The following is a 115343-nucleotide window of genomic DNA, read 5'->3' on the forward strand; positions in this document are numbered from 1 at the left end:
ACGAACAAAAGAAAACCGGCAGGCTTTTGGCCTGCCGGAGTGTTAAATCAGAACCGGGCTTATTGACCGGTCGGAACTGCGTTCGGATCGGCGGGCTGCGCCGGTGCCGGAGCGGCCGTGCCGGAAGCGGCCGGAGCCGTCTGGGCGGGCGCTGCTGCGCCATTGTTGGTCGGAACGCCATTTCCAGCCGGAGCCGGCGTTGCGGGCGTCGTTGCCGGGCCGAGCGTGTCGAGAATGCCGTTGCCCTGGCCTTGCGTGGCCGGAATACGGTTCAGAATATCGGTCGGGCGCGCTTCGTAACGGGTCATAAGACCAAGGCCGAGCGACGTCAGGAAGAACAGCGCGGCGAGGATACCCGTGGTGCGGGTCAACGCATTGGCCGTTCCGCGCGCGGACATGAAGCCCGAACCGCCGCCGATACCGAGGCCGCCGCCTTCGGAACGCTGGATCAGGACCACGCCGACGAGCGCCAGCACGATCATGAGGTGTATAACAATCAAAACGGTCTGCATGACAATCCATTCCATGCCCCGCGCGGAGCACTACAAAGAAGGTTTCGCGGCTCTTTACATGAGGCGAAGGTTTATTCCAAGCCCCTTTCCAACCCCTGTGACAGGAAAGCTGGTCTCAGGCCGTCAGTTGCTCATATGCCGCATAGATGGACAGGAAGTCGGAAGCTTTCAAGCTGGCGCCGCCGATCAGCGCGCCATCGACGTTCTCGACGCCCATCAGTTCCAGCGCATTGGCGGGCTTCACCGAACCGCCATAGAGAATACGCATGGTCTTGCCGGCATCACCGAAGCGCTTGACGAGTTCGTCGCGCATGAAGGCATGGGCCTCGCGCACATCCTGCGTGGTGGGGGTAAGACCGGTGCCGATCGCCCAGACAGGCTCATAGGCGATGACGGTGTTTTCAGCAGTCGCCTCATCCGGCAGGGAGCCGGCCAGTTGGCGCTTGAGAATGTCGAGCGTCTGGCCCGCCTTGCGCTCATCCGCCGTCTCGCCAATGCAGACGATGGCGATAAGATCGGCCTGATGGGCCGCAACAGCCTTGGCGCGCACCAGATGATCCGTCTCGGCGTGGTCAGTGCGGCGCTCGGAATGACCGACGATGACATGGGTGCCGAAGCAGTCGGCGATCATCTCGGCGGAAATATCGCCAGTATGCGCGCCGGATGCGTTCTGGTGGCAATCCTGCGCGCCGATCAGCAGCGGGCTGTCATCGCACAGCGCCGTCGCCACATAAAGCAGGGTCGAGGGTGGGCAGATCAGCGCGTCCACCTTCTCCGACAGCGCGCCCTTGACGCCTTCTGCCATGGCCTTGATCTGATCGAGCGAGGCACGCGTGCCGTTCATCTTCCAGTTTCCGGCAACAAGCGGTCGAACATTCGGCGTCATGCGTATCCCATTCCCTTTGTCTCGAGGCGGCCGCATTGACGACACCCCTTCCCTCAGCCGTCTCACGGCCCATAATCGCGACAGAAACACTGCCGGAAATCCCGGGATATTCCTTTAAACGGCCCCGGCAACAAATGGTACAAAAAAGCGGCCCGAAGGTTCAAAACGACCGCCAATTTCGAAAAATTTACCGTCGCTGATCCAAATGGAAGCCTCAACGGCTCAAAATCCAGTTCAAAACCGCCCGCCAGTCGGTCATGCGCACCGGCGTCCCGTGGCTGCCGGTCTCGAACCGCGTAAACCGCGCCGGCTCCCCAGCCTTCAGCAATGCACGAAAGATCGTCGCCTGCTGATCCGCCGAATAGACCTTGTCGGCGCTGCCATGGGTGAACCAGACCGGTTTTTTCGCCCTGGCAAAGGCGCTTTTCGGAAAATCGGGATCGACCGCACCACCCAGAATCGCCATACCCATAAGATTGGCGACAGCCACCTTGTCGCGGCTAATGCCATAACAGATGAAACTGCCCATCGAGGCACAGGCCAGCACCACGGGCTTTCCACCCGATTTCTGAGCCGCATCGGCAATCAGCGCGGCGACATCGGCAACGCCGTTTTCATCGAAGGAGCGCACGCTCGGCACATAATAGGTGCCGCCATTGGCGACAGCGAGATTTTTCAGCCGGTTGAAATTGCCGCCGAACGTATAGTCGTTCATGCCCAGCCGCCGGTCGCCGCCGCGACCATGAATGAAGATCACCGTGAAGGCCTGCCCGCTTGCCGGTCCGACGCGACCAACCTCAAGCGCCCTGCCCTCCACGGACATGGTTTCCAGCGCCTGCGCCTTCTTCGGCGTCATATCGACATATTGTCGCTTCACCCGGCGCTCCGGCACCTCGTCGCGGCCGTTAATGTCGCGCATTTCCTGATAATCGATCACCTCGGATGCACCACCATCCCCGGTGGAAAGCACCGTCTGGCTGGAAAACAGCTCGTCCTTGAAGGGCCGCAGCGGCCCATCGGCAGCGGAAGCAGCGCCCGGCATCACCGCAACAGTCAGGCAGAAAAGAGTACAAAACGTGAAATGAGCTGTGGACATGACTTGGCTAACCGTTCATTCGTGGCTGCGAGACTTGCCATCACAAGGGCGGCGGCGCAATCCTCCTGTTGCGAAACCCTGACATGGTCTCGGCAAGTGGCACGCCGCATTCGGCCACATGCCTTACATCTTTGGCGTTATAATCGCCCCCATATACAAAATGATTCGCCTGGCGAAATTCTGACGACACTATTTTTGAACCTTGGACATGATGGACGACAGCAACGATCTCTTCTCCGGTCTTCCGGCGGCACAAAACAGCGAAACGGAAACGAACGAGGACGCGGGCAAACCCGCGAAGGCCCCGGCGACCGCCGCTGCGAATGTGAATGTGCAGCCGAAACCCGCAGCCGTTGCGGCCGCCAACCCGCCTGCTCCTCCCGCGCCCGTGTCTCCTTCCGGTGACGACTATGGTGCATCGTCGATCCGCGTGCTCGAAGGGCTGGAGCCGGTGCGCATGCGGCCCGGCATGTATATTGGCGGCACCGACGAAAAGGCGCTGCACCATCTCTTTGCCGAAGTCATCGACAACTCCATGGACGAGGCCGTCGCCGGCCACGCCAATTTCATCGAGGTTCATCTCGATACCGAAGGTTTTCTGACGGTCACCGATAACGGCCGTGGCATCCCTGTCGAAAACCACCCGCAGGTTCCCGGTAAATCGACGCTAGAAGTCATCATGACCAAGCTGCATGCCGGCGGCAAGTTCGACGGCAAGGCCTATGAGACGTCAGGCGGCCTGCACGGCGTCGGCGTGTCCGTGGTCAATGCGCTGTCCGATCTCTTGGAAGTGGAAGTCGCCCGTAACCGCAAGCTCTACCGCCAGCGCTTTTCGCGCGGCGCGCCGATCGGCGGGCTTGAGGAACTGGGCGATGTGCACAACCGCCGCGGCACCCGCGTGCGTTTCCATCCCGATCCGCAGATTTTCGGCGATCACGCCAAATTCGAACCGGCCCGCATCTTCCGCATGGCCCGCTCCAAGGCCTATCTGTTCGGCGGCGTTGAAATCCGCTGGAGCTGCGACCCCGGCATGGTGCCGGCCGATGGCGAAATCCCCGAAAAGGCAGTGTTCCATTTTCCGGGCGGCCTGAAGGATTATCTGGCCGCCACGCTCGGCAAGGAATTCACCGTTACCCGTGAGATTTTCTCAGGGCGAACGGAAAAGACCGGCGGCCACGGCGCGCTGGAATGGGCGGTCACCTGGTATGGCGGCGATACGCAGATCCATTCCTATTGCAACACCATCCCCACGCCCGAAGGCGGCACGCATGAGGCGGGTTTCCGCATCGCGCTGACCAAGGGTCTGAAAAACTATGCCGAGCTGACCCAGAACAAGCGCGCCAAGGAAATCACCACCGACGACGTGATGATTTCGGCAGCCGGCATGCTCTCGGTCTTCATTCGCGAGCCGGAATTCGTCGGCCAGACCAAGGACAAGCTCGCCACCGTCGAGGCCCAGCGCATCGTTGAAAATGCGCTGCGCGATCCCTTCGACCATTATCTTGCCGGCAATCCGGGCGAAGCGGACAAGCTGCTCGACTGGGTGATCGAGCGCGCCGAGGATCGTCTTCGCCGCCGCAAGGAAAAGGAAGTCAACCGCAAGACGGCGGTGCGCAAGCTGCGCCTGCCCGGCAAGCTGGCGGACTGCTCCCAGAACACGGCCGAAAATGCCGAACTCTTCATCGTCGAGGGTGATTCGGCTGGCGGCTCTGCCAAACAGGCGCGCAACCGCGCCAATCAGGCCATCCTGCCGCTGCGCGGTAAAATCCTCAACGTCGGCAGTGCCAGCCGCGAAAAACTCTCCGCCAACCAGCAGATCGCCGATCTCATTCAGGCGCTCGGTTGCGGCACACGCACCAAATACCGCGAAGAGGATTTGCGCTACGAGCGCATCATCATCATGACCGATGCCGATGTCGATGGCGCGCATATCGCCTCGCTGCTCATCACCTTCTTCTATCAGGAAATGCCGGAACTCATTCGCGGCAATCACCTCTATCTGGCCGTGCCGCCGCTTTACGTCATCCGTCAGGGTGCAAAGAGCGCCTATGCCCGCGACGACGCCCACCGCGCCGAGCTGATGGAGACCATGTTCAAGGGCAAGAAAGTCGAAATCGGCCGCTTCAAAGGCCTCGGCGAAATGATGGCCGCGCAGCTGAAGGAAACCACCATGGATCCCGGCAAGCGCACCCTGCTGCGCGTCGAGATCGATGACGTGGATTTTGAAGGCACCCGCGAGGCTGTCGACAATCTGATGGGCACGAAAGCGGACGCCCGCTTCAGGTTTATTCAGGAACGCGCGGCATTTGCGGATAATCTGGATATCTGATGAGAAACCTAAGCTGGTCCTGGCCAAATACCGCTGAAACTGACCATTCTTAAAGCCAAAACTGGCCAAATGCATAAAACACAATCCCAAGCACTTTCGAGTGCCTGGGATTTATTGAAAGACGAACGGACATCGTCACCCCCAAACACCACCGCCTGACTCGGCCGCGTCGCTCGCCACGAGCGGACGTTGCGCGTTATCTGTCGCTCTGATCGGTCAAAAAAAGCGCCGCCGAGTACCTGACGAAGAAGCTCTATCAACTGCACAAGCAATCGCGTTTCCGAAACCCAAAGCTGTAAGATTCGAGATCTTTAAAGCCGGACGGAGCGATCTATAAGCGTCCGACCTCGATGGCGCCAAATGTTACCTGTTAGCACTGACAGTCGGCCGCTTGTCCCCGCTTGCATGAGATGCTCTAACAACACCCATGATTGCTATCGAGAATCCCATCCTCAACCGTCCGTTCTCCAAGCCCGATCGGCATTGGGCACTCTCCGACGACGGGATGCCTACAGGCGAGAAGAATGAAGGCCGACGTCGGTCCGAATACATCGTTGCCGTCGCCACTTCGAAACGTGCCAAGGGCGGCCAGCAGGAGCTGATCCTCGATGAGCGTGCGTCCGAGCGACGGGCAAATGACCGAGTTAACGCCATACGGGCTGAAGTTGACCAATGGCGCAACTCTCCCGAGGCAAGCTGGGGGGTCACGTATGAAACCGCACGCTTGCTGAAGCATTGGCGGACGACCGACCGAGAGCGACCGCTGTTTTTCTGCCAGGTAGAGGCAGCCGAGACGCTAATTTGGTTGACCGAGGTCGCGCCGAAGAACCCCGTCCATGCCAGGCATTTGGAGTATTTCCGGCAACAAAGCGAGGGTTCGAATCCGGGCTTGTTTCGCCTTGCCCTGAAGCTCGCCACGGGTGCAGGCAAGACGACGGTCATGGCCATGTTGATCGCATGGCAGGCGATCAACAAAGCGCGTCGGCCACAATCGAAGATGTTCACTGACGCCTTCTTGCTGGTGGCTCCGGGTATCACAATCAAGGACCGATTGCGCGTTTTGCAGCCAGAGTCAGGCAATTCGATCTACGAGAAGCTGTCGATTGTTCCGCGCGACATGGTGGACGAACTGCGCAAGGCGCGCATCGTGGTCACCAACTATCACTCATTCCAGCTAAGGACAAAGGGCGACATCAAGCCGGGCACCCTCGAGGCGCTCCGCGGGCGAGAGGACCCCGAGACGTTCGACGCCCGGTTTCGAGAAACTGAAGCCGAAATGGTTCAGCGGGTTATGAAGCCGCTGATGGGGCGGCGCGGGATCATCGTCATCAACGATGAGGCCCATCACTGCTACGAAGCGCCGCCGCCGACGGAGATCGAGCCCGTCGTGCGTTCGGAGGAAGAGACTGCTGCCGAAGCCAATGCCGAGGCAGAAGCCAGCCGCAAAGAAGCTCGTGTCTGGATCAACGGCATTCGAGCCGTGGACCGGGTGCTTGGGGTCAAGACCGTCTACGATCTCTCGGCAACGCCCTTCTTCCTCCGTGGTTCAGGCCAGGAGGAAGGGAAGCTCTTTCCATGGGTCGTGTCCGATTTCTCACTGATGGATGCGATCGAATGCGGGATCGTGAAGGTGCCACGCGTTCCGACCCATGACGACGTGGTCAAGCGCGAAGAGCCCATCTTCCGTCACGTTTACAAGCACGTCCGTGACAAGCTTCCCCGGAAGGGGCAGCGCAAAGCCGGAAAGGTTTATTCTGCGGAAGAACTACCCGCGCAGCTTGAGGCGGCATTGCGTGCACTCTATCGCGATTATGAAGCCAAGTTCTCAGAGTGGGCCGCGAAGAATGCCGAAACGCCACCCGTGTTCATCGTCGTTGCCAACAATACGTCGACCTCGAAGCTGATACACGACTGGATCGCGGGCTATTGCGAGAACCCGGATGAAAAGGATCCGACGAAGCACAAGTGGCGTGCCGGCAACCTGCCGCTGTTCAACAATGTCGAAAGTGGAAAGCCTATTGAGCGGCCTCGTACGATCCTCATCGATTCCGCACAGCTTGAAAGCGGCGACGCAATTTCGGATGATTTCAAGAAGATTGCCGGAGAAGAAATCGAGGCATTTCGACGCGAGCTTCGCCGGACACCCGGCCGGGATCCGGACGCCATCACCGATGCCGACCTGTTGCGCGAGGTCATGAACACCGTCGGACAGAAGGGTCGGATGGGCGGAACGGTGCGTTGCGTCGTGTCGGTATCCATGCTGACCGAGGGCTGGGACGCCAACACCGTCACACACATTCTCGGCTGCCGCGCCTTCGGCACGCGACTGCTGTGCGAGCAGGTCGTGGGTCGCGCGCTACGCCGCGTATCCTATGAACCCGATGACGAGGGCTTCTTCCGGGCGGAATACGCCGATGTGCTCGGCGTGCCGTTCGACTTCATGCCGGCGAACTCCAGCAAGGATTTTTCGCCGCCGAAACCTCGTACGCGAATCTTTGCCGACGGGACGCGTCTCGCGCCAGAGATACGCTTCCCCCGCGTACTGGGTTATCGCGTCGTCTTCCCACAGGGCCGGCTGAGCGCAACGTTCGTTGGTGACAGCCACATGCGGCTGGGCGCTGACACGCCCATTCCCAAAGAAACCGAGGTCGATCCGCTGGTCGGCCAGTCGAACGTCATCGGCATGGGTGATCTCGACGCAGTCCGCAGCCAGACGGTGGCCTACATGCTCGCCAAGCGCGCGCTGGAACGGTGGGCACGAATGACTGAAAACGTGGATACTGAGCCGACATTCTTGTTCCCGCAGTTCCTCGGCATTGCCAAACGCTGGCTGGCGGAATGCCTGCACCTGCATGATGGCCGCTCAGTCGGTTGGCTCAGCCTTGCCAGCTACCGCGACGAAGCGGTTGAAAGGATCGTCCGGGCCTGCGCGAAGACGCTGTCGCAGGCGGGGAGCGAGGAAATCCTCCCGGTGCTGGCACCCTTCGAACCGGAAGGATCGAGCACGCACGTCGATTTCTTCACGACCAAGACAACGCTTCTGACCACGGATCCGGCAAAGTGCCAAGTCAACTACGTCGTCTATGACAGCGATTGGGAAGCTGCTTTCGCTGAGCGTCTCGAGCGCATCCCGCAGGTGCGGGGATACGTCAAGAACCATGCGCTGGGCTTCGAAGTCCCTTACGTCTTCATGGGGCAGGAGCGAGCGTACCGCCCGGACTTCATCGTGTATTGGGATGATGGTCACGATGATCCGCTGCAGCTCGTGGTCGAGATCAAGGGCCGACGAACCGAAGAAGACCAGGTCAAGGCCGACACGCTAGCTAGCCTGTGGTTACCGGCGGTACGCAACGACGGGCGATTCGGGCGCTGGGGACCTCCGGTGGAAATCGTGCAGCCCTATGACATGTCGAAGGCGTTCGAGACGATCGTGAAGGCATTCGAAGTCGCGGCCGGCACTTTAGAGAAGGTTTCCTGACATGGCCAAGGCACCCCGGAAACCCATTGATGTGGCAACCCTACAGCACAAGGGCGCGCGGCGACCGAACAATCCGACGATGGAGTTGCAGAGCTTCCTCGTGGATGACGAGGCGACGCCGACCCAAGTGGTATTTCAGCGCCGCTACAGCCCGGCAACACACCCGGAATTGTATGAACGGAACAAGGCGCTCGACCCGCAACTGGTCTGGGCGGACAGCGAGAATGGCGAAGGGGCAGTGCAATTGACCTGGCGTGGCAAAGATGAGCAGGATGAAGAGGCGCTGCGCGTGGACGCCGTGCCGATTTATACGACCGAGAAGATCCATCCTAAGGCGATCATCGACGACATACGGCGGCGCGCGGGCAGTGCAGCGTCAACATCACTGGATGATCAGCCCGACCTCTTCGCGGACTTCAACGGCATCGACGAAGAAGACCGTCTCGATTTCTACCAGCACACAATGAAATGGACCAACCGCATGATCCTGGGCGACAGCCTTCAGGTCATGGCCAGCCTCGCCGAAAAGGAAGACCTGCGCGGCAAGGTCCAATGCATCTATTTCGACCCGCCGTATGGCATTAAGTTCGGTTCGAATTGGCAGGTTTCGACGACCAACGCCAAAGTCGAAGACGGACAGATGGGGAGCGCGAAGAAGGAGAGCCAGCTTTCACGTGAGCCCGAGCAAGTCCGTGCCTTCCGGGATACTTGGGCCGACGGGATACACAGCTATCTGAGCTACATGCGAGATCGCCTTGAGGCGATGCGCGAATTGCTTACGGATTCAGGATCTATTTTTGTCCAGATCAGCGATGAAAACGTACACCGTATTCGCGCTTTGATGGATGAGGTGTTCGGGTCATCAAATGCAATTGTTATGATTGCGTTCCGAAAGACAACTACGCAGAGTGGTGATTTTGTAGCAGAAACAAACGACTACATACTCTGGTATGCGAAATCGAAAGAAAACGCGAAGTTTCGTCAAGTTCTTACGAAAAGAGACGGCTTTGATTGGGTCAATTATGACTTCGTGATCTCAGATGACCTTTGGATGAGGAAGATTGCCGCGGAGGAAAAATCCGGTGACGTCAGAATCGGCCAAAATGAAAAGGTTTATCGTAGAAGCCCGCTTACATCGAGTTCGGCTTCGGAAACAACACTCGTACCGTTTGAGTATGAGGGAGAAGTCTATCGCCCCGGCAAAGGCGGGTGGAAAACCGGCGCCCAAGGGCTCAGACGACTGGCGCAATCGAATCGTATTGAAACTTACGGTACAACTGCTTCATTCAGGCGATATACCGACGATTTTCCATTCTTTCCTCAAGGCAACGTTTGGACAGATACCGCATCTGGTGGCTATGGAGCTGAGAAAATCTATGTCGTCCAAACGAATACTAAGGTCATAGAGCGCTGCATGTTGATGGCTACTGATCCTGGTGATCTTGTACTCGATCCCACCTGCGGGTCTGGTACAACCGCCTATGTTGCCGAGCAATGGGGTCGACGTTGGATAACGGTGGACACGAGCCGCGTAGCGCTGACGCTCGCCAGAACAAGACTGATGAGTGCTCGCTACCCATATTATGCCTTGCGCGACAGCGAGGCCGGCGCAGTGGAAGAGCTCGCCTTGCAGCTTGGCCGGCGGCTAACTGAGGTCGAGGCGGCAGAAGCGACCGCGAAAGGCCCCTTCACCAACGACATTGCACACGGTCTGGTGCTAAACCGAGCACCGCACATCACTCTGAAGTCGATTGCCAACAATACAGAGATCGACGTGCTGTACGAGCAGCACGAGGCCGCGCTGGAGCACCTCCGCGAGCAGTTGAACGCCGCGGCGAAGACCGAATGGCGCGAATGGGAAGTTCCACGCGCGCCGATCTATCCGTGGGACGTCAAGCCGACAAAGCTCCATGCCAAAGTTCGCGCCCTGCTGGACGAGAGGGCCAAGCTTCGCAGCAACTGGGAACGCGGTGAAGACGGTCTCGATGAAACCGACATGGCCAAGCTCGACAAGAAAATCGGCAAGGCCATTGGTGACCTGAACAAGGAACTGGGTCGCCGCTTCACCATCGACGATCTACCCAAACATCCTGGCGACCCGCTGCCGATAGAGGCGCTCGGACCCCACGCTGCTTGGTGGGAAGCACGCATAGCCCGGCAGAAGGCGATTGACACCTCCATCGAAACCAATGCCGAGAACGAATATCTGGTCGACAAGCCAGTGGAACTGAAGGGCCTCGTCCGCGTCGCAGGCCCGTTCACGGTAGACAGTCTATCGCCACACCGCGTCTTGCCGGCGGACGAAGATGATCCGCTATTGCTTGCCGCGCTTGCCGATGGCGCGGACGCTCCGCATCGCTTGGCAAGCAGACCCGATGCCGGCAGCACAAGTGACGATTTCGTGCGCGTCGTGCTCGATAACCTCAAAGTGGCCGGCGTCGGTAACACCAAGAAGGGTGAGCGACTTCGTTTCACGACCATCCGGCCGTTTGCCGGGCGCTACGTCAATGCCGAGGCACGTTATGTCGAGGGCGATACGGAAGGGGCGCCGGAGCGACGTGCGGCGATCTTCATCGGGCCTGAGTACGATACCGTAACTCGGTCGATGATTGTGGCCGCAGCCCGGGAAGCGGCGGACCTGTTTGACGTGCTGGTCGTCTGCGGCTTCGCCTTCGAGGCCCATGCGTCTGCCGAAACCATGTCGCTGGGCCGTCTGACCGTACTTAAGGTCAATATGAACCAGGACCTGCGCATGGGCGACCGCCTCAAGACTGCGGACCAAGGCAACCTATTCGTCGTGTTCGGTGAACCCGACGTAAAACTTCGCAAACGCAAGGATGGCCAGTTGGAGGTGGAAATCCTTGGCCTCGATATCTTCAATCCCAATACTGGTGAGCTGAAGCCATCCGGCAAGGTGGACGACGACGTGGCCTGCTGGTTCATCGACGACGACTACGACCAGACGAGCTTCTTTGTGCGCCAAGCCTACTTCCTGGGCGGCAAGGATCCTTATGAGAAGCTGAAGACGGCGCTCAAGGCGGATCTGGATGAAGACGCCTGGAGTGTCCTCAACAGCACGGTTTCTCAGCCATTCGAAGCGCCCCCGGGCGGTAAGATAGCGGTCAAGGTTATTAATCACTACGGCGACGAAGTCATGAAGGTTTACCACGTGGCGGAGGCAGAGGAGTCCAGATGAGTGGCGGTTTCTACGATCGGCTAAAAGCTTCGCGTGCGGCTTCAGGCTCTCCGGAAGGACCGGAACTTGAAGATTGCGTGCGGCGCACGGTGACGGCTCTGCAGTCGTCGCACACCGACGGCAACAAGCCCGGCATGCTGTTGGGCAAGATCCAGTCTGGCAAGACTCGCGCCTTCCTTGGCGTGATCGCCGCCGGCTTCGATGAAGGATTCGATGTCGCCGTCGTCCTGACCAAGGGCACGAAGACGTTGGCGCAGCAGACCGTGAACCGCATCGCCAATGAGTACCGCGAATTCCGCGATGCCGAGGAACTTGCAGTTTACGATATTATGACAGTGCCAAATCTGACGGCATGGGAAATCGACAGCCACAAGCTGATCTTCGTGGCCAAGAAGGAGTCCAATAACATGCGGCGGCTGGTGAAGCTGTTCGCGGAAACCCATCCCCGACTGGCGGGGAAACGTGTCCTGATCGTGGATGACGAAGCCGATTTCGCGTCGATCCGTTTCACCAAGAAAAAGGGTTCGGACGAAATCGAACAGGGTCGCATCGCCGACCGCATTGACGAGCTTCGCCGCGAGCTGACAAACCCTGCCGTGCTGCAGGTAACTGCCACTCCCTATTCGCTCTACCTTCAGCCGGAGGAGTACGAGGCGACACCGGGCCAGAATTTCACCTTTGAGCCCAAGCGGCCGGCCTTCACTCAACTCGTGCCGATCCACGGTGGATATGTCGGCGGCGACCAATATTTCGGTGAGCACGACGAGAGCAACCCCGAATTCTACCTCTGGCATCCTGTAACCGACGATGAACTTACGGCACTTAAGAAGGAAGATCGACGTCGGGTCCGCACCGATGAAGCACTGACGTCGAAGCGAACCGAGTCCCTGCGGCATGCGCTGGTGACGTTCGTGACTGCAGCCTCGATACGCCGACTCCAGCAGAAGCAGGCGAGCATACCTCAGCGACGCTATTCGATGATTGTCCATGTCGAGACGGCCAGAGCGTCGCACACGTGGCAGCACACGGTCGCACAGGAGATCATTGCCGGCATGTCGCAGGCTGCGACAGCGGGCGAACCGATCTTTGGCGAATTGGTGAAACGATCGATCGATGACCTGGAACGGTCAGTAACGGCCGGCGGCTATGCGTTGCCCGATAATGACTCAATCGTCGCTCTGGTTCGGGAGGCTTTCATCAAGGGCGGCGTCGTAACGGAAAGGGTCAATTCGGACAACGATGTTCAGGCCCTGCTCGACGAGAACGCCGAACTACGGCTGCGCACCCCCTTCAATGTATTCATCGGCGGGCAGATTCTTGACCGGGGTATAACCGTGCCTAACCTGCTCGGGTTCTTCTATGGCCGCTCGCCCAAGAAAATGCAGCAGGACACAGTGCTTCAACATGCGCGCATGTATGGCAACCGCCCCAAGGAAGATCTGGCCGTCAGCCGGTTCTACACCACGGCGGGAAATTATAATGCCTTGAAGTCGGTTCATGAATTCGATTCCGCCTTGCGTCATGCGTTTGAGACCGGGGCGCACGATCGTGGTGTGGCCTTCGTTATGCGCGACGTAACCAATCGGGTCATTCCTTGCGCGCCGAGCAAAATCCTTGTGTCGGACATCGTCTCGCTGCGTCCGAATGGTGCGCTGTTGCCTATTGGGTTCCAGACCAAGGCGAAGACCGACCTGTCCAAAATTATGGCGAAGGTCGATGCGTTGGTGCCGCCGGACGCTGTCGAATCGAAGCAGCCGGTGAGGTTCAAATGCGAAACGGCGGTGCAGATCCTTGATTTACTCGAAGAGGCATTTCGGTTCGAGGATGGCTATTCGTTCGACTGGGAAGCGTGCCGCGCTGCCGTCGAGTATTTTTCGAAGGTCGCGTCCCCAGCCCAGGAGCGTGGGGAGTGCTGGATCTTTGCGCCGAAGGGCAGGACGATTGCCCGGCGCCGTGCGGGCGGTCGCTATTCTGACGCCCCGTTGTCATATCAGGAACGAACCGCGTTCCGTTCACTGGGCGGAGGGCTGCCGATTCTGGCGCTGCTTGGCCAGGAAGGACGGGAAGAAGACGGATGGCGTGATTGCCCTTTCTGGTGGCCAGTGCTCGTCGCTCCAGCTCAGGCGGCGCCGAGCATATTTGCGTCCAGCGTGCGGGGCAATGGCGACGATGCTGACGACTGACGGCTACCATTCGGCTGTCAGCGACGGGTTCTGCTCATTGACGATTCTCGTGGAGAGAAGGATTGCAGCGGTCGATTTCGTTGTCTCGTAGTAGGCGAAGAATTCAATAATCTGTGGACGAATGAGGGGCTTGGCAGCCCCTTCCCGCCGTTAAAGAGCCTGTTGAAATCATTGAAGAGGTGCGCGCACTGTCTCTCCGAGCTTGGGAAATCCTTGATAACTATCTTTCTTAGCCATCGAGCAAATCCCCGGTTCCATCATCATCCGGTTCGACTACTGCAATATCTTTGGGATTTTGGAGCATCAAGAGTCGCCCGTGTCGCTGCAGATCGCCTGTAACCGTGATCCAGCGTTTATGCTGAGCGGCTTCATATATCAGGGTCCGATCTGCCGGGCCGAACTTCATGCGGACTTTCCGCACGGAGCCAGCCAGGACAGTTTCCACGACCGCATCACCATCAAAGCGTTGGCTTGGTTCTGTTATCCCCGTCACAAGCCCTTCAATTCGAAAGCCCGGTTCCGCTTCCTGACTTGCCAGCGCTTTTGACGCCTTATCAAGAACAGCAGCATCCTCACGTCTAAGCGATAGCTTAACAACTTTACTGTCAGGCTTAGACGGACTCCAGCCAAGCGTTATATCGATCCCGTCTCCAACAATTGCCAACCGCGCAAGAGCCGAGCAGAGGTTGGAGGTCACGCCTGATTGATATGATTCGACAAGCGGCTGCTCTCCTGCCACTACCGACTGACGGAGCGCTCGCTCCGTAGCGCTCAATGCGGATGCAAGAGCCCGTGTAACCCTTCTTCCGAAAGTCAAATCACTTAAATCAAGAGACCTTTGCGTCCCCGGCACAAAATCCCATGGGCTTAAAACCGTTAGGATAAAGCTTCCTCGCTGGGTCTGACCGAGCCTCACACTATCAATATAATCAGCCGCTTCATCGAAATGTCTGCCGCGCCAACTCCGCCTTGGAACGGGTGACGCGGCCGAGTTTGCAGACGACAACATGATATTACGGGATTCATCGTGTAAAGCCACGCCAGCAGAAAACCTGATCGAGCCAAACTCGTCAGCGTCGGGCGACCGCACTTTTACAACGTCGAAAGGCGCAAGACCAAGGTCGGTCAGCACTTCGCTCGGCTCCCGTTTTTCGAAGATCGACAAATCGTCCACCAGTTCCGACATTCTTCGCACGAAATCCCGAGCATCCACAGCAGTTGGAAGAATTAGCTCCTGCTCTCGGTCTTCATGAAGACGTTGAAAAATGGCACCATACTCTCCATACTCACCAGCATGAGCGAACCCTCGCATTCGTAGCCAACTGGCAACGTCTCGTGGCGATAAGTTTTGGAGCGTCGTTTCCGTGATCTTGTTTCTATTCATGTGGACGCGTTCCTAACAACTCATATGCCGCCCGCATCATCCGCTGAATAGCCGCAACATCAAAGAGTTGGTTTCGTGGAATCGCTATATTGATCTTGGTCTCGTTCGACGTCGGGGGATAGCCCCTAAGATCAATCCAATATGCACATCGTTTAATCAGGAGCGCAGCCTCATCCGCGACCAACCAATCGAGCTCCGAAGATTCCAGGATCAAGACAACAAGAAAATGTAGCGCCGTCGAGCGTGTATCCCGGAGGTCATTGTAGTTTTTGACCGGAAGCGAGAAGGTGACTTTCTCATCGTCAACGCAGTCTTGCGACGTCGATTTAAGTTGCAAGTCCACCGAGACCTTCTTACCCCGGATAGGACGAACTGTGACGTCAATGCTCTGCTTGTCTATATCCAACTTGGATAGCTGGCAGCCAGCACGCCCGGCTACCGCCGTCACATACGCAATCGATAGCCGCTCCTTGATGTCGTTTGTATCGGTTTCGATTTCCATCGTTTCTTCGTTCGTTGACACAAAGCCATCAAATACATTGCATACATTAAAATTCGGTGCGGTATCGCACGTGTCCAGCGTCCGGATGAATTCTTAGACTATTGCAGCGCTCCATTTACCCAAGCCGCTCCAGAATATCCACCACTTCGCGTCCCGAGACTACACTGCGGTTTGCCGCGGCCTGTGCAACCCTTTCAACAACTGACCTGTGCGCTTCGATGATCGTCGTCGCTCTCAACAGTTCCGCCTCCAGTAACCGTTCGACCCGCCTCCGTAGAACAGGATCATCACGCCGCAATTCATCCAGATCCCTGGAACTCGAGACGTCGCAGTATTGGAGTGATTCAAGCCCCAGACTTGCAAGCATGATCGTTGCGATATCCGAAGCTCGCTGAAGATCGGATCCCGCGACGCCACCGGAGCCATCGAAAACATCGCCGAGGATGACCTCTTCGGCCGCCATTCCGCCCAGCAGCATCGCAATCTCGTCCAGATAGGACTGGCGGCTTCGATTTGGTGTGTAACGCCGCCGCCATTGCACGTGCCCGATACTCGCGTCTCGGTGGCTGGCCTCCCTTGCCACGACAATCATCTCGATCTCGGCCACAGACAGAATGGCGCCGACGATCGCGTGTCCGGCTTCATGTACAGATGCTGACCAAAGCTCGTCGTCGCCAACCGGGGCAATTGCTGGCACGACTGCAAGCACATCCGACATTCGGACTTCCCTACCCTGGCGACGCGCCAGGCGACGAGCATCCTTCGCGACCTGCGCGATATCTGCCCCGGAATACCCACTTGTTGCCAGAGCAGCTTTGGTGAGGTCCTCCGGAGCGCTGGCGGTGCCCAGATGCATCGCAAGCATCTGCTCGCGAGCCGCTTGATCGGGCAGCTCGATCGCGATGTGGCGGTCGAGGCGGCCAGGTCGACGCAATGCCGGATCGATATTGTTCGGGAAATTCGATGCAGCAATGACGATCACGCCTTCCCTGGCTGTGGAGCCATCAAGCAGTTCCAGTAAGGCGTTCACCACCTGAAGGCTGTAACTTGCATTCTCTCCTCTGAATGTCCGCCTGTCGCCGATACTGTCGAGCTCATCAATGAGTAGCACCGACGGAGCTGCGGCGGCTGCCTCACGAAAACTCTTCCGCATTGCGCCCAGCATGTCACCGAGATGTCCCTTGGACTGCCATTGCGCGCTCGATGTGTCGATAAATGTCGCCCCGCACGAACGCGCGAGCGCCGACGCAAATAGCGTCTTGCCTGTGCCGGGAGGGCCGCTGAGAAGAAGGCCTGCATCAACATCGCGCCATGCGATCTTGCCAGCCTTCCAGTCAGCGAGATCCGTGACCAGGTTCACAGCCCAATCCCGCGCCTCCCCATACCCTTCCAGGTCCTCCGCCAAGGGTTCCCAGGCAGTGGTCGCAGGAGCCTTCGATGCATCCGCAAGCTTTTCCAAGACGATTTCGATCGGACGTCCTTTTCGCAACGCGCGGAACAACAGGCTCGAAGTATGTTGGCAGAGACGGCTGGCCGCCTCGCTCGCGATATCGATCTGCCATACATTTTTCGCAGCAGTAATCAGGTGGTTCGGCTTGATGAGTCCGACGTCAACGATGCGGTCCAAGGTGATTGCGATCTCAGGCACAAGCTTGGCTCCTTTCTCGATCAGGACGACGACGGCCGATTTTTGCGCCAGGACTTTCCCAGCGTCTTCGCAATATGTTTCCCCCCGCCTGCCCAACTCAATTGTTGTAACTGCGTAGCGGCTCAAAACGCTGGTCTCTCGCAGGACCAGTTTAACCGCCTCCCGATAGCCTTCCATGTTGGCCTCGGGTGGCAGTACGAGACCGACTGCATGATCGATCTGTCCTTCGCTCAGATAGACACCACACAACCTCAAAGCATTTTTGAGCGCGACGGCATAGGTGGCCGCTTCGAGCGAGGATTCTCGCTCGGCAGATCTGTTTGACATCTTCGGCCCCCTACTTCGCCACGCGCCTGACGACCGTTTCCGGTCCCAGCAGAGCTTCGTCGAGGTCGACTTCAAGGATGTTCCTGAGGATCATCGTTGCGATTGTTGGCATGGGCTTGCTTTCGCGGACGACAGAGAGGCATTCCGCAAGCGTTAACGTCCCCATTTCTTCCAGCACCGCGAGAATTCGGATACGGTCGCCCAGCGGTGCATCATATCCCGCGTAGCGAATGAGATCTTTGGCATTCTGAATCCGGGGTGTGTCGATGATTTCTGAGAAGGACACTGCCAGATAACGGTAGCCCTGTTTTTCGGCTAATCTGGCAATCCAGCCGACGGTGCCGGCATCTCGAGGCCGGATATCCACGAGCAAGGCTTCGTTTTCCGTCTCGACCGAGAAATCAACATAATGGTGTCGGGGCTTCCGGGCGCCGGAGTCATTGATGATCGGCTGCGGCATGCAGCGCCAGACGGACACCTTGGGATCCAGGTCCAGTAAGCAGGCGTAATCACGCGCCTCCCGCGAACGATAGAGCGGGCGACCGACGCACTTGAGCGTAGCAGACGGAAAGAACGGACGGTATTTCGCAAAAACACAGGCTTCGTCACCCGCGACATGAGTGGACTCGGTCTTCATGACCTCACCTCCGACGAATAGCAATCTGGGCGGCACCGGGAACGGTCCCGGGCTCCGTCAGCGTATTCGGAAGGTGTGCGTAAACGTCTTGCTCATGCAAGAACATTTAGTGAACACGATTCTCGACGTCAACTAGAATTCGGCTCCAAGGTGAGAGCGAGTTTTACAAGCCAGGAACCACCAAGGCCCTTATGCCGTGAGAAACAAAGACTTTCGTGGATTTCGGGCCTGATGGCCTCGATGATTAAGCTATATCAATCAGTGCAGTAGTCGGAAGTAACCGAAATTCGACACGTCATATCTTGTTGGTTTTGTCATCGCCGGTTACGGTTTCTCACCGTAGCTGCAGAAATCTCGATCAGGGATTGGGATCGTCATCGTCGGGGATAGGACCAGGGCGGGAGAACAACTCCTCCAGTGTCTTCTTTCCGGGTACGAACGTCACGTCAAATCTGCCGTCGGTGTCGATCAGTCTCTGAGTGCCGCGCGCTTTAGCTGCGTCCAGAACTTCCTGGATGCGGGCCTCGGCCTCGTGTCTCTGCCAATCGGAATCACGCATCATCTGGGCCTCTCTCGGACGACATCATACTAGCCTGCGCAGTATAGCGATACGAATTGGATCGCACCTCGAATTTTTCAAGAAGAAAGTTTCTGACCACAGAAAGATGTGAAAGTGCGGACAGACCCTATTCTTTTACTGGATACGGACATCGTCAGCCTTATGGGCCGCGTGAAGCCTCCTCCCGGGCTGCGTCCATGGCTCCTGCGTGTCGGCATACATCGTCTCGCACTCTGCTACCCGGTCATAGCAGAACTGCTGCGTGGAGCCCATCTCCGGGTGAAGGATGATCCACAGCGAGCACTTCTTATCGCCAACTGGGTCGATGAGCTCATCTCTATGGCCTTTCCGTTTCCAGAAATGACGACTGCGGTGGCGACCGTCTACGCCGAGATGACATCTGTCCCCGCCTTGCGGCACATGTGGACCGTTCAGCGCGGACAAAAAAGCAACAGGCTCGGACACGATTTGATGATATCTGCCGTCGCCATCGTCCATCGGACGCCGATACTTACGGCGAACGTCGATGATTTTGTTGAGATCAACGAGCATTTCCCGCTGCCCGGCTTATACCATCCGATGGAGGCGGAATGGTATGTTGAGCCCGGTTTCGAGGTGCCGCTTCCCTATTTCGATCCAAGCGAGCTCGACCCGCACGAAAAAGCCCTACCCAAGCTTCACCGGCCGAGCCCCCACACTTCATTCGAACCCGGAAACGATTCGCAATAGCGCCCCAAGGCGCTACTTGTCCGAGTACTTGGCATTCCATCTATTCAGATTTCTTTGCGTTTCCCTTACGACACCGTCTTCCGACCGACCTTGGCTCGAATCCAACCTTTGACGGCACATCTCCAAGCGTTCGTTATCGTCCGCCATCTCATCGATCGGGCCAACGTAGCCGACTTGCCCCCAATCGCTCTTTACGCAATATGGCTACCAATCTCCGTTTCCGACAGTCCGCCATCGCGGAGACGTTACCAGCTTTTGAAGCGAGCAACACCTTGGCCCCATTTGCAGCTTACCTGAAGGACATCCCGTGAAACCCACCAGCGGCTTTCCGGAATTCCGCAAGTGCCATCGATGATCGCTTTCGGCTGCGAGTAGAAGTCGTTGTCCCGGCATCAAGGAACGACCGATTTGGGTTGGAGAGTAAACGTCTGCTGTAGAGCAAATTGATCGGATAGCCGCCATTCGGCACCGGCCATACCGACCATTCGTAACTAAGCGCGATCTCCCCAGAAGCTGCCGTTCTAAAATTTCATCCACCGCGGTTAGCATTCAACGCGGCCGAGAAACACGCTAATCGCGCGGCGGCGACACCACCACGTCAACCCGCGCCAGCCCCTGTCTTGAGCCGGAGAGGTCGCGTTGGACCGCGACGGGTTTTTCGAGAGCATGCGTCGGGTCATAGACGAGGCAGATCAGGTGATCCACATCCGGGTTATTCCCGTAGTCAACGAAGTCTTCCGCCAACTGTGTCTTCACCTTCTTCACGTCACCAGCCTTGCGCACGTATTTGAGTTCCACCATCGCTCGGAGCGACGGAATGTGAAATTCGCACCGTGCCGAGATCGACGCCACTGATGGGTTCCACTCCTCATCATTGAAGTGCACGAAATAGGCGGCCAGGATCGATTTGAACAGGTACTGGCAGTCCCATTCGTCCTTGATTTCGATCACGCTTCCGTTGTGTGGATGCTTCCTCAGCGCCAGCACCGACTCGTGGAAACGCCGCGCCAGCCGCATCAGCAGATCCAGATCCGCGGTCACCGGATTAGTCATCGCCGGATCGATCTTCTTCGAGATCACGTAGTCCACCGCCGCAAGCGTCTTCTCCACCTGCTCTACGGTCAGCGCAACGAGGTATGGCGGCCCTGCTTCGTCGTCGAAGGCAGCGCCCGCAGCTTCGAGTTGGGTCTTCATATCGACCAGCAGCGCGCGGTAGGCGGAAAGTTGGCCTTCGAAGTCCGATGGAGAGGAATAGAGTGCTCCGGGAATATTGGTGTCCGCTACGAAGTCCGATGAGTAGTGATAAAAGTGAGGAATGACGTTCTTGCACGTCGCGTACCAAGATGAGGCTCGTTGCGGAGCACGGTCGCGAAGCTCGTTCATGGTATCATTCAGGTCGGAATGTATGGCGGTCCGCAATTGCCAGAGGTATCGCAATGCCCATCTTGCCCAATCCATACCGTCCATACTGTTTCCTCGGCTGTTGAATGTATCTGGAGTGCGGCTTTCGGGCAAAACCGCCGAAAAGCTGCTCATTGCGAATCTTTAGATATTTGGCTCCAGACGCCGGCGTTGTCGCCTCAAGCATGCATGTAGGTCTATCCGCCGACTGGGTAGACTTGCTGTCGGGTGACGCCAAGCCGACCGTTGCCGTTCAGCTCGATGACCCTCATTATCGGATTCGTTGCTGCTTCCGATCCAACGGCATCAAATTTCTCGACCATGTGACGAGCTAGGCTTCGGCTCGCGGTTGTGATGACCAACCGAGTCCGCCCACCGCTTTCTGCGGCGACTGCGCGAAAAACGTCCATCAACCCCACGCGGTTAAGGTCGTCCAAATGAGCGACAGGCTCGTCCAGGAAGAAGGTTCCCCCGAGCCCTCTGGCCCGCGCAAGAAACAGAGCCAGGGCTAAGTCCTGACGCTGGCCCTGACTGAAGTCACGGCCTGGATCGAGTTGCGCGGCACCAGCGTCCGCGAACCAGTGCAGGAAAGATTCGGTTTGACCAAGATCGATTCGATCGACAATTCGATTGGCGTGCATGCGCAGGAACAAAGCGTTGACAACGCGGCTCAGGCCGCCTACCTGCGCCTGACTGGTCGTGGTGTAGCTGTCGCGGAACGTAGCCCGCAGCCGGTCGGCAACATCGCTGCTAGCCTTCAGGCGAGCGAACTTCGCGTTTATCGGAGCTAGATTTGCCTCGATATTCGCGAGTCTCGTATGCTTGGCTTGCACATCCCAAGAGGCCCGTGCCGCCGCCAGCTCACTCTCGGCCGCGTCGATCTTGGCGATGACAGCCTTCACCTCGTTTCGCAACCGATCTAGCCCATTGGGCGTCCAAGCTACCTCACCCGCAGCGTTCCTCCAGAGGCGCATGATGTTCGCAAGTTCGCGCTCGGCCGAAGCCTTGTCGCGCCGGACCGCTTCAAGGGTCTTCTGCCGCACCGTCTCGGAAGTCATCCTTTCGACGAGCGCGCTCTGGGCGATTGCGAGGTTGCTGCGTGCAATGCGCTCGCGTTCTTCAAGCGCCGCTCGCCGTTTCGCCATTGTCCTCGCAAGCATGTCCTTCACTTCCCCAAGCGGCGCCGCAGAATTTAGGAACGGGGTGCCGTTCTCGCTGAGGATTGAAAGGTGCGCGATCTGCTCAGCGCTCAAGGTCGCGAGGGCGTCGGCAAGGTTCAACCTGCGCTCCGCCGAATCCAGTACACGCCGTCGTTCGGCTCCTGATAGGGGCGCTTCCATGGCCGCAAGAATCTTTCGGTCAGCATCCAGCCGTCCATCCAGCGACCGCGCCTCACGGTCTAATTCGCGAATTTGTGTTTGAATTTGCGTAGCATCGGCAACGGCCTTGCGCGCGGCGGCCGCTGAGTCAGCCGCGCTGTCCGCGATCGATCTTGCCGCTGCGACAATCGCTGGGGCGGCGCTCAGCGTACGTTGGACGGCGTCGAGAAGACTAGAGCGCTCCCGCCAGTCAAAACCGCATAGCGGGCAGTTTGCCTCGTCTTCGTGCTGATGATTGACGACGCTTCGTCCGGCCGATTGCAGTGTTGCGATCGGCCCTGCAAGTGCCTCGGCGTCGGAGCGCGCGCGCGCGACCGCAATATCGCACTTCTCGACGACTGTCTGGAGGCGCTGCATCTCCTCTGGACTCAACAGGAGGCTCGCGAGAGCGGCCCGCCGCGCAGCGAGCCGCGCTTGCTCGGCGGTAACCTCATCGACGCGCGGCTCGGCGCTGGTCGCAGCTCGGAGCTGGGCGCGTTTGGCCTCTCTGGCCCCGGCGTCCCAGCGCGTCTCGGGTGCATCGGCCATCAGCGACTCGAGGGTGGGTGGCCTGCTAGTAAGATAGGGCTCTGCGAACGCGGTTGCTCGCACCACCGCTTCAAGGCCCGCATGTAAAACATCGTACGCGCTCTGGAGCCGGCCCACCTCGGTCGCTGCGCTCTGCGCGACCGCCTCCCTCGCGCGCGCGACGTTCTCGGCCTGCTTACGTTCATCCTGAGCCTCATCTAGGGCCTTGACCGCGGCGACCTCTGAATGGCGCAGAGACGCGATCTGGGCGTCCAACTCAGTCTTGCGCGGCCAAGCCGGGCCTAACTCCTCCAGAGCCTCGGTCCGTCGATCCTGATCGTAACGTCCCTTGGCGACGGCGCCGACGGCTGCCTGTATCCGGGAGGGAACATCAGCACCGATCCCTGAAACCCCTAGATGAGCCTCGGCTGTGGCGAGACTAGCATCGGCGCTCTTCGCCTCCGACTTGGCGTCCTTGAGTTCAAGGCGCAGTTGCGACGCCTCGATGTTAAGGGCGTTCCGTTGTGTTTCAAGGTTCCGCAGAAACGGCGCGAGCTCCGCGACATACTTTTCACTTGTCTGTTCCGCGTCTCGCAGATGCCGAATCCCTAACAGATCGGCGAATACGTCCTTCCGTCGGTCCAAACTTTCAGGGCTATTGTCGACGAGAGCGGCAAGCGCTTCGCTCGTTAGGAAACGCGTGCCGCGAAGGTAGTGCTGCCTTAGGCTGATCGCACTCCTATGGTGCTTATCTGGCGCCGCCGCCGTCGGGGCGAGTATCTCCAGGACGTCACCAGGTCTCCGCGGGTTTCCAGCGCGTTGGTCGATCCAGGCGCCGGCAGACGTACGCCACATTCGATACCTTTGTTCGCCAACGCGGAGGTCGGCTTCAACCTCGGGAGTTGCGCTATCTAGGAACGCGGACTTGAGAACATCATTGCTCCATTGTCCATCACGGAGGCGCTCGACCTGTCCCGTAAGAAGCCATTCGATCGCCTCGCAGAACGTTGTCTTACCTGTCCCGTTCGGGGCGTAGACCAGCGTCACTGGCGCGGTGAAGTCAAGCTCGAGCGGCTCAGTGATCCCTCGGAAGGCTGCGATCTTGATCTTCTCAGCAATGAGCGAACCAGTCATGGGCGAATCTCTTCTGCTTCTGCGGCTCGCTTCGGCCCGGACGTCTGAATCCGGGCCCATAGGGAAGCGGCCTCACTGTCAAGCACCGGCCACGCCGGTTCGCCTGATGCGGAAGTGACCGCCTTGGGAAGGCCAAGTACCGTTACAGCGTCGAGGCGCCGCCACTCGCCATTAGTCTCAGGCCAAACCGCATGTTTGCGGCAGATCTGCGTCGACAACTCGACCGAACGCACGGCACCTAACAGCGCCTCGGTGACGGGCTGAGCGAAGGCAAGTAGAAGATATCCGTCGACCACCCTCGCATTCCGCCGCCGTTCTTCGCCGAAGAGGTAATCCGCAAACCAAGCTTCGGCCTTGCTCGCATCGATCACGAGCTGGTCCTCGCACATCGGCCAGAAGGCGACGGCGGCATAGGCGCTGCTCCAAAGCGTCACTCCGGCCGGTGCTTCCAGATCGCCCTCAATAGCGAGCCCAACCGCAGTGCAAAGCTGCTCGAGCGTCGATACGCCGTTGCTGATCCAGTCTTTCTCCATCATGCCGCCTGCGCTGCCTGAGCTAGTCGTTCGATCAAATCTGCCATACGCTGATCATCCTGAGCCGCCTCGTAGTCCACATAAAGCTCGATGAGGCGATCCAATCGGAGCAGAGCTGCGGAGCGGACGCTTCGCAGCTCGGTGATATCGCCAGCATTATCTGCCAACCCGCCGCCGAGATTGAAATGAGCTCGAGAGTCCGGTCCAGAAGCGATATTGTCTCTAGGGTGCCCTACAACCGGCCCTTCCTCGATCTGACCGTATTGGCCACCTGCGAGCACGACGAGGGGTGGATGCGTCTTCGGTTCTTCTGCCCAAGCACCTACGGCATGCCGAATCTGGCGGCCAGACAGCACGGAGTCGCACCAGACCAGAATATTCGCTCCGGTCCCCTGCAGGACTAGCTGGCCTACCTGACCCACGCCGCTACGCCACGCGAAGGCATCTGCCTCCGTAAGCAGGGTCGCCAGACTGTGCACTGCCTTAGCGAGCGCCGCACCTCTGGGGTCTTCCGCGACCTTGTCTGGAGAGCATCGGTCGTCGACGCGGACGCCGTGCAAGAGGCCAGCGAGGAGTTCGGCCGCTCTCGGCGCAGCATTGGAGTCAATGTGTTGACGAACGAAGGTGAGGCCAGCGGCGACTCGGGGACACCAGGTCTCTTCGACCGGCGCACGTCGTGTGAAGCGGGTAAGTTCGACCTGGTCGATTTCTGGCGGACGCAAGACGGGTGGCAGAATTCCTGTCGTCTCCAGTGGCGTGCCCATAGCGGCATGCCAAAAGAACTGTTCGCCAGTCGGCCCATAGGGCGGCCAGCATAGCGGCCCACCTGCTGCGTAGGGCGAGGTCAGCCGAAGAACGGCGCCCCTGACGCTCGGTGTCGCCACACCACGAGCGACGCGAAGGTTGGCCTGATTCTTTGGGATTGACGTCATACGGGCGAACGCGCCCGTCAGAGAGCGCCACGAATCCTGCGCTTCTGGCCAGACCGGCGAATCAATGGCGACGTTTGCAAGCGCCACAAGAGTGGCTCGCCCCGGCGCAATGTGATGTAGCCATGTATCGATTGCGACCGCCCAATTGGCGTTGCTGGGTTCACGTTGAACAAGAGAGCCGGTAATTAGGATCGGCTTATCTGGCGCCGCGCTATCTTGGAGGGCCGCGCGAACACGGTGCACGGCTGTCTCTTCGCCCTGCGCGAATGTCTGCACCATGTCGGCGCAAATGACCGGGAACAGGTCCAGATCATCGAACGACACCTGCAGCAGGTGGGTACCTGCTTGGATCCATTCCAAGGAGACAAGCTCGGAGGTTTGCTCCATATGATTCTTGATAAGCACCGCGCAGGTCGTATCCAGTCCAAAGCCGTGGAGCCAACACCAAGCGCCATTGATCGGCCGCGCGGGGGAGAGTTGCGCGCTATCCGGATCCCAACTCAAGCGCCGCGCCGTCTCTCCGGCCTCCGTAGCCCACGCCTGCACGTCTGCGGCGGGCGTCGCGCCGAATCCCGCGATAAGAACGATGGGGCGTTGCTGCTGTCGGATTAGCTCATCAAGCTCCGCCCAGTCCCCATGCCCGAACGAATACTCGGGTGTAACAATGATCACAGGAGACGTGCCCGGCGCAATGTCGCGCAGCACTGGTCCTGCGTGAACGCCTCCGCCCGTCAAGAGATCCTTCAGCACAGCACAGGCCGCCGGGCGCCGTTGATCATTGTTGATCTGGATGAGCGAACTTTGGGCTAGCTGCAAAACACATAGGTTCAACCGCCCACCCAAGGACCGAATCGGCGTCGGAACCGTGACCGTGGCGAGTCTAAGCATGTGGTTTATGGCGATTTCAGGCGCGGCCAGGGATTCGTATCCTTTCATTAGAATTGCGTCTTAAAGTCCAAGCGGGTCCGATTGTGCTCTAGCAGATAAGCTACAATAGAGAACTGCAAATACAACCCTTCTGGTTGAACAATGCCAAGTCACAATTAGCGCCCGCATTGCAGGTAATCGCGGTACCGGCATGCCGCAATCTCCCTCCCACTGAGCCATTGCCTCACCTTCGGGGAACAAATGGGCGGCAATGCAATTTATACAATTAAAAGCTGAACCAATGGTTAGGAAAACAACCGACTCAGTGTCGATCAAAACGACGGAATGGTTCGCGGTTGCCATGTCTACTGTTGGCACAATCAAGGCGTCCGGCCTTCCCCCGGCGACGGCAGCTTCGGTGAGGCGGCCAAGCTGCTCTCTACGGCCTACATGAAGGCGCAATCCTGTTCCTCGTTCCCGCCGAGATACCTGGAAAGCCGCTTGGAGAAAAAGGGAGCCGGAATGAGTGAACAAGACAGATTCAGCAGAAATCGTCCACCGAACTTCCAAACTCCCCGCCGATTAGTTCACAGAAGTGCTTCAAGGCACCCTGCAGGGTGTAGAACGTGTATTCGCTGCGGTGATAAAAATGAGCGTCATGGAGTGAAACATGAGCGACGGCCCAGTCCTTTATGCTGTCCCCGGCGAAACGAGTGAGAACGACCAAATCGTCGTCCCGAAGGCAATGGTCGACAATCAGGCTGGTGGAGAGCTGGTTACGCGCGAAGACGCCGCCGAACGAAAGCCTCGAGGCGTAGAGAAGGAGGGCATCGTCAGTGAACTCATCGGGACAAGCAGGGAATTCAGTTGGCACCTTCCAGCGAACTTGCACGACCAGCGGGGTCAGCGAAGGGTAAAGCAGTTCTGACTTTTCGAGCATTTATCGATCCTATTGGCACTATCGTCGTTAGGCTCAACCTTTCCTAGAACCGCTAGCCGGTAAATACTTCTCTCCGAAAGAAACGGTCGCGGTGTCACTAAATGCATATGGCCCGGACCAACGCTATTACTATCGAGTGTTGCGCATCCGACACAAAAATCCCTCGGCTTTAACGGAAAGGAGACTTGCCGACTAACCTATGATTCGCGTGGGCTCAGCGCCGACTTCATGCATACGCGCAGAATGACAGGCGAATGTCGGCCTTGTGCCCAATTCCCTCTTCAAGAATGCCCACTGATCGATTAGCGGGCGCGAGGCTGAAATAGAACCGTTTCCATCAAGGGACACTTCCGCCTTCCCAGCGTCTACCATCTGGAAGTCACACGACATCTCGCCATTGGTATGACCGGCGATCTTCGAACAGAATAGTTAGAATTCGATCGAATCCATTTCCGAGACAGAAGGACCTGCCTGCTAGACAGCAATGACAACAGAGGCTGGCGATGGCTGAGACGGCAGACAACACGACGAGCGACGACCCGGGGGCGCTGATGAAGCGAATCCTGGCGAATCGCAAATCCATTGCCAAAGCCCAGCTCGACATGATCGCCAGCATCGGCCAAATGCGCTCGACGATGAGTAACGAAGATCTGCGCAGTTTCCTGGTTGTCGAATGCGGCATCCCACGCAGCGATCTGCCGTCGATCTTCGCCTTCGAGGAGACCCTCGGATCCTTCGAGGCACTCCTGCGCAAGCGTTGCGTCCCATTCCACGTTTTGAAGGCGCTGATCGCGACCGATGCCGATACCCGTCAAGCTGCGCTTGACGCTCTTGCAGATGGAACCGATATCGATATTCCAACAGTTGCCAGGCTCCGTCGTTTGACGATCCGCCGCAAGATCGGAGCGAACGCCTATGCCGAACGGGGCCGCCAGCGCGCGATGACGGCCGCGGCATCAAAGCAGTCGCACCTCCGCGTCCATGCGCTCGGCGAGAACGTCGCCACGCTCCTTTCCGAGATTGACGAATTCACGGAGCGCTTTGTCGGGGAGCCGCCCTGCGATCCGAACGAGGATGTCGTCGACCGGTCCGAGGCATGCATTTCCGCGGCCGTTAGATTGAGATCCCACGCAAGGATCGTGCTCCGTGAATTCAAGTCGGTCTATGGCGAGGTGGAACTGCCAGGAAAGGGTGTCGCCGGCTTCAGGAATGGGTCACATCGGCACAAGCTTGCCGCCGCCCATGAATCCCTGAAACGCTTCGCCGATGGGAAGTTTGCTTGGTACGAGAAGTTCAGCGGCTTTGCCTTCGAACATGGGTATCTCTGGCAGACTGAGCTTCAGGACGCCCTCGCCTATCTGCTTCCCTGCGATCCGGAGCCGGATCCCACGTCTGATGAAAATACTGAAGCTACCAAGCCCTTGAAGTTTTTGGAAATATGCGCGGGTGCTGGCGGTCAGGCGATAGGCCTGCTCGGTGCGGGCTTCGAGCCCGCACGGCTCTACGACATGGATCTCAATGCCACCCGGACCCTGAAAACGAACTGGACGTGGCCCGTCACCCGGAAGCGCCTGGAGAAGGTTTCGGATAGGGATCTCCAACAATTCCAAGGCATCGATCTGCTTGCCGGAGGCGTGGAGTGTAGACCGTTCTCTCAGGCCGGGAAACAACTCGGAGCAAACGATAGCAGGAATCTCTTCGATGAGGCGATCCGATATGTGAAGGTCATCAGGCCTCGCGCTTTTTTCTTCGAGAATGTCGAAGGCTTCGCGGACAAGAAGTTCCTCAAATATCGCGCCAGCGTGTTTCAGCGGCTGAAGGCGCTCGACTACCGCATCGGCCTGCACAAGCTGAACGCCCGCGACTTCGGGCTTGCCCAGTCGCGCCCGCGGTTGGTGCTGGTTGGCGTGCACAAGGACGAACCCGGACTGTTCTCCCTGCCAAAGGACGGGATCACAACCACCATGGGAGAAGCCCTCGCCGACGTGATCTTTCCACATCGCGGGCTGGGTGATGCCATCTACGACCAGTGGGCGGAAAATTGGCTCGCGAATTACGGAAGCAAGGTCTCCACCACAGTCACCTCGAGCCTCTACAAGAACAAAGGCAAGATGAAGCGGAGATGGGAGAACGAACTCGGCTTCGCCATCGACCCGAAACACGTCGGTGACGGACCGGCCCCACTCGGAAGCATCGAAGACCCAACAACCCTTCCCTATTTGACCGTCGATGTTGCCCGGGTGCTACAGGGGTTCCCGCGGGCATGGAAGTTTGAAGGCAAGGCAGACCGTCAGTTCCACCAGATCGGAAACGCGTTCCCGCCGCAAATGTCGAAGGCGGTGGGTCTGGCCATCGCCCGGGCGCTCTCGGGCCGAATGCCAAATTCGATCGACGCGCCGCCGCTTGTTCCCTTCAGCGAATCCTTGATCGGCGTGAAGGGCGTGACACCAACGGGCTCGACGAGGTTCTTGCTGAACGCAATGACGATTGAGGACGTCGAGGAGTTGAGGGACAGCTACGGCACGAAGTTCCCGGACCTGCAGAAGCTAAGGGCTCAGGCAAAGAGAAACCGTCGCGCCCGAAAGCGCAACGCGCACGAATATCAGCGATCCCGGCAAAGCGACGGGCAAGTCACAGAGACTGCCGAGGCTGAGGACCTGTCCACTCCCTGAAATGTTTTCCGATTGCCCTCTGGATCTCCCACGGCGCAGGAGTCTCCATCCGCCTGACCTGCTTACCGTCTACGTGAAGCAGGCCTACGCCGCTGTATCTCCACGCAAAGCTGACCTCGCGTCCGGCGGCATCCTCAACGGTCAGCGTCTCCACGTTACCATCGGTCGATAAGGCTATCTCGGGACCATTCGGCCCGCATAGATCGCTGAACTCCTCATAGGCCACTGCCACTTCCTGCGAGACTTCCCTGTCGCTCTCATGCAGTGGGACAAGAACGACTTCCTTTAGGTAAACGCCGATTGCGTTGACAAACGAGGTCATGTCGTCACCCTCGACGTATTGTTCTTGCTCAAACTGCCTCGGAATGTACCCGAACCATCCCGCATCCCCGAACTTCACCTCTGTATGAATTTCGGCGGTAACCTGGACATCCTCCCACTCCGCGCGATCCTTGCGTGTTTCGGCTTTGCCCGGGACGTAGAGTTCGACTGGTAACCTCCAGCCGTTAGGGTCGCGCGTCCTGAACACAAGGGTCAGTCCGCCATCTCCGCGCTCTCCACGCATAACGAGATTTCTCTCCTTCAGGATATGCCCGTAGCGCTCCTTCGCCTCGATCATGATCTGCGTGAAATATCCCATGGATTCGTCCTCCCTGCTGGTGAGGGAAGAATCCGTTGCACAACCGCAAGAGACAAACCGGGTTGAAAGGATTCGTCACTCGAAGTTCCTCAATTGTTGACACGAGAACTTAAGAAGAACATTTAACGGCATGATATATCTTAATATTTTTGGTAGACGTCACGTACGCAATGTGCCTTACTACTCACGCCCGATGAGGCGCCGGAGGTACCGATGATACATATATCGATATCCGTGAAGGGTCAGGTCTGACGCTGACGCCACAGGTGCGCCCCGGCACCGCGTGAGGAAAGCTCCACGCTTCCGAACGGGCGACCTCCGAAGAATTTCACTATTTCGAACGATGCAGCCTTAGGTCGGCGGACAAGTTTCCGAGCGTCATTTAGGAATGACATTGTAGCTAATGACTGCGATGGAGTTTCACGATGTACCCAGCAAATGAAGTCATCCCCCTGCGCCTGCTGACCTCTGCCGTGGTCCTCGTCATAGCCTGATTTCCCGCCGACATTTTCGTCTGATTTCGCCTTGGCATTGCCTGCCGGGAACGCCCACCCGTGCTCTGAAGAAAGATTCGCCTATGCCGACACCAACGTGGAACAGATCCGCACGCGATCCTCCCTGAACTGACCTGCGCCGCGCGCGGCGTCTCTCCGAAGTTCAAGAAATGCCGCACTCCGGGCAACTCCGGAGATCGATGGCGCACGTCCGCACTTCACTAAGAAGGATACCCACATGAGTACTGCATCCGACATCGCCGTTCAGGTCCAGCCGACGGCTTTCACCAAGGCAGAGATCGAAATCCAGCGTGACTTTGCGCGCAAGTGCATTCGTGCGAAGCGCTTCGAAGACCTCTCATCGCGTTACATGGCGATGAAAGCCGAATGCCATCGCCGCGGGCTGCGCGCATCCGATTTTCAGACGTTCCGCAACGCGGTCCGCCTCACGCGCCTTGGCACTTGTCGCCGTGTCAATTTGCCCAAATCCTGCTTGCCTATGCAGGAGTACTATTTCGGTCTGCCGACCGAAACCGCGCTCGTCCATGAGCACGACAGTTTTCTGAATCTCTGGCGTCGTCGTTGATCGGGGAGCCAGAACAGGATGACCATCAAAACCAGCTCGATGCGCACCCGAAAACCGGATGTCCTGGACAAGAGTCTGCTCCAAGTGCTCCCCGTAGAAACGGACGAGTTCGACCTCGATCTTGTCCGCCTCCTCAAGTGGGCGGGAGTGTGGGAGGCGCTCCCGAAGAGACCGCGCCGTCACCTGAAGCGGCTGGCACCATACCAGGTCACCTTCGTGCGCAGGAAGCCAAACATGCACGACGCCATCCGATCACCGGGAACCGATGCCGCAGCCGCCGAGAACGCCAGCCGGCCGAAACGATCCGCAATCCACTCCAAAACGAGGAAGCCGCATGCTCCATGAAGAAATGACGACCTACTTCACGACTCTGGCCGACTTCCATCCTGCCGTGCTGCGTTGGTCAGGCCATGTTCTGCAGGAGCAGCCGATGCTCGCGACGACCTTCGCTGCTACGTTGAACGTAATCATTCAGCAGACCCAGTTGCTGGGAATCGACGATGAAACCGCCCACGAGCTTCTCATTTGCCTGATCGAACATGAAGCAGGACCGGCCCTGCGCCGGGTGGGGATCAGCTTGCCCATCCCCTCTCGCGACCTGTTCTCAACCCTGGCGCACTCGTTTCGTGAAGATGACGAAATCGCAAAAGTCATGCTTCGAGAGCCGTTGATGGTGGAGAAGGGTCCCGTCGGCATCATGCGTAGGTCGCTGTGGGCCGAAGGCTTGAGGGAGCCGGAGGTGTCGCTGAGGCTCGCCGGACTCCAGGCGATTGAGCCGCAAATACACTGAGCCGGCGGCTCGAAACCGCTGCCCGGTCAGCGTCACCACGCCAAACGGGGCCGTCGAGCATTTCGAAAGCGATGCCGGGGTGCACGCTTTCCGGAAAGTATTACCCGCGAGCCGGGGCCATCGCCTCTCGGACGGTCGTCGACGGAAGATCCTCACCCCATGACTCCGCGCGGGCCGCCCCGGCCCTAGCACACCCCTCCACCAGTCAGCCCTGGCCCGGCCGCGCAGCGCGGCCGGCATCGGACACCTGCGTTCAACGGAGCCTTCAATGACCCGAGTCAGACAACTCATCCGCTTCATGAAGGAGCTGGAGTCCGGCCACGACCGGACCCAAATCCCGCTTCCTTCCGAGACCGTCTTCCTCAAGCCGGACAATCCGCTTGTCTCGGGACGGATCCGGCCCTTCCCGATCGATGTCCACGATGAGGACGAGAACTATGCCGACCTCGTCAGCCTCCCATGGCTTTGGATGCCAACCGAGGAGCCGACGCCCAGCCGATGGTACCCGGCCAGAACGAAGGGCCATTCCCGCGGCACCATTACCAATCCGAAGACACGCTCGGCAATCAGCTACGCCAGTACATACGAGATGAACCTCGCCTACATGCTCTGTGCCTCCAAGCACGTCGCTAAAGTCGAGGATCAGCCCGAAGCCATCATCGTCCCCCGCGACGACGGTGACAAACAACACACCGTCGACTTCCGGGCGACGATGGCGGGCAATGGCTACCGGATCGTCGTCGGTGTACGACCATCCTGGCAGCTAGACAAGGACGACCTCCGTCACACGATCGAACGGATCAACTCCGGCTCGCTCGCGGGCTTCGCCGACGAGGCGATCATCCTGACCGAACGCGAGATCACCAACGACCGCGGGTGGAACGCAAAGAGCATCCTTCGTGCGCTCAAGGGATCGGTCGCCAACGACAATGCCTGCCTGGCGAACTACGCCTCGAAATTCGAAGGAACGGTGTCGCTCACGACGCTGACCAGCATCTTCGACGACTCCGCGGCCGCTTGGAACGCTGTCTGGTGCCTGATCCACGACGAAATCCTACTGCCCAGCCGACCCGACCTCAAGCTCGTCGATGCCCCCTTCGTCGCCTTCAACCACAACGCAGCCTGAAAGGAAAAAAATGGAAACCAACCTTCCTGCCCTCCTCTCACTACAGCACGGCGCCGTGCTGCCGGTGTTCAACCGCCTTCCCGTCAAGGCCCGCGTTCGTGATCGCGGCATCGACTATTGTGTCCTGTACTGCGACCGAAACGGTGCCGCGCTCCAGCGCATGGATGAGACCCAGGCGACAGTAACCTTCAGCCAGGCCGACATCACGGAGGCACTCAACCGTCCGGGCAGCCCGATGACGTTCGAGAAGGACTTCTACGCCGAAACGAAGGCACGCGCCCGGTTGAAAGGCGCAGACAGACTCAGCGGTCTGAACCCGAGCGACCAGGAAACGGTCCTCAAAAGAGAATACTTCGTTCGGTCCTTCTACGAGATGCGGGCCGACTACAGGGAAAAGTGCAGGCTTGCCCGCATGGATAGGATGCCGCCTCCGCCTCGCGTCAGCAAGTCGCGCGACTCCCTTCTGCGGGTGATCCCGCTCATTTCTCTGAAATGGCGCGCACACCAGTTGGCGAGCTCGCCGAAGGCGACTTACCGGACAAAGGAGAAGACCGTCACCCTCGTCGAACCGACCCCGTCCACATTGAAGAACTGGATGCAAACAATGGAAGAAAACAACTTCGATCCGGTCTTTCTCCGGAACCAGTATCGCGATGAGCGCCAAGAGTATTTCACAGCGGACGAGCTCATTCACCTTAACGCTGCGCTCGCCGCCGCCTGCTCGCGAACCGATCCCGACCTCGCAAGAATCCATGCCGACATGGTTACAGCCATGGAGGCCGAAAACAAAACGCGCGGTGCCGGCGACCAACTCAGGATTCCGTGCGAGAGCACGCTGCGCAATCGGTATGCAGATCTCCCCGAGATGAAGCGCGACCTTGCTCACGACGGCAAGGAAGCCGCCAAGCGCAAATGGCAGCCTGAGCACGGCGGCATCGACGTCGTCCGGGCGGGCGAACGCGTGGAAGTCGATGATCACGAAACCGACCTCCACACAGTACTGGCGATGATCGGTGTCTGGAAAACGATGTCGAAGACCGAGCGCGCCAAGGTCAAGCGGATCCGATTGTGGATCTCGGCGGGGATCGATGTGGCCAGCAGAGGGCTGACAGCGCTCTACGTCAGTGCTCGTCCGCCGTCTAACAAATCGGCAATGACAGTCCTGGAAATGTCGACCCGCGACAAGACCGATATCGCGCGCCGTCTCGGATGCTCAACCGCATGGATTCAGGGTGGCACTATCGAGACTATCGCGGTCGATAGCGCAGCGTACTTTGCCAACCGCTCGTTTCGGATCGCGGTGAACGACATGGGCACTGACTTGTTCCTGCCACCCGCCGGGGAAGCACCCTGGCGAGGCTTCATCGAGCGCTGGTTCCGAACCCTCTCGCACCAGATGTTCAACTATTTCAACGGACGCACGTGGGGTTCTTCTGTCGAAAAGGGCGACTACGACTCCGAAGCCGAGGCAGACATGATTGCTGATCAGGTTGCCGAGTGCCTACTCCGGTGGGCCATCGACGGGTACCACAACGCGCCACATTCCGAACTGAACGGGTCCACGCCGCAGAACCGTTGGCTGGAACTCAGCCGAGACTACGGCGTGATGCCCGGCCCGACCGGAGCGCTGCGTACGCATCTTTTTGGAACGCACATCAAGCGTACCATCTCGAAAAAGGGCATCCGGAGCGCCGGCTTGCAGTTCCAGAGCAAGGAACTTCAGAAGATTCGCCGAAGGGTCGGCAAAACTCCGGTGATTGCCCGCATCAACAATCATAACCTGGGCAGCCTCTCCGTATGGACCGAGGGCGGCTGGATCGAAGTGCCTTGCGTCCATCGGGATCTGGAGGGTGTAAGCATCTGGCAGTGGCTGGCGGCAACCGAGAAGCTCCGTTTGTTTAATGCCGAAAATGCCAAAGTATCCCGCGGCACTCTCCAGGCGACCTTCCTCTGGCTCAAAAACCAGGCGGAAATGGCTCGTCTTGAATCCGGCCTGCTCAGCCCCGTGTTAGCCGACGAGGACTACCAGCGCTTCGAGAAGAGCATGGACCGCACATTCGACGTCGTTGAGAGACCGTTCGAAGGTGAATTCCGCCCAGAGGGTGAATGGCACCCGTCCAACGAGCTGTTCGCGGCTATCGGCATTCACCCCGTTGTCTACGCCGCAAAGAAAAAGTCGGCAAAGGCTACTCGGGAAGAAGCCGACGCAGGCGAACGTCCGCAGCTCGGCACCATGCCCATGCAGCACGAGCAGGAGCAGGAGGCACATGCGCACGAGCCGAACAGGCCCGTAGACGACGAGAAGACGGTCGTTCGCCGCATCACCACCAACATCTTTGAAAACTAGGGAGATTCTCATGGAAATGTTTGACAAGAACCTCGACGCAAAGCGCAGTCAGGCAGCCATCGACCACGTCCGTGGGCTGATCGGTGACAACCGCGCAGCCATCGCAGACCGGATCGCCGAACTATACGATCACTACGTGATCCTCGATCGCGACATGCCCCTGCGAGCTGCTCTCGTGTCGTCGGTTGCAAGCGTTCTCACCCCTATCACCGGGAGGCCTGACAAGCGGAGGATCGTGGCCGTCACCGGGCGTTCCGGCGCAGGAAAGACCACGGCGCTGATGAAGCATATCGGGAGCATTCCTGCGATGCAATCCTACGTGGACGACGACGGCGTTATGATCCACCCCGTCATCATTGTCGATGCTCCGTCACCATGTACGCCTCGCCTGCTGGCTATCTCATGCCTCGAAGCGCTCGGTCATGCGCCTCCGGAAGGCATCAAGGAGAACCAGGCCTGGTTGCTGTTTCGCCGGCTGTTGAAAGTTCACAAGGTCATGTGGGTGTTCATCGATGAGGCCCAGAACGCTATCGAGACTGCCTCTGTCCGCGAGGCAACCGTTATCGGCGACGCATTCAAATCGCTGACCCAGATGCCGGATTGGCCTGTGAGATTGATCCTTGCAGGCGTGGCGCCCCTGGCAAGCTTCCTTGCGCGAAAGCAGCTCTACAATCGCCGCACCGTCGTTCCCTTCGACACCCTCGATGCAGACGGTACGACGGACCTTGTGAAAAGCATTCTGGAGACGATTGTGCAGGAACACGCTCGCATGGAAATCCGGATCAAACTTGATGACACTGTCGAAGAGGTCGACGAGGAAACGACCAAAACGCGGCAAAGGGAAAAGGGCACGTTCCTCAAGCGATTGATGCACGCCTGTGATGCCGAATTCGGGTCTGTGGTCCAGATGATCCGGGCGGCCGTCGAGTTAGCCATCTACGCAGATCGTGACCATGTCACGATCGATGACTTTGCGAAGACCTACGCCTCCTTCTCAGGTTGCCGGCCTAGCAAGAACATCTTCACCGCCGCCAACTGGGAGGAACTCGACCCCGCAACCGCTCTGCTCCGCGACGACGATCGGGTCTGGGAAGCCGAAAGGCTGAGGTCCAAGGGAAAGAATGCAACCAGATACGGAGTTCGTCCACAATGAGCAGGCTTGCCGAATTGCTTCCCTTCCACGCTGGCTATGAAACCGTCGCCAGCTATTTCTCGCGACTTGCGGCGGCATGTGGCTACGAAAACGCCCGCGCCTTCGCCTTCCACCTTCAAATTCAGTTTCAGGGCATCGTTGCCGGACGGGAGAAGGATTTGGAGACCTTCGCCGCAGTTCTGGATATGCCGAGATCGTCGCTCTCTGCGGGAGTTATTCTCGGAGACAAGTACATCTATCAAATCGCCGGTCAGGTGCTCAGCCGGCATGAGATGCAAAGGCTTCGGTTTCGTTTTTGCCCCTTCTGCGTGAGCGAAGACGAACATCGCTGCGGCGGTCGGCGAGGTTTTCGGGCATACGGACGCCTGCATTGGCACGTTTCCGCTATCCGCACCTGCAAGCGACATGGCGTTCGCCTCATCTCGAGTGCCGAGCTCGCGAAATCGCCTTTCCAACACGACTTTGCGGCCAACCTTGCAGCAGAATCTTCCAAGATTCCCAGATCCATGGCGTCTGCTGAAGCTGCGGAACCGGACAATCTTCAGACATATGTCGAGAAGAGGTTGAAAGGCGACAGGTCCGGTGCCGACTGGCTTGACTCCCTGCCGCTGTATGTCGCCATCCGCCTTTGCGAAATTGTGGGCGCATCTCTGTTGCACGGAAACCTGTTCCGCTCATCGGGATTTGGCGACCGGGAATGGTCAGAGAGCAGCGGTGCTGGATACGATCTTCTTAAAGAAGGAGAACCTGCGTTTCGCCAATACCTGGAGGCTCAGGTGAATGATTTTCACCGCGGGAAAGGTTCCGGCGGTGAGCGATCCATTTTCGGTCGTCTTTATCTAACCCTTGCCCATCGGACGACCGAAACTGCATTTGACCCGATCCGAGATATCATGCGTGATGTGGCTGTTCACAACCTCCCTCTTGGACCCGGGGATGAATTCTTCGGGCCGATTACTTCGAGAAAGTTCCACACAATCCACTCTGCCTCAAAAGCCCACGGCATTCCGTTCGAGCGCCTCAATAAACTCGTGCTGGACGTAGGATTACTCCCCAGTGGAGCAAGCGGTAGAGGCAGAAATCTCATCGAAGCCCAAGCCGTCGACCGACTTGTCACGGAAATGGCTGCAACATTTAATCAGAAAGCGGTCATTGCTAAATTGGGGGTCACGCGCAAATTAGGCCGGCAGCTCATCAACGGCGGCCTTTTGAAACCATCCTTCAAAGTGAAACAGCGACCCGGCGCCAGGATCATTCCTCGATACCCGGCCGAGCAAGTTACCACTCTACTCGCCAACCTTCGAGCCGTGGCCAACTGCACGGACATGAGCGAGCTCCACGATTTACATACTTCGATCAAGCGTTGCGGATGCACGTTCATCGAGGCAATCAATTTGATCCGCTCTGAAAAACTCTCAAAAGTTGGCTGGGACGAAAGTGAAATCGGACTTGCAGCCCTTCGAGTCGATCCAATCGAAATGCGGCTTCTGATGATGCGTCAAAACTCGATCATTTCGGATCGGCAGAGCAAGCGTTCAATGGTGGGACCTCAGCCGCATGGCAGTCCCAATCGGCAATTGTTACTGTAGACATCGAGACAATTTACGCGAATTCAAGCCGGGTTTCATCCCGGCTTTTCTTTCGGTTCATGCCATTGGCCAATTTCGGCATCCTGGGTGGCCAAAAGTACTTGTGCTTTGAGGTTCGTGGGTTCAAGTATCAAAGGGTTAGGGCGGGAGTGGCCAGTATTCGGTTACATTTCTCATCTGATCATCCGTCCCGGCCAGCCATGCGCAAGCCGGGACGCTTTAAGTCATGCTGCCGCAGCATCCTCACGAACGTCCAGAATGCGGTCGATCAATCCCCATTCCAGTGCCTCTTCCACCGTCATGAAACGGTCGCGGTCCATTGCCGCTTCAAACTCGTCGTAGCTGCGCTTGGAATGCTCGGCATAAAGCCGCGTCATGCAGTGCTTTGTCTGCCTGATTTCTTCCGCATGGATGAGCATATCCGACGCCTGCCCCTGAAAACCGCCGGACGGCTGGTGAATGAGGATGCTGGCGTTGGGCAATGCCGCCCGCGCGCCCGGTTCGCCGGCCATAAGCAGGAACGAGCCCATCGAGCGGGCAGTCCCCATGCACAGAGTATGAACCGGCGCGCGGATGTAGCGCATGGTGTCATACATTGCGAGACCGCTGGTCACGACGCCACCCGGTGAGTTGATGTAGAGATGGATCGGCTTCTTCGGGTTTTCCACCTCCAGAAACAGCAATTGCGCGCAGACCAGCGCGGAAACAGCATCGTTGACCTCACCGTTGAGAAAGATGATCCTTTCCCGCAACAGGCGGGAATAGATGTCGAAAGACCGTTCTCCCCTTGCGGATTGTTCGACTACCATAGGGACGAGTTGCATCGCTTCGCGCATTGGCGAACTCCTGTCGTTTGAAAATGTCGGGAAATGGATCAGGCGGCGAGCTTGATCGGCGAACCGTTGTGGTTTGCGGCGGCCTTTGTCATCCGGCTGGGCTTGGTGACCGGCAACTCATGAATGACCCGCAGGCTGGTGCCGCCCCGGTCGTTCGAGGCGATCCTGAAGGTGACGGTGCTTTCCAGAAATGGCGGGTGATCCTCCCGCAGCCTGTAGCAGACCTCCCGGCCCGGCTTGATATCGATCGCCTCGGGTTCCGCCAGAGCCTCCTTCGGCAACCAGTGTTCGCGAAACGCCGGAATGCTGATCGCGCGCCAGACCTTCTGTGGCGGCTCGTCCAGATCATATTCAAGCTCAAGACCATTTTTCGGCGCTGCGGGCGTTTGCCTGTTCATTGATCCATATCCTTCAGCAGGAGCTTGAGAGCCTCTATGCGTTGCGGCCAGTAGGCGCGGTATTTTCCGAGCCAGGTCGCAATCCGTGTCAGCCCGTCCGGATCGACCTCGTAATTGACGAAACGGCCCTGCCGCCTTTCAACCACAAGCCCGGCGCCGCGCAGGACCGACAGGTGCTGCGACATGGCCGGCTGGCTGATCTCGATCCCTTCGCGCAAGGCGGAAGCGTTCATGGCGCCATCCGCCAGTTTTTCGAAAATGGCGCGGCGGGTCGGATCGGCCAACGCCCGGAAAATATCGTTCTCTGTCATGACAACACATAAGCACAGACTTATGCGATTCACAAGCCCCATCGCGTATCGGTTCCACCAGCCGGCTTTATGGGAAACCCATATTCTCTTATGCCGTGAACGCTTTAGGCCCTCGCGCGTTTTCACCCGGCCTGATAATCTTCAGGCTGGGGAGCGATCAAACCAAGTGACTGCATTTACGGTCTTCATAGCCATTCTTCTGCTGGTCATCGGATCGGGCCTGTTCGTCGTCATCGGCAAACAGCGGGAAAAGGCAATTCCCAAGCGCCCTTCCACTGCCCTGCCCGTGGCGGAGGATGAAACCGGGCTTGACCGGCACTGGCAGTCGATAAAAAACGGCTGGAACGAGAAAAACGCGCTCTGCCTGCTGCATTCCAATCTTGATGCCTTTGCGGTGCGCATGGCGGCGGCACGGGCTGCGGGGCGCAGCCTCGATCTGATGTATTACATGTGGAATGCCGATCTGACCGGGCGGCTGATGATGCGCGAAGTCATCGCCGCCGCCGACCGCGGCGTGCGCGTGCGGCTGCTTCTCGACGATCTCGGCGTCTCCATCTCCGACCGAATATTCCACGCCATCGACAGCCATCCGAATATCGAGCTGCGGCTTTTCAATCCCACAAGGGCGCGGGAAAACATCCTGTATCGAGGACTGGAGCTGGTGCTACGCTTCCGAAGCGTCAACCGGCGCATGCACAACAAGGCGTGGATTGCCGACGGACGGGCAGTGATCGTCGGCGGCCGCAATATTGGCGACGCCTATTTCGATGCTGCCGAACGGGCGAATTTCCACGATTTCGATATTCTCGGCTTCGGCAGGATCGTTGCCGACGCCACTGAAATTTTCGATGATTACTGGAACAGCGCCGTTTCCGTGCCGGTACGCTCGCTTCTGGCCAGACGACCGAGCAAACTTGCCAGATTACGGCGTGAGCTTGATGCTCTGCCGAAAAGCGAGGCGGCAAAACCCTATCTGGAACGCGTCGAAAGCCAATATGGCCGCGATCACTTCCTGATGTCGGACCGCCTGCACTGGGTCGACACGGCGGATGTGCTTGCCGACCCGCCGGAGAAAGCGGCGGGAAAACGCCGCAAGGGCCATAATTTCCTGATGGAAAGCCTGCTGCCGCTGATGCAGGCGGCAGCAGAGAGCCTGCACATCACCTCGCCCTATTTCATTCCCGGCAAACAGGGCGTCGATATTTTCCTAAACCTTGCCGAGCGCGGCGTGTCGCTCGCCATCCTCACCAACTCACTGGCCGCAACCGATGTTGCCGCCGTTCACGCCGGTTACGCCCGCTACAGAAAGCCGCTGCTGCTGGGCGGCGTACGCCTGCACGAGTTGCGCTCGCAGGCGGATCAGGGCGGCTTTACGCTACGCGGTTCCGGGCAGGCGAGCCTGCACACCAAGGCGTTCACCCGCGACGGCAAGACCGGTTATATCGGCTCGCTCAATTTCGATCCGCGCTCCGCCTCGCTCAACACGGAAATGGGCGTCGTTTTCAACTCGGCCCCGCTGGTTGCCCGCATGGATGAAATCTTCACCGAAGAAATCCGCCGCACCATGAGCTTCGAGCTGGATATTGACGATAGAAAGCGCATCGTCTGGATGACCGAAGAACAGGGCCAACCAACCATATACCGGCGTGAACCAGACGCGGCCATCAGCCGCCGGATCATCGCCGGCATCATGCGTTTCCTGCCGCTTGAATCGCAGCTTTGAGGAAGAGAGGCCCTGTCAGGCCGCCGGTCTCACACCGGCCTTGGCCAGCTGGATCTGCACCAGCGTGTCAAGGTTCTGGTTGACGCGGCAGTAGAATTCCTCGTCGATGAACGGTCGCAACATGAAATCATTGCCGCCCGCCTTCAGGAACCGCGCCGATAGCAGCCGGTTGGTGGAGGACGACACGCCAATGATGCGCAATTCATGCGATCCGCGCACGGTGCGGATGCGCCGCGTCAGTTCGAAACCATCAATGTCAGGCATGTTATAGTCGGTTACCACAAGGCCGATATCAGGATTGGCTTTCAGGATTTCCAGCGCCTTCGCACCGCTGTCAGCAAGACTGACCCGGAAATTATAGCGCTTGAGACGGCTCGACAGCAGCGCCCGCGCCGTCGGGCTGTCATCGACGATCAGCACATGGTGGCGGTGGTTGGTGAGGAACCGGCAGACCGATTCCGTCAGCATGTCCACGGCGAAAATATTGTCCTTCAAAATGTAATCGACCACATCCTTGGCGATCAGCGTTTCGCGCGTCGCCTCATGGAAGGTGCTGGTGAAAACGATGGTCGGGATCGAAAGATCGATCAGATATTCCAGCGCCTCGCCCTTTTCCGCCCCCGGCAGGTTGATGTTGGAAATCGCCAACGTCACCGGCTCGGACGAATGTTCGTAACAGGCCTGCAACTCCTCGAAAGAGCGACACGCCTCCACGGAAACGCCCAACATTTCATTCAGGCGCCTGCTCACCATCTGGGTGAACACATTGCTATCTTCCGCCAGCAGAATGCGGTTATTGGTGAAAGGCACACCCGAATATTGCATGCCCGTAATGCCGAGAAAATTCATCCTGTCCCAGTCCCCCATCGTCCTTCAGGGGAAAATAGCAGCGGTATTTTTCAGAATAATTAATAACACTTTTGCCGGCAAACCAGTCGGCACATATGCTTACCTAAAAGAAAATACGGCCCCGAAGGGCCGTATTCGGGTTGTTGGCATAAAGGCGCATCAGGCGCGCAGCAGCGCATTTTCGGTATCGAACGGGCTCTCCTCCACCACCTCGGCATCGTAAAGCGTGCCGAGAATGCGGATTTTCAGCTTGGTGCCAACCGCTGCATATTCCGGCTTGAGCATGGCAAGCGCAATCGACTTGCCGATGCGCCAGCCAAAACCGCCGCTGGTGACACGGCCGGCAAGAGCGCCGTTTTCGTCGGAAATCGCTTCCGAACCGCGTGCGTCGACATCCGTATTGCCCGACACGGTCAGCGTCGAAAACACCGATTTCAGGCCGGCTTCCTTGTAAGCCACCAGCGCATCACGGCCGATGAAGGATTTTTCCGGCCGCAGGAAGCGGTCGAGACCGGATTCATAGGCGTTATATTCCACCGAAAGTTCGCGGCCCATGTTGCGGTAGGATTTTTCGAGCGACATCGACACCATGGCCCGGATGCCGAACGGCTTGATGCCGAATTCCGCACCGGCTTCCATCAGCCGGTCGAAGATGTAATTCTGCATCTCGATCGGGTGGTGCAGTTCCCAGCCGAGTTCGCCGACGAAGTTGACGCGCAGCGCATGCGCCGTCGCCACGCCGACGGAAATCTGCTTTGCCGTCAGCCAGGGAAAATCCTTGTTCTCCAGGCTGGTGCGGGTCAGCTTCTTCAACAGATCGCGAGACTTCGGGCCGGCAAGCACCAGCACGCCGTATTTCTGGGTGATCGGCTGCAGCACCACGGAACCGTCAATCGGCGCAAGGCGGCGCAGCACGTCATGATCGTGGGCCTCAAGACCGCCCGCCGAAACCATATAGAACCGGCCAGGCGCCCATTCATAAACGGTGAACTCCACCTTCACCCCGCCATTCGGCGTCAGAAGATGCGTGAGCGCGATGCGGCCGCGCTTCTTCGGCACAATGTTAGCCAGAATGCTGTCCAGCCAGGCACGCGCACCGGGGCCGGAAACCTCCATCTTGGCGAAGGCCGACATATCAAGCACGCCAACATTCTGCGTAACGTTCTTCACCTCGTTGCCGACATGTTCGAAATAATTCGAACGGCGGAACGACCATTTTTCGACGATGCGGCCATCGTCCAGCGGCGGCGCGTGGTTGTGGCTGGTGATGACATCGGCGCCGACGCCGAGGTCTTCTTCGCGCAGCGCATAACCTTCCGGCGCATACCAGTTGGCGCGCTCCCAACCGTAAACGGAGCCGAACACGCCACCGAGCTTCTTCAGACGGTCATAAACCGGCGTCGTCTTCAGCGGGCGGGCAGCGGAACGCTCCTCATCCGGATAATGCATGGTGAAGACGTTGGCATAGGCCTCTTCGTTCTTGGCGATGAGGTAGCCTTCCGTTGCGTGAGGCCCGAAGCGACGCGGATCGACGCCCATCAGATCGAGCGTCGGCTCGCCATCGACGATCCATTCGGCCAGCTGCCAGCCAGCGCCGCCGGCAGCGGTGATGCCGAAGGAATGGCCCTCATTCAGCCAGAAATTCTTGAGGCCCGGCGCGGGGCCGACGATCGGGTTGCCGTCAGGCGTATAGGCGATCGCGCCGTTATAAACCTTCTTGATGCCCACCTCGCCGAAGGCCGGAACGCGCACCATCGCGGTTTCGATATGTGGCATCAGGCGGTCGAGTTCTTCCTGGAACAGCTCATATTCGCTGTCGTCAGAGGGACCGTCGACATAACAGACCGGCGCGCCGACTTCGTAAGGGCCGAGGATCAGGCCGCCCGCTTCTTCGCGCATGTACCAGGCCGAGTCCGATTCACGCAGAACGCCCATTTCCGGCAGGCCCTGACGGCGACGCTCCAGAATGGCCGGATGCGGCTCGGTGACGATATATTGATGCTCGACCGGAATGACCGGAATATCGATACCGACCATCTCACCGGTCTTGCGGGCAAACGAGCCGGTGCAGGACACGATATGTTCGGCGATGATCTCGCCCTTGTCCGTCGTCACCTTCCAGTGACCGTCTTCCAGCTGCTCGATGGCGGTGACGGTGGTGTTACGATAGATCGTCGCTCCGCGGTCACGCGCACCCTTGGCCAGCGCCTGTGTGAGGTCTGCCGGCTGGATGTAACCGTCATCAGGATGCTGGATGGCGCCGAGCAGCCCGTCGGTCTCACAGAGCGGCCAGATTTCCTTCACCTGCTCCGGCGTCAGCATGTTGACGCGCACGCCAATCGTTTCGGCAATGCCGGCATAATACATATATTCGTCCCAGCGATCCTTGGTACGGGCGAGACGAATGTTCGAAACCTTGGAAAAGCCGACATTCATGCCGGTTTCTTCCTGGAGTTCCTCATAAAACTTCACGGAATACTTGTGGATCTGGCCAACCGAGTAGCTCATGTTGAACAGCGGCAGAAGACCGGCCGCATGCCAGGTGGAGCCGGATGTCAGCTCCTTGCGCTCGATGAGCACGCTGTCGCTCCAGCCCTTTCTGGCCAGGTGATAAAGCGTCGAGACGCCAACAACGCCGCCACCGATCACCACCGCCCGTGCATGTGTCTTCATTTACAGAACCCCTAAAAAGCGCCGGCATTGCCTGTCGTGCTGCCAAATCGATGAGGGGAATATGAAGCGGTCCGCAGCGGTTCAGCCGCCTGATTGCGACATGGCCATAGGGTGCTGCGACAGGGAAGAAAATGCCGCCGTCAGGCAGGCTTCAGACCGCCATCGCCCCATGAGGAGACGAAGGCGGCGTAGATGTCGGAAGCGCCAACCGGAACAGATCGAGTTTCGCCGCCATAACGGGCCAGAGCCCGGCTACCTGTTCTGAAGCTGCATTTGCAGCCCCCTGATATCCGGGCCATCCAGTTTCAGGCCTTTGAGCACGTCATTGCCGGGCACGATGATCGAGTTATTGAAGCCGGGACCGCCCGGCAGATTGTGTATCCCACCGCCGCCGCCCGGCGGCGGAGGAGGAGGCGGAAAACCCCCACCACCATCCTTGCAAGGTGGAATGCGATAGATGCAATCACTGTTGAATTGCGCTATATCGCCAACGGTCACGGACGGAACGACCGCCTCCTGCGCATTTGCCAGAAAAGGAAAAACCATGCCGAAGAGAAAAACGGTCCGTCTCATTTCGCAACCTCCTGCGAAGACGCACAAATCTTGACGCCGTCTTTCACGTCCTTGTCGGCGGCGGCTTTTGCCGCTGCGTCCAGCCAGGCGGGCGTGCTGTTGCGCATACCGATGGAAACACTGTTGAAACCTATGACGAGCGGCCTCGCAAACTGGCGATCGGAAAAGAGGCCGGAACTGTTCGTGCTGCGAATGGTGCTGTCATTGCCGGCCATGTTTTCGGCCTCCGGCTGTTGGCCCTGCGGGCCTGTGGTCGCGGCAGCAGCCGTGCTATCCATATTCTTCTGGACGTCGCCCTTGTTTCCTCCCGCATCGAGGAAAGTCGAGCGGCCCCGGCCGTTGGTGACCTTCACCCCGCGAGTGAGAAACGCCTGACGCACGACCAGCAGGCGGATGTCGTAAATATAACGCGGACCACAATCCTGCGTCTCCGCGGTCCTCAAAATATCGCGGCTGAGAATATAGGACAGTTTTTCGCGAAGATATTCGTCGGCGCAATAGACCTTTGTGTCGTCATCACCGCAAAACGCCATCAACGCGTTTTGCGCATGAAAAGGGTTGATCGAATAGGTCTGGACATTTTGAAGCTCGATCTCCTCGACATCGGCCCGCGCGCCGCCGAAGGCAACATTGCGCAGAACCCCCGCCATGCCCTCTTTCCGTTCTATCTTGATGACCGGAAAAAGCGCGTCCTTCACTTGCAGGCCGGATGTGGTCCCATCGGATGCGACTTCCATGCGGGGCTGAGATACCGTCAGCGTCTTCTTGTCTTCCAGCCAGGTGCTGTCGCCGAAATAAGGCGCCTCCGACTTGACACCCAAATATCCCCGCAAATTCGGTATCTGGGTAATCTTGACGTAGCGGCCGATGAAGGATTCGCTTTCGAGATCGGTGGGCAGAGACTTGAACCTGTGCCCTGAATCCACGACCTCGGCGATGATGTCCCCCACATAAATATCCTCCTGCGGCGGATAGACCGGCTCGATACCTAACCTGCGGATAGATTCATTCCAGCGTTTCGGCAGGTAATCATCCGTCACGTCAGTCTCGCCCATCAGGAAAAACAAACCCGCCGCGCCGACAACGATACCTGCGGTCAATAGAGACGCTCTGGCGGCATGGGGCTTAACCCACCACCAGAATCCCCTCAGTTTTTCCCACAGAGATGTTTTTACAGGAAGCTGGCCGAGAGGCTGGGCAGGCTGGGCAGGCTGGGCAGGCTGGGCAGGCTGGGCAGGCTGGGCAGGCTGGGCAGGCTGGGCATTTCCATTGACTGGATTCGTCATGTGAGCCCCGACAACAAGAAAAATAAACTAAAGAATAACCATAATATATCAACTTAAAGTTTACTTATCAATGCAGTCTCTACGGGTATTTTGAATATATTTTCACGACGAGAACCGGCATATGCCCGCTCCCAGTGAACAGAAAGCCACGGCCAGATCCGCATAGCCGCGCCAGGGCAGTTCCCAGCCACGCCAAGCCTTATACGGGCAGCATAGCGGCGGAGATGGCCGCACCGATCAATTATCTCTGCCAGCCATCTTTGCCGCCGGCTTCGTTTCCACAACGGTCTTATCGACAGACTTGTCGCCCGCTTTGCCGGCATCCTTTTCCGCTGTGACTTCCGCCGCAGGCGATGCCGCACCCGTATGGGCCACCGCCGCCTTGTCGCCCTCTTCCGAAAGCAGCGCCGCCAGCATTTGCGGGTTGGCGTCGCCCTCCACATGGATGTTGAGATTGCGCTGCGGGAACGGGATGGCGATCCCCTCCTCGCGGAAGCGCTGGAGGATGGCGATCCTCAGCGCATTCTTCACGCCAAGCCCGGTCGACAGATCGGCAAGGTGGAACCGCAATTCGAAATCCAGCGAGAAATCGCCGAACCGCAGGAACTCCACATGCGGCTCGGGGTTGCGCAGCACCGGCGGCTGGGCGCGCACCAGTTCCAGCAGAATATCCATGACTTGCTGCGGATCGGAATCATAGGAAACGGAAACCGGAATTTCCGCACGCATGATGCGGTTGCGGTGCGTCCAGTTGCCGACCGAGGAGTTGATGAACTCGGAATTCGGCACAATGATCGACTGACCACGGAAGGTTTCGATTTCTGTGGCGCGCACGGAAAGCCGCTTGACGGTGCCTTCCGTCGTGCCGGTCACCACCCAGTCACCCACCTTGAAGGGACGCTCGACCAGAAGGATGAGGCCGGACACGAAGTTCGAGACGATGTTCTGCAGGCCAAAACCGATACCGACCGAAAGAGCCGACGCGACGAGCGCGAGACTGGAGAGGTTAAGACCGGCGGAAGACACGCCGAAGATCGCCGCAACCGCAATGCCGAGATAACCGATGCCGGTCTTGACCGAGTTGCGCACCCCGGCATCCACCTGCCCCCGCGCCATGACGTTATTATCAAGCCACTTCTGGAACCAGCGGGTGATAATATAACCGATGGCAAAGACAAGAACGCCGCCGAAGAGGCCGATCAGCGAGATCGAGGCATTGCCGACGGTAATGCCGGTCAGCAGGCGATAGGCCCAGCTTTCGATATCACCCGGCTGGAAGCCCCAGGAAAATAGGATGAGCGGCACGCCGAAGGCAAGCGCTATGGCATAGATGCCAAGCCCGGCGGCAAGGCCCGCCTGATCGAGCGCAACCGGACCGAGCCCGAAACGCCGCGCCAGATAACGCCCGGCAAGGGATTCGGAAAAAGCGCCCTGTCTGGAAATCGCCTTGCCGGACAGAATGCCGATATACATCGTCGCCAGCACCGCACCCGTGGCGACGATCTGCGTGGCAAGGAAGCGCGCAAGACCGACATAACCCGTCAGACACGCGCCGATCAGAATGAGACCGCCGACCCGCAGCAGAATGACCAGCCAGCGGGGCAGCCGCTGGTTGCCGGTCTCATAATCCTGCCCCTCGCCGATCATCGGCCGCAGGAACGACACGGTAAGCAGGATGATGCCGATAATGATCGAGGCGACAAAGCTCTTGGCGACGGTGACGATCAGCGGCGAATAAAGCGTCTCGCTGATCGTTCCAAACAGATAGTCGAGACCATTGACGAGCGCCATCAGCAGCACCGCAGACGACAGCGTATGCGCGCCGCGATTGGACACTTTCAGCAAACGCCATTCCGGCTGGGTGGGCGCAAAGATCGCGTAGCTCAGCCGCGATACGAAATACACGAAGCCGAGGATGGCCATGGCCCCGAACAGGATCGGCGCTATATCGGATCGCAGCACGTTGAAATTATCGAGGAAAAACGCCGAGGTGACCAGAAACAGGAACAGCGACAGCGATTGCACCATGGTCGACCAGAAGGCCACCGAAAGCCTTCTGAGATAAGATGGCTCGCCGGTAAAGGCCCGACGGTCCATGCGGCTGCCGAAAAACCGGTAACCACCGACCAGAAACAGCAGCCCCGCCATGATCGACAGCATCACGGCCCCAAACATCGGCAACCGCTTGTAGCTCCACACGAAACCCGCCCAGCTGCTGAAGGCGTTGTTGAGGTTGGTCACCTCGGTAATGAAGGCCGAAGACGCATCGCCCAGCGTCTGGGCCGAAACTTCCGTGCGCTTGAACAGGGTGGCGGCAAAAAGCGCCCGGCGAACCGCCGTAATATTGTTGGAAATCTGCGCGGCATTGGTGGCGGTGCTTTCCACCTCACCGGCAATCGCATTCACCTCGGCACGCTCCGCCGTCAGCCGGGCGCGCTCTTCCGTCACCATGCTGGCTTCCGGCGGCTGGCCATCGGCCGGCGGCTCGCCAAGCGCCTCGAGACGAGTCTTGATCTGGTCCAGCCGGGTGCGCAGCTTGGTGTTGGCCGCCGCGGCATCGGCGGCAATGCCATCGGCGCGGCCCTTCATATCCACCAGATGCACATCGTCGCTGCCGCCCGCCTCCACCTGTCCGGTGATGGTTGCAACATCGGCTTTCCATTTTTCCAGTTCCGCCCGCGCCTGCTCGACCGTGGTGGCCTGAATCACGGCGGGCGCCGGCGGCGTTGTCTCCCCTTGCGCGGATGCCGGCATTGCGGGCAACAGAAACCCGCCGAGAAGCGAAAACATCATGACCATTATCATGGCCACGGCACTGCTTCGCACCCGACCAGGTGCCGGTTCGCCGAACACCCGCCTACCGTCAATCAATCCGCCAAACATCAACCGCACATCCATGCCTTTCGTCTCTTCACGCCGTCTCAGGCTATTTAGCGCCTGCGACGGGGAAAACCACCCGCATGAAGCGAGGTTTTCCGGAGTTTACCTTGCTTTTCACCACGAGAATCATCACCTTTGATAGTGCAGCAAACATGGGAGGAAATCATGGAATCTGCTGGTATTGGCTGGATCGCAGCTATCATCATCGGTGGTGTCGCCGGGTGGCTCGCCGAACAATTCATGAAAAGCAATATGGGTGTTTTCATGAACATCCTTCTTGGAATCGTCGGCGCGATCGTCGCCAACGCCATATTGTCTGTTTTTGGAATCGTTCTGGCCGGCTGGCTCGGTTATCTCATCGCCGGCTTCATCGGCGCCTGTATCCTTATCCTTATCGGGCGGGCATTCAGACGCGGCTAAGCAAAAGGAAAATCCGTAAAACCCCGGATTTTCAGCCTTTTCCAGCGCGACTGAAATTTTTTCGTCACAAAAATCGAAGAAATTTCATTTCCGCGCTGGACAAGCCCAAACTTCCCCTTTATAGCCCCCCTCACACCGCCACACGGTGTCGGTCGGGTGATTAGCTCAGTTGGTAGAGCAGCTGACTCTTAATCAGCGGGTCGTAGGTTCGAGCCCTACATCACCCACCAAATCTCTTTAAATGACAAGATGTTGCGATGCTTACTTAAAGCATCGCCTAGGCTATTGAACTTGTGCAATCGTCCCTTTCCGGCAATGCCTGCGAAAGAAACGGTACTTGTCACGACGATCCCGAGCTACACAGCCCCGTCAGCGCAATAGCTCGCCGGAAAGTCTACAACTTCGTTTCCGATGCGCTTTTTGCCCCGATGAAGCGCGGCTCCAATGGTCGCCCGGCAATACGGCTTCCAAATTCCTCCGTAAAACGAACGGGCGCCGCCTGCTTTACCGCATCGATGGCGGAATCGATAAACGCCTGCCGTCTCGGGCTCTCCTCTTGAGGTCGCGAGGCTATGACGACCACCTTGCCGCGTATTTGCCCGTCCTTATGCAGAATGAACCGCAGCGTCACCACCAGTCCCTCGGTGTCTTCCGGCGGCACCCAGCAGGCGTAGATTGCATCGAACATCTCGTTGAGATTACTGGCAGGCGTCGGATCCTTGCAGATCCGCGACTGGCCCGAAACCGGCGTCAGAATGCCTCCAGCCAGGATGCTCAACACCACGAGACCGGGCAGCCTGAAACGACGGGACACCAAAGAAGTACGATCGGTCAATCCAATATCCTCTATCTGGATAGCTGATCTGCCGCTCTGGCCATCCAGTCACAACGTTTTTTAAAAAAATCGATTTTGTCAGTAAAAATTCCTGAAAGCTCTACGCGCTTGGATCTTAACCACTAAGAAATACAGCATAAATACGCATATAAAAATACATTCCAATCAATACGAATAGATAATGACTAATTTCACCATAAAATAACTCAAAATATCAAATAAAAAATAAAATATATGTGAAAATATATTTATATGAAAACTATAAAATACTCAATAAACATTCATCATACCAATTATTAAATCCAGATTTATTGAATATACAAACCGCCGTAAAAATATCCTCCGGAAATGCGGCTTCGCGTCTTAACCAACGGCTGCGGTTTGCATTGCAAGCCGCTGGTTTGGCTGTATGCATGGCCTGCCAGAACAAGGCAAAGGGGGATATCATGACATCGAAATGGGTAACGGCAGTATTTTTCGGCACAGCGATGACGGTTGCGGCCAGTGCGGCGCAGGCGGAAGACCTGGTCTTCACGCTGAAGAACGGCACGGGCTCCGTTCTCAACGCCTTCTACACCTCACCGGTGGGCGTTAATGACTGGGAAGACGACGTGTTTGGAAAGAAGGCGCTCGGCCCCGGCGAAGAGATGGAAATCACCATCGCCGACGGCCGCAGTGTCTGCAAATATGACATGCGTTTCGAATTCCAGGGCGATGCGCTTGAGGATCTTGAGGATACGCAGAACCTCTGCGAGCTCGGTGAATATACCATCACCGAATAACATAACTGCGATGGCGGCCCTGCCCGGCAAAGGCGGGGCCGCAGCGACAGACGGTTCTGAAACGCGGCCGCCCTCCTACAGCGTCAAAGCTCCGGAAAAACCGCCACAACGGTAATTATAGGCATTGCCGCGCCGCCCCTTTCCCCAAAGCTGTCTCAATCATCCTTATGATTGGCACCATGAGATTGATCATCAACATATTGCTGTTCGTCCTCGGCGCGGTCGGGAGCGGAATATGTGCGTTTTTATTGTCGGCAGCGCTTGCCGATTCCGGGCTGCTCGGCTCCTGTTTTGAGGGAAATTGCGCTTATGCGGCGCTGTTTATGGTGCTTCCGGTCGCATGGTTCATACTTTTCGCGCTTTACGTCATGGCTCTGCTCGTCTGGAGACGAAAACCGTTCCGGAATGGACGGCTCTGAAAAAGCGCGTCGCAGCGCCATCGCTACCGCGCGTTCGTTGACAGCGATCAGCACTTACCGTTAACTCCGCCTGCTGGGGGATTCGCTGCCAGTGATATGTGGACCCGACGGGTATTCCCTATATCACCGGCCTCTGAATGTGCATGTTCCGATTTGCGTTTTGCGTTTGCTGGGCATGACGGAAAACAGGGAGACCAAAGGATGCGGGCCGCAATCAATTCCCCGTCGCTTTCGATCGACACAATGGACTACCAGGCCGAGTGCCAGTTCGCGCTGGAACCCTCCATCCAGGGCCTTATTGAAAAAGCGGAAAGCGCCGGCTGGAACCGCCAGCAGGCTGCGCTTGCTATCGTAGCACTCGCCAGCGAACATCTCACCGAGCTATTGTCTGCCGGTGGCCCCGCATTGTTGGATCAACGTTCCCTCTCTTGATCTCATCTGAAGCCGGGCGGAAGCAGCGCCCGCGTCATCCAGATATCATCACGACAATCGACCCTTTACGCCCGGAGTGTCCTCACCGACGCTGCCGGAACCTTAGGTCGCATGGCGAAAGCAATCACTCAGGCGAAGCCAGCCTCGCGCGCCAATAGTGCCGCAAGACCGCCAGCCGCATTCCGGGTCAGCCAATTCCGCAGAGCGCATCGATTGCTGGCCAGCGAGCGCGCCATAGTGTTGACACAAGCGACCAATAATGAGAACATAAAGTGAACATTATGGAGGTCAGCGATGAACACTGCAGACGCAACCATAGAGAATGCCCTCTCCGTCGTCGCCCGCTCCCGCGATATGCGCGAGCGTGCGCTGGAACGGCGTCGCGAGTTGCAGCGGCGAACGGAAGTCATCATCACCCGGCCGCTTTACGTGCTGAAAAAGAACGAGGGACCGAAGCAGCTCTCGCTGAAGCTCGACAGCTGATCAAATCTGCGAACGTCAACGGCACTGCTCACGGGCAAAGACATGGTCCGGGGACGTACCGAAGCGGCGGCAAACGGCTTACTTGCATGGAGTCGCAACCGAGTGGCTCGCTTGTCTCGCCTGTTCCAAAAGCAAATCCCGTGCGGATTACCTCACGCACGGGATTTCCAGAATGAAGAGGTTATCGTCTTGTCTTATTGCATGCGCTGCATTGCGGCTTCGGGCTCGCCGGTCGTCGCAACCGTTGCCGCTGGAAGGCGGTCGGTCTTTTTCAGGATGACGACGGGCTTGTCCACCGGTTCCGTCGGCGGAACGATGCTTGCGGTTTTAAATTCACGGTCGACGGCAGGAACGGAAGCGTTGATCTTTTCATGACCTGCGCATTCCGCAAGCGCTGCACTGGCGGAAAAACCAAAGACAGCGGCGATAATGAGAACTGATTTCATGTCATTCTCCCTTCGCTTTCGTGGCGATCTCCAGTCTAGGTGGAGACGACCCGGATTGAAAATCACACTTTAGAGACATCTAAAGCACTAGATCATTTCGGCAGTCGTCATCATTGATGTGCATGGGAGCGATGGTGATTGTATCGCCCTTATTTTTTCCGCACATCCAGCGGATTTCGGCAAAGCGGCCGGCGAAATATCATCGCCACATAACTCCCCTTGAGGGAAATGAGACTGGGCGTGTAAGTCGAAACCTTTGCCGTGTTGGCGGCCTTGATCGTTCTTCCATCAGAGGAATTCTGCTGCATGGCGCGCCTCCTTCCATGAGCGATAACGAAAAAACACAGTTCTTGTTCCGCATCGCAATTTCTTTGCCGCCGAGAGAGGGCAAGACGCCGCCACGTGTTTCTTCTCCCCGCCGGGGAGAAGGTGGCCCGAAGGGTCGGATGAGGGGGCAAGCTCTCCGTATATCTCTACCCTCGTCCCCTCATCCCGCTGCCGCGACCTTCTCCCCGGCGGGGAGAAGAAACAAGCGGCGCACTCCCGATCCCATCCATCCCCCCAACGCTTGAAAATTTCGCCAAAAACCTCTATATGCCTCACCGCGAGGACGACCTCGGCCATCATGGCGACAGCATGCGGGACGGCCCGGTCACATACCGGAGAATAAATTGCGCTCCCTGCAAGATCGTATTCGCCACGCGCTCAGCTTCGAAATCATCGGCCTTTTGCTCGTCGTGCCACTTGGCGCTCTCGTCTTTGGCATGCCCATGGAAGATATCGGCATGGTTGGCCTCGTCAGCGCCACACTCGCCACCGCCTGGAACTATATATACAATCTCGGCTTCGACCATGCCATGCAGCGGCTGAAGGGCACGACGCTGAAGACGCCCGCCATCCGCGTCGCACACGCCCTGCTGTTCGAACTCGGCCTGCTGATTGTGTTGATGCCCTTCATCGCCTGGTATCTCGGCATCAGCCTTGCCCATGCGCTGGTGATGGATATTTCGTTTGCGCTGTTTTACGTGGTCTATGCTTTTGTCTTCAACTGGAGCTATGACCGGATTTTCCCGCTGCCGGAATGGCAATCGCAGGACGCCGTCTGATCGACGGCGCCCCGGCGCGGGAGGGTAAGATTTCAGCGCAGCGATGCCTTGAAAAAGCTAACGACATCGGCGTTGAAACTGCGATGAAACTCTGCCCGGTCAAAACCGGGCGCATCGTTGCAAATCTGCGGCAGGGCTTTTGCCATTTCGGCGGGACAAGGCGCGATGAACGAAAAATGCCCCGCATCCTTCACCGTCCGATAGTCCGGTTTGCCCGGCAGTTCGTCGCGCAATCTCGCTATATCCTGCGGCACAATGCCATCACCGCCCTCTTCCGAGCTCCACAGCTGGACGGGAATACCGATATTTTTCAGATTTTCGGCGCCGGGAAAGGCATTGAGCGGGTCCGCAACAGCCACGGCCCTCACCCGCTTATCGTGAACCCGGTCTTTCGCAACAGCGCTTTTGTCCCGCATCTGCGCGCATATCGCCGCCTGCTCGTCCGGGCATGGCAATCTGCTGTTTAAAAAATCCGGTACACCGCCGGCAAGCACCAGCGCCGTATAACCACCGCGCGAAAATCCGAAGACACCGATCCGCCCGGCATCGATAAAGCCGGCCTCTTTCCAGTTTGTCAGCATATGATCAAGCAGGCGGACAATATCCGCCGGCCGGTCAGTCAGCGCGGAAAGCTCGCCTGCCCGCTTCATATCGAGCGCATTATCGCCGGGATGATTGAGCGCCGCGACGATGAAACCGGCATCCGCCAGCGCCGCCGCCGTATCGCGGTGGCTGAAATAGGTACCTGCGAAACCATGGGAAATGACGATAAGCGGATATTGCCCTTCAACGATCGGGCAATCGCGCACCGCAGGCAGTACGAAGGGACCGATACGTGTTTCCACCGGCGTTGCCGCACAGGGCGACCAGACAGCAGCCCTGATCGACGCTTTGCTCCCAGCAGATGGAACCTCGATCAACCGCAGGCCAGCGGCCGTGGCAACGCCCGTCCCGGAAAGAACGGAAAGCAGAAGAAGCCAAAAAACCACCAGAAATCGCATCAGAAACTCGCGGATCAGAAACATTGCGCACAAGACCGGTCATCAACCAGCCCTGCCCGGAACATAAGGCAATTTCTTATAGCGCTGATGACCGCCGCGAAGGCTTAAAGCGACTTCAGCGTCCAGGCCACGATCTCCCGCGTGGCTGAGGCAAACGCCTGATCCAGCGCCTTCACGAAATTGGCGTTGCCGGAACCACTGACACGGGCGCTGGCACGGAACACTTCCTGCGCCTTCACCGTGCCATTACGGTCATTCAAAAGCTTCACCGACATTTCGATATTGGCAATGTTTCTCGCCGTATCCACCTCGAAGGCGCGGATATCGGTCACGACCTGATAGTCGATCGCCAGCCCCTGCCCCGGCCGGCCGACGCCGCCGAGCTTGCCGGTGTCTTCGAAAGCTTCCACAAGCTTGGATTGCACCATGCGCGGCAGGCGGTCGCTCCATTGCGAATTGCCGAGATATTGCACTTCCGAACCGGAGAGACGCACCACGATATTTTCGCTGTCAAGCGCCTTGAGCGCGGTCGGGTCGGCAATCAGCAATTGCCGGCCTTTCAGCGAAGGCCCCTGCGTTACCGTCGCCGAAGACACGGAAAGATCGAACGTGTCGTTCTTTGGCGCGCCGGCACAGCCGGCCAGCAGTGCGGCAAGCAGCGGAGCCAGAATAAGGGCGCGGCGTTTATGGCCGGTCATCGATCGTGTCATTGGCCCATACCCCTCTTAGCGCCTTGTTCTGCCGTCATATTGTTTCACGGTTTCGCCGCCGAAAATCAACCGCTGCGGATCGCGGTCGATATTGGTGATGGCATTGTTGAGATTGTCGACGGTCACCCGCGTGCTGCCAATCAGCGCCTGGAAATCCTTGAGGCCGGAGCTGGAGAAGCGGGTCAGATTGTCGGCAATCGGCCCGATGCGGGCATTGAGATTGTCGGCCACGGCCTTGAACGAAGTAAGTGTCTCGCGCGCCTTGGCAAACAGCGAATTGGCGTCATCGGTGCCCAGCATGCCGTCCACCTTGGCGAGAATGCCATCGACGCGGCTGGAGGCAAGGTTCAGCTTTCGCCCCATGTCGGTGAAGTCGGAAACCGCCTGGTCGATATCGGCGCGGCGGGCACCGACATCATCGGCAATCCGCTTGAAATTCGCCACCGCATCACGCGCATCGGCGGTCGCCGCCGAAACATCGCCGACCACGGTGCTGACCTTGGCCGGATCAACGGACGCCAAGAGCTCATCCGCGCGCTTCACCACGGTCTGCACTTCCGTGCTCGCCGCCTCGAAATTACGCGCCGTGCTCTGCACCGTCTCCATGATGCCCTGAATATCGCTGGAAGCCGACGCCACATCCTTCGTCACCTTGTCGACATTCGACAGGATGGAATCGATCTTGCCGGCATCCACCGCCTTCACCAGATCTTCGACAGCGGTCAGCGTGCCGTCGAGGCGCACCGAGACAGACTGCACGGTGGTGGAAAGCGAGCTGAGGCTCGAAATGAAATTCTTGATGCCGTCGGAATTGGCCGCCAGCGCATCGGAGAACTTCTCGGCGTTGCGCACCGTCTGCGTCAGCGGACCACGGGCATCCTGCACGAAACCCTGCAATTCGCCGATAGCGCCATCGGCGCGTTTCAGAATCTTATCGGCGGTGGCGAGCAGGTTGGTGACGCTGGAAAGATCGGCCGTCAATTCGGCAGGAACGCCGCTTTCGACGGCTTTCTGCAGAATGCGTTCGTCAGCCTTGTTGCCACCGGAAAGCTCGATATAGGCAGCCCCCGTCAGGCCCTGGATTTCAAGCACGGCGCGGGTGGAAGGAAACACCGGCGCATCCGCCTGCACCTCGGTAAAGGCGATGGAATAGGCCGGATCGTCGCGGTCGATGGCAAGCCCGCGCACCGTACCGACAGGAATGCCGTTGAAACGCACTGGCGAGCCGACCGAAAGACCGTTGGCGGAGCCGGGAATACGCACGACAAGCTGCGCCGTCGGGCCGCCACGGCCGAATTCCGCCATCCAGTAAACGAAGCCGAATGCGGCGGCGATCACGATCAGCGTAAAAATTCCGACTATGGTGTAGTTCGCCTTGGTTTCCATGCTTCTGTTACTCCACCGGATTTTCGTGTTTGCCGTCCGGAAGAACGACAGAGCGCGCCCGTTTGCCGCGGAAATAGGACTGCACCCACGGGTCGTCGCAGGCAAACATGTCCTGCAATGTCCCTTCCACCAGAACCCGCTTGTCGCCCAGAACCGCAATGCGGTCACAGACGGAGAACAGGCTGTCGAGGTCGTGCGTCACCATATAAACGGTCAGGCCGAGCGAATCACGCAGGCGCGCGATCAGCATATCAAATTCCGCCGCCCCGATGGGATCGAGGCCGGAGGTCGGTTCGTCGAGGAAAACGAGGTCGGGATCGAGCGACAGCGCCCGGGCAAGGGCTGCGCGCTTGATCATGCCGCCTGACAGCTCCGACGGGTATTTGTCGCCCGCATCAGGCTTCAGGCCCACCATCTCGATCTTCAGATAGGCAAGCTCATCCATCAGCTTTTTCGGCAGGTCCAGATATTCCCGCATCGGCAGCTGGATGTTTTCCTTCACCGTCAGGCCGGAAAACAATGCGCCTTGCTGGAACAGCACGCCAAGCCGCTGGTCGAGCATCATCCGCTCGTCCTCGCTTGCCTTGTCGTAATCGGTGCCGAGAATGCGGATCGCGCCCTCCTGCCGTGGCAGCAGCCGCAAAATCGCCCGCATCAACACGGATTTACCCGCACCTGACGGGCCGATGAAGCCCAGAATTTCGCCGCGATAAACATCGAGGTTGAGGTTTTCGAGCACGTTCCGGCCGTTGAAACCGACAGTCACGCCCTCGACGGAAAGCACCGCTTCGCGGCCGTCTTTTGCGGTTTTGATGTCTTGTGGTTTCTGGTCCAGAGTTTCCAACGCGCCCTCCCTAAAAATCGATGGCTGCGTAGAAGATGGCGAAAACACCATCCACCAGAATGACGACGAAGATGGACTTCACCACCGACGAGGTAACGTGCTTGCCGAGCGATTCCGCCGAACCGCCCACCTTCATGCCCTCCACCGCCGCAACGATGCCGATGATCAGCGCCATGAACGGCGCCTTGATCATGCCGGCGGCAATGGTCGATTCCTCCACCGCGCCATGCAGGCGCGAAAGGAACACCTCGAAAGTGATGCCGGAATAAAGCAGCGTGACGATGGCCGCGCCGAAAAGGGCGGCAAAATTGGCAAGGATGGTCAGAAGCGGCAGCGCGATGGTCAGCGCCACGAGACGCGGAAACACCAGCACGCCAACGGGGTTGAGGCCGATCACTTTCAGCGCGTCGATCTCCTCGCGCATCTTCATCGAGCCGATTTCCGCCGTGATCGCGCTGCCGGAACGGCCGGCGATCATGATCGCGGTCAGCAGAACGCCGATTTCACGCAATTGCAGAATGCCGACCAGATCGACGACGAAGACCTCAGCGCCGAAATAACGCAGCTGGAACGCGCCCTGCTGGGCGATGATCGCGCCAATCAGGAACGACATCAGCATGATGATCGGCACGGCGCGTACGCCCATATGGTCGATCTGGTTAACGATCGCCGCCGGCGATACGCCGCGGCCGCGCCCGAGCTTCATCTGCGCGCCGCGCACGGCGGAACCGAGAATATACATGCCCGCCAGGAAATCCGCGCCGTTCTGAACCACGGCCTGACCGATCGGCGCGAAGATGCGCTCCACCCATCCTGTCTTGGCGACGGGCTCGCCCTGCATCTCCGCCTTATCGGGCAATTGACCGATGACGTCCTCGATCCGGTCGTTGCCGGTGAGCGTCACAGTCGCGCCGTTCGCCTCGAGATCCTTGCGCAGGCGCTGGATGATCCACGCACCCGTCGTGTCGATGGCTTCGACAGCGGAAAGATCGATCTCGACGGAGCCGCCGGATTTGCTCTTTTCGATCCTGTCGAGGCTTTCAAAAATTCCAGAGAGATTGCTGTTGCGCCAGGAACCGCTCATGACATAACGCAAGCCGCCGCCGGAGACGGAACCGTCTTCGGAGATTGCGGCCGGGTTCGCCTGTTGCCGTGTGTCCTGTTCTTGCATAATGCTCCGAGCGAGTGCAGCCGTCACGAGATTCTTAAAGGTTTCATAACGTTTCGGTCTCCGGCAAGCCACAGTGGCAGCCGACAATTCGTGATAAATTTGGCGTCATGTGTCTTTTGCCGCCCAATCGGAAGTGAAAAAACATGCCCCGTTACCTGCAAGCCACAACAGAACGCTTCCCCGTCGCCGGCAGCTTCACGATCTCACGCGGCACCCGCACGCATGCGGATGTCGTAACGTGCATCATCCGCGATGGTTCCTTCGCCGGCAGAGGCGAATGTGTGCCCTACCCGCGTTACGGCGAAAGCATCGAGGGTGTCGTTGCCGATATCGAGGCGATGGCGGAGCAGATCGCCGCCGGCCTGACACGACAGGAATTGCAGCAGGTGATGAAACCGGGTGCGGCCCGCAATGCGGTCGATTGCGCGCTCTGGGACCTTGAGGCCAAGATCAGCGGCAAAAGCGCCGCCGAACAGGTTCTTGGACGGGCGGCAAAGCCGCTCGTCACCGCTTATACGATTTCGCTTGCCGACCCGGAAACAATGGCCGCGAAGACCGCGGAGAATGCAGGCCGTCCGCTGCTAAAGATCAAGACCGGCACCGCTGACGACGAAGCCCGCCTGCGCGCCGTGCGCGCCGCAGCGCCCGAAGCGCGCATCATCATCGACGCCAATGAGGGCTGGAATGATGAAAACATCGAATATTATCTGCGGCTTGCAGCGGAACTGAAGATATCGCTGATCGAGCAGCCTCTGCCCGCCGGCAAGGACGCCATCCTGTCCCGTATCGACCACCCGATGCTGATCTGCGCCGATGAAAGCGTGCATTCCACCAAAGACCTCGCCGGCCTGCGCGACCGTTACGACGCGATCAACATCAAGCTCGACAAGACCGGCGGCCTCACCGAAGCGCTCGTCATGAAGGCGGAGGCCGAACGGCTCGGCTTCACCATCATGATCGGCTGCATGCTCGGCACCTCGCTCGGCATGGCCCCCGCCGTGCTGGCCGCCCAGGGCACGGCCTTTGCCGATCTCGATGGGCCGCTGCTGTTGGCGCAGGATCGTGATCCGGGGCTGGTTTATGAGAGTTCACTGGTTTATCCGGCGCGGTCGGAATTGTGGGGGTAAGCCGCTGAATATCGAAGGCAGTGAGCCGAAACGTCACCCCTTGTTTCTTCTCCCCGCTGGGGAGAAGGTGGCCCGAAGGGTCGGATGAGGGGTAACCTGCCGGATTTTGGAGAGCAAGCCCCCTCATCCCGCTGCCGCGACCTTCTCCCCGGCGGGGAGAAGAAACAAGCAGCACGCACCCTACCCACATGAGATCGCACTGATCTCAATGTCCGCCGATAGTTTGCACTGAAGCCAAACGCCCAATCAGGCCGCGTGCTTGCCGATCAGCCCCGGAATATTCACCGGTTCCATTTCATCCGATGCATGTTCAGCAGTGACATCGCTTGTCTGCATCCAGGTGATCAACTCGAAAGTACCATCGGCATTTTCGGCGATCGCCGTGCAGCTTTCCACCCAGTCGCCGGTATTGATGTAGCGGATTCCGTCCATGTCTTCCATGACAGCATGATGAATGTGCCCACAGATGACGCCGTCGACATTGTTGCGCCGTGCCTCTTCAGCCACCACGCGCTGGAACTCGCCAATGAAGTTGACGGCGTGTTTGACCTGCTGCTTGGCCCAGGCCGAGAACGACCAGTAAGGCAGGCCGATGCGGCGGCGCACGGCGGCGATGGCGATGTTGAGTGCGATCGCCGCGTCATAGGCCCAGTCGCCGAGATAGGCGAGCAGGCGGGCATTGCGCACCACCACGTCGAACTCGTCGCCATGGATGACCAGATATTTCTTGCCGTCGGCCGCCTCGTGGATCATGCGCTCGGCCACTTCGATGCCGCCAAAATGCATGCCCGGGAATTCCCGCAGGAATTCATCGTGATTGCCGGGAATATAGACGATGCGGGTTCCCTTGCGGGCCTTGCGCAGAAGCTTCTGCACCACGTCGTTGCAGCCCTGCGGCCAGTACCAGCTGCGGCGCAGCCGCCAGCCGTCGACGATGTCGCCGACCATGATGATCGTCTCGGCTTCGTGATGTCTAAGGAAGTCGAGCAGATAATCCGTCTTGGCCGCCTTGGAGCCAAGATGAACGTCCGAAATGAAAAGCGTTCTGAACTGTCTGGTTTCAATTTGACCGGCCACGGATTTCATCCCCCTGTTCGGTTGCGTCCCTGCGGCTTTCTTCCCTCTCAGAACCAGACTCGTGTTGCAGCAACATGACAGAGGCCGGTTTTTGTATGGAATATGACGGATGGCTTCACGAAAACGCGAATAGACCATGCGCGCATTTGCATAAGTGCGGGGCAAATAACGGCTGTACCGCGGGGAAGTTTGTTGTATTCAGGGCCACCAGACGAAATTAAATATGACGGTGGAAGACATGACCTCTCACGATAAGAACAACACGCCCGCCAACACGGCAAAGGCCGACATCGAGGAACAGGCGCTCTTTTTCCACCGCTATCCGCGCCCCGGCAAGCTGGAGATCCAGGCAACCAAGCCGCTCGGCAACCAGCGCGATCTGGCGCTCGCCTATTCGCCGGGTGTTGCCGCCCCCTGCCTCGCCATCCATGAAAATCCTGAGATGGCAGCTGAATACACCGCCCGCGCCAATCTCGTCGCCGTCATCTCCAACGGCACGGCGGTGCTGGGGCTTGGCAATATCGGCCCGCTCGCTTCCAAACCCGTCATGGAAGGCAAGGCCGTCCTTTTCAAGAAATTCGCCGGCATCGACGTCTTCGACATCGAGATCGACGCGCCCGGCATCAATGACATGGTCTCGACCATCGCGGCACTTGAACCCACCTTCGGCGGCATCAACCTTGAGGATATCAAGGCGCCGGAATGTTTCGAGGTGGAGCGCCAGCTGCGCGAGAAGATGAACATTCCCGTTTTCCACGACGACCAGCACGGCACCGCGATCATCGTCGCCGCCGCCGTCACCAATGCGCTGGAACTGGCTGGAAAGTCTCTGTCGAGCGTCAAGATCGTCGCTTCCGGCGCAGGGGCTGCTGCCCTTGCCTGCCTCAACCTGCTGGTCGCCATGGGCGCCAACAAGGAAAACATCTGGGTCCACGATATCGAGGGTCTCGTCTATGACGGCCGTAACACGCTGATGGACGAGTGGAAGGAAGTTTACGCCCAGAAAACCGACAAGCGCGTACTGGCCGACTCGATCGACGGTGCGGATGTCTTCCTCGGCCTTTCGGCGGCTGGCGTGCTGAAGCCGGAACTCCTGGAGCGCATGGCGGAAAACCCGCTGATCCTGGCGCTTGCCAACCCCAATCCGGAAATCATGCCGGAGGCCGCCCGTGCCGCCCGCCCGGATGCGATGATCTGCACCGGCCGTTCGGATTTCCCGAACCAGGTCAACAACGTGCTGTGTTTCCCCTATATCTTCCGCGGCGCGCTGGATTGCGGCGCGACGACCATCAACGAAGAAATGAAGATGGCCGCCGTACAGGCCATCGCCGAGCTTGCCCGTGAGGAAGTTTCCGAAGTGGCCGCAAGGGCCTATAGCGGCGAAACGCCGATCTTCGGGCCGAACTACCTCATCCCCTCGCCGTTCGATCCGCGCCTCATCCTGCGCATCGCACCCGCCGTTGCCCGCGCCGCCGCCGCAAGCGGCGTCGCCGCCCGGCCGATCACCGATTTCGAAGCCTATTTCGACCAGTTGAACCGCTTCGTCTGGCGCTCCGGCTTTATCATGAAGCCGGTCTTCAACGCCGCGAAAGCCGCCGAAAAGAAGCGCATCATCTTTGCCGAAGGCGAAGACGAACGCGTGCTGCGCGCCGCCCAGGTTCTGCTGGAAGAAGGCACCGGCATCCCGATCCTCATTGGCCGTCCGCAGATCATCGAAACGCGCCTGAAGCGTTTCGGCCTGCGCATCCGCCCGAATACGGATTTCGCCGTGGTCAATCCGGAAGACGATCCGCGTTACCGTGATTACGTCGATGACTATTTCGCGCTGGTCGGCCGCGCCGGCATCAACCCGGAAGCCGCCCGCACCATCGTTCGCACCAACTCCACGGTCATCGGCGCGCTGTCGGTCAAGCGCGGCGAAGCGGATGCGCTGATCTGCGGTCTGGAAGGCCGTTACGACAGGCATCTGCGCGACGTGAACCAGATCATCGGCAAGCAGGAGAACGTGCGCTCCTTTGCGGGCCTCAGCCTGCTCATCACCCAGCAGGGCGCGCTGTTCCTCACCGACACCTTTGTGAACAACGATCCGACGTCGGAGGAAGTGGCGGAAATGGCCATTCTCGCGGCCAGGGAAATTCGTCGCTTCGGCATCACGCCGAAGATCGCGCTTGCCAGCCACTCCAATTTCGGCTCGCGTGACTCGGAAAGCGCTCGCAAGATGCGCCGCGCGCTCAAGATCATCCAGCAGGCTGCACCCGAACTGGAAGTGGACGGCGAAATGCAGGGCGGGTCCGCACTGTCGGAAACGCTGCGCAAGCGCGCCATGCCGAACAGCGTTTTGACCGGCGAGGCGAACCTTCTGGTTTTCCCGAACCTCGATGCCGCCAATATCACGCTCGGCGTCACCCGCACCCTGACGGAAGGCCTGCATGTCGGCCCGATCCTGCTCGGCACGGCGCTGCCCGCCCACATCCTGTCGCCCAGCGTCACCTCGCGTGGCGTCGTCAACATGGCGGCCTTTGCCGTGGTGCAGGCGTCGCACCCTTCGGTGTGAGGGCGCATTAACGCAATTTTGAACAAGCTGTTGCCGCATTGCGGCGACAGCTTATGTTATCTTCCTGAAACACGGATTTCGTGAAGTATAACGCCCCTGCCACCGGCCGGGGACATCGAACGGATCGCACAATTGACCCGGCGCAGCCGCATCATCGGCCTCCTGCTTCCCCTTGTTTTCGTCGCCCCGGGTGCCGCTGTCGCGGATCAGGTCTGCGATACGCTCTATGCTCAATTGCGCGAGCCACCCCGTATCATCGGCAACACGGCAGAGGTGCGGCGTTACGCCAACGCGCTCGCCCGCCAGAACATCGTCGTGCGCAAAATCAGGAACGATCTGCGCAGCTATGGCTGTTCGTCGGGCAGCGTCATTGTCTACGGCAGCCCCAATGCCGGCCTCTGCGCCGAGATCGGCGACGCGCTGGTCGATGCCGAGGCCGAACGTGACGCCATCATTCGTGACCGTGACGATGCGATGGCGGCTCAGCGCAGCGATGATGGCGGCATCAGGCGCCAGCGCATTCTCGCCGCACTCGACGCCAATGGCTGCAGCGCAATGCCGGAAACGGACACGCAATCGCCGCAGGCTCCCGATGTGACCCGTTACCCCGATGCGTTCCGCCAGCATGATAATCAGCCGGGACAGGCAGGCCTGTCGCCTTACCCCAATGCCGCCGCCGAGGGCGGACTTCGCACCCTTTGCGTGCGCACCTGCGACGGCTCATTTTTCCCGATCGCCTCCAATGCCTCGCCGCTTGATTTCCGCGCCCAGGCCGAGCAGTGCCAGAAAATGTGCCCGGGCACGCAGACGGAACTCTATTTCCACTCCATGACGGATCAGGAAACCTCCGACATGGTCTCGGCCGAAACCGGCAAACCCTACAGGGACCTGCCCACCGCCTTCGCCTATCGCAACGCGTCGACGAAAGCGCCCGGCTGCGCCTGCAACATGGCCGCCTATCACGAAGACATGCAAAAACAGGAAGAGGCCGCCCGGCCGCAGCCCGAAAAGCCCTATTCCGGCATCACCACCATTCCATCACCACAGGGTGACAAGCCTCAGAAACCCACAGAACAGCAACAGGCCGCAAAGCCGCCGGAGCAACCGGTTCCCGAACGCGACTACGATCCGAACGATGCAAAAGTGCGCGTCATCGGCCCGAAATTCCTGCCGGACCAGACAGGCCGCATCGACCTGAAAAACCCGGCGCTGAAGGGCATCCAGCCGCAGCAATGACACCTGTTATTTGCCCGTAATAGAGCAAGCGGATGCCACTTGTTTCTTCTCCCCGCCGGGGAGAAGTCCGCGGCAGCGGGATGAGGGGGCAAGCGTAGAGATATCCGGAGAGCTAGCCCCCTCATCCGACCCTTCGGGCCACCTTCTCCCCGCCGGGGAGAAGAAACACGCGGCAACGTCCCGCCTTATTCACAGGCCTCCGCGTCTATACCCCACCCCAGCGGTTGCGAAACACCAGTTCCTCCAGCGGCACGCGCTGCCGCCAGCCCTTCACCGCCAGTTCCGGTTCCGTGTAAAGCGCATCGACGCGGCCGAGGCATAGCCAGGCGACGATTTCGATATGGTCGGGGATATCAAGAATGGTGCGAATGTCGCTGTCATGAAAGATGCTGACCCAGCCGACGCCGATGCCTTCGGCGCGGGCGGCAAGCCAGAGGTTCTGGATGGCGCAAACGGTGGAATAGACATCCGTGCGCGGATTGTGGGTCCGGCCCAGCACCACTTTACCACCGCGTGTGGGATCGCAGGTGACGCAGATGCTCAGCGGCGCCTTGCGGATGCCTTCGAGCTTGAGACTGCGATAAAGCGCCTGTTGCTCGCCCGCAAACATCGCCGCCGCTTCTTCATTGGCGCGGCTGAAGGCCACAAAGGCCGCCTGACGGACAGCACCATCAGTGACGAGCGTGAAATTCCACGGCTGCATGAAGCCCACCGAGGGCGCGGAATGCGCCGCCTTCAATAGGCGCTCCACCAGCGCGTCCGGCAGCGGATCAGGCAGGAACTGGTCGCGCACATCGCGGCGCGTCTCAATGGCGCGGTAAATCGCCTCGCGCTCCGCACCGGAAAACGGGCGGGCAGGCGAAAGCGCATGATCGAATGGATCGGCTTGCAATGAATTACCAGCGGACGGATCGGTCGGCATCGTTTAACCCCAACAATGCGGGCGCGCCGGTGCCGAAACCATACCGGCTCCCGCATGCACGACACACATCTTCAGCAACCTGCCGCCGTCCGCGCGGTTCGGTCTATCCTGCCAGGCCGGTCTTCTGACTCGGCTTCATCCGCCCTTTTCGCCTTCCCGAATAACTTCAGTGGCTTATGAAAAGGGCATCCGCCTCACAGCGCTGGGCACGTTCCGGTTTCTCACCGGATTCCCGATTCTCCCGCCGCAAGGGCGGGCACCTGACTGAGGAAGCTATGGGCAAGAATGCTTGCGAATGCAAGGGTCTTGCAAGCCCGTGCGGCAATCTGCCCGTAGCGTCCCTCCCCTGCGTCATGCCGGCCGCGAGCCGGGATAACGGTAACAGGCTTCCCGATTGCATCAGCCTACGGGGAAATAACGCACATACGCGAACTCGTCGCCGTCAGGTGACCAGTTGGGAGAATTCATCGTGCCCTGCCCGCCGAAAAGCTCGAACAGCGTTTCGACATTGCCGCCATCCATATCCATCAGCCGCACCCGCACATCGAGATCGCGCGGATGGTCGAAGACATCGGCGTCGTAAGAAACGAACACCACCTTGTCACCCGAAGGAGACGGATGCGGGAACCAGTCACCATAGGAACTGTCGGTGATGCGCTCCACAGTGGAGCCATCCACCCGCACCCGCCAGATCTGCATCTGCCCGGTGCGGCTGGAATTGAAATAGATCCACGCACCATCCGGCGAATAATCCGGCCCGTCATTGCGGCCTTCGCCATGCGTCAGGCGTGTTTCGACGCCATTCTCAATATCCATGGAATAGATGTCGAAGACCTGATCGCGAATACCGCAATAGGCGAAATTCTTCCCGTCCGGCGACCAGCCGTGCCAGTAGGAGGGAAGGTTTTTCGTCATCAGCCTTGGCGCACCGCCCGCCGATGGCAGAAGATAGATGGCGCTCTTGTCGAACTCAACCTTGTCGGAAATGGCGTAGAGCGATCCATCCGGCGAAATACCATGGTCGTTATTGCACTGCGTGGCAAAACCGGTATCGACCTTCTCCGGCGAAGCATCACCGGATGGGGACAGGCGATAGAGCAACCCTTCGCTGTTCAACAGCAGATATTTGCGGCATTATGGAGCAAGTGCCACAAGAGCCGCGATGGAGGAATTGGGCGGCGCTTGCCGGATGTTTCTGAATAGTCCAGTCTTGAGGCGGAAGACATATTCGTGGGGTAACCGATGGCGCATGTGGTTGTGATCAACGGTCCGGCTGGGGTCGGGAAAACTACAATCTGCACGCATTTGGCAAGTTCATTGCCAGGCACGGTCAGTATTTCGGGAGACGCGGTTCGCGATTTCAGTCCCAGCGACGCGCGGGACTGGCTCGGCCCCAGATCGACTTACCGTGCAAGTGCATCTTTGATTTCCAGTTATCTGGAGATGGGTGCAAGACGGGTTCTGTTCGACTACATCTTTGAAACGCCTGATACAATTGAATGGTTCTGCGGCCTTCTACCCGCAGCTACTCAAATTCACTTTTTCACTGTCTGGGCACCGTTGGACACTGTCGTCGCTCGCGAAGCGGCCCGTCCTGACAGGGAACGGCTTGGGGACCGAGTTCTGCAAACATACGAAGCCTTACACCGCAATTTGCATTCCCTTGGCGAGATCATCGAAAACACCGATGCCCTTGAAGTGGTCACGGAAAGGATCGGAAACATGATCCAAGTGTCCGCTGATCGTCCTTCAAGCTGATCCATCGACTCGACTCTTGGCAGGGGCCTTGGTATGGGTCCGTTCATGTTCAGATCGATACGAATACAGCGCTGATCTTTTGCTTCCGTCCTTTCGACGGAGCCGTCTTCCTATGTCCTGCGTATCGAACGGAAATCTGAACATGCTCCAGAAGCGAACCCCCATCCTAAGGCCGAATTCCTACGACCCCTTCTCCGCAGGAGACCGGAGGTTCGAAATACGACCGTTGCGCCTGGCCTGACCCGAAGCAAGGCTTCGGACAGCATCCACTTCTGCGCCCGGATGGCCGCGATCTCGATCCCGATAAGGTCTGGTCGCTCACCGAGGATGACGCCTACGGCCTGTTCGTAGACTTCCGCTGGGCCGATAACGGCGGCAAGCCCTATTGTCCGCGCTGCGGCTGCCTGGAGCCGTACAGCGTCCGCCGACGCCGATTTCGTTGCTCGGAGCCTGAATGCCGTGCCGAGTTCTCGGTGACCTCTGGGACGGTGTTCGCGAACCGGAAGCTGTCGTTCAAGAAGATCATCATGGCGATCTGGGAGGAGATCACGGCCGCCAAGGGCATGGCCGCGCTCCATCTAAGCCGGAAGCTCAACGTCCAGTACAAGACCGCCTACGTCCTGCTAAAAAAGCTCCGGGAGGCCGTGGGATTGCGCCGGGGCGCGATCAAGCTCCACGGACTGGTGCAGATCGACGGCAAGTATGTCGGCGGTGTTCTCCGCAAGGCGAACAAGAAGGAAGAGCGCAAGGACGGGCGCAAGAAGGAGAACCAAAACGGCAAGCGCATGTGCGTGCTGGCGCTGAGGGAGGCGAACCAACACGCACCGAACCGGACGCTGACGCGGGTGATCATGGATGAGAACGGCAAGGATGCCTGGGCGGCCGTCGCCAAGCATGTCGATCCAAGAGCCCTGCTGATCGCAGACGAGCACAAGGCGTATGACGATCTCGTCGGCCTTGTCGCGATGCACCGTGTGAACCACAGCCTTCAGTACCAGGAGGATGACGGCACGAACTCGAACGTAATCGAGAGCTTCTTCAGCCGGGTTGAAAAAGCCTACAAGGGGATCAACCACCGCTTCTCGACGAAGTATCTTGACTGGTACATGGCGATGCTCTCCTGGAAGGAAGACACACGCTACATGGGCCTGCGCTGGCAGTTTGCTGACCTCCTGCGGACGATCACCTCCAGGCCGACGTCGCGGAACCTCTGCGGCTATTGGCAGTGCGCCGCCCAGAACATCGTCGACCAGGTGTGGTTGCAGGGGGTGCCGCCGGACTAGCGGCTGATCTCCCAGAGGTGCCGACGGCCGTCCTCTGTGCCAGCTTGGCGAACCAGTCCCTGCTTCACCAGCCCGTTTAACGTTGCTGAAAACCTGCTCGTAAGTGCGGAGTCCAACCGTGCTGCTTCGCTCCCGAGGGCTGCCTCGCTTGCGAACTTCTCGGCGATCTCCGCTGTCGTGGTCGGGCGCTCGTTAAGGCGAAGGATGTCGAGCACGATGTGACGATTGTTTCTGCCCTTCAAAAGTTCGGTGACCCGAGCGCTCGCCGTTTCTCGGGACGAGGCGCGGCGTGCCTTCGATGGGAGCACAGCCGCTTCGAAACTGGGATCATAAACCCTGATCACCGTCTCGAATGCGGATTTCTGAGCTTCGAGGGCACCGATCTTGCGCCGCAGCTCTTCCATCTTGCCGTCGATTTCGACCAACTTCACTTTCAATTCGTCTACGATTTCCACCATACGCAACACTCCCGAGGCACCCTCGGGAGATAGCATCAGCCCTCAACTGAATCTTGTGGCAACTGCTCCATAATGCCGGATATTTGCCATCCGGCGACCAGTTCGGCGCTTCGAACAGCTCCGGCGTCTGCCACACCACCCGCATCTGCCGGGTGCGTATATTAAAGATTTCGATCGAACTGCGCATGCTGCCTCCCGGGCTGTCGATAGTCTGGATCGGACCTTTGGCGGACGCAGACATTCCGTTTGCTTTCGCCGCCATGGTGATTATGATCCTATGGCCGCAGGCACCGTCCTGCAAATTCAAATCGGAAAAAACGCCAGCGTTCCGGCACCGCCCGTAACCCTCCCCGTTTCTCCCAGATCCGAGGTTCCGCGATGAATACCATCGCCGATCACGGCATCCGCTTCGGGCGGATCGCCGCAATGCTTCCTGTCAGGAATATCGAAAAGGCCCATGATTTTTATGTCGGCGTGCTGGGCTTCACAAAAACCTTCGAAAACGGCAATCCCGTCGGCTTCATGATCCTCAAACAGGGGAATGCCGAGCTGCACCTGACGTTGCAGCCCACCCATAAGGCAGCGCCCTTCAATGTGGCACATATGATGGTAAGCGATGTCGATGCGCTGCATGCGGTTTGCAAGAACCATGGGTTGCGCATCATCAAGGCCCTGCAGGACAAGGATTATGGCCTGCGGGCCTTTGTCTTTGAAGACCCTGATGGCAACCGCATCGATGTGGGGCAGGTTATTTGAGGTGAGTGAAGAGTGGCGCGGGGTTTCTCCGCGCCGTTCCCCTATAAAAGACACAAAACCTCATCGTGGATCGAGCGCGTGCCGCTTGTTTCTTCTCCCCGCCGGGGAGAAGGTCGCGGCAGCGGGTTGAGGGGCGAGGGTCGAGATATTCGGCAACGGTGTCCCCTCATCCGACCCTTCGGGCCACCTTCTCCCCGGCGGGGAGAAGAAACCAGCCGCAGCGCCGGGCGAAACAATCAGCCTCGCAAGGGAAGGGATCGCCGCCTCACCTGAGAGCGCAGCCCCTACCCGCTTCATCCATCACCGATCCCGGAACCGGTTGGTGATCGGATAACGCCGGTCACGCCCAAAGTTCTTCTTGGTGATCTTCACACCCGGAGCCGATTGCCGGCGCTTGTATTCGGCGAGATAGAGCAGATGCTCAACCCGGTGCACCGTTGCCGCGTCATGACCTCGTGCCAGAATTTCCTCGACCGACATTTCCTTCTCGACAAGGCACTCCAGAATATCGTCCAGCACCGGATAGGGCGGCAGCGAATCCTGGTCGGTCTGGTTGGGGCGCAATTCGGCGGATGGCGCTTTGGCGATGATATTGGCGGGAATGACCTCGCCGGAAGGGCCAAGCGCACCCGGCGGCACATGGGTGTTGCGCCAGGCGGAAATGGCGTAGACCTGCATCTTGTAGAGGTCCTTGATGGGGTTGAAACCGCCATTCATGTCGCCGTAGAGGGTGGCATAACCCACCGACATTTCCGACTTGTTGCCTGTTGTCACCACCATCGAGCCGAACTTGTTGGACACGGCCATCAAAATGGTGCCGCGCGTGCGGCTCTGCAGGTTTTCCTCGGTAATGCCCTCTTCCGTACCTTCGAAGAGATCTGACAGTGCCGAGAGGAAACCTTCCACAGGCTCAACGATCGGCACGATATCATAACGGCAGCCGAGCGCTCTCGCGCAATCGGCGGCGTCCTTCAGCGATTCTTCCGATGTATAACGGTAGGGCAGCATGATGCAGCGCACCCGCTCCTCGCCCAGCGCATCGACGGCAAGGGCGGCGCAGATCGCCGAATCAATGCCGCCGGAAAGGCCGAGAACCACGCTCTTGAAACCGTTCTTGTTCACGTAGTCGCGAAAGCCCAGCATGCAGGCGCGGTAATCCGCCTCCTCGCCCTCTGGTATTTTCGAGAATGGTCCGCTTTCGCAATGCCAGCCTTCCGCCGTGCGTTTCCAGTCGGTAACGGCAAGTGTGGCCTCGAACTGGCTCATCTGGAAGGCAAGCGTCTTGTCGGCATTGAAGCCGAAACTTGCGCCATCGAATACCAGCTCGTCCTGCCCACCCAGCTGGTTGGCGAAAACCAGCGGCAGGCCGCTCTCGATCACCTGTTTCAGCGCCACCTGATGGCGCACATCCAGCTTGCCGCGATAATAGGGCGAACCGTTCGGCACCAGCAGGATTTCCGCCCCGCTTTCGGCCAGCGTCTCGCACACGCCCATCTCGTTCCAGATTTCCTCGCAGATCGGAATGCCGATCCGAACCCCGCGGAAATTATACGGACCGGAAATCGAACCCTCGGCGAAAACACGCTTCTCGTCGAACTCGCCGTAATTCGGCAGGTCGATCTTGTCGCGCAGCGCAACGATCTTGCCGCCATCCAGCAGCGCCACCGAATTGTGCCGACCCGTCTCGCCCTGGCGCGGAAAGCCGATGACGACGCCCGGCCCGCCATCGGCGGTTTCGGCTGCCAGTTCTTCCACCGCCTTCAGGCAGGCCTTCAGGAAAGCCGGCTTCAGCACCAGATCCTCAGGCGGATAGCCTGAAATGAACAGCTCGGTCAAAAGCAGGAGATCGGCGCCCTGCGTTGCCGCATCGGCCCTTGCCTCACGCGCCCTGGCGAGATTGCCCGCCACGTCGCCAACGATCGGATTGAACTGCCCGACGGCAATCCGGAGATGGTTCTGGATATTGTGTCTGTCGCTCATGCCATTTCAATACCGCGCCCGTGTCCGCTCCGCAACGCGGCAATTGCATGCGGCAGCACCCTGCCCTTCCCTGACGGAATAACGCTCACGCTAAGGTTATCGCGCTCCCCGCCAGTTTCGCCAAAGTTCATGTCGCGTTCATCGCGCTTATGTGACAGTTACATGACAATTTTGCGACGCCCGATTCACCTCCCCGGATTGGGCGGCTGCCTGAAATACCGGAGTATGAGTTTGAGAGATTCGGCGCCAAAAACAACGGCTTCCGAAAAGGCTGGTTTCGTCTTTTCGCCTGCATGGACAAGGAGCCTTTCGAAGCTTTCTGGCACGGCCTATACGCTTGCCAATCTGACGGTCGCATCCATCGTGCTGGTCGTTGCGCTGGAGTGGATCGCCCGCGGTTCGCTCCATGATGTCGGTGCTTTCCTCACCTCGTCGGCCCGTCCAGGCATGACCACCATTGCCGCTGTGCTCACCGTGCTCGTAGCGCTGGATGCGATCCTTGGCCGGCGTTACCTGTCCCTCATCGCCGTTGCGCCGCTCTGCGCACTCACGGGCCTGATTTCGGCGCAGAAACAGACCTATCTCTCCGATCCGCTTTATCCCTCCGACCTGCTGTTCGGCCGCCAGATTTTCGAGCTTCTGCCAACCATGCTGAAGGCGCAACCGCTGACGGCAGTGCTGGTCGGCCTCGGCATCTGCGCAGCCATTACGGCTCTCGTGACGCTCTGGCTGCTGGCGCGCCGCCATTCCCCGTCATTGAGCTGGCGTGAACGCGCTGCGGGGCTCACACTGGCGCTGCCGCTTCTTGCCGGCCTTGCCTCGCTGATGGACTATTCGCATTATTCATGGGCGCGTGATCGCCTCAACATCATACCCATGATGTGGGATCAGCAGGAAAACTACCGCCATAACGGCTTCCTGATGGCCTTCGCCTTCAACATTCCCATGGCCAATGTCTCGGCACCGCAGGGATATAGTGAAAACAGCATCGCCGATCTAACCTCTGAGCCAGCCGCCTTCGCCGCCAACAAGGGCGATTACCCTGATGTCATCATGCTGATGAGCGAATCGCTGTGGGATCCGACCCGCCTTGAAAACGTGAAGCTCTCGGCCGATCCGATGCCGATCATCCGCGCCAAACAATCCGGCAACGTCTTTTCACCTGAGTTCGGCGGCATGACGGCGAATGTGGAATTCGAGGCGCTGACCGGTTTTTCCAACGCCTTCCTTCCCTATGGCAGCATTCCGTACCAGCAATATATCCGCCGCCCGGTGCCTTCGCTCGCCAGCTTCTTCCGCGGCGAAGGTTATTCCGCCATCGCTATGCACCCGTTTCAGGAATGGTTCTGGAACCGCAAGGAGGTCTACAAAAATTTCGGCTTCGAGGAATTCCGTTCGGAAGAAACTTTGCCGCCCATGGAAAAGCGCGGCAACTTCGCCTCCGACGATGCATTGATGGACGAAATCATGGCGGCGGCCGACGGCGCGCGCAACCCGCTGTTCCTCTTCGCCGTCACCCTGCAGGGACACGGCCCCTACGAGGCGGGCCGTTACGCTGCCGATACCATCGGCGTCGAGGGCGATCTTTCGCCTTCCGCATCGCAGGCGCTGGCTACCTATTCGCAGGGCGTGGCCGAGGCTGACGATGCGCTTTTGAAACTGATGCGCTGGGCCAAGAAACGCGACCGCGAAACCATCATCGTTCTCTTCGGCGATCACCTGCCGCCGCTCGGCCAGACCTATGTGGAAAGCGGCTATATGCCGGGCATGGTGGCCAGCCGCCGCGCACCGCTGGAGGTGATGAAAAAGGAGCATGAAACGCCGCTCGTCGTCTGGTCCTCCAAGAAGGGAGTGCGCAAGAATATCGGCACCATCAGCCCGGCGCTTTTGCCCTACCACGTGCTGAAGACCGCCGGTTTCTCCGATCCCTTCTATACCGGCACGCTGGGCGAGGTTCAGCAGGCCTTTTCCGTCATCGACCGGCATATGCTGGTGAAGACAGACGGCAAGGCCCTGCCCGACTGGTCGATCGCCCCGAATTCCATTCCCGACGTGGTGCGCGATTATCGCCTGCTGCAATTCGACATGATGTTCGGCGAGCAATATGGCCGCGAGCGCTTCTTCCCCGGCTTCAACTGGCTACACCAGGGCACGCCGGCCGTCTGATGGTTTTTAGCGGGAACGGCTGAACCGCATGGCGGTGGAAATCGTTTGAATTCCGCCGCCATGCGGGTTTATCTCGCACAGAGCGCAAGCACCTCATCAGCAACCGGAGACACACCGTGTCAGACATCTCCGACTACATCACTTCGCATTTCAAACGCTCCTCCCGCGAGATCGGCGACGTGGAGCGACGCATTCTGGAACTGTCGCACCAGAAAAAACTGATCTCGCGCGACACCAATGCGGAATTTTCCGCCGGCGCCAGCCTTGGCGACAGGTTCGCCGACAACATCGCCAAGATCGGCGGCTCCTGGGGTTTCATCCTCAGTTTCTGCTTTTTCCTGGTGGTCTGGGCCATCATCAACACCATTGTGCTGACGACAGGCGCCTTTGATCCCTACCCCTTCATCTTCCTCAACCTGCTGCTCTCCATGCTGGCCGCCATTCAGGCGCCGATCATCATGATGTCACAGAACCGCCAGGCCGCCCGCGACCGTTTCGAGGCCGCCAAGGATTACGAGGTGAACCTGAAGTCGGAACTGGAAGTGCTGTCGCTGCATGAAAAGATCGACGTGAAGGTGCTGGCCGAACTGGCGGCGCTCAGACAGGACCTCGCCGCGCTCCACCACCACGTCACCCGCAAGGGCGACTGACGTCAGGCAAATTCATCCCCGCTTTTCCCCGTCCTGCCGCACGCTGCTATCTTGTATCCAGTCCTGCCGGGTGGATGCCAGACGTGGTTGAAACCGAGGGACGGTTCTGATGGGGACGGTGGCGCGTTCGTGACGACAGGACCATTTCGCAGGGAGGCGGTGCACGGCCCTTTGCGAAATACGGCAGACTGGCGAGAGGCCCGGTTGCGCAACGCATCCGACCAACACCAACCTCAATGAAAGCGCAGCCGGGCAATCGCCCATGTCCGTCCATCCCCGCTCGGCAGCGCCGTGCGGGATGAAGCTGTTGGGTTTTTGGGAGCATAGTGGACGAAGCACTCGGAGCTTCACCCCCCTCTGCCCTGCCGGGCATCTCCCCCTCAAGGGGGGAGATCGGCAAGAGGCTTTATCGCCACTTCATTTTCAACCGTCGAGATGGCCGAGGCCTCCCCTCGGGTCGATCTCCCCCCTTGAGGGGGAGATGTCCGGCAGGACAGAGGGGGGTGAGCCACACCCACCCCGGCCCATTGCAAATGAACAACCTCCCTAAAATTCCCCACAGTTACGAATCCGTCAGATTATTACGCTACAGATTGACGCAGGCGTTTGTTGCATTGCACTCTTGGCGGGGTAAGGCTGACGGGGGAATCACTCCCCCTCGTCAAAATGGCATCACAACCATTTCGCGACGACGCCACGCCGGATGTGACATCCGGTTATCGCAATGCATTCTATTCCGGGGTTTTTCATGCACCAGTTCGATCTGATTGTTGTCGGCAGCGGTCCGGCGGGAAGACGGGCCGCCATTCAGGCCGCCAAGCTCGAAAAGAAGGTTCTGGTCATCGAGAAAGGCAGCCGCGTCGGCGGCGTTTCCGTGCACACCGGCACCATTCCTTCCAAAACCCTGCGCGAAACCGCGCTCAACCTGACCGGTTGGCGCGAGCGCGGCTTTTACGGCCGCTCCTACCGCGTCAAGCAGGAGATCGACGCCGACGACCTGCGCCGCCGCCTGCTGATCACGCTGGACCACGAGGTCGAGGTGCTGGAGCACCAGTTTGCCCGCAACCGCGTGCAGCACATTCGCGGCACGGCAAGCTTCGTCGACGCCAACACCATGAAAGTGGTGAAGAACGACGGCGAGATCATGAATGTCACCGGCACCTCCATCCTGCTGACCATCGGCACCCGCCCCTACCGACCGCCGCATATCCCCTTCGATGGCCAGGCGGTGCTCGATTCGGATGAGATCCTCGAAATCAAGGAACTGCCGCGCTCCATGGTCGTGGTCGGCGCCGGCGTCATCGGCATTGAATATGCGACGATCTTCAGCGCGCTCGACACGCAGGTGACGGTGGTGGAACCGCGCGAGACCATGCTGGAATTCATCGACAAGGAAATCGTCGAGGACTTCACCTATCAGCTGCGCGACCGCAACATGAAGCTGATCTTCGGCCAGAAGGCGGAAAAGGTGGAGCGCGACGAGAGCGGCAAATGCCTCGTTTCGCTCGGCAATGGCCGCGTCCTCAAAACCGAGACGGTGCTGTTTGCCGCCGGCCGTGTCGGCGCCACCGATACGCTCAACCTGTCCGCCTGCGGGCTGGAAGCCGACAGCCGCGGCCGCCTGAAGGTCGATCCGGAAACCTTCCAGACCTCGGTGCCGAACATCTACGCCGCCGGCGATATCATCGGTTTCCCGAGCCTTGCCTCCACCTCCATGGAACAGGGCCGCATCGCCGCCCGCCATGCCGTCGGCGCACCGGCCGGCGAACCGCCGCAATTCTTCCCCTACGGCATCTATGCCGTGCCGGAAATCTCCACCTGCGGCCTGACAGAAGAAGAAGTCATCGAACGCAACATTCCCTATGAATGCGGCATCGCCCATTTCCGCGAGACCTCCCGCGGCCACATCATGGGTCTCGACAGCGGCTTGTTGAAGATGATCTTCTCGCTGAAAACCCGCCGCCTGCTCGGCGTCCACATCGTCGGCGAAGGCGCAACCGAACTGGTGCATATCGGCCAGGCGGTGCTGAACCTCAAAGGCACGGTGGAATATTTCGTCGAGAATACGTTCAACTATCCGACGCTGGCTGAGGCCTACAAGATCGCCGGTCTGGATGCGTGGAACCGCATGGGTGAGATGAAGAAGGATTGAGCGGCGCTGACAGGCACTTCGACGTTATCCTCGGGCCTGTCCCGAGGGTCTGCCAACGTATTGATTTTAGTCGACGTGGTTAGATCCTCGGCACAAGGCCGAGGATGACGTTGAGTGAATGCTCACCCTTCACCACCGACTTCAAGGGGAATGCAGCCTGCACGGAAATTCAAACCGGACAGCACTGGGACAAGCCCAAGGATGAAGTCGCGTGCGGAAGCGCTTGTCATCACTTTGAGGATATTCACGCGACGGGACCGGTGGCGTACACCCTCACCACCGAATACTATACCGCGCACTAAACCCCGGCCGGAAATGATCCGCATACCCCTGATCCAGCGTGCCCCGCACCGTCAGATTGTCGCCAATCTTCTGCTCCACCGCCACGCCGCTGCTGAACTCGTTGAAGCTGTTGCGGCTCGCCCCCGTCAGCACAAAGGCGGTGCCGGTTTCCGACCGGGAGAGGCGCAGCGATTGCGACACATCCAGCCCGTTCCACTGCTGCGCCGTGCCGTCATAACGAACGGTGAAATTGCGGTTGGCCTCGATATCCAGTTCCGGCGTGACGATGCGCTTCTGCTGCGAACTCATGGAAACGCTGCTCGACCCCGTCAGCGCGTTAAAGAGGACGCCGACATCCCGGGCAAGCGAAACGCCGGGCAACTGTTCGGCAAGCAAGGTGACATTGCCCCACACCCGCACCGGCGTATCCACCACCTGCCCGGTCCTAGAGGCATTCATGCCCATCTCCAGCCCCGCCCGGATCGGCGTATCGACTGGAAGCTTCGCGCCGATGCGTGCCGTGTAGGACCGATCGGAATTTTTCACCGGCTTCCAGATCAACCCGGCATCATCGGCATGGGCGGCGGTTGCGAGCACGGTGAACAGCAAAAGGGCAGAGCCCATTCGTGGCGACATATTTTGTCCCCTGGCAAATTAAGGGCGTGCCGGAAGAACCCGGCAGGCACGGTAAAAGCTTAAGGCCAATGGTTTTGGCAGCGATGATGGCCGCACACTGGCGGCACATGATGCTCGGACGACCACCGGAGGCGATCGAGGCAAATCATGCTGCACAGGGTGCCAGATGAACGGGAGATGAACAAGAGCAGATGCAGCAAAAAATCATGCTGCACCGCATTGTGATCGCGAAGCTTCACCTGACCGGTACCACCGCCGCTTGACGAATCGGCGTTTTCCCATCGATATTTGTCACGGCGTAGCCTGCGCCTAACCTCCCCGACCTTCCCCAGCATGGTCTTCAACGGAGGCAAAGGGACTGCTGTCTCAGGCCACTATCTTGGTCCGATCGTTTCGGACGGGTTGCTGGGGAACTGCGTCCGGGATGTGAAAGGCCTGACAATGACGCAAAATAGCAATCTGAAACGTCGTGTAAGAGCTCGCGCAACCAAAACCGGCGAATCTTATACAGCTGCTCTTCAGCATATTCGAAAAATGCCGGATGCCCCTGTAAGCAGCTCAATCCGAATGGCTGTCGCGCAGACATCGCTGTTTAACGATCCTCGTGACATTTCCGCATTGAAGACAGGCGGACAGGAAATGCGCCGCCTCATGATTGATGCCCATAAAGCCGGCGCTCGTCTCATCCATTTTCCTGAAGGGGCAACATGCTGGCCAGGTAAACGGATCATGTCAGCGATCGGTCCGAGGGAAATCGGCCCTTCCGACTGGACGCGCTTTGCATGGGAAACTCTGCGCGAAGAACTGGAGGCGACCAGAAAACTGGCGAAGAAGCTGAAACTTTGGGTGGTTTTTGGTGCCGTCCACCAACTGACACCGCCGCACCGGCCATATAACAGCCTGTATGTCGTCTCCGATCGCGGGAAGCTTGTAACGCGCTACGACGAGCGTCTGCTATCGAACACCAAAATCTCGTTCATGTACTCGCCGGGAAGTGTCCCGGTGACGTTTGAAGTCGACGGCGTCCGCTTCGGCTGCGCACTTGGCATGGAAGTGCACTATCCAGAAATATTCATGGAATATGAAAAGCTGAACGTCGATTGCATGCTGTTTTCGACGGCGGGCGATGGCCCTTCCAATGCGTTGGCATCTGCCACAGAAATATTGGGGCATGCATCGAGCAACGCCTATTGGGCGAGCTATTCAACACTTGCCCCTCAAAGCCACGCCGCTCCTTCGGGTATAGCCACACCAGATGGTCAATGGGCGGCACAGTGCCCGATGAATGGTTTACCGGCTATTTCGGTAACGGACATCATCATCGATCAGGAAAATCCTGCGCGACCCTGGCGTCGAAAAGCTCGTGGCGATCTTTATAAATCTCATCACGTGAACAACGATCCGAGAAGCGATGGCAGGAACAAGTTCTAACGGTCAACATTGGCCAGTGGCGTTGATTTACGCCGCTGGCACCCCGCGCAACCTAATAGCAGATTGCACTTCCAAACAGAAAAAGGCCGCAGCTTTCGCCACGGCCCTTCCATTCAATCAGCTTCAATCGAAAAAGATTATTCAGCGTCGGCCTCAGTGGCCTTCTTCTTGGCCGGAGCCTTCTTCTTCGGAGCGGCTTCTTCGCCTTCAGCGGCGTCGTCAGCCTTGGCAGCAGCCTTTTTCTTGGCCGGAGCCTTCTTCTTGGTTTCCGTTTCTTCTTCGCCGTCGTCAGCCAGAAGCTCTTCCTTGGAAACGGTCTTGTCCGTTACCGAGATTTCGGTGAGCAGCTTGTCGATGACCTTCTCTTCGAAGATCGGCGCGCGAAGCGAAGCGGAAGCGCCGGGCGTGTTGCGGAAGAAATCGAGGATTTCCTTCTGCTGGCCGGGGAATTGCTGCAGCTGCTGGAACAGCGCGCGCTGCATTTCTTCTTCGGTCACTTCGACGCCGGCCTTTTCGCCGATTTCGGAGAGAACGAGGCCGAGACGGACGCGGCGTTCAGCAAGCTTGCGATATTCTTCGCGGGCTTCTTCTTCGGTCGTGTCTTCGTCAGCAAAGGTCTTGCCGGACTGGGCGAGATCGGTGTTGATCTGGCGCCAGATGTTGTCGAACTCGGCATCGACGAGGCCAGCCGGGGTATCGAACTTGTACATCTCGTCCAGCTGGTCGAGGATCTGACGCTTGACCTTCTGGCGGGTGATGTTGCCGTACTGGCTTTCGATCTGACCCTTGACGATTTCCTTCAGCTTTTCAGCCGATTCGAGACCGAGCTTTTCAGCCAGTTCGTCGTTGATTTCAACGGCGGCAGCGGCAGCAACTTCCTTGACGGTAACGTCGAAGGTGGCGTCCTTGCCGGCAAGGTTCGCAGCAGGGTAGTCGGCCGGGAAGGTCACGGTGATGGTCTTTTCGTCGCCAGCCTTGACGCCGACGAGCTGGTCTTCGAAGCCGGGGATGAAGCGGCCGGAACCGAGAACCAGTTCGGCATCTTCAGCAGCGCCGCCGTCGAAGGCTTCGCCATCAACCTTGCCGAGGTAGTTCATAGTGACGCGGTCGCCATCGGCGGCCTTGCCCTTCTTGGCTTCAAAGGTGCGGGCGCTTTCGGCGATCTTGAGGATCTGCTCGTTGATTTCGTCTTCGGAAACTTCAACAACTTCGCGGGTAACCTTGATGCCGTCATTGGCCTTCAGTTCGATGGCCGGAATGATTTCGTAAGCAACGGTGAATTCGAAATCCGATTCGGCCGACAGGATCTTTTCAGCTTCCTGCTCGTCTTCGGTCATGGAGATCGCCGGCTGCGTTGCAGACTTCTCGCCGCGGCTGGAGAGGATTTCGGTCGGCTTTTCACGAACCAGCTCGTTGACGAGGTCGGCCATGATGGACTTGCCGTACATCTTCTTCAGGTGGCCCATCGGCACTTTGCCGGGACGGAAACCGTTGATGCGAACCTTGTCCTTGGCGTCAACCAGGCGCTCGTCCAGACGGGCCTTCATGTCGGCAGCCGGGATAACGATCTTGAGTTCGCGCTTCAGCCCTTCAGCGAGCGTTTCGATAACCTGCATTTTTCAAACCTTCACATCATGGCGGCGGTGCTCAGACAGCCGTTGGTTTACTTTCGAGCACTGCGCCGGAAACATCGCTGCCCGGCCGTGGCTTCCATTATTTCTTCACACAAAGCGCCTGCCCGGACGAAATACGCCCGCACCGGAGACGAAGAGCAACCAGGGGCAAATAGCCCCTAAGCCCCCTGCACCATTGAAGGTGCACTCTGGCGCAAGCGTGGCACAGCCATGCTTTGCTTGTGGTGCGGGTAGAGAGACTCGAACTCCCACGCCGAAGCGTTGGTACCTAAAACCAATGCGTCTACCAATTCCGCCATACCCGCACGTTGGGCGGCGGTATGTCACAATGTTCAGAAAGGGTCAAGCACGCCGTTCCCCTGCCTTTGGTTTCGCCCGGACTTTTCTTGGCCCCGCTCCGATAGTGAAGGAGACCGCGCCTCTTTGGCTGTTTGCCACCAACAACAGGGGATGATGCTATGGCAGCCAAGACAGAGGCGATCCTCAACCGAAAACGGCTGGCCCGCGCTTACGTCTCCCGCCTCAGCCAACCCGCCCAGCCTTGCGCATCCGCACGGAACACTGCCGGCAAAATCGCACGACATTTATGCGGCTACATTGACATTATATATAGCACGACCCGCAAGCTACATAGCCGGATTGCCATCGACCGATCAGGTTCATCGTTCGGGCTTTCACCCCTGCCCGCCGCCGCACCCGGCCGAGCCGCACGGCTGCCCAACCTTCAACCATCTGGCGTCACCAAAAGCACATAAATTGGTCACAAATTATGCACGAACCGTCGCAATCAGGCTCATTTACCGGATTGCCGTGCATTGTATGCATAGGTGACATCTTGCTTTGTCTGTTTTTGTTTTGATTAAACCGATTATATTCATGGTCATACAGAGATCAGTTCAGCCCCGGACCCAAAGCCTCCCAAGACTGGCCGCGTGGACTGAACAGCACGAAGAGGAAAATGACCATGAACATCACCCGCTCGCTGACCAACTGGCGCAAGTATCGTCAGACCGTAACTGAACTCGGCCGTATGACCGACCGCGAACTGAGCGACCTCGGCATTGGCCGTCAGGACATCCGTCGCGTCGCCCGCACCGCCGTCGGCATCTAATACGCTTCGCCGCTTCATTGCGGCGGATGCGAGACGACCTACCCAAAAAGGCCTGAGGCTCCCGCCTCTGGCCTTTTTTTCGTTTGGGGGTTCTGACGGCGTCACCATCGGTTCCCGCACATCCGCAGGCCGCGAGAGATGAAAAAAGCATCTCTCTTCCGCCCGCCCGCGCGACGTTTGAGCAAGCCAACGCCCTTCCCACCCTTCAACACCCCAAAAAGTCGCTCCAATCGTCACCAAACACCATGAAAGCCGTCAGGAACGCCCGAAAGGCAGGCATTTCCGCTCATATTTTGCTCATGCAGTACTCAAAGCCGTAAAATTAGCCGACATAGTGCACAAATGCATGGCAGTAGCCTAAATTCTGCACTGCACAACATGGCTTAATGTCTATATATAAACCTCAACAGCCGAGAGCACAGAGAAACGCTGAGCCGGCAGACGAATTCACAAAGAAAGATTGAGGAAACGACCATGAACCCTATCCGTATCGCAAAGAACTGGATCTCCTACCGCCGCACGATCAACGAACTTGGCAGCCTGTCCAACCAGGCCCTGAGCGACATCGGCCTGACACGTTACGACATCCGTAACGTTGCTTCCCGTTCGTTCCGCTAAGGCGTAAACGATCGTCCCGCTGCCCGACCTCCAGGGCGCGACGATCGAGCGACGGTTCTTAAAAAAAACGGCGCCTTGTGCGCCGTTTTTGATTCTGGCAGTCGGCTGAGCGCTCGGCACCTCTGCGAACATATCAGCGGTTCGTCCCCTGCCCTGCGTGCCGCCTGCAAAAGCGTCCCGCAACGTGCTGTGCAATCTGACGGGCAATGCGGCGCCGCTGGTTTCTTCTCCCCGAGGGGGAGAAGGTGGCCCGAAGGGTCGGATGAGGGGGCAAGCTCTCCGTACATCTCTACCCTCGCCCCTTATCCCGCTGCCGCGACCTTCTCCCCCTCGGGGAGAAGAAACAATCGGCACCCGCTCGTTTCACCATGCCCCGCGTCTCTTCCTCGCCCGGCCCATCCCAAAAACATTTGGCTGCCCCCGCCATGCATGGTAGTGCATCCGCAAACAATGCCGCGTCCTTTTAGGACCCGCGCGGAACACTCACTCGAAAGACAGCCGCCAGACGGGAGCCTTTGGCATCCCCGCGCGGCCCATGGACGCCAGATGGATGCCAGCATGCAAGACAAGACCATTTCTCCCATTCACGTCGTGGGCGGCGGACTGGCCGGTTCGGAAGCCGCCTGGCAGATCGCACAGAGCGGCGTTCCCGTCATCCTGCATGAAATGCGCGGCGTGCGCGGCACGGATGCCCACAAGGGCGATACGCTGGCCGAACTGGTCTGTTCCAACTCATTTCGCTCCGACGATGCGACCGCCAATGCGGTCGGCGTCATCCATGCCGAAATGCGGCTTGCCGGCTCGCTGATCATCGCCTGCGCCGACAAACATCAGGTGCCGGCCGGCGGAGCGCTTGCCGTCGATCGCGACGGTTTTTCGCTCGCCGTCACCGAAATGCTGGAAAGTCACCCATTGGTGACGATCGTGCGTGAAGAGGTTTCCGGCCTGCCGCCGAAGGAATGGGGCAGCACCATCATCGCCACCGGCCCGCTCACCTCGCCGGATCTGGCGGCGGCGGTTCAGGCAGAGACGGGTGAGGATGCGCTGGCCTTTTTCGACGCCATCGCCCCCATCCTGCACCGCGACAGCATCAATATGGATATCTGCTGGTATCAGTCGCGCTACGACAAGGTCGGCCCCGGCGGTACGGGCAAGGATTACATCAACTGCCCGATGGATGAGGAACAATATAACGCCTTCATCGACGCGCTGATCGCCGGTGACACGGTGGGTTTCAAGGAATGGGAAGGCACGCCCTATTTCGACGGCTGCCTGCCGATCGAGATCATGGCCGAACGCGGCCGCCAGACGCTGCGCCACGGCCCGATGAAGCCGATGGGGCTAACCAATGCCCACAATCCCACCGTCAAGGCCTATGCGGTTGTCCAGCTGCGCCAGGACAATGCGCTCGGCACGCTTTACAACATGGTCGGTTTCCAGACCAAACTGAAATACGGCGTGCAGGCGGATGTGTTCCGCATGATACCCGGCCTTGAAAATGCGGAATTCGCCCGCCTCGGTGGCCTGCACCGCAACACCTATATCGATTCCCCCATCCTGCTCGATCCGACGCTAAGGCTGAAATCGCGGCCGGACCTGCGTTTTGCCGGCCAGATCACCGGTTGCGAAGGTTATGTGGAAAGCGCCTCCGTCGGGCTTCTGGCCGGCCGCTTCGCCGCAGCAGAACGGAAAGGCGAGAGCCCTAGCCTGCCGCCGGCCACCACGGCGCTCGGCTCGCTGCTCAACCACATTACTGGCGGCCATCTGTCTTCCAATGATGAGCCAGGCAAACGCTCCTTCCAGCCGATGAACATCAATTTCGGCCTGTTCCCTGAATTGGAGCCGGGTTCCATCGTCAAGCCGGAAGGCGTGAAGCGCTTTCGCGGCAAGGACAAGACGATCATGAAGCGCCAGCTGGTTGCAGCGCGGGCGCTGAAGGATTGTGCGGCGTGGCTAGGGATGGATGAAACAAAGACAGAAGCCGGCGTCGTGCAGGATCATTGATGCCGAAATATTGGCTACGGAACTTCCGTAGCCAAGCCGTCAACGAACATTCCAGAAGGACCAGTCCGACTTGCCCTTCTGATATTTGTAGTGCCGCGAGAAATACGGATTGACCGTCGCGACATATTCGAACTCGATGGTGGTGGGGCGCAGGAACGAGAATAACGGGCTATATTTATAGCGCCCCGAAATCACGATGACGGCCTCTTCGTCCTTGAAGTTTCCCGCCTTCAGCATCTTGTCCCAGGTAACGGCTTCTGCGGATCCGAAGAAGTTGTAAGGCGCAAATTCGACAGTTGCGACGCCGCCCACCAGCTTGGCGCTCCGCAAGGTCAGATCGAGTTCCTCCGGGTTGAGAGGCTGCCCGGCTTCGATGACAAAGGTTTTCACCCCTGTCCTCACCCGTTCTTCGAATTCCGGGAAGCGGGCGGACCAGCGGGCTGTATTGTCGACGACCGTGACGAAACGGTCGTAACTCAGCCAGCCACGACCGGTCTCGATCATCACCGCCAGAAAGATGATGAGCATTGGCAATAGCAGGGAGAATTCCACCGCGGCCACGCCGGAGCGCGACCGCACCATGGCGGCAAGGACGGGTTTCAGCCGAAACAACATCATTCCGTCACCCGAACGGCGGTGATCGCCAGAGACACATTCTGTAATTGCGGCTGCGTGCCGCCGCCACTAGGGATCAGCAAACGCGTCGTGGGCATAATGAATTGCCAATTGTAACCAAGCGCCAGAAGATATTGCCCGGCTTTTTTGTCCGGCGCCTGAAACTTGTTCTCGACCGGAAATGTCAGCGGCACGGCGGTGAAATCCGCATCCGGGATCGGGACGAGCGTTATCTTCATGTCGCTTTCGGTCGTACCGAGCACGAAATTCGAGTCGATGACACGTCTGAATTCGATTTCGGTAACCACCGTCTGACTTGCCGCCGCCTTGCGCAGCAATTCCGCGCCGGCGTTGGCCGCGGTTGCAAGATTGAGAGTGAGCAGCAGCGCCAGACCGACTTCAAAAATACCGAAGACCAGCAGAAAATAGACCGGCATGAGCAGGCCGAATTCGACGGCGGTGGCTGCCCGGATGTCGAGCGTATAAGAGCTGAAACGACCGCAGCAACGGCGAAAGAGCCCATTATTTAGGTGAGTCGACATACTTCACCTCAAAAGCCGTGATGATGCCGCCAAGACTGTCGCTTTTCCCGCCTGCGGCAATGGTCAGCTTGTAGACGGAATAAGTATCGACCGTGATCGAGTAACTGCGGCGCTCCCAGAAGACCTTGCCCTTCTGCGCCATTTCGATGATCTTCTTTTCGGGACCTAATTGCGGACGCTGGAGCTGCAGGAAGATGTCGATGTCGTTGGTGCCGCCATAGGCGTCGTTGCGGCCATTATACCAGACCGAAACCTCATATTTTCCGGGGTGCATTTCCACAATCTTGAAAATCGAACTGTTGGCATCTTTTCTATTCTGCCCATCCCAATGGCTGTCCAGTTCCACCACATATTTGGTCGGCGGTATCCCGCCATTTTCGGCTTTCAACAGGGAAGGTTTTTCCAATTCGTCCGATTCGGGCGGACATGGCTTGGCTGCTGAGGATTGCGACGCATCCTTATCGGGCTCTTTCAGTTTGTTGTTGTTTTTCGGATCTTTTTCGTCAGTCGGTGCGACGTCCTGTTGCGAGACGCTGGCGCAAACAGGTCCGGCATCCTTCTTCGGCTCGTCATAACCCTGCCAGCCGAATTTCTTGCGGCACTCCGCATTGCTCCAGTCCTGAAGCTCGATGCCCGGACCTGTGCCACCGTCCCATTCAAGCTCTTCATAGCTGACGACACCCCAGCAACCATTCATGGTGTTGGGGCCTTTACCGTTTTTGAGAATGCGGTCTTTACCGTTCAGCCGGTCGAATGTGTTGTTGACGATCACCTCGCCGTCATACGGATAGGGAGGAATACCGTCGCAACGGTAAGTCAGCGCGTAGTCCATTTTTTCGACATTGAACATGCCGCCCAACACCGTCTTATAGGTGAATTTCGCGTCTATATCGGTGGTCAGCCAGTCGATTTTCACATCCCGGCTCACCACCTCCTGTTTGGTGGAAGTGATGAGCGCGTCGAAGGTATCAAGCACATTTTTGCGTCGCACTTCATCGATAGGCACATTCGTCCGGGTGGGTTTCGTCGAGCGCTCGCAGGCCTGCGCGATCACCCGCTTTGACTGGCTGTAATAGGCCAGCGCCCGGCCGCCTTCGAACAGCAGTCCGAAAGTGAAAAGAAAAACCGGCATCAGCAATGCCGTGATAATCGCAAAATTTGCCCGCCGATCCCTGAGAAGCAGGTGGAAATGACGCGCCAACGCGTTCAACATTCTTTCAATATGAAACATCTGCAATAATCGCTTTTCGTCCAACCGCCACGGATCGTCCCGGCTCTCCTCCCCAGCCGGACACACAAAGACTGCAGCCGGGCGAAAGCCCCGGGCCACAGGATACAAACTCAGCAAAACCGCTGATGCTCGCCGCGATCATGGCGGCGCGACACAAGTGGCGAAGGCCAGTTGCACTCGCGAGATAAAGGTATTTTCCGGAACCACCGATTGATGACAGCCCAATTTCATTCGTCATTCTATATGGCGGATTAAACACCAGATTCGTAAATTAAAGATCACCTGAATATCAAAAATAGTAAGTAAAATCATATATTTAAATCAGACATTCATAATTTATTATAGTCGAAATATTAAATTGAATACGCCAGTTGATACTCGATTGCTGATACAATTTTCCCGATGCTCGCTCTTCCCGTCCAACACGGAGACGGCTTCATTTTTTGGTCGTAACTGAGACGCCAAGGTCGCTTTTGCCCCTTGTCCCTGCCGCCAAGCTCGGGCAAAACAGCCCTATCCAATCATGAGACAACGCCAGGAGATCGAAAATGGACGTACGCGCCGCTGTTGCCATTCAGGCAGGAAAACCGCTTGAGGTCATGACCGTCCAGCTTGAAGGTCCCCGCGCCGGCGAAGTGCTTGTTGAGGTCAAGGCGACCGGCATTTGCCATACCGACGATTTCACCCTGTCAGGCGCCGATCCAGAAGGTCTGTTTCCGGCCATTCTCGGCCATGAGGGCGCAGGTATCGTCGTCGATGTCGGACCGGGCGTCACTTCGGTCAAGAAGGGCGATCATGTCATTCCGCTCTACACGCCTGAATGCCGCGAGTGTTATTCCTGCACCTCGCGCAAGACCAATCTGTGCACCTCCATCCGCGCCACCCAGGGCCAGGGCGTGATGCCGGACGGCACCTCGCGCTTCTCGATCGGCAAGGACAAGATCCACCACTATATGGGCTGCTCGACCTTCTCGAACTTCACCGTCCTGCCGGAGATCGCGCTGGCCAAGATCAATCCCGATGCACCCTTCGACAAGGTCTGCTACATCGGCTGCGGCGTGACGACCGGCATCGGCGCTGTCATCAACACCGCCAAGGTGGAGATCGGCTCCACGGCGATCGTCTTCGGTCTCGGTGGCATCGGCCTCAACGTGCTGCAGGGCCTGCGTCTTGCCGGTGCGGACATGATCATCGGCGTTGATATCAACAACGACCGCAAGGCCTGGGGCGAAAAATTCGGCATGACCCACTTCGTCAACCCGAAAGAAGTCGGCGACGACATCGTGCCTTATCTCGTCAACCTGACGAAGCGCAATGGCGACCTGATCGGCGGCGCGGATTATACCTTCGACTGCACCGGCAACACCAAAGTCATGCGTCAGGCGCTGGAAGCCTCGCATCGCGGCTGGGGCAAGTCGGTCATCATCGGCGTTGCAGGCGCCGGCCAGGAAATCTCGACACGTCCGTTCCAGCTGGTCACCGGCCGCAACTGGATGGGTACCGCTTTTGGTGGTGCACGCGGCCGCACCGATGTGCCGAAGATCGTCGACTGGTACATGGAAGGCAAGATCCAGATCGATCCGATGATCACCCATACGATGCCGCTTGAAGACATCAACAAGGGCTTCGAGCTGATGCACAAGGGCGAAAGCATCCGTGGCGTCGTGGTCTATTGATCGGCCGATGACAGGAGGCGGGCGCGTTCGGCGCGCCTGCCTTTCATGCAAACGTGATCGGCTCCGCCGCCTTGCAGCCCTGGCGATTAACGGGACAGTAAATCTATCATCGTAAGTCAATACTACGCGGCGAAGTTGAAAAATCTCTTTCCCCGGCCAGTTAACGCCAGACAGCGGAGAGCGCCCCGTGAAAATCGTACCGATCGACAACGGAAACCGCGCCGCCGCCGTTGCCCTTTTGGCGAAAGGTTTCCCCGAAAAAAGCAAGGCCTTCTGGTCCCGCGGGCTGTCGCTCATCAGCGATCATCATGAGCGGCGGGAGCTTGGTCCGATCGGGCAATTGCTGATGAAGGGTGAGAACGCGGCGGGCGTTCTGTTGACGATCAAAAGCCGTCTGCCTGAAACCGGCAGGATCGTCGTCAACCTGTCCAGCTGGTATGTCGAGCCTTCGTGCCGGTGGTTTGCAACACGCATGCTGCAAATCGCCTCCTCATCCGAGGAAGAACTGTTCACCGACCTTACCCCGTCTCCCGAAGCCTGCCGGCTGAATGAGAGGCTGGGTTTTCAGATGGTGACGGATCGCACGCTTTTCTATCCCCTGCCGCTCAAGGCGCTGCGTCCTTCTGGCACGCGGCTCAATCCGCTTGCCGCCGTGCCGCCGGATACCCTGTCGGCCGCCATGCGCGAGATGCTGGAAGATCACCTGCGGCTCGGTTGCATCGTCGCCATAATGCAGGCGGATGGCCGTCACTATCCGCTGGTGTTCCTGAAAACCACGACCAAGAAGCTACCTTCCGCTCGGCTGATCTATTGCGAAGACAGAGAACTCGCGCAAAGGCATATTTCTGCAATCGCCCGCCATCTTCTAGGCCGGGGCAGGCTTGCCCTGACCATGGCGGCACTTGACGGTGAGCACAATGCCGGTGGGTTTGCGGCACATAAATTCGCGCCGATACAAGTAAAAGGCGCATGGAACCCACATTTTATTAACGAAACATACTCAGAGTTGGTGTTATTGCCACCCTAGGTATTTTAGTGAATCCTGGTGGACCTGACAGAATCTCGACCTTTACAGATAAAGTGTCATTCCGGGGCGGGTTTTATGGGAAACAGACGGGACATCGGAGAACAAGCATGCTTGCGGCGAAGAAAAGCGAAACCAACGTTGCTGATACTATCTACGCCTATCTCTCGGACCGCTTTCCCGCCTACGCGCCTTTTACCAACGATACATTGCTTCTAGAAGGCGGCGCGATCGATTCGCTCGGCTTCCTGGAATTGATGGTCTTCCTCAGCGAGAGTTTTGGCATCGTGCTTGATGACGAACATTTCACGCCGGAAAATCTCGGCACGCCCGCCGATCTCATCGCCTTCGTCCTCAGGGAACGGAAATGACACCCCATTTCCTGCTGCATCACCTGCTCACTGCTCGCGCGGCAAGCGACGATCCGGCGCTTGTCCACAAAGATATAGCTTTGAGCTACCGGGAATTCGCGCAAGCGGCGAACCGTTGCGCAGCGGCCCTGCAGCAGGCCGGCGCGGAACGCGGCGACCGCGTCGTCATTTTCCTGCCGCGCGGCATCGAGGAATGCTGGTCAATCTTCGGGGTGAGCATGGCCGGCGGCGTTTTCGTGCCGGTCAATGCGCTGCTGAAATCACAGCAGATCCGCCATATCATCACGGATTGCGGCGCGAAAATCGTCATCAGCAGCGCGGTGATGATGGATGAGCTGAAGGCGGCGCTGGAAGACCTTCCCCATGTCACGGTGATGCTGGCGGAAGAAATCGCGACACGCGTAGCGCCTGCCCGCCCTTCGGCGGCAATCGGCGAGGACCTTGCGGCGATCCTCTATACATCAGGCTCCACCGGCTCACCCAAGGGCGTGATGCTGTCGCACCGCAATCTTCTGGCCGGCGCGCGCATCGTGCGCACCTATCTGGAGATTACGGCCAGCGACCGCATTCTTTCCCTCCTGCCCTTCAGCTTCGATTACGGCCTGAACCAGCTGCTGACGGCGGTGGAACAGGGCGCGACCACAATCATCTCCACCTTCCGGCTGGGCGACGATATCGTCCGCGATTTGCGCAATCATGCCGTAACCGGTCTCGCCGGCGTGCCGACCGTCTGGGCGATCCTGACGAGAGCGGCCCCGTCGCTCGCAAAGACGCCGCTGCCGCATCTGCGCTACATCACCAATTCCGGCGGGCGTGTGCCGCAGGAAACCGTAAAAGCGCTGCGCGAAAAACTGCCGGACACCAAGATTTACCTGATGTATGGCCTGACTGAGGCCTTCCGCTCCACCTTCCTGCCACCGGAAGAAATCGACAGCCGCCCGACCTCCATCGGCAAGGCCATTCCGGAGTGCGAAATCTTCATCGTCACCGATAAGGGACAGCGGGCAAAACCGGGCGAGCCAGGCATTCTCGTCCACCGCGGCCCGACGGTATCGCTCGGTTACTGGAACCGGCCGGAAGACACGGCAAAAGTTCTGCGGCCTCATCCCTTCATTCCGGCGGCACTGGGCGGAGAAACCGTCTGTTATTCCGGTGACTTGGCCGTGGAAGACGAGGATGGTTTCTTCAGCTTCGTTGCCCGCAACGATGCGATGATCAAATCGTCAGGCTATCGCATCAGCCCGACCGAGGTTGAGGAAAGCCTGATGTCGACCGGGCTGTTCCAGCAGGTCGCCGTCATCGGCCTGCCGGACGCGTTCGCCGGTGAAAAGGTGCATGCGGTGGCAACCGCCGCCAACGAAAATATCGACATTTCGGCAGCACTCAGGAAAGCCGCCGAAATGCTCGCTCCCTTCATGATCCCGCGCGCCATCGAACTGGTCGACCGGCTTCCGATCACCGCCAATGGCAAGGTGGATTACCGCGCGTTGGTGCGCGAACGGACGGACAATGTCGCCCACGGATAAAACCCAGAGCCACGGCCCAGCGCTTGCGGCTGCGCAATTTGCGGTCACTGACAATGATCTTGTCATCGGCGGACTTGCGGTGCGCGATATCGTCGCCCAAACCGGAACACCGTGTTTCCTCTATGATGCAAGCGCCATGCGTAGCGCCTATCAGAACCTTGAAACGGCGCTATCGGGCTTTGCCGATATCTATTATTCGGTGAAGGCCAATCCCCTGCCCGCCATTATCGCGCTTTTCCGGCAGCAAGGTGCCGGCGCTGAAATCGCCTCCGTCGGCGAATATCGCGCCGCCATCAAGGCGGGTGTCGCACCTGAGAACATCATCTTCGCCGGCCCCGGCAAAGGCATGGTCGAATTGCGTGAGGTGATCGACAGCGGCATCGGCGAAATCCACATCGAAAGTGCTGAGGAAATCGCCCGTATCGAAGAGATCGGCAGGCCGGTCAAAGCCTCCATCCGCATCAACCCGGTGCCGGATGCGCAGGCGGGCGCCATGCGCATGGGCGGCAAGGCCACCGCCTTCGGTTTTGATGAAGAGGAACTGGAAAACGTCCTGCCGCTCTTCAAGGACGCCAGACATATCGATCTCGTCGGCGTGCACATCTATGGCGGCACGCAGATTCTCGACGCCGATATGCTTGTCTCCCAATGGCGACACGCCATTTCCCTTGCCGCGCGCATGGCGGAAATGCTGGGCAGGCCGCTCGAGACCATCGATCTCGGCGGCGGCCTCGGCATTCCCTATTTCGCCGGGGAAACGCCGCTCGATCTTGCAACGGTCAGCGCCGCCATTCCCGACCTCAAGGCGCTTGTGAAAGCGCATCCCTTGATAACCGACGCCCATATCATCGTCGAACCCGGCCGCTTCCTCGCCGGCCCCGGCGGCATCTATGTGGCGGAAGTCAATTCGGTAAAAACCTCGCGCGGCACCACTTTCGTGGTGACGGATGGCGGCATGCACCACCACCTTGCCGCCTCAGGCAATCTCGGCCAGATCGTCAAACGCAATTACCCCATCGTCGCGCCGGCCCTGATGCAGGCGGACCATGACGAGACCGCCACCATCGTCGGCCCGCTCTGCACCCCGCTCGACACGCTTGCCCGCAATGCCGTGCTGCCGAAACTGAAGGCCGGCGATCTCGTCGCCATCCTGCAATCGGGCGCTTATGGCGCAAGCGCCAGCCCTTCGGGTTTTCTCAGCCACGCGGCGGCGAAAGAAGTGCTGGTGGAGGATGGAACGTTCGAGGTGATCGGGCGGTGATCACCGCCGCAACAACCTGTCCCCCACCGCGAATTTCGATTTCAGCAGACACTCGTCATATTCGGCTTCTGCATCGGAATCGAAGACGATGCCGCCGCCAACATTGAAGACGGCGCGGCCGCCGTCAAACAGGCTGAGCGTGCGGATCGCCACTGAGAACCGCATATCACCACGGGGAGATATGAAGCCGATCGCGCCGCAATAGGCGTCGCGTGGGCCAGCTTCCAGTTCCCGCAGGATTTTCATCGCCCACATTTTTGGTGCGCCCGTCACAGAACCGCAGGGAAACAACGCGGCGAAGATGTCTTCCACCGTCACGTCAGGCAGAAGCTTCGCCCGCACATGGCTGACCATCTGGTGCACGGTCGGATAGGTTTCGATATCGAACAGTCGCGGCACATGAAGGCTGCCGACCTCGGTAATACGGGAAATATCGTTGCGCAGCAGATCGACGATCATGCGATTTTCGGCCAGCGTCTTTTCATCCGCCAGCATCGCCGTAATGATTGCCCTGTCCTCCTCCGCATCCGCCCCGCGCGGTGTGGTGCCCTTCATTGGATGGGTTTCGATGAACCCCTCGCCATCGACCGAGAAAAACAGTTCCGGCGAGCGCGACAGGATGACCGGGCCGCCAAGATCGACCAGCGCGCCGTATTTAACCGGCTGCCGTTCGATCAGCGACCAGAAGGCGGTGAGCGGATCGCCGCTCCAGCGGGCTTGAACGGGCATGGTCAGATTGCCCTGATAACAGTCGCCACGACGCAGATGGTCGTGCAGTCGCGCAAAGCGCTGCTGGTATTCTTGGAGTGTCCATGCCGGCACGGGATCGGAAAGAAACGCATCCGCATCCGGCATATCGTCGGGACGCGCGAACCGGCCCGCATCCGGCTGCGGGCCGGAAAAGACGCCAAAGCGCAGAAACGGCACATTGCGGGGCTCTTCGGCAAATGGCGCAAGCTTCGGCTCGAACAGGAAACCCGCCTCGTAGGACATGTAGCCGGCAAGGTATTTCCCGGCGCGGCGCAACTCTTCCATGCGTTTGAGTGCTGCAAAAAACGCCTCCGGATCATCCGCCACGATAATCTCTTCCGGCTCGGTGAAGGCTGTCACCGTGCCGGTCGTATCATCCCGGAAAAGAACGTAAGGCGCATGTGCCACGGAAAGCGTCCGAAACAGGAGAAAGGTCGGGAAATATCAGATCGGGTCTATGTCGCCCTTTGCCCACATCTCTATGGTTTCCGCATAAAAATCGGCGAAACGGCCTTCCTCGATCGACTTGCGGATACCCTGCATCAGCTCCTGATAATAGGCAAGATTGTGCCAGGAAAGCAGCATGCCGCCCAGCGCCTCGTTGGAGCGGGTGAGATGATGCAGATAGGCGCGGGAATAATCGCGCGAGGCCGGGCAGTTGGACTGCTCGTCCAGCGGGCGCATATCTTCGGCATGGCGGGCATTGCGGATATTGACCCTGCCACGACGGGTGAAGGCAAGCCCATGACGGCCCGAGCGGGTCGGCATCACGCAGTCGAACATGTCGATGCCGCGCGCCACGGATTTCAGGATATCGTCAGGCGTGCCGACGCCCATCAGGTAACGCGGCTTTTCCGTGGGCAGGACCGGCAGGGTGATATCGAGCATGCCGAGCATCACATCCTGCGGCTCGCCGACGGCAAGACCGCCGACGGCATAGCCCTTGAGATCAAGCTGCTTCAGCCCTTCGGCGGAACGGATGCGCAGATCCGGCTGGTCGCCGCCCTGCACGATGCCGAACATGGCCTTGCCGGGCTGCTCGCCGAAGGCGACACGGCAGCGCTCGGCCCAGCGCAGCGACATCTCCATGGCGCGCTCGATTTCCTTGCGCTCGGCCGGCAGCGCAATGCATTCATCGAGCTGCATCTGGATATCGGAATCGAGCATGCCCTGAATTTCGATCGAGCGTTCCGGCGACATGTGGTGCAGCGAACCGTCCACATGGCTCTTGAAGGTCACGCCCTTCTCGTCGAGCTTGCGCAGGCCGGAAAGTGACATGACCTGAAAGCCGCCGCTGTCGGTGAGGATCGGATGCGGCCAGCGGATCAGCTCATGCAGGCCGCCGAGACGCGCAACGCGCTCCGGGCCGGGCCGCAGCATCAGGTGATAGGTATTGCCGAGAATGATATCGGCCCCCAGCTCTCGCACCTGATCGAGATACATGGCCTTGACGGTGCCAACAGTGCCAACCGGCATGAAGGCAGGCGTGCGGATGACGCCGCGCGGCATGGCGACTTCGCCAAGGCGGGCGCCACCGCTCGTGGCTTTCAGGGTGAAGGTGAATGTGTCGTGCATCAGTTCTTCCGGAACAACAGGCTGGAATCGCCATAGGAATAAAAACGGTATCCGGTTTCGATAGCGTGCTTATAAACGTCACGCATCGTTTCGAGACCGCAGAAAGCCGAAACCAGCATGAACAGCGTCGATTTCGGCAGGTGGAAATTGGTCATCAGAATATCGACTGCCCGGAAGCGATATCCGGGCGTGATGAAGATGCCGGTGGCATCGGACCAGGCGTGGATGACACCGTTCTCATCGGCCGCACTTTCGATCAGCCGCAGCGATGTGGTGCCGACGCAGATGATACGCCCGCCCCGCGCCTTCACGGCATTGAGCCTTGCGGCCGTCTCCTGCGGGACATGGCCGATCTCGAAATGCATCTTGTGATCGTCGGTATCGTCGGACTTTACCGGAAGGAAAGTGCCTGCCCCAACGTGAAGCGTCACGAAATGCCGCTCGATACCGGCCTTGTCCAGCGCCGCAAACAGGTCAGGCGTGAAATGCAGCCCGGCGGTGGGGGCAGCGACAGCGCCCTTTTCGCGGGCATAAATGGTCTGATAGTCCGTCTGGTCCTGCGCATCTTCCGGCCGCTTGGCGGCGATGTAAGGCGGCAGTGGAATATGGCCAACCGACGCAATCGCCTCGTCCAGCACCGGGCCGGAAACGTCGAACAGCAGCGTTATCTCGCCATCCTCGCCCTTTTCCTCGACGGTGGCTTCCAGATGGGCAAGGCCGCAGGCATTGTCGCGTTCATAACCGAAACGGATGCGGTCGCCCTCTTTGATGCGCTTGCCGGGCCGTGCGAATGCCTTCCAGCGCGACTGGTCGGCACGCATGTGCAGCGTTGCCGAGACCGCCGTCTCCGGCGCGCCTTCGCGCAATCTCACGCCTTCAAGCTGGGCCGGAATGACGCGGGTGTCGTTGAAGACAAGCGCATCGCCGGGCCGCAGGAAAGACGGCAGGTCAAAGACGTGATGGTCTTCCATGCGGTCCGCATTCGGATCGACCACCAGCAGGCGCGCGCTGTCGCGCGGGTTCGCCGGGCGAAGCGCGATATTCTCCTCGGGCAGATCGAAATCGAACAGGTCTACACGCATTGCAAGGGCTCTCGAAAATATCAAAACCCGCCCTGCATTGCGTGGGGCGGGTGGAAGGTGGTGACAAGGCTTCCTAGTACACTCAACGTCATCCTCGGGCTTGTCCCGAGGATCTGACGATCCACAACGTCAACGTGATCAGATCCTCGGGACAAGCCCGAGGATGACGACGGAGAAACTGGCACCCTCGTCATCAATGTGAAACCGCCCCGCAGTCGCCTGCGGAGCGGGTAAACGCTTTATACGCTACCTTCAAGCCGCCGAAGCAAGCTTGATGGACACGATCGAATCGGGATCCTTCACAGGCTCGCCGCGCTTGACCTTGTCGATGGCTTCCATGCCTTCGATGACCTGGCCCCAGACGGTGTACTGCTTGTTCAGCCACGGAGAGTCCGTGAAGCAGATGAAGAACTGCGAGTTGGCGGAGTTCGGGCTCTGCGAACGGGCCATGGAGCAGGTGCCGCGCACGTGCGGAATGGCGGAGAATTCGGCCTTCAGGTCTTCCTTTTCAGAACCGCCCATGCCGGCGCGAGCCGGGTTGAAGCTTTCCGAACCCTTCTTGCCGAACTTCACGTCGCCGGTCTGGGCCATGAAGTCCTGGATGACGCGGTGGAACACGACGCCGTCATAGGCGCCTTCCGATACCAGTTCCTTGATGCGGGCAACGTGGCCCGGAGCAACTTCCGGAAGCAGCTGGATGACGACCTTGCCGGTCGTCGTTTCCATGATGATGGTGTTTTCCGGATCCTTGATCTCAGCCATGATTATTCTCCTCTGTTCGGGCTCTATTGCCCTACCTTACTTCTTGCCGACGGTGACCTTGATCATCCGGTCGGGGTTGGAAACTTCGCCATTGCCGCCGGCGCCGCGCTTGATCTTGTCCACGGCTTCCATGCCGGACACGACCTTGCCTACCACGGTATATTGGCCGTTCAGGAACGGGCCGTCGGCAAACATGATGAAGAACTGTGAATTGGCGGAATTCGGATCCTGCGAGCGGGCCATGCCGACCACGCCGCGCGTGAACGGCGTCTTGGAGAATTCAGCCGGGATATCCGGCAGGTCGGAGCCGCCAGTGCCCGCACGCTGGGCGTTGAAGCTCTTTTCCATGTTGCCATACTGCACGTCGCCGGTCTGCGCCATGAAACCGTCGATGACGCGGTGGAAGGCGACATTGTCGTAAGCGCCCTTCTTGGCCAGCGCCTCGATCTGCGCCACGTGCTTGGGCGCGACCTCGGGCATCAGCTCGATGACGACAGGGCCGTCCTTCAACTGCACGGTGAGAAGTTCGGCGGCCGAAGCAATGGTGCTGGCGGCAAGCGCGCCCGCAAACAGGGCGCCGGCAAAGGCAAATCGAACGAGTTTCATCGGATTGGCTCCAGAATGTGGGGCTGAAGTCAGCGCTTCAGCTTGGCGTTGAGGGCTTCAAGCACGGCTTTCGGCACAAAGGCATCGACATTGCCGCCCATGGCGGCGATCTGCCGGACCAATGTGGCTGTAATGGGTCGCGACGACGTTCCGGCGGGCAGGAATACGGTCTGGATATCAGGCGCCATCTGGCGGTTCATGCCGGCCATCTGCATTTCATAATCGAGATCGGTACCATCACGCAGGCCCCGCAACAAAAGATGTGCGCCGTGCTGGCGGGCGGCATCGACAACCAGATTATCGAAGGAGACAACCTCCATGCGCGCCGCCTCGGTGGGCAGCTGTTCGGCAAGCGCCTGCTTTATCAGCGCCGCCCGCTCCGCAAAGCTGAACAGCGGCGCTTTTCCGGGATGAATGCCGACGGCAACGATGACTTTCGACGCCACGTTCAGCGCCTGGATAAGCACATCCAGATGTCCGTTGGTCATCGGATCGAATGATCCTGGATAAAAGGCAATCGTCATATCGCTCTCAGATGGTGGGCGCGCTTCGATGCTTTCCGCATATGTGCCGCCTTTTGTCATGGAGAGACGCGCGGCGCAAGACTTTTACCACCCAAGCATGCGGCCCGAGCGGCCTGAACCTCGGATGAATGGGCCGTTCAGTGCGGTTTCAGGGCTATTTTCTATAAATGCACACCATCGGGAAACCGAAACGCCTTTCACCCGTTAAGCATCCGGAGAATTGAAAATGCTGGCCTTCATGATCGTCCTTTCGGTCATCGCATCATTCGCTGCCGAGTATCTTTTTCTCGAATGACGCCCTTAGCCAGTTTCCTGAACGCCAGATGAACGAGCCATTCAAGGAAGTTTCACCGGCGCGATGCTAATCGATTTTTAAGGTTGACGCGGAACATGATCAGACATGGTGCGTTATAACCAAACCAAAGGAACAGACAGATGTTTGTAAGAGAAAAACAGTCTACTTCTGCGAAAATCAGCGTCATCAGCACTGCCTGGACAGTACTGGTTATCGCAATGGTAGCAACGACGTTTAGCCTTTATGAGCAAAAGCCTGAAGCCCAGGGACCGGACTATCCGCAGCTGACCGCCCGTTATCAGTATATGAACTACTATTGATAGCGGGGAGAATTTCCTCGAAACTCCCGGAGACGATATCATGTTTACATTTCTGACAATGCTTCTTGCCCTGATCAGCGTAATGTTCGTGACATCGATGATCTCCGTCATCGCCGAGATGCGGCGTGAAGACGAGGAATTCAAGGCGACGATACGGCGCGACCGCGCCTTCTGAGCGCGACAGACCGGCCTACCGCCGCCTTAAAAACGATTCTTTGCAACCGCCTGGACGCTCCGGGCGGTTTTATTTTGCCGCCTCACAAGGGCAATGCAGCGAAGATCCGGGTGGAAAAACAGCCCCCCAATCACACAAGCGTTTTCAAAACCCCGTTTTTCCAAGGCAAATTCCCTTCAATTTCCGTTTGGATTGATTTAAGGAACGCCAATACGTTGCGGGCCGGACGGCTGGCGACCGCGATGACGTTCCTGTGAGGTTTGCATAACGATGCTCGATTCCCTGAGAAATGCTTCTCGAACCATGGCAGCCAAGCTGCTGCTTCTCCTGCTTGTTGTTTCGTTTGGCGTCTGGGGCGTCTCCGCATCGCTGGTCACCGCCAATTCGCATGCCGTCATGACGGTGGGCGATCAGACGGTCAGCCCGCAGGAATTCCGGCTCGCCTATCAGCGCCAGGTTTCCGATCTCAGCCGCCAGTTCGGCACCCGGCTGACGACCGAGCAGGCCAAGGCCTTCGGCATCGACCGGCAGGTGTTCAGCCAGCTTGCGGCAGGAGCATCTCTGGACGAGCTGGCCTCGAAGATGAATCTCGGCCTTTCGGAAGATCGCCTCGCCAAGCTCATTGCCGAAGACCCGGCCTTCAAGTCGGTCAACGGCCAGTTCGACCGCAATCTGTTCAGCGAGCGTCTGCGCAATTCCGGCTTCCGCGAGGATGACTATATCAAGGAACGCAGCAAGGTCGCCGTCAGAAGCCAGATCGTCGAAGCCGTCTCGGATGGTTTTGCCGCACCGCAGGTGCTGGTGGATGCGCTGAAGCAATATCGCAACGAGCAGCGCTCGGTCGATTACGTCATCCTGTCCAACGCCGTCATTCCGCCGGTCAAGGCGCCGGGCGACGACGTGCTTGCGCCGTGGTTCGAAACCAACAAGACGAAATACCGCGCCCCGGAATTCCGCAAATTCACCTATGTGAAGCTGGAACCCTCCGACATTGCCGATCAGGCTTCGGTAACGGATGCGCAGATCGCCGATTATTACAACAGCCGCAAGGACAACTTCCGTACCGCCGGCCGCCGCACGGTGGAACAGTTGACCTTCCCGGACAAGGAAATGGCCGCAGCCGCAGCCGAGCAGATCCGGCTTGGCAACACCACCTATGATCAGGTGGTGAAGGATCAGGGCAAGACTGCGTCGGACGTAACGCTCGGCGAATTCACCAAGGACACCATGCCCGACCCGTCGATTGCCGATGCGGCCTTCGGCATCCAGAAGGATGGCGGCGTATCTGCGGTCGTCGAAGGCTCGTTCGGCCCGGTCATCCTGCGCGTCACCGGCATCAAGCCGGAAACCACCCGCACGCTCGATGAAGCCAAGGAAGATATCCGCAAGGACTTGGCCACCGCTGCAGCGGCCGAAGAAGTCACCAATGTGCATGACCGTTACGAAGATCTGCGCGCCGGCGGTTCCTCGCTTGCCGATGCGGCCAAGCAGTTGAACCTCAAGCCCGTCACCATCGCCGCAATCGATGCCGCCGGCCTCGATGAAAAGGGCGACGCCATTGAGGGCCTGCCCTCCCCGCAACTGGCGCAGGAAGTCTTCAAGACCGAACCCGGCACCGAAGCCCTGCCGATCAATCTCGGCCGCGAAGGTTACATCTGGTTCGATGTCGAGCAGATCATTCCCGCCCGCGATCGGACGCTTGCCGAAGTGCGCGACGATGTCGTGGCCGACTGGACGGCCGACCAGCAGCGCACCGCACTTGCCGCCAAGGCTGACGAGTTGAAGGCCCGCGTTGAAAAGGGTGAGACGCTTGAGGCTGTTGCCGGCGAACTCAGCCTCGCCGTCGAGCAGAAATCCGGCCTGCGCCGCACCAGCGAAGACGCGATTTTCGGCCGCCAGACAATCGCGGCGGTGTTCTCCGGCGCTGAAGGCGTGGTTGGCACGGCGGCAGATGCCGAAGGTTCCAGCCGCATCCTCTTCAAGGTTACTTCGGTCGATACCAATGCGCCCGCCGACGCGCTTGCCAATGACGACCAGCAGTTCACCGCCATTGCCCGCGCGGCTGGCGACGACATGCTCGATCAGATGGTCAACCGTTTGCAGAATGATTATGGTGTGACCATCAATCAGGCCCTCGCCGATCAGGCGATGGTCGGCTTCTAACCGGGGGACGGGAACGATGGCCGAACTGAAGCCGCTGATCGCCAGGGTCGCGAACGGAGAAAGCCTGAACCGCAAGGATGCGCGGGCGGCTTTCGACATTCTGATGTCGGGCGAAGCCACCCCGTCGCAGATCGGCGGTTTTCTGATGGCGCTGCGCGTGCGCGGGGAAACGGTGGACGAAATCGTCGGCGCCGTCTCCTCCATGCGTGCCCGCATGCTGCCGGTCTCGGCCCCCGCCAACGCCATCGACATCGTCGGAACCGGCGGTGACGGCATCGGCACCTATAATATCTCGACGCTGGCTTCAATCATCGTCGCCGGCACGGGCCTGCCCGTCGCCAAGCACGGCAACCGGGCGCTCAGCTCCAAATCCGGCACGGCGGATGCGTTGTCCGCGCTTGGTGTCAAGCTGGATATAGGCCCCGATCTCATCGCCCGCTGCATCGCAGAGGCTGGGCTCGGTTTCATGTTCGCGCAGATGCACCATTCCGCCATGCGCCATGTCGGCCCGAGCCGCGTCGAACTCGGCACACGAACGATCTTCAACCTGCTCGGCCCGCTCTCCAACCCGGCGGGCGCAAAGCGCCAATTGCTCGGCGTGTTTTCGCCGCGCTGGCTCACGCCGCTTGCCGAAGTGCTGCGCGATCTGGGTTCGGAAAGCATCTGGGTCGTACATGGCGACGGCATGGATGAAGTCACCACCACCGGCGTCACCCATGTGGCGGCACTGGAGAACGGCAAAATCCGCACCTTCGATCTGACCCCGAAAGATTTCGGCGTCGACGTCGCGGCGATGGCCGATCTGAAAGGCGGTGACGGCATTGCCAATGCCGCGGCGTTGCGCGACGTCCTGTCGGGCAAACGCAATGCCTATCGTGACATATCCCTCTGCAACGCGGCGGCGGCCCTTGTCATCGCCGGCAAGGCGGAAACATTGGGTCAGGCGATGGCGATCGTCAGCGAGGCGCTCGACAGCGGTGCGGCGGCTGCCGCACTCGACCGTCTGGTCGCCGTCTCCAACGAAGCAGATGCCGCGCAGGCCGACCACAAGCAGGAATGAAAGCGAGACCATGAGCGACATTCTGAAAAAGATCGAAATCTACAAGCGCGAGGAAATCGCCGCTGCCAAGACCACGGTCTCATTGGCCGATCTGAAGGCCATGGCCGCCGACCAGAGCGCGCCGCGCGGTTTCTACAAGGCGCTCCGGGCAAAGCAGGCCGAGGGCAAATTCGGCCTGATCGCCGAGATCAAGAAGGCCAGCCCGTCGAAGGGCCTCATCCGCCCGGATTTCGATCCGCCGGCCCTGGCTGCCGCCTATGAGGCGGGCGGCGCTGCCTGCCTTTCGGTACTGACGGATAGCCCAAGCTTTCAGGGCGCGCCGGAATTCCTGACCGCCGCCCGCAATGCATGTCCTTTGCCGGCGCTGCGCAAGGATTTCATGTTCGACACCTATCAGGTGCATGAGGCTCGCGCCTGGGGTGCGGACTGCATTCTCATCATCATGGCCTCGCTCTCCGACGACGAGGCAAAGCGGCTGGAGGACGAGGCATTCGCGCTCGGCATGGATGTGCTGGTGGAGGTACATGACGCCGAAGAGACCGAACGGGCGCTAAAACTCGCCTCGCCGCTGCTCGGCATCAACAACCGCAACCTGCGCACTTTCGAAGTCGGTCTCGAAACCAGCGAGAAGCTGGCGGGCCTCGTGCCGGCCGAAAAGCTGCTGGTCGGCGAAAGCGGCATCTTCACCTATGAGGATTGCCAGCGCCTCGAAAAGAGCGGAATCAGCACCTTCCTCGTCGGCGAAAGCCTGATGCGCAAGGACGATGTGACGGCGGCCACCAAAGCGCTGCTGACGGGCCAATCCGGCATTCTGGCAGCGGAGTAAATTCCCGATGAGCGATAGCCAGAAGCTCACCCATATCGATGCCAGCGGCGAGGCGCATATGGTCGATGTCGGCGATAAGACTGAGACGATCCGTGTCGCCGTCGCCGAAGGTTTCGTGAAGATGAAACCGGAAACGCTGGCGCTCATCCGCGATGGCAATGCCAAAAAGGGCGACGTCATCGGCACCGCGCGGCTGGCCGGCATCATGGCCGCCAAGCAGACGGCCAATCTCATCCCGCTCTGCCATCCGCTGATGCTGACAAAGGTTGCGGTGGACATTACCGAAGATACCACCCTGCCCGGCCTGCGCGTCGAGGCCATGGTGAAACTGTCAGGCAAGACCGGCGTGGAAATGGAAGCGCTGACCGCCGTCTCCATCGCCTGCCTGACGATCTATGACATGGCCAAGGCCGCCGACAAGGCGATGGAAATCGTCAATATCCGCCTGCTCGAAAAGAGCGGCGGCAAATCCGGTGATTTTCGCCGGCAGGAGAGCTGAATGAAACCGCTGCTGCCCGTAGATGATGCCACACGGCGCCTTCTGGAAGCGGCGGTTCCGGTAACCGATAGCGAAACCCTGCCGCTGGCTGAATGTGATGGCCGTGTCCTCTCGGCCGATCTCGCGGCGCTCCTCACCCAGCCGCCTTTTGACGCCTCAGCCATGGATGGCTACGCGCTGCGCAGCACCGATGCGCCAGAGATCGGCTCGGTCCTGACCGTCATCGGCCAGGCGGCTGCCGGCCATGCTTTCGCCGGCACTCTCGGTGAAGGCCAAGCAGTGCGCATCTTCACTGGCGCGCCCGTGCCTGAGGGAGCCGATACCATCCTCATTCAGGAGGATGCGGAAGTGCTGGAAGGCGGCAAGATCCGTACCACCTTCAAAGTCACCGCTGGGAGACACATTCGCCCGCGCGGGCAGGATTTTGCGCAGGGCGAAACCATTCTGAAAGCCGGGCGCGAACTCGGCTTCACCGACCTGACGCTGGCGGCCGCCATGAACCACGCAGCACTTGCAGTCTATCGCAAGCCGCGCATCGCCATCCTTGCCACCGGCGACGAATTGTTGCCGCCAGGCAGCACACCGAACCCGGCCCAGATCATCGCCTCCAACACCTTCGGCGTCGCAGCCCTCGCCCGTCAGGCGGGCGCAGACGTCCTCGACCTCGGCATCATTGCCGATGACGATACGCTGATCCGCGCCGCCATCGGCAAGGCTGTCGCAGCCAAGGTGGATGTGCTGGTGACGTTGGGCGGCGCATCCGTCGGCGACCACGATCTCGTGCAGGCGGCACTGAAAGCGGAAGGCATGCAGCTGGATTTCTGGCGCATCGCCATGCGTCCCGGAAAACCGCTGATGGTGGGTGCGATCGGCACGATGCAGGTTCTCGGCCTGCCCGGAAATCCGGTCGCCAGTCTCGTCTGCAGCCTGTTGTTTCTAGAACCGCTGATCCGCCGGATCGCCCGCCGCGCGCCTCCGGAACGCGCAGCAACCGTAAGGACCGCGACGCCGCTGAAGGAAAATGACCATCGGCAGGATTATCTTCGCGCCCGTCTCCGCACCGACGAAAATGGTAAACGCGTAGCGGAAGCCTATGCCAAGCAGGATTCATCGATGATGAACATCCTTGCCCATTCCGACGTCCTGATCATACGTCCGCCGCATGCGCCGGAAGCGCCCGCAGGCACGGAATGCCCGGTTATAAAGCTCCGGACCTGACGCCGTCTGAGAGCCACCGGATCGAAACGGCATACTGTTTCAAAAGCTTGACAAATATCATCCCTATACCGGCGCTAACCGCGCCGTTTGGCGTTGAGAGCATTAAATAAAAACTGTAAGATTCTTGCGTTTAGACATAAGCGACGAAGTTCGCCGCCTATACGCCATGTCTTGCGGAATTGAAAAATGCACTGCCCCGACATTTCCTATCCCGGCACCCTGTATTGCTGTGCCAAAATAAATCACTCGAAAAGCGTTATCGGGATTGACAGAATAAATACGATGCTGTCACCAAGGCGAATAGTAGAGGTAAAAAACTCCGGAAATCTATAAAAATGAAAATTACTTATAATTATCAATTAAATAAGATAAAAATCAACAAAAATAGGATTTCCGGGAACAAAAATTAGTTTTCTATAAATTAAGCTTTCCAAAACAGCCTACATAATAATAATCATTGTCTATAAGCAGACTCACTGGAGTTTCTTGATGAACACGGCATCCACGCCCAAAACAACGGGACCCGACATTGCCGGACAGATTGCCTACGCCATGCGGAGCATGGGTGTTTCGCCGATCCCGCGTAATTACAGCCTTTTCTACGAAGCCTATATCGGCTCGAACCCGGCGCTGACGAAAGATCTGGCGGCGCTTGGAAGCCGGGCCACGCAGGAAGATCTGGACGAACTGTCCACGCGCCACGGCGAAAGCAATCCGGTCAGGGCCATCGACGACGCGCATGAAAAGCTCAGGCGCGAACTGGAAGCGTTGCTGGGCACATTGCGGCGAGAACAGTCCTCCATCGAGAACTACAACAGGATCCTTGGCGAAACGCGCCAGCGCATCGATGACAAGAACGCCTCCAGCACCAATATTCTGAAGAATGCGATTTTGTTGCTGGCCGAAGCCACGGGCACGAAGATCATCGATGGCGAGAAGGCGTTTAACGACGTCAATCGCCATGCCGAGGAAATGCATCAGGTCCGTCTGGAACTGGATGAATATAAGCGCATCGCCAATACCGACTCGCTGACGCGCCTTTCCAACCGCCGGGCTTTCGACGACCGGCTGGCCTGCGTCTATGACAGCTCCATCGGCCTGCAATATACGTCGCTGGTACTGCTCGATATCGACCATTTCAAGCGGATCAATGACACGTTCGGCCATCCGGTCGGCGACAAGATTTTGGCAACCGTCGCCTCGGTCATCCGCGCCAATGTCCGCAAGGACGGCTTCGTCGCCAGAAGCGGCGGCGAGGAATTCGCCATCATTCTCGACGGCAATACGCCGGAGGAAGTCATGGTGATGTGCGAGCGCATCCGCCTGTCGCTGGAAAGCACACCGTTCCGCAATTCGAGATCGGGCGCCGACTATGGCACGGTGACGATCTCCATCGGTTTCGCTTCCGCTTCGCAGGCCAACAATCCGGGCGAGCTTTATGGCCATGCCGATACGGCGCTCTACCACGCCAAGGAAACCGGCAGAAACCGCTCCATCTTTTACGAGGATGGCATGCAGAAGAACTATACCGGCAAGAACTGGCTCATTTACCGGACGTGACGCGTATCGCGCCAGTTTGGGTGCGCTAAAACCACGCTACTTCCCCTACCCTCATTCCTGTGCCTGTCACAGAAATCTGGCCAGCCCAGGTCCCTGAGCTGTAAAACTCTCTCCGCCGCGCAGACGCGCGTCGACTGGATTCCTGTGACGAGCACAGGAATGAGGAAAGAGGAAAGACGTCGGCCTATCGTTGTATCGCTATGAGGTACTCTTCGCGACAAGCCCCTCACCACATCGTAGCCGCTGCCCGTGCCGCCCATTCGCGGTCATAGGTTTCCTGATCGAACTCCGCTTTCGCGGCTTTCAGCAGCACACCCGGCGTGGGTAGCGACGCCGGTTCGACGAAGTGTTCCGGGTTCCACAGTTCCGAGCGCATCAGCGCCCTGGCACACTGGAAATAGACCTCATCAATCGTCATCACGATGACGGTGCGCGGATGTTTGCCATCCATCTCGAAGCTTTGCAGCAGCTCCGGATCGACGGAGACCACGGCCCGGCCGTTGATGCGCATCGTGGTATTCGAACCGGGGATCAGGAACATCAGCGCCACCCGCGGGTCACGCACGATATTCAAAAGGGAGTCGACACGGTTGTTGCCGCGCCAGTCCGGCAGCAGCACTGTCTTGTCATCCGCTACCCGCACGACACCGCCCCTGTCACCACGCGGCGAACAGTCCATGCCTTCCGGCCCCACAGTCGCCAGCGCCAGAAAGGGTGATGCCTCGATCATCAGCCGGTATTCGGCCGTCAGGGTGGCCGTTACCTTGGCGATCGACGCTTCGCTGGCTCCGTCATAGATGGCCTTCAATTCCTCAACCGTGTGAATGATCGTCATGTCAATTCCAACCCTGTTAAAACCGGTATATCGGGACTACGCCTATTCTTCCGCCGCTTCCGCCTTTTCCCGCTCCGCCCGCTCGCGTGCAGTGCGTGCGGCGACGAGGTCGGCCGGCTGAGCATTGCCGCGGATCAGCGAACGGCCGGCATAGATGCCGCCGACGACCTCCATGGCGAAACGTTCCTCGTCACGGTCGCGGAATTCCTCCACCAGACGGGCGGCGTCCTCACGCTCCTCGCCCATGGCGCCCAGCACTTCCTCACTGAAATTCAGCGCCGATTCCAGCGTCTCACGGATCTGGTAATCGACGCCCGCCTTCAGAAGATCGATGGCGTGGCCACGGTCATAGGCGCGGGCAAGAACCGGAACAAGCGGGAATTCGTGCTTGACGATCTCCGCGATCCGCACCGCCGCATCCTTGTCATCGACGCAGATGAGCACCGCGCGCGCCGTGCTGGCACCGGCCGCATGCAGGATTTCCGCCCGCGAGCCATCGCCATAATAGACCTTGAAACCGAACTCCGCCGCGTCACGCACGAAGTCGGCATCCTTGTCGATGAGAGACAGGGTGTAGCCACGCGCCAGAAGCGGCTGGCTGACGATCTGCCCGAAACGCCCGAAGCCGATCAAGAGAATGCTGCCCTCGACATTCTCAGGCACGTCGAGATCGTCGGTATTGGGAACTGCCGCCGGCACCAGCCGGTCATGCAGAATGACCATCAGCGGCGTCAACACCATCGAGATGATGATGGTCGCGGTCAGGATGGCGTTCGCCTCCCGGTCGAGAATGCCGGCGCTAACGGCGGCGGAATAAAGCACGAAGGCGAATTCGCCGCCCTGCGCCATCAGCACCGCTCGCTCCAGGCTCTCACGGCGCGTGGTGCCGAGCGCCCGCGCCACACCATAGATGAGAAAACCCTTGAGCAGCATGTAGCCCGCCACACTGACGACCACGAGCTGCCAGTTGGAGCCGATGACGGCAAGGTCGATCGCCATGCCGACGCCGAGGAAGAACAGGCCGAGCAGAATGCCGCGAAACGGCTCGATATCCGCTTCCAGCTGATGCCGGAAGGAAGATTCGGACAAAAGCACGCCGGCGAGAAACGCGCCCATGGCCATGGAAAGCCCGCTGACCTGCATCAGCAGCGCAGATCCCAGCACCACGAGAAGCGCAGCAGCCGTCATCACCTCCCGCGCACCGGAGGCGGCGAGCAGCCGGAAGAACGGGTTAAGCAGATAACGCCCGGCAAGAATGAGCGCACCAACGGCGGCAAGCGCGATGCCCACGGAAATCCAGCGCTCCGAGGGCGTCACATGCTCGCCGCCCGAACCGAGAAAGGCGACAAGCGCCAGAAGCGGCACGATGGCCAGATCCTCAAACAGCAGGATGGCGATGATGCGCTGGCCCTTGAGGCTGGACATGCTGTTGCGTTCCTGCAGCATCTGCATGACGATCGCCGTCGAGGTCAGCACGAAACCCGTGCCGGCGACGAAGGACATGATGACCGGAAAGCCAAGACCGACACCGATCAACGTCAGGCCCGCCATGCACACCAGCACCTGCAGCGCGCCCAGCCCGAAAATATCCTGCCGCATCGACCACAGCCGCGACGGCTGCATTTCAAGGCCGATGATGAACAGGAACATCACTACGCCCAGTTCGGCAATATGGAGAATGGCCTGCGAATCTGAGAAAAACCCAAACCCGTAAGGACCGATCACCAGGCCGGCAGCCAGATAACCCAGCACCGAACCGAGGCCGATACGCTTGAAAATCGGCGCGGCGACGACACCTGCCGCCAAAAGCACGACCACCTGGGCCAGATCATTTCCGTTCGCTTCGACAGCCACACGTCACCCCGTTGCAATTGATAGGACGAGGGCTTCGTCCCCCGTCTTTTTCTACCGGGATAGCGGCTCCCTGCTCAAGCCCTTTTCAGCAAGCTGCCGTTGATAATCGTCAAACAGTGCGTCGCCGGTTTCGCCCAGTTCCCTCAGATATTTCCAGGTGTAGATACCGCTGTCATGGCCGTCGTCGAAAACGATGCGAACCGCATAATTGCCGGTCGCGACCATCGAGCGGATGGCGACATTGCGTTTGCCGGGTACGGTGACCTTTTGTCCCGGCCCGTGACCCTGCACTTCCGCCGAGGGTGAAAGCACCCGCAACATCTCGGCGGGAAGCCGGTAAACGCTTCCATCGTCAAAGGAAACCGTCAATTCCCGCCGGTCTTTCGACACCAGCAGCTCGATCGGCCAGACATCACTCATTTTTCACTTCCGTAAGCTCATCATATGCGTCAAAATTACGGACTTGCCTCACGATAGGCAAGCCACTACATCATTTGAAAGGCGCATCGCGCAATGAGGATGGAGACGTGAACAGTTTCCCCGGATCGCTTGAAAAAGCGCAATTCCTGACGGAAAACAACGCACCGATGGTGGATCCCTTCGGCCGCGCCATCACCTATCTGCGCGTTTCAGTCACCGACCGCTGCGATTTCCGCTGCACCTATTGCATGTCCGAGCACATGACCTTCCTGCCGAAGAAGGACCTTCTGACGCTGGAAGAGCTCGACCGGCTCTGTTCCGTCTTCATAACGCGCGGCGTGCGCAAGCTCAGGCTCACCGGCGGCGAGCCGCTGGTGCGCAAGAACATCATGTCGCTGGTTCGGAATCTCGGCCGCCATGTGCGCAACGGCACATTGGACGAACTGACGCTGACCACCAATGGCTCGCAGCTTGCCAAATATGCCGATGAGCTGGCCGATTGCGGCGTCAAGCGCATCAACGTCTCGCTCGACACGCTCGACCGCGATAAATTCCGCCAGATCACCCGCTGGGGTGATATCGACCGTGTCATGGAAGGGCTGGATGCCGCACAGGCCGCCGGCATCAAGGTCAAGCTCAACGCCGTGGCGCTGAAGGATTTCAACGACACCGAAATGCCTGAAATCATGCGTTTTGCCCATGGTCGCGGCATGGATCTGACCGTCATCGAAACCATGCCGATGGGTGAGATCGAGGAAGACCGCACCGACCGCTATCTGCCGCTGTCGCAGTTGCGCGCCGATCTGGAAAAGAGCTTCACGCTCATCGACAGCGATTACCAGACCGGCGGCCCCGCCCGTTACGTAACGGTGGAGGAAACCGGCGGCCGGCTCGGATTCATTACGCCGATGACCCATAATTTCTGCGAAAGCTGCAACCGTGTCCGCCTGACCTGCACCGGCACGCTTTATATGTGTCTGGGCCAGGACGATGCGGCCGACCTGCGCACGGCGCTGCGCGCTTCCGAAAGCGACGTCTATCTGTCGAGCGCCATCGATGAAGCCCTTCTGCGAAAGCCGAAGGGGCATGATTTCATCATCGACCGCACCCACAAACGCCCCGCCGTCGCCCGCCATATGAGCGTGACGGGCGGCTGAGCCGCTTTCTTTGTCACCCATCTATATAAGCGGTTGAATTGCCGGCTTGGCCGTGTCACGTCTCTTTACATGGAGGAATGCGTCGTCGCGCCCGCGAGGCCGCCCGAAACCGTCTGAAAGGTCGGTCCGGGTAAAACTGCGCATGGTCTGGGATCGTATGGAATGGCATTGACGGACAATACGCGCGGCGCGCTTTTCATGGCGCTCGCCATGGCAAGCTTCACGGCCAACGACGCCCTGACGAAATCCGTCACACCCTACATCAACACCGGCCAGATCATGTTCGTGCGCGGCATCATGACCGTGGTGCTGATTTATATCGCCGCCCGGCATTTCGGCGCGCTGAGACCACTGAAAACCCTGCTGCGGCCCATCATCATCCTGCGCTGTCTCTGCGAAGTGACTGCCGCGGTGCTTTACCTGACGGCGCTGGGCCTCATCGAATTTTCCAATGCCTCGGCCATATTGCAGTCCCTGCCGCTGGTGGTGACGCTGGGTGCGGCGCTGTTCCTGCGTGAGCCGGTCGGCTGGCGGCGCTGGGTGGCGATCATCGTCGGTTTCATCGGCGTGCTCGTCATTATCCGGCCCGGCCCGGAAGGTTTTACCCCCGGCGCGCTGCTGGTCGTCGCATCGCTCGCCGTCACCGCCGCACGCGATCTCCTGACCCGGAAAATGTATGCCGATGTGCCCTCGCTTGCGATTACCGTCATCACCGCCACCGTCAACATGGCGGTGGGCGGCCTGCTGATCGTGCCTTTCGGCGGCTGGCAGCCGATGAATGTCACGATCGTGTCGCATCTCGCCGCTTCCGCCATTCTGGTGCTGGTCGGTTATCAGGCGATCATCCTCGCGATGCGATCAGGCGAAATCTCCTTCGTCGCGCCGTTTCGTTATACCGGCCTGCTCTGGGGTTTCATGATTGGCGTGTTCTTCTTCAACGAAAAAATCGACAGTTTCACGATCGTCGGCGCGATGATCGTCATCGGTTCGGGTCTCTACACTTTCTATCGTGAAAGCCTGCGTAAACGTTCGCAAATGGCCAAGCGCGCGGCCGCCACACCGACCGCCGCAACCACGGTGCGACCGGCTTCCGTAACGAAAACTGCCGTTACGGAAGAGGCGGGAGAATGACATGAAAAGCGGCCGTTTCCTCGATCGGACCACCCCACCCCACATCATCACGCTGGTCGTCATCGCCGGCGTCGCGGCGCTGTGCATGAATGTGTTCCTGCCCTCGCTTGCGGCCATGGCGCTCTATTTCGAGACCGATTACGCGGTGATGCAATTTGCCGTTTCAGGCTACCTCGCCGCCACCGCCTGTCTGCAACTTCTCATCGGCCCGCTTTCCGATCTCTTCGGCCGCCGGCCGGTCATGCTTGCCAGCATCGCGATCATGATCGCCGCCACGCTCGTCTGCATGCTGGCGCCCAACATCACCGTCTTCATGATCGGGCGCGTCGCACAGGCGGCCGTCGTTTCCGGCTTCGTGCTGGCCCGCGCCATCGTGCGCGACATGGTGCCGATGGAACAGGCCGCATCGATGATCGGTTATGTGACCATGGGCATGTCGGTGGTGCCGATGGTTGGCCCAACTGTCGGCGGGTTGCTCAACGACATTTCCGGCTGGCAGTCGAGCTTCGCACTCCTTGCCCTGCTTGGCGTCGGCATTCTGGCGCTCGCATGGTTCGATCTCGGCGAAACCAACCACAATAAATCGGCGAGTTTTTCACAGCAGTTCCACGCCTGGCCGGAACTTCTGCGCTCGCCGCTGTTCTGGGGTTATGCACTGACCTCGACCTTCTCGTCGGGCATGTTCTTTTCATTCCTCGGCGGCGCACCCTTTGTCGGCAGCGTGCTTTATGGGCTTGCCCCGGCCATGCTCGGCCTGCAGTTCTTCTTCATGGCCAGCGGTTACATGCTCGGCAATTTCGTCTCCGGCCGTTATGCCAGCCAGATCGGCATCACCCGCATGATGCTGTCGGGCAATGTCATCGCCATTGCCGGCATCGTCACGACTATCATACTGATAACCGGCGGGGCGGAAAGCGCCTATGCGTTCTTCGTGCCGCTTGCCCTGATCGGCGTCGGCAACGGCGTGACACTGCCCAGCGCCAATGCCGGCATGGTCAGCGTTCAGCCGCATCTGGCCGGCTCGGCCTCCGGTCTTGGCGGCGCGATGACCATCGGCGGCGGTGCCGCCCTTTCCGTGCTTGCCTCCTCGGTCCTGTCGAAGGAGGACGGAACCTGGCCGCTCCTCATGGTGATGCTGGCGACCGGCCTTGTCGCCCTTCTCACCACCTATGTCGTAAGGCTGCAGGAACAGCGGCAATGAGCGCCCTTCCCCTTGAGATACCCGGTCTCGTGCTCGCCGGCGGCCTGTCGCGGCGCATGGGCACCAACAAGGCGATGGTGATGCTGGGCGATGCGCCGTTGCTTTCCCACGTCGTGCGCCGCATCGCGCCACAGGTCTCGGATGTCACCATCAATGCCGCCATCAAAGACAAGGGCGAATGGGCGGACACTTTCGGCCTGCCGCTGTTGCCCGATACGCTGAACGGCCATGCCGGGCCACTCGCCGGTGTTCTGGCCGGCATGCAGCATTTCCGCAATCGCGAGGCCACCGGCAGCCATTTCCTGACTGCGCCTGCCGACAGCCCGTTTTTCCCCGACGATCTCGTCGCCCGGCTTTGCGAACACATATCGGACAATACGATCGTCATCGCTGCCTCGAGCGGCCAGCTTCACCCCGTCTTCGCGCTGTGGCCGGTGGCGCTTGCCGATGATCTCGAGGAGTGGCTGAAGAACGATGCCAACCGCCGTATCCGGGCTTATCTTGCCCGGCATGTCACCATCGGCGTGGCCTTCCCGCCGGTGGAAACAGCAAAGGGCAGCCTCGACCCATTCTTCAACATCAACACCCCGGATGAGCTGGCGCTGGCGCGTAGCCATCTGGAGCATTTCCAGTAGGATAATGCGTTGAAACAAAGAGATGGAGCTGCAACCATGACGGCACAAAAGGTCTTTGGCATTGCCGGCTGGAAAAATTCGGGCAAGACCGGCCTTGCGGTGCGCATCGTCACCGAGCTGACAGCGCGCGGCTACCGCGTCTCCACCATCAAGCACGCCCATCATGATTTCGATATCGACAAGGTGGGTGCCGATAGCTGGCGTCACCGGCAGGCCGGCGCGCATGAGGTCACCATCGTTTCCGGCACGCGTTTCGCCATCATGCATGAATTGCGCGGCCAACCGGAACCGTCGTTCGAGGACATCCTCTCCCGCCTCGCCCCCTGCGATCTCGTGCTGATCGAAGGGTATAAATACGAGCCGGTGCCGAAGATCGAGGCGCGCCGGCTGGAAGCGATGAAAACCGAACCGCTTGCCCCCAGCGACCCGCACATCATCGCCATTGCCGCCGATCATGAGGTAGCGGACACGGCCCTCCCCGTTTTCGATCTCGA

At 59.0% G+C, this 115343-nt stretch carries 99 protein-coding genes, 2 tRNA genes, 2 pseudogenes and 1 riboswitch (1 of these 104 only partly in view); of the genes and pseudogenes, 53 read left to right on the top strand and 50 right to left on the bottom strand.

The features are described 5' to 3' along the window. Positions 1–59: 59 nt before the first annotated feature. The 3 genes from secG to DXT96_RS05750 all read right to left on the bottom strand — a co-directional run bounded on the left by secG (position 60) and on the right by DXT96_RS05750 (position 2494). Positions 60–512 (bottom strand): preprotein translocase subunit SecG, encoded by a 453-nt coding sequence (gene secG, locus DXT96_RS05740; protein ID WP_153513786.1) that lies wholly within the window; start codon positions 510–512, stop codon positions 60–62. Positions 513–627: 115 nt separating this feature from the next. Continuing rightward, complete coding sequence (tpiA, locus tag DXT96_RS05745) at positions 628–1398, bottom strand: triose-phosphate isomerase (protein ID WP_137084310.1); 771 nt, start codon at positions 1396–1398, stop codon at positions 628–630. A 214-nt stretch (positions 1399–1612) separates the two neighbouring features. Continuing rightward, positions 1613–2494: an alpha/beta fold hydrolase gene (locus DXT96_RS05750; RefSeq protein WP_153513787.1), complete on the bottom strand. Its 882-nt coding sequence runs from the start codon at positions 2492–2494 to the stop codon at positions 1613–1615. Between the two features lie 208 nt (positions 2495–2702). Between DXT96_RS05750 and parE the strand changes: the two genes are divergently transcribed. From parE to DXT96_RS05770, 4 genes are all read left to right on the top strand, one after another. Beyond that, a complete protein-coding gene (gene parE, locus DXT96_RS05755) occupies positions 2703–4823 on the top strand; it encodes a DNA topoisomerase IV subunit B (protein ID WP_153513788.1) in 2121 nt (706 codons plus the stop codon). A gap of 427 nt (positions 4824–5250) precedes the next feature. Next, complete coding sequence (locus tag DXT96_RS05760; RefSeq protein ID WP_153513789.1) at positions 5251–8301, top strand: BPTD_3080 family restriction endonuclease; 3051 nt, start codon at positions 5251–5253, stop codon at positions 8299–8301. 1 nt (position 8302) lies between these two features. Further along, positions 8303–11497 carry a site-specific DNA-methyltransferase gene (locus DXT96_RS05765; RefSeq protein WP_153513790.1) on the top strand — a complete coding sequence of 1065 codons (3195 nt, stop codon included), beginning with the start codon at positions 8303–8305 and terminating at the stop codon, positions 11495–11497. Further along, complete coding sequence (locus tag DXT96_RS05770; RefSeq protein WP_153513791.1) at positions 11494–13680, top strand: Z1 domain-containing protein; 2187 nt, start codon at positions 11494–11496, stop codon at positions 13678–13680. The genes DXT96_RS05765 and DXT96_RS05770 overlap by 4 nt, the downstream gene beginning before the upstream one ends. Before the next feature lie 229 nt (positions 13681–13909). Here DXT96_RS05770 and DXT96_RS05775 read toward each other — a convergent pair whose 3' ends face one another. The 5 genes from DXT96_RS05775 to DXT96_RS05795 form a co-directional block, all read right to left on the bottom strand. Beyond that, complete coding sequence (locus DXT96_RS05775) at positions 13910–15064, bottom strand: hypothetical protein (RefSeq protein WP_153513792.1); 1155 nt, start codon at positions 15062–15064, stop codon at positions 13910–13912. Continuing rightward, positions 15057–15566, bottom strand: a complete 510-nt coding sequence (locus DXT96_RS05780) for a DUF4365 domain-containing protein (RefSeq protein ID WP_153513793.1) — start codon at positions 15564–15566, stop codon at positions 15057–15059. Before DXT96_RS05780 ends, DXT96_RS05775 begins: the two co-directional genes overlap by 8 nt. Positions 15567–15681: 115 nt before the next feature. Beyond that, positions 15682–17541, bottom strand: coding sequence for an AAA family ATPase (locus tag DXT96_RS05785; RefSeq protein WP_153513794.1), 1860 nt, complete (start codon positions 17539–17541; stop codon positions 15682–15684). A 10-nt stretch (positions 17542–17551) separates the two neighbouring features. Further along, complete coding sequence (locus DXT96_RS05790) at positions 17552–18178, bottom strand: hypothetical protein (protein WP_153513795.1); 627 nt, start codon at positions 18176–18178, stop codon at positions 17552–17554. A gap of 358 nt (positions 18179–18536) precedes the next feature. Continuing rightward, positions 18537–18740, bottom strand: coding sequence for a hypothetical protein (locus DXT96_RS05795; protein WP_153513796.1), 204 nt, complete (start codon positions 18738–18740; stop codon positions 18537–18539). Positions 18741–18851: 111 nt separating this feature from the next. Here DXT96_RS05795 and DXT96_RS05800 point away from each other — a divergent pair, with 111 nt between their 5' ends. Continuing rightward, positions 18852–19466, top strand: coding sequence for a type II toxin-antitoxin system VapC family toxin (locus DXT96_RS05800; protein WP_371418793.1), 615 nt, complete (start codon positions 18852–18854; stop codon positions 19464–19466). A 570-nt stretch (positions 19467–20036) separates the two neighbouring features. Here the strand turns inward: DXT96_RS05800 and DXT96_RS05805 are convergent. The 5 genes from DXT96_RS05805 to DXT96_RS05825 all read right to left on the bottom strand — a co-directional run bounded on the left by DXT96_RS05805 (position 20037) and on the right by DXT96_RS05825 (position 27159). After that, on the bottom strand, positions 20037–21002 hold the full coding sequence (locus DXT96_RS05805; protein WP_153513797.1) for a hypothetical protein: 966 nt from the start codon (positions 21000–21002) through the stop codon (positions 20037–20039). A 62-nt stretch (positions 21003–21064) separates the two neighbouring features. Beyond that, positions 21065–23887: an AAA family ATPase gene (locus tag DXT96_RS05810; RefSeq protein ID WP_194287554.1), complete on the bottom strand. Its 2823-nt coding sequence runs from the start codon at positions 23885–23887 to the stop codon at positions 21065–21067. Further along, positions 23884–24423 (bottom strand): hypothetical protein, encoded by a 540-nt coding sequence (locus DXT96_RS05815; protein WP_153513799.1) that lies wholly within the window; start codon positions 24421–24423, stop codon positions 23884–23886. The genes DXT96_RS05810 and DXT96_RS05815 overlap by 4 nt, the downstream gene beginning before the upstream one ends. After that, complete coding sequence (locus DXT96_RS05820; protein ID WP_153513800.1) at positions 24420–26288, bottom strand: ABC-three component system protein; 1869 nt, start codon at positions 26286–26288, stop codon at positions 24420–24422. The genes DXT96_RS05815 and DXT96_RS05820 overlap by 4 nt, the downstream gene beginning before the upstream one ends. Positions 26289–26760: 472 nt before the next feature. Beyond that, positions 26761–27159: a hypothetical protein gene (locus DXT96_RS05825; RefSeq protein WP_153513801.1), complete on the bottom strand. Its 399-nt coding sequence runs from the start codon at positions 27157–27159 to the stop codon at positions 26761–26763. Between the two features lie 503 nt (positions 27160–27662). On the opposite strand from DXT96_RS05825, the gene DXT96_RS05830 reads away from it, so the two are divergent. After that, on the top strand, positions 27663–29831 hold the full coding sequence (locus DXT96_RS05830) for a DNA cytosine methyltransferase (RefSeq protein ID WP_153513802.1): 2169 nt from the start codon (positions 27663–27665) through the stop codon (positions 29829–29831). On the opposite strand, the gene DXT96_RS05835 is transcribed toward DXT96_RS05830, so the two are convergent. Beyond that, positions 29791–30471 (bottom strand): hypothetical protein, encoded by a 681-nt coding sequence (locus tag DXT96_RS05835; protein WP_153513803.1) that lies wholly within the window; start codon positions 30469–30471, stop codon positions 29791–29793. The two genes, DXT96_RS05830 and DXT96_RS05835, sit on opposite strands and share 41 nt — an antisense overlap. Before the next feature lie 732 nt (positions 30472–31203). Here DXT96_RS05835 and DXT96_RS05840 point away from each other — a divergent pair. The 7 genes from DXT96_RS05840 to DXT96_RS05870 all read left to right on the top strand — a co-directional run bounded on the left by DXT96_RS05840 (position 31204) and on the right by DXT96_RS05870 (position 38556). After that, positions 31204–31551 carry a hypothetical protein gene (locus tag DXT96_RS05840; protein WP_153513804.1) on the top strand — a complete coding sequence of 116 codons (348 nt, stop codon included), beginning with the start codon at positions 31204–31206 and terminating at the stop codon, positions 31549–31551. 18 nt (positions 31552–31569) lie between these two features. Beyond that, positions 31570–31896, top strand: coding sequence for a hypothetical protein (locus tag DXT96_RS05845; RefSeq protein ID WP_153513805.1), 327 nt, complete (start codon positions 31570–31572; stop codon positions 31894–31896). Then, on the top strand, positions 31886–32341 hold the full coding sequence (locus DXT96_RS05850) for a hypothetical protein (RefSeq protein ID WP_153513806.1): 456 nt from the start codon (positions 31886–31888) through the stop codon (positions 32339–32341). The genes DXT96_RS05845 and DXT96_RS05850 overlap by 11 nt, the downstream gene beginning before the upstream one ends. 268 nt (positions 32342–32609) lie before the next feature. Continuing rightward, positions 32610–33467 (top strand): hypothetical protein, encoded by an 858-nt coding sequence (locus tag DXT96_RS05855; protein WP_153513807.1) that lies wholly within the window; start codon positions 32610–32612, stop codon positions 33465–33467. A gap of 10 nt (positions 33468–33477) precedes the next feature. Then, positions 33478–35814, top strand: coding sequence for a Mu transposase C-terminal domain-containing protein (locus DXT96_RS05860; RefSeq protein ID WP_194287555.1), 2337 nt, complete (start codon positions 33478–33480; stop codon positions 35812–35814). A 10-nt stretch (positions 35815–35824) separates the two neighbouring features. Beyond that, entirely contained in the window at positions 35825–36967 is a 1143-nt protein-coding gene (locus DXT96_RS05865) for an ATP-binding protein (protein WP_153513809.1), read from the top strand. Further along, positions 36964–38556 carry a TniQ family protein gene (locus tag DXT96_RS05870; RefSeq protein ID WP_153513810.1) on the top strand — a complete coding sequence of 531 codons (1593 nt, stop codon included), beginning with the start codon at positions 36964–36966 and terminating at the stop codon, positions 38554–38556. The genes DXT96_RS05865 and DXT96_RS05870 overlap by 4 nt, the downstream gene beginning before the upstream one ends. Positions 38557–38780: 224 nt before the next feature. Here DXT96_RS05870 and DXT96_RS05875 read toward each other — a convergent pair whose 3' ends face one another. The 3 genes from DXT96_RS05875 to DXT96_RS05885 are packed head-to-tail and all read right to left on the bottom strand — an operon-like array spanning position 38781 to position 40101. Continuing rightward, positions 38781–39392, bottom strand: a complete 612-nt coding sequence (locus DXT96_RS05875) for an ATP-dependent Clp protease proteolytic subunit (RefSeq protein ID WP_153513811.1) — start codon at positions 39390–39392, stop codon at positions 38781–38783. A gap of 38 nt (positions 39393–39430) precedes the next feature. After that, positions 39431–39790 (bottom strand): SRPBCC domain-containing protein, encoded by a 360-nt coding sequence (locus DXT96_RS05880; protein WP_153513812.1) that lies wholly within the window; start codon positions 39788–39790, stop codon positions 39431–39433. Further along, a complete protein-coding gene (locus tag DXT96_RS05885) occupies positions 39787–40101 on the bottom strand; it encodes a helix-turn-helix transcriptional regulator (RefSeq protein ID WP_153513813.1) in 315 nt (104 codons plus the stop codon). The genes DXT96_RS05880 and DXT96_RS05885 overlap by 4 nt, the downstream gene beginning before the upstream one ends. 166 nt (positions 40102–40267) lie before the next feature. Here DXT96_RS05885 and DXT96_RS05890 point away from each other — a divergent pair, with 166 nt between their 5' ends. Continuing rightward, positions 40268–41824 carry a phospholipase D family protein gene (locus tag DXT96_RS05890; protein WP_371418794.1) on the top strand — a complete coding sequence of 519 codons (1557 nt, stop codon included), beginning with the start codon at positions 40268–40270 and terminating at the stop codon, positions 41822–41824. 15 nt (positions 41825–41839) lie between these two features. Here the strand turns inward: DXT96_RS05890 and DXT96_RS05895 are convergent, their stop codons facing one another. The 5 genes from DXT96_RS05895 to DXT96_RS05915 all read right to left on the bottom strand — a co-directional run bounded on the left by DXT96_RS05895 (position 41840) and on the right by DXT96_RS05915 (position 50103). Continuing rightward, positions 41840–42673, bottom strand: coding sequence for a response regulator (locus tag DXT96_RS05895; protein WP_153513814.1), 834 nt, complete (start codon positions 42671–42673; stop codon positions 41840–41842). A 159-nt stretch (positions 42674–42832) separates the two neighbouring features. Beyond that, complete coding sequence (locus DXT96_RS05900) at positions 42833–45346, bottom strand: FAD-dependent oxidoreductase (protein ID WP_153513815.1); 2514 nt, start codon at positions 45344–45346, stop codon at positions 42833–42835. Between the two features lie 252 nt (positions 45347–45598). Then, positions 45599–45919, bottom strand: coding sequence for a hypothetical protein (locus tag DXT96_RS05905; protein ID WP_153513816.1), 321 nt, complete (start codon positions 45917–45919; stop codon positions 45599–45601). Beyond that, positions 45916–47205 carry a hypothetical protein gene (locus DXT96_RS05910; protein ID WP_246670524.1) on the bottom strand — a complete coding sequence of 430 codons (1290 nt, stop codon included), beginning with the start codon at positions 47203–47205 and terminating at the stop codon, positions 45916–45918. The genes DXT96_RS05905 and DXT96_RS05910 overlap by 4 nt, the downstream gene beginning before the upstream one ends. Positions 47206–47442: 237 nt before the next feature. After that, on the bottom strand, positions 47443–50103 hold the full coding sequence (locus DXT96_RS05915; RefSeq protein ID WP_194287556.1) for a mechanosensitive ion channel family protein: 2661 nt from the start codon (positions 50101–50103) through the stop codon (positions 47443–47445). Between the two features lie 147 nt (positions 50104–50250). Here DXT96_RS05915 and DXT96_RS05920 point away from each other — a divergent pair, with 147 nt between their 5' ends. Together DXT96_RS05920 and DXT96_RS05925 are read left to right on the top strand one after the other, a co-directional pair. Beyond that, positions 50251–50505: a GlsB/YeaQ/YmgE family stress response membrane protein gene (locus tag DXT96_RS05920; protein WP_149897515.1), complete on the top strand. Its 255-nt coding sequence runs from the start codon at positions 50251–50253 to the stop codon at positions 50503–50505. Between the two features lie 154 nt (positions 50506–50659). Further along, positions 50660–50735: transfer RNA gene (locus DXT96_RS05925), tRNA-Lys, on the top strand. A gap of 164 nt (positions 50736–50899) precedes the next feature. Here DXT96_RS05925 and DXT96_RS05930 read toward each other — a convergent pair. Beyond that, positions 50900–51340: a hypothetical protein gene (locus tag DXT96_RS05930; protein WP_153513818.1), complete on the bottom strand. Its 441-nt coding sequence runs from the start codon at positions 51338–51340 to the stop codon at positions 50900–50902. Between the two features lie 446 nt (positions 51341–51786). Here DXT96_RS05930 and DXT96_RS05935 point away from each other — a divergent pair, with 446 nt between their 5' ends. From DXT96_RS05935 to DXT96_RS05950, 4 genes are all read left to right on the top strand, one after another. After that, positions 51787–52122: a hypothetical protein gene (locus tag DXT96_RS05935; RefSeq protein ID WP_153513819.1), complete on the top strand. Its 336-nt coding sequence runs from the start codon at positions 51787–51789 to the stop codon at positions 52120–52122. 167 nt (positions 52123–52289) lie between these two features. After that, the gene (locus DXT96_RS05940) at positions 52290–52541 is read left to right on the top strand and encodes a hypothetical protein (protein WP_046798389.1); all 252 of its coding nucleotides are present in this window, start codon (positions 52290–52292) and stop codon (positions 52539–52541) included. Positions 52542–52742: 201 nt separating this feature from the next. Further along, a complete protein-coding gene (locus DXT96_RS05945; protein WP_149897513.1) occupies positions 52743–52973 on the top strand; it encodes a hypothetical protein in 231 nt (76 codons plus the stop codon). A 294-nt stretch (positions 52974–53267) separates the two neighbouring features. Next, positions 53268–53456, top strand: coding sequence for a hypothetical protein (locus DXT96_RS05950; RefSeq protein WP_020012681.1), 189 nt, complete (start codon positions 53268–53270; stop codon positions 53454–53456). Between the two features lie 194 nt (positions 53457–53650). On the opposite strand, the gene DXT96_RS05955 is transcribed toward DXT96_RS05950, so the two are convergent. Both DXT96_RS05955 and DXT96_RS26895 read right to left on the bottom strand, forming a co-directional pair. Continuing rightward, positions 53651–53902 carry a hypothetical protein gene (locus DXT96_RS05955; protein ID WP_046798386.1) on the bottom strand — a complete coding sequence of 84 codons (252 nt, stop codon included), beginning with the start codon at positions 53900–53902 and terminating at the stop codon, positions 53651–53653. 149 nt (positions 53903–54051) lie between these two features. Beyond that, complete coding sequence (locus DXT96_RS26895) at positions 54052–54210, bottom strand: hypothetical protein (protein ID WP_167379148.1); 159 nt, start codon at positions 54208–54210, stop codon at positions 54052–54054. A gap of 363 nt (positions 54211–54573) precedes the next feature. On the opposite strand from DXT96_RS26895, the gene DXT96_RS05960 reads away from it, so the two are divergent. Next, positions 54574–55008: a PACE efflux transporter gene (locus DXT96_RS05960; protein ID WP_153513820.1), complete on the top strand. Its 435-nt coding sequence runs from the start codon at positions 54574–54576 to the stop codon at positions 55006–55008. Between the two features lie 32 nt (positions 55009–55040). On the opposite strand, the gene DXT96_RS05965 is transcribed toward DXT96_RS05960, so the two are convergent. From DXT96_RS05965 to DXT96_RS05985, 5 genes are all read right to left on the bottom strand, one after another. Then, entirely contained in the window at positions 55041–56009 is a 969-nt protein-coding gene (locus DXT96_RS05965; protein ID WP_153513821.1) for a dienelactone hydrolase family protein, read from the bottom strand. A 104-nt stretch (positions 56010–56113) separates the two neighbouring features. Then, the gene (locus DXT96_RS05970; protein ID WP_149897511.1) at positions 56114–56719 is read right to left on the bottom strand and encodes an ABC-type transport auxiliary lipoprotein family protein; all 606 of its coding nucleotides are present in this window, start codon (positions 56717–56719) and stop codon (positions 56114–56116) included. Positions 56720–56734: 15 nt separating this feature from the next. Continuing rightward, positions 56735–58105 (bottom strand): MlaD family protein, encoded by a 1371-nt coding sequence (locus DXT96_RS05975; protein ID WP_149897510.1) that lies wholly within the window; start codon positions 58103–58105, stop codon positions 56735–56737. Positions 58106–58112: 7 nt separating this feature from the next. After that, on the bottom strand, positions 58113–58949 hold the full coding sequence (locus DXT96_RS05980; protein ID WP_149897509.1) for an ABC transporter ATP-binding protein: 837 nt from the start codon (positions 58947–58949) through the stop codon (positions 58113–58115). A 10-nt stretch (positions 58950–58959) separates the two neighbouring features. Further along, positions 58960–60120 (bottom strand): ABC transporter permease, encoded by a 1161-nt coding sequence (locus tag DXT96_RS05985; protein WP_153513822.1) that lies wholly within the window; start codon positions 60118–60120, stop codon positions 58960–58962. A gap of 143 nt (positions 60121–60263) precedes the next feature. On the opposite strand from DXT96_RS05985, the gene dgcA reads away from it, so the two are divergent. Then, on the top strand, positions 60264–61247 hold the full coding sequence (gene dgcA, locus DXT96_RS05990; RefSeq protein WP_153513823.1) for an N-acetyl-D-Glu racemase DgcA: 984 nt from the start codon (positions 60264–60266) through the stop codon (positions 61245–61247). Between the two features lie 246 nt (positions 61248–61493). Here dgcA and DXT96_RS05995 read toward each other — a convergent pair whose 3' ends face one another. After that, positions 61494–62333, bottom strand: coding sequence for a UDP-2,3-diacylglucosamine diphosphatase (locus tag DXT96_RS05995; protein WP_153513824.1), 840 nt, complete (start codon positions 62331–62333; stop codon positions 61494–61496). 229 nt (positions 62334–62562) lie between these two features. Between DXT96_RS05995 and DXT96_RS06000 the strand changes: the two genes are divergently transcribed. Both DXT96_RS06000 and DXT96_RS06005 read left to right on the top strand, forming a co-directional pair. Next, a complete protein-coding gene (locus tag DXT96_RS06000; RefSeq protein ID WP_153513825.1) occupies positions 62563–64878 on the top strand; it encodes an NADP-dependent malic enzyme in 2316 nt (771 codons plus the stop codon). A gap of 132 nt (positions 64879–65010) precedes the next feature. Continuing rightward, positions 65011–66114: a DUF2865 domain-containing protein gene (locus DXT96_RS06005; RefSeq protein ID WP_194287557.1), complete on the top strand. Its 1104-nt coding sequence runs from the start codon at positions 65011–65013 to the stop codon at positions 66112–66114. Between the two features lie 205 nt (positions 66115–66319). Here DXT96_RS06005 and bluB read toward each other — a convergent pair whose 3' ends face one another. Beyond that, entirely contained in the window at positions 66320–67036 is a 717-nt protein-coding gene (gene bluB / locus DXT96_RS06010; protein ID WP_194287558.1) for a 5,6-dimethylbenzimidazole synthase, read from the bottom strand. A gap of 96 nt (positions 67037–67132) precedes the next feature. After that, positions 67133–67315, bottom strand: a riboswitch (cobalamin riboswitch). Between the two features lie 120 nt (positions 67316–67435). Next, a pseudogene (locus tag DXT96_RS06015) lies at positions 67436–68164 on the bottom strand (hypothetical protein); the annotation flags it as partial. Between the two features lie 114 nt (positions 68165–68278). Here DXT96_RS06015 and DXT96_RS06020 point away from each other — a divergent pair. From DXT96_RS06020 to DXT96_RS06030, 3 genes and pseudogenes are all read left to right on the top strand, one after another. After that, on the top strand, positions 68279–68794 hold the full coding sequence (locus DXT96_RS06020) for an AAA family ATPase (protein WP_153513826.1): 516 nt from the start codon (positions 68279–68281) through the stop codon (positions 68792–68794). A 341-nt stretch (positions 68795–69135) separates the two neighbouring features. After that, positions 69136–69198, top strand: a pseudogene (locus tag DXT96_RS27365) (hypothetical protein); the annotation flags it as partial. Positions 69199–69267: 69 nt separating this feature from the next. Beyond that, positions 69268–70077 (top strand): IS1595 family transposase, encoded by an 810-nt coding sequence (locus DXT96_RS06030; RefSeq protein WP_153513827.1) that lies wholly within the window; start codon positions 69268–69270, stop codon positions 70075–70077. Here the strand turns inward: DXT96_RS06030 and DXT96_RS26900 are convergent. Beyond that, entirely contained in the window at positions 70074–70535 is a 462-nt protein-coding gene (locus DXT96_RS26900; RefSeq protein ID WP_194287559.1) for a hypothetical protein, read from the bottom strand. The two genes, DXT96_RS06030 and DXT96_RS26900, sit on opposite strands and share 4 nt — an antisense overlap. Before the next feature lie 378 nt (positions 70536–70913). Here DXT96_RS26900 and DXT96_RS06040 point away from each other — a divergent pair, with 378 nt between their 5' ends. Further along, on the top strand, positions 70914–71291 hold the full coding sequence (locus DXT96_RS06040) for a VOC family protein (protein WP_149897503.1): 378 nt from the start codon (positions 70914–70916) through the stop codon (positions 71289–71291). Positions 71292–71591: 300 nt separating this feature from the next. Here the strand turns inward: DXT96_RS06040 and DXT96_RS06045 are convergent, their stop codons facing one another. Then, entirely contained in the window at positions 71592–73271 is a 1680-nt protein-coding gene (locus tag DXT96_RS06045) for an NAD+ synthase (RefSeq protein ID WP_153513829.1), read from the bottom strand. Positions 73272–73496: 225 nt separating this feature from the next. On the opposite strand from DXT96_RS06045, the gene DXT96_RS06050 reads away from it, so the two are divergent. The 3 genes from DXT96_RS06050 (at position 73497) to sthA (ending at position 78239) form a co-directional block, all read left to right on the top strand. Beyond that, complete coding sequence (locus tag DXT96_RS06050) at positions 73497–75437, top strand: LTA synthase family protein (RefSeq protein WP_194287560.1); 1941 nt, start codon at positions 73497–73499, stop codon at positions 75435–75437. Positions 75438–75553: 116 nt separating this feature from the next. Then, a complete protein-coding gene (locus DXT96_RS06055; protein WP_174372506.1) occupies positions 75554–76087 on the top strand; it encodes a DUF1003 domain-containing protein in 534 nt (177 codons plus the stop codon). A gap of 748 nt (positions 76088–76835) precedes the next feature. Then, positions 76836–78239, top strand: coding sequence for a Si-specific NAD(P)(+) transhydrogenase (sthA, locus tag DXT96_RS06060; protein ID WP_149897500.1), 1404 nt, complete (start codon positions 76836–76838; stop codon positions 78237–78239). 273 nt (positions 78240–78512) lie between these two features. Here the strand turns inward: sthA and DXT96_RS06065 are convergent, their stop codons facing one another. Then, positions 78513–79157, bottom strand: a complete 645-nt coding sequence (locus DXT96_RS06065) for a hypothetical protein (RefSeq protein WP_153513830.1) — start codon at positions 79155–79157, stop codon at positions 78513–78515. Positions 79158–79598: 441 nt separating this feature from the next. On the opposite strand from DXT96_RS06065, the gene DXT96_RS06070 reads away from it, so the two are divergent. Next, positions 79599–80588, top strand: a complete 990-nt coding sequence (locus DXT96_RS06070) for a carbon-nitrogen hydrolase family protein (protein ID WP_153513831.1) — start codon at positions 79599–79601, stop codon at positions 80586–80588. A 137-nt stretch (positions 80589–80725) separates the two neighbouring features. Here DXT96_RS06070 and tig read toward each other — a convergent pair whose 3' ends face one another. Further along, entirely contained in the window at positions 80726–82204 is a 1479-nt protein-coding gene (tig, locus tag DXT96_RS06075; RefSeq protein ID WP_153513832.1) for a trigger factor, read from the bottom strand. A gap of 240 nt (positions 82205–82444) precedes the next feature. Next, positions 82445–82527 (bottom strand) — tRNA-Leu (locus tag DXT96_RS06080). Between the two features lie 659 nt (positions 82528–83186). Here DXT96_RS06080 and DXT96_RS06090 point away from each other — a divergent pair. The 3 genes from DXT96_RS06090 to trmFO all read left to right on the top strand — a co-directional run bounded on the left by DXT96_RS06090 (position 83187) and on the right by trmFO (position 85955). Next, positions 83187–83333, top strand: coding sequence for a DUF1127 domain-containing protein (locus tag DXT96_RS06090; RefSeq protein WP_013636249.1), 147 nt, complete (start codon positions 83187–83189; stop codon positions 83331–83333). Positions 83334–83807: 474 nt separating this feature from the next. Further along, on the top strand, positions 83808–83951 hold the full coding sequence (locus DXT96_RS06095; protein WP_003515516.1) for a DUF1127 domain-containing protein: 144 nt from the start codon (positions 83808–83810) through the stop codon (positions 83949–83951). Positions 83952–84497: 546 nt separating this feature from the next. Next, complete coding sequence (gene trmFO, locus DXT96_RS06100; RefSeq protein ID WP_188355870.1) at positions 84498–85955, top strand: methylenetetrahydrofolate--tRNA-(uracil(54)-C(5))-methyltransferase (FADH(2)-oxidizing) TrmFO; 1458 nt, start codon at positions 84498–84500, stop codon at positions 85953–85955. A gap of 39 nt (positions 85956–85994) precedes the next feature. On the opposite strand, the gene DXT96_RS06105 is transcribed toward trmFO, so the two are convergent. Genes DXT96_RS06105 through DXT96_RS06115 form a run of 3 tightly spaced genes read right to left on the bottom strand, consistent with a single transcriptional unit; the run spans position 85995 to position 88460 of the window. Then, the gene (locus DXT96_RS06105) at positions 85995–86573 is read right to left on the bottom strand and encodes a TadE/TadG family type IV pilus assembly protein (RefSeq protein ID WP_153513833.1); all 579 of its coding nucleotides are present in this window, start codon (positions 86571–86573) and stop codon (positions 85995–85997) included. Then, complete coding sequence (locus DXT96_RS06110) at positions 86570–87112, bottom strand: TadE family protein (protein ID WP_153513834.1); 543 nt, start codon at positions 87110–87112, stop codon at positions 86570–86572. The genes DXT96_RS06105 and DXT96_RS06110 overlap by 4 nt, the downstream gene beginning before the upstream one ends. Next, positions 87093–88460 (bottom strand): TadE/TadG family type IV pilus assembly protein, encoded by a 1368-nt coding sequence (locus DXT96_RS06115; RefSeq protein ID WP_371418795.1) that lies wholly within the window; start codon positions 88458–88460, stop codon positions 87093–87095. Before DXT96_RS06115 ends, DXT96_RS06110 begins: the two co-directional genes overlap by 20 nt. Before the next feature lie 431 nt (positions 88461–88891). Here DXT96_RS06115 and DXT96_RS06120 point away from each other — a divergent pair, with 431 nt between their 5' ends. From DXT96_RS06120 to DXT96_RS06140, 5 genes are all read left to right on the top strand, one after another. After that, positions 88892–90019, top strand: coding sequence for an S-(hydroxymethyl)glutathione dehydrogenase/class III alcohol dehydrogenase (locus DXT96_RS06120; protein WP_153513835.1), 1128 nt, complete (start codon positions 88892–88894; stop codon positions 90017–90019). A 286-nt stretch (positions 90020–90305) separates the two neighbouring features. Beyond that, on the top strand, positions 90306–91046 hold the full coding sequence (locus tag DXT96_RS06125) for a hypothetical protein (protein ID WP_153514218.1): 741 nt from the start codon (positions 90306–90308) through the stop codon (positions 91044–91046). A gap of 107 nt (positions 91047–91153) precedes the next feature. After that, positions 91154–91414, top strand: a complete 261-nt coding sequence (locus DXT96_RS06130) for an acyl carrier protein (protein WP_149897491.1) — start codon at positions 91154–91156, stop codon at positions 91412–91414. Continuing rightward, positions 91411–92940, top strand: coding sequence for an AMP-binding protein (locus DXT96_RS06135; RefSeq protein WP_153513836.1), 1530 nt, complete (start codon positions 91411–91413; stop codon positions 92938–92940). The genes DXT96_RS06130 and DXT96_RS06135 overlap by 4 nt, the downstream gene beginning before the upstream one ends. Next, on the top strand, positions 92924–94201 hold the full coding sequence (locus tag DXT96_RS06140; protein ID WP_194287562.1) for a type III PLP-dependent enzyme: 1278 nt from the start codon (positions 92924–92926) through the stop codon (positions 94199–94201). The genes DXT96_RS06135 and DXT96_RS06140 overlap by 17 nt, the downstream gene beginning before the upstream one ends. On the opposite strand, the gene DXT96_RS06145 is transcribed toward DXT96_RS06140, so the two are convergent. The 6 genes from DXT96_RS06145 to coaD form a co-directional block, all read right to left on the bottom strand. Continuing rightward, positions 94202–95359: an aminodeoxychorismate synthase component I gene (locus DXT96_RS06145; RefSeq protein WP_371418796.1), complete on the bottom strand. Its 1158-nt coding sequence runs from the start codon at positions 95357–95359 to the stop codon at positions 94202–94204. Positions 95360–95395: 36 nt separating this feature from the next. Next, positions 95396–96526, bottom strand: coding sequence for a tRNA guanosine(34) transglycosylase Tgt (gene tgt / locus DXT96_RS06150; protein WP_153513838.1), 1131 nt, complete (start codon positions 96524–96526; stop codon positions 95396–95398). After that, positions 96526–97608, bottom strand: a complete 1083-nt coding sequence (queA, locus tag DXT96_RS06155) for a tRNA preQ1(34) S-adenosylmethionine ribosyltransferase-isomerase QueA (RefSeq protein ID WP_153513839.1) — start codon at positions 97606–97608, stop codon at positions 96526–96528. The genes tgt and queA overlap by 1 nt, the downstream gene beginning before the upstream one ends. Before the next feature lie 252 nt (positions 97609–97860). Then, the gene (locus tag DXT96_RS06160) at positions 97861–98370 is read right to left on the bottom strand and encodes a peptidylprolyl isomerase (RefSeq protein ID WP_149897486.1); all 510 of its coding nucleotides are present in this window, start codon (positions 98368–98370) and stop codon (positions 97861–97863) included. 36 nt (positions 98371–98406) lie between these two features. Next, positions 98407–98976: a peptidylprolyl isomerase gene (locus DXT96_RS06165; RefSeq protein WP_149897485.1), complete on the bottom strand. Its 570-nt coding sequence runs from the start codon at positions 98974–98976 to the stop codon at positions 98407–98409. A gap of 29 nt (positions 98977–99005) precedes the next feature. After that, positions 99006–99500: a pantetheine-phosphate adenylyltransferase gene (gene coaD / locus DXT96_RS06170; RefSeq protein ID WP_153513840.1), complete on the bottom strand. Its 495-nt coding sequence runs from the start codon at positions 99498–99500 to the stop codon at positions 99006–99008. Positions 99501–99935: 435 nt separating this feature from the next. Here coaD and DXT96_RS06175 point away from each other — a divergent pair, with 435 nt between their 5' ends. The 8 genes from DXT96_RS06175 (at position 99936) to DXT96_RS06210 (ending at position 107616) form a co-directional block, all read left to right on the top strand. Continuing rightward, positions 99936–100115, top strand: a complete 180-nt coding sequence (locus tag DXT96_RS06175; RefSeq protein WP_046798466.1) for a hypothetical protein — start codon at positions 99936–99938, stop codon at positions 100113–100115. Between the two features lie 40 nt (positions 100116–100155). Continuing rightward, positions 100156–100290, top strand: a complete 135-nt coding sequence (locus tag DXT96_RS27310) for a hypothetical protein (RefSeq protein ID WP_256367998.1) — start codon at positions 100156–100158, stop codon at positions 100288–100290. 270 nt (positions 100291–100560) lie between these two features. Beyond that, the gene (locus DXT96_RS06185; RefSeq protein WP_153513842.1) at positions 100561–102453 is read left to right on the top strand and encodes a peptidyl-prolyl cis-trans isomerase; all 1893 of its coding nucleotides are present in this window, start codon (positions 100561–100563) and stop codon (positions 102451–102453) included. A 16-nt stretch (positions 102454–102469) separates the two neighbouring features. Further along, on the top strand, positions 102470–103513 hold the full coding sequence (gene trpD / locus DXT96_RS06190; protein ID WP_153513843.1) for an anthranilate phosphoribosyltransferase: 1044 nt from the start codon (positions 102470–102472) through the stop codon (positions 103511–103513). Between the two features lie 10 nt (positions 103514–103523). Further along, positions 103524–104339, top strand: coding sequence for an indole-3-glycerol phosphate synthase TrpC (gene trpC / locus DXT96_RS06195; protein ID WP_153513844.1), 816 nt, complete (start codon positions 103524–103526; stop codon positions 104337–104339). 7 nt (positions 104340–104346) lie between these two features. Further along, the gene (gene moaC, locus DXT96_RS06200) at positions 104347–104838 is read left to right on the top strand and encodes a cyclic pyranopterin monophosphate synthase MoaC (protein ID WP_153513845.1); all 492 of its coding nucleotides are present in this window, start codon (positions 104347–104349) and stop codon (positions 104836–104838) included. Then, on the top strand, positions 104839–106056 hold the full coding sequence (gene glp / locus DXT96_RS06205; protein ID WP_153513846.1) for a gephyrin-like molybdotransferase Glp: 1218 nt from the start codon (positions 104839–104841) through the stop codon (positions 106054–106056). 489 nt (positions 106057–106545) lie between these two features. Then, entirely contained in the window at positions 106546–107616 is a 1071-nt protein-coding gene (locus DXT96_RS06210) for a GGDEF domain-containing protein (protein WP_149897478.1), read from the top strand. A 226-nt stretch (positions 107617–107842) separates the two neighbouring features. On the opposite strand, the gene DXT96_RS06220 is transcribed toward DXT96_RS06210, so the two are convergent. The 3 genes from DXT96_RS06220 to DXT96_RS06230 are packed head-to-tail and all read right to left on the bottom strand — an operon-like array spanning position 107843 to position 110725. Continuing rightward, complete coding sequence (locus DXT96_RS06220; protein WP_153513847.1) at positions 107843–108451, bottom strand: pyridoxamine 5'-phosphate oxidase family protein; 609 nt, start codon at positions 108449–108451, stop codon at positions 107843–107845. Positions 108452–108493: 42 nt separating this feature from the next. Further along, positions 108494–110305 (bottom strand): monovalent cation:proton antiporter-2 (CPA2) family protein, encoded by a 1812-nt coding sequence (locus DXT96_RS06225; protein ID WP_174372492.1) that lies wholly within the window; start codon positions 110303–110305, stop codon positions 108494–108496. Between the two features lie 51 nt (positions 110306–110356). Next, the gene (locus tag DXT96_RS06230) at positions 110357–110725 is read right to left on the bottom strand and encodes a gamma-butyrobetaine hydroxylase-like domain-containing protein (RefSeq protein ID WP_153513848.1); all 369 of its coding nucleotides are present in this window, start codon (positions 110723–110725) and stop codon (positions 110357–110359) included. Positions 110726–110832: 107 nt separating this feature from the next. Between DXT96_RS06230 and moaA the strand changes: the two genes are divergently transcribed. The 5 genes from moaA to mobB all read left to right on the top strand — a co-directional run. After that, a complete protein-coding gene (gene moaA, locus DXT96_RS06235; RefSeq protein WP_371418797.1) occupies positions 110833–111882 on the top strand; it encodes a GTP 3',8-cyclase MoaA in 1050 nt (349 codons plus the stop codon). A 162-nt stretch (positions 111883–112044) separates the two neighbouring features. Beyond that, entirely contained in the window at positions 112045–113013 is a 969-nt protein-coding gene (locus DXT96_RS06240; RefSeq protein ID WP_149897473.1) for a DMT family transporter, read from the top strand. A gap of 1 nt (position 113014) precedes the next feature. After that, complete coding sequence (locus tag DXT96_RS06245) at positions 113015–114214, top strand: multidrug effflux MFS transporter (RefSeq protein WP_153513850.1); 1200 nt, start codon at positions 113015–113017, stop codon at positions 114212–114214. Continuing rightward, positions 114211–114849: a molybdenum cofactor guanylyltransferase MobA gene (mobA, locus tag DXT96_RS06250; protein ID WP_153513851.1), complete on the top strand. Its 639-nt coding sequence runs from the start codon at positions 114211–114213 to the stop codon at positions 114847–114849. The genes DXT96_RS06245 and mobA overlap by 4 nt, the downstream gene beginning before the upstream one ends. 36 nt (positions 114850–114885) lie before the next feature. Further along, on the top strand, positions 114886–115343 hold the 5' portion of the coding sequence (mobB, locus tag DXT96_RS06255) for a molybdopterin-guanine dinucleotide biosynthesis protein B (protein ID WP_153513852.1). The gene runs 70 nt beyond the window's last position; the window shows 458 of its 528 coding nt (coding positions 1–458); the start codon lies at positions 114886–114888; its stop codon lies off the right edge, out of view.

Origin of the sequence: Agrobacterium sp. ICMP 6402 (assembly GCF_009498615.1) — a bacterium.
GTDB classification, from domain to species: Bacteria; Pseudomonadota; Alphaproteobacteria; order Rhizobiales; family Rhizobiaceae; genus Agrobacterium; species Agrobacterium burrii.

Excerpts from the sequence above, each read along its gene's own strand:
- DXT96_RS05965 (WP_153513821.1), bottom strand. The coding sequence starts at position 56,009 with ATGCGATTTCTGGTGGTTTTTTGGCTTCTTCTGCTTTCCGTTCTTTCC.
- DXT96_RS05795 (WP_153513796.1), bottom strand. The coding sequence starts at position 18,740 with ATGATGCGTGATTCCGATTGGCAGAGACACGAGGCCGAGGCCCGCATC.
- coaD (WP_153513840.1), bottom strand. The coding sequence starts at position 99,500 with ATGACGATTGCCTTTTATCCAGGATCATTCGATCCGATGACCAACGGA.
- DXT96_RS06210 (WP_149897478.1), top strand. The coding sequence starts at position 106,546 with ATGAACACGGCATCCACGCCCAAAACAACGGGACCCGACATTGCCGGA.
- trpC (WP_153513844.1), top strand. The coding sequence starts at position 103,524 with ATGAGCGACATTCTGAAAAAGATCGAAATCTACAAGCGCGAGGAAATC.
- DXT96_RS06140 (WP_194287562.1), top strand. The coding sequence starts at position 92,924 with ATGTCGCCCACGGATAAAACCCAGAGCCACGGCCCAGCGCTTGCGGCT.
- DXT96_RS05995 (WP_153513824.1), bottom strand. The coding sequence starts at position 62,333 with ATGAAATCCGTGGCCGGTCAAATTGAAACCAGACAGTTCAGAACGCTT.
- DXT96_RS05810 (WP_194287554.1), bottom strand. The coding sequence starts at position 23,887 with ATGACTGGTTCGCTCATTGCTGAGAAGATCAAGATCGCAGCCTTCCGA.
- DXT96_RS27310 (WP_256367998.1), top strand. The coding sequence starts at position 100,156 with ATGTTTACATTTCTGACAATGCTTCTTGCCCTGATCAGCGTAATGTTC.
- DXT96_RS05910 (WP_246670524.1), bottom strand. The coding sequence starts at position 47,205 with ATGACGAATCCAGTCAATGGAAATGCCCAGCCTGCCCAGCCTGCCCAG.
- DXT96_RS05900 (WP_153513815.1), bottom strand. The coding sequence starts at position 45,346 with ATGAAGACACATGCACGGGCGGTGGTGATCGGTGGCGGCGTTGTTGGC.
- DXT96_RS05780 (WP_153513793.1), bottom strand. The coding sequence starts at position 15,566 with ATGGAAATCGAAACCGATACAAACGACATCAAGGAGCGGCTATCGATT.
- DXT96_RS05835 (WP_153513803.1), bottom strand. The coding sequence starts at position 30,471 with ATGGGATATTTCACGCAGATCATGATCGAGGCGAAGGAGCGCTACGGG.
- secG (WP_153513786.1), bottom strand. The coding sequence starts at position 512 with ATGCAGACCGTTTTGATTGTTATACACCTCATGATCGTGCTGGCGCTC.
- DXT96_RS05940 (WP_046798389.1), top strand. The coding sequence starts at position 52,290 with ATGATTGGCACCATGAGATTGATCATCAACATATTGCTGTTCGTCCTC.
- queA (WP_153513839.1), bottom strand. The coding sequence starts at position 97,608 with ATGCGTGTAGACCTGTTCGATTTCGATCTGCCCGAGGAGAATATCGCG.
- DXT96_RS05825 (WP_153513801.1), bottom strand. The coding sequence starts at position 27,159 with ATGCTCGAAAAGTCAGAACTGCTTTACCCTTCGCTGACCCCGCTGGTC.
- DXT96_RS05945 (WP_149897513.1), top strand. The coding sequence starts at position 52,743 with ATGCGGGCCGCAATCAATTCCCCGTCGCTTTCGATCGACACAATGGAC.
- DXT96_RS06110 (WP_153513834.1), bottom strand. The coding sequence starts at position 87,112 with ATGTCGACTCACCTAAATAATGGGCTCTTTCGCCGTTGCTGCGGTCGT.
- DXT96_RS06160 (WP_149897486.1), bottom strand. The coding sequence starts at position 98,370 with ATGGCTGAGATCAAGGATCCGGAAAACACCATCATCATGGAAACGACG.
- DXT96_RS06175 (WP_046798466.1), top strand. The coding sequence starts at position 99,936 with ATGTTTGTAAGAGAAAAACAGTCTACTTCTGCGAAAATCAGCGTCATC.
- DXT96_RS06245 (WP_153513850.1), top strand. The coding sequence starts at position 113,015 with ATGAAAAGCGGCCGTTTCCTCGATCGGACCACCCCACCCCACATCATC.
- DXT96_RS05905 (WP_153513816.1), bottom strand. The coding sequence starts at position 45,919 with ATGAGACGGACCGTTTTTCTCTTCGGCATGGTTTTTCCTTTTCTGGCA.
- DXT96_RS05985 (WP_153513822.1), bottom strand. The coding sequence starts at position 60,120 with ATGCAAGAACAGGACACACGGCAACAGGCGAACCCGGCCGCAATCTCC.
- DXT96_RS06135 (WP_153513836.1), top strand. The coding sequence starts at position 91,411 with ATGACACCCCATTTCCTGCTGCATCACCTGCTCACTGCTCGCGCGGCA.
- tig (WP_153513832.1), bottom strand. The coding sequence starts at position 82,204 with ATGCAGGTTATCGAAACGCTCGCTGAAGGGCTGAAGCGCGAACTCAAG.
- bluB (WP_194287558.1), bottom strand. The coding sequence starts at position 67,036 with ATGCCGACCGATCCGTCCGCTGGTAATTCATTGCAAGCCGATCCATTC.
- parE (WP_153513788.1), top strand. The coding sequence starts at position 2,703 with ATGATGGACGACAGCAACGATCTCTTCTCCGGTCTTCCGGCGGCACAA.
- DXT96_RS05815 (WP_153513799.1), bottom strand. The coding sequence starts at position 24,423 with ATGATGGAGAAAGACTGGATCAGCAACGGCGTATCGACGCTCGAGCAG.
- DXT96_RS05875 (WP_153513811.1), bottom strand. The coding sequence starts at position 39,392 with ATGCGCGAAGCGATGCAACTCGTCCCTATGGTAGTCGAACAATCCGCA.
- DXT96_RS05775 (WP_153513792.1), bottom strand. The coding sequence starts at position 15,064 with ATGAATAGAAACAAGATCACGGAAACGACGCTCCAAAACTTATCGCCA.
- DXT96_RS06050 (WP_194287560.1), top strand. The coding sequence starts at position 73,497 with ATGAGTTTGAGAGATTCGGCGCCAAAAACAACGGCTTCCGAAAAGGCT.
- DXT96_RS06000 (WP_153513825.1), top strand. The coding sequence starts at position 62,563 with ATGACCTCTCACGATAAGAACAACACGCCCGCCAACACGGCAAAGGCC.
- DXT96_RS05950 (WP_020012681.1), top strand. The coding sequence starts at position 53,268 with ATGAACACTGCAGACGCAACCATAGAGAATGCCCTCTCCGTCGTCGCC.
- DXT96_RS06065 (WP_153513830.1), bottom strand. The coding sequence starts at position 79,157 with ATGTCGCCACGAATGGGCTCTGCCCTTTTGCTGTTCACCGTGCTCGCA.
- moaC (WP_153513845.1), top strand. The coding sequence starts at position 104,347 with ATGAGCGATAGCCAGAAGCTCACCCATATCGATGCCAGCGGCGAGGCG.
- DXT96_RS05805 (WP_153513797.1), bottom strand. The coding sequence starts at position 21,002 with ATGAGCAGCTTTTCGGCGGTTTTGCCCGAAAGCCGCACTCCAGATACA.
- DXT96_RS06240 (WP_149897473.1), top strand. The coding sequence starts at position 112,045 with ATGGCATTGACGGACAATACGCGCGGCGCGCTTTTCATGGCGCTCGCC.
- DXT96_RS05790 (WP_153513795.1), bottom strand. The coding sequence starts at position 18,178 with ATGAAGACCGAGTCCACTCATGTCGCGGGTGACGAAGCCTGTGTTTTT.
- DXT96_RS06020 (WP_153513826.1), top strand. The coding sequence starts at position 68,279 with ATGGCGCATGTGGTTGTGATCAACGGTCCGGCTGGGGTCGGGAAAACT.
- DXT96_RS06045 (WP_153513829.1), bottom strand. The coding sequence starts at position 73,271 with ATGAGCGACAGACACAATATCCAGAACCATCTCCGGATTGCCGTCGGG.
- DXT96_RS05880 (WP_153513812.1), bottom strand. The coding sequence starts at position 39,790 with ATGAACAGGCAAACGCCCGCAGCGCCGAAAAATGGTCTTGAGCTTGAA.
- DXT96_RS06090 (WP_013636249.1), top strand. The coding sequence starts at position 83,187 with ATGAACATCACCCGCTCGCTGACCAACTGGCGCAAGTATCGTCAGACC.
- DXT96_RS05770 (WP_153513791.1), top strand. The coding sequence starts at position 11,494 with ATGAGTGGCGGTTTCTACGATCGGCTAAAAGCTTCGCGTGCGGCTTCA.
- DXT96_RS06095 (WP_003515516.1), top strand. The coding sequence starts at position 83,808 with ATGAACCCTATCCGTATCGCAAAGAACTGGATCTCCTACCGCCGCACG.
- DXT96_RS06105 (WP_153513833.1), bottom strand. The coding sequence starts at position 86,573 with ATGATGTTGTTTCGGCTGAAACCCGTCCTTGCCGCCATGGTGCGGTCG.
- DXT96_RS06120 (WP_153513835.1), top strand. The coding sequence starts at position 88,892 with ATGGACGTACGCGCCGCTGTTGCCATTCAGGCAGGAAAACCGCTTGAG.
- DXT96_RS05765 (WP_153513790.1), top strand. The coding sequence starts at position 8,303 with ATGGCCAAGGCACCCCGGAAACCCATTGATGTGGCAACCCTACAGCAC.
- DXT96_RS26895 (WP_167379148.1), bottom strand. The coding sequence starts at position 54,210 with ATGCAGCAGAATTCCTCTGATGGAAGAACGATCAAGGCCGCCAACACG.
- sthA (WP_149897500.1), top strand. The coding sequence starts at position 76,836 with ATGCACCAGTTCGATCTGATTGTTGTCGGCAGCGGTCCGGCGGGAAGA.
- DXT96_RS05920 (WP_149897515.1), top strand. The coding sequence starts at position 50,251 with ATGGAATCTGCTGGTATTGGCTGGATCGCAGCTATCATCATCGGTGGT.
- DXT96_RS06230 (WP_153513848.1), bottom strand. The coding sequence starts at position 110,725 with ATGAGTGATGTCTGGCCGATCGAGCTGCTGGTGTCGAAAGACCGGCGG.
- tgt (WP_153513838.1), bottom strand. The coding sequence starts at position 96,526 with ATGCACGACACATTCACCTTCACCCTGAAAGCCACGAGCGGTGGCGCC.
- DXT96_RS06165 (WP_149897485.1), bottom strand. The coding sequence starts at position 98,976 with ATGAAACTCGTTCGATTTGCCTTTGCCGGCGCCCTGTTTGCGGGCGCG.
- dgcA (WP_153513823.1), top strand. The coding sequence starts at position 60,264 with ATGCCCCGTTACCTGCAAGCCACAACAGAACGCTTCCCCGTCGCCGGC.
- trpD (WP_153513843.1), top strand. The coding sequence starts at position 102,470 with ATGGCCGAACTGAAGCCGCTGATCGCCAGGGTCGCGAACGGAGAAAGC.
- DXT96_RS06130 (WP_149897491.1), top strand. The coding sequence starts at position 91,154 with ATGCTTGCGGCGAAGAAAAGCGAAACCAACGTTGCTGATACTATCTAC.
- DXT96_RS05970 (WP_149897511.1), bottom strand. The coding sequence starts at position 56,719 with ATGACACGATCGATGACCGGCCATAAACGCCGCGCCCTTATTCTGGCT.
- trmFO (WP_188355870.1), top strand. The coding sequence starts at position 84,498 with ATGGATGCCAGCATGCAAGACAAGACCATTTCTCCCATTCACGTCGTG.
- glp (WP_153513846.1), top strand. The coding sequence starts at position 104,839 with ATGAAACCGCTGCTGCCCGTAGATGATGCCACACGGCGCCTTCTGGAA.
- DXT96_RS05750 (WP_153513787.1), bottom strand. The coding sequence starts at position 2,494 with ATGTCCACAGCTCATTTCACGTTTTGTACTCTTTTCTGCCTGACTGTT.
- DXT96_RS05935 (WP_153513819.1), top strand. The coding sequence starts at position 51,787 with ATGACATCGAAATGGGTAACGGCAGTATTTTTCGGCACAGCGATGACG.
- DXT96_RS05870 (WP_153513810.1), top strand. The coding sequence starts at position 36,964 with ATGAGCAGGCTTGCCGAATTGCTTCCCTTCCACGCTGGCTATGAAACC.
- DXT96_RS05955 (WP_046798386.1), bottom strand. The coding sequence starts at position 53,902 with ATGAAATCAGTTCTCATTATCGCCGCTGTCTTTGGTTTTTCCGCCAGT.
- mobA (WP_153513851.1), top strand. The coding sequence starts at position 114,211 with ATGAGCGCCCTTCCCCTTGAGATACCCGGTCTCGTGCTCGCCGGCGGC.
- DXT96_RS05830 (WP_153513802.1), top strand. The coding sequence starts at position 27,663 with ATGGCTGAGACGGCAGACAACACGACGAGCGACGACCCGGGGGCGCTG.
- DXT96_RS05820 (WP_153513800.1), bottom strand. The coding sequence starts at position 26,288 with ATGAAAGGATACGAATCCCTGGCCGCGCCTGAAATCGCCATAAACCAC.
- tpiA (WP_137084310.1), bottom strand. The coding sequence starts at position 1,398 with ATGACGCCGAATGTTCGACCGCTTGTTGCCGGAAACTGGAAGATGAAC.
- DXT96_RS05975 (WP_149897510.1), bottom strand. The coding sequence starts at position 58,105 with ATGGAAACCAAGGCGAACTACACCATAGTCGGAATTTTTACGCTGATC.
- DXT96_RS05785 (WP_153513794.1), bottom strand. The coding sequence starts at position 17,541 with ATGTCAAACAGATCTGCCGAGCGAGAATCCTCGCTCGAAGCGGCCACC.
- DXT96_RS05840 (WP_153513804.1), top strand. The coding sequence starts at position 31,204 with ATGAGTACTGCATCCGACATCGCCGTTCAGGTCCAGCCGACGGCTTTC.
- DXT96_RS06185 (WP_153513842.1), top strand. The coding sequence starts at position 100,561 with ATGCTCGATTCCCTGAGAAATGCTTCTCGAACCATGGCAGCCAAGCTG.
- DXT96_RS06070 (WP_153513831.1), top strand. The coding sequence starts at position 79,599 with ATGACGCAAAATAGCAATCTGAAACGTCGTGTAAGAGCTCGCGCAACC.
- DXT96_RS05760 (WP_153513789.1), top strand. The coding sequence starts at position 5,251 with ATGATTGCTATCGAGAATCCCATCCTCAACCGTCCGTTCTCCAAGCCC.
- DXT96_RS05865 (WP_153513809.1), top strand. The coding sequence starts at position 35,825 with ATGGAAATGTTTGACAAGAACCTCGACGCAAAGCGCAGTCAGGCAGCC.
- DXT96_RS05855 (WP_153513807.1), top strand. The coding sequence starts at position 32,610 with ATGACCCGAGTCAGACAACTCATCCGCTTCATGAAGGAGCTGGAGTCC.
- DXT96_RS06220 (WP_153513847.1), bottom strand. The coding sequence starts at position 108,451 with ATGACGATCATTCACACGGTTGAGGAATTGAAGGCCATCTATGACGGA.
- DXT96_RS05885 (WP_153513813.1), bottom strand. The coding sequence starts at position 40,101 with ATGACAGAGAACGATATTTTCCGGGCGTTGGCCGATCCGACCCGCCGC.
- DXT96_RS26900 (WP_194287559.1), bottom strand. The coding sequence starts at position 70,535 with ATGGTGGAAATCGTAGACGAATTGAAAGTGAAGTTGGTCGAAATCGAC.
- DXT96_RS05915 (WP_194287556.1), bottom strand. The coding sequence starts at position 50,103 with ATGGATGTGCGGTTGATGTTTGGCGGATTGATTGACGGTAGGCGGGTG.
- DXT96_RS05860 (WP_194287555.1), top strand. The coding sequence starts at position 33,478 with ATGGAAACCAACCTTCCTGCCCTCCTCTCACTACAGCACGGCGCCGTG.
- DXT96_RS06040 (WP_149897503.1), top strand. The coding sequence starts at position 70,914 with ATGAATACCATCGCCGATCACGGCATCCGCTTCGGGCGGATCGCCGCA.
- DXT96_RS05845 (WP_153513805.1), top strand. The coding sequence starts at position 31,570 with ATGACCATCAAAACCAGCTCGATGCGCACCCGAAAACCGGATGTCCTG.
- DXT96_RS05850 (WP_153513806.1), top strand. The coding sequence starts at position 31,886 with ATGCTCCATGAAGAAATGACGACCTACTTCACGACTCTGGCCGACTTC.
- DXT96_RS05895 (WP_153513814.1), bottom strand. The coding sequence starts at position 42,673 with ATGAATTTTCTCGGCATTACGGGCATGCAATATTCGGGTGTGCCTTTC.